Genomic DNA, 111954 nt, shown 5'->3' on the forward strand with positions numbered 1-111954 from the left:
GGACGCACCGGGCAGGGCCCGGCGCACCCGCCGCCCGGCCGCGGCCGGCACGGCGTCGACCGCCGGGCCGTCCGGCGCGGGTTTCCCCGGCGAGGACCTCCGCGGCGGCGGACGCGGACACCGGCGCGCGATGCGGGCGCGGCTCGCCCAGGGCGTGCTAGACGTCCGCAGCCGCCAGCACCTCGCCGAGGCGCGGGTCGAGCGTGATCACCTCGTCCCAGGCGCGGATATCGTCGAGGCCGGCGAGCACCGTGGCGTGCCGGTCGAGGAAGCAGTCCACGAGCCGCGGGTCGAACTGCGTGCCCCGGCGTTCGCGGGCGACCGCGAGCGCGCCCTCGACCCCGGCCGTGTGGTGGAAGGCCTCGACGTTGTCGGCGAGGTGGACCAGCCGCATCGCCGGGGCGAGCTCGTCGCCGCCGGCCTGCCCGGGCACCCCACGGCCGTCCCAGCGCTCGAACGCCTGCAGCAGCGGGCGGCAGACGCCGAGGTGCCGCGCGACGAACAGCGCCATCGTCATCCCGGCGAGGTCCTCGTCGTGCGTGTCGGCGTACAGCTCGGTCCCGTCCCCGAACAGCCCGGCCAGCTCGCAACGACGTGTAGCAGGCCGCGGCCCGGATCCCGGGCTCGACGCCGGCCGCGTCGGCCAGCCGCAGCGTGATCACCGTCTGGCGCAGCACCCGCTCCATCGGCCGACCTCGCTCAGCCCGGCCGCGCTGTCCTGCCGAGCTTCACAGGTGCCACACCGCTGACCGTGTTGGCTGATCGTGGGTCAGGTGCGTCCGCGTGCCGGATGAGCCGGACGACCGGGGGCGCAGTACGGTCGCACCGCGTGATCACCGTCGCGGGGGCGGCGCACGAGAATTCGAGGAGGCAGAGTGACCGAGCCCGGCTACGCCGAGGGCGGGAACGGCCAGCAGGCGACACCGGCGCGGGACGCCCAGTTGCTGGAGCGGACCGTGTTCGAGGTCAAGCGGATCATCGTCGGCCAGGACCGCCTGGTCGAGCGGATGCTGGTCGGCCTGCTGGCCAAGGGCCACCTGCTGCTCGAAGGCGTGCCCGGTGTCGCGAAGACCCTCGCCGTCGAGACGTTCGCCCGGGTCGTCGGCGGCTCGTTCTCCCGCGTCCAGTTCACCCCCGACCTGGTGCCCGCCGACATCCTCGGCACCCGGATCTACCGCCAGGGCGCCGAGCGCTTCGACGTCGAGCTCGGCCCGGTCGTGGCGAACTTCGTGCTCGCCGACGAGATCAACCGCGCGCCCGCCAAGGTCCAGTCGGCGATGCTCGAGGTGATGGCCGAGCGGCACGTGTCGATCGGCGGGCAGACGTTCCCGATGCCCGACCCGTTCCTCGTGCTCGCCACGCAGAACCCGATCGAGAACGAGGGCGTCTACCCGCTGCCGGAAGCCCAGCGCGACCGGTTCCTGTTCAAGATCGTCGTCGAGTACCCCTCCGCCGAGGAGGAGCGCGAGATCATCTACCGGATGGGCGTCACCCCGCCAACCCCGCACGAGGTGCTCAGCCCGGGCGAGCTGGTCCGGCTGCAGGGCGTCGCGTCGCAGGTGTTCGTGCACCACGCCCTCGTCGACTACGTCGTGCGCCTGGTGCTGACCACGCGGACGCCGAACGAGCACGGCCTCGCTGACGTCGCGGGCTGGGTCTCCTACGGTGCTTCGCCGCGCGCGAGCCTCGGCATCATCGCCGCCGCGCGGGCGCTCGCCCTGGTCCGCGGCCGCGACTACGTGCTGCCGCAGGACGTCGTCGACGTCGTCCCCGACGTGCTGCGCCACCGGCTCGTGCTGTCCTACGACGCGCTCGCCGACGGTGTCCCCATCGACCACATCATCACGCGCGTGCTGCAGACCGTGCCGCTGCCGCAGGTCTCGGCCCGGCCGCAGGGCGGGGCCGGCCAGGGCGGCCCGGTCCCGGCGGGCGCGCCGGTCAGGTAACCCGGCGATGGCGAAGAACGAGAAGGGCGAACGCCCTTCGTGGGCGCCGCCGATCCTGCGCGGCGACCGGATGGAAGCCGGGCTCCGCACCCTGGAGCTCGACGTCCGCCGCCGGCTCGACGGGCTCCTGCAGGGCAACCACCTCGGCCTCGTGCCGGGGCCGGGGTCCGAGCCCGGCGAGGCCCGCCCGTACCAGCCCGGCGACGACGTGCGCCGGATGGACTGGGCGGTCACCGCCCGCACCACGACCCCGCACATCCGCGAGACCGTGGCCGACCGCGAGCTGGAGACGTGGGTCGTCGCCGACCTGTCGGCGAGCCTCGACTTCGGCACGGCGCTGTGCGAGAAGCGCGACCTGGTGGTCTGCGCGGTCGCGGCGGTCGCCCACCTCACCGGCGGCGGCGGCAACCGGATCGGCGCGCTGATCTCCACCGGCGCCGACACGACCCGCATCCCGGCCCGCGGCGGCCTCGCGCACGCCCGCGGGCTGGTGCGCAAGCTCGCCGAGACACCGCGTGCGGCCGAGGGCACCCGGGGCGACTTCGCGACGGCGTTGGAGCAGCTGCGCCGTCCGCCGCGCCGGCGTGGCCTGGCCGTGGTGATCTCCGACTTCCTGGGCGAGGAGTCCTGGGAGCGGCCGCTGCGGGCACTGGGCGGGCGCCACGAACTGATCGCGATCGAAGTCCTCGACCCGCGCGACGTCGACCTGCCCGAGGTGGGCACCGTCGTGCTGGCCGACCCGGAGACAGGGAAACAGCGCGAAGTGCACGCTTCGGCCTTGCTGCGCAAGGAGTTCGGGGCCGCGGCCCACGCCCACCGCCAGCGCGTGGCGGCCGGCCTGCGGCGGGCGGGCGCGGCCCACCTGACGCTGCGCACGGACGCCGACTGGATCGCCGACATGGTGCGGTTCGTCGTCGCCCGCAAGCGCCGCTGGTCGGGGGGTGTGGCGTGAGGGAGCTTGCGACCGAGCCATTCAACACAGCGTTGCCGGCTCAGGCGGCACCGGGCGTCAGCGAGGTGTGCGCGTGAGTCTGACGGGGTTTGCATCGCCGTGGTGGTTCTTGCTGCTGATCGCGGTGGCCGCGGTCGCCGTCGGGTACGTGCTCGCCCAGCGGGCGCGCCGGAAGCGGACCATGCGGTTCGCGAACCTGGACCTGCTGGAGAAGGTCGCGCCGAAGAGCCAGGGCTGGGTCCGGCACGTGCCGGCGGTGCTGATCGTGCTGTCGCTGCTGCTGCTCACGGTGGCGCTGGCCGGGCCGACGGCCGAGCAGAAGGTGCCGCGCAACCGGGCGACGGTGATGCTGGTGATCGACGTGTCGCTGTCGATGGAGGCCACCGACGTCGCCCCGACGCGGCTGCAGGCGGCCCAGGAGGCGGCGACGAGCTTCGCGCGCAACATGACACCGGGCATCAACCTGGGGCTGATTTCGTTCGCGGGCACGGCGACGGTGCTGGTCAACCCGACCACCGACCGCAACGGCGTGATCAAGGCGATCGAGAACCTGAAACTGGCCCAGTCGACGGCGACCGGCGAAGGCATCTTCGCGGCCCTGCAGTCGGTGGAGAGCTTCTCGAGCGTCGTCGGCGGGGCAGACGGGCCACCGCCGGCGCGGATCGTGCTGATGTCGGACGGGAAGCAGACGGTCCCGGAGGACCTGTACGCGGCCCGCGGCGGCTACACGGCGGCGCAGGCGGCGAAGCAGGCGGGCGTGCCGATCTCGTCGATCTCGTTCGGCACCACCCACGGCTCGGTCGACATCGACGGCAAGGCCCAGCCGGTCAGCGTGGACGACGAGTCCCTGCGCGAAATAGCCCGGCTCTCCGGCGGCGACTTCTACAAGGCGGCCAGTGCGGAGGAGCTGAAGAAGGTCTACGCCGACCTCGGCGAGCAGATCGGCTACGAGCTCAAGGACGCCGACGCGAGCAAGCCGTGGGTGGTGGTGGGGACGCTGATCCTGATGCTGGGCGCGGCGGCGAGTCTGTTCTTCGGACAGAGACTCCCCTGACCGCAGGCGGCACTTTCACGTGAAAGTGCCGCCTCTGGTCAGGCTCGGCGGACGCCGTAGAGGCTGCCGCCGAGCAGGGTCACCCCGGCGAGGGTGCCGCTGAGGAACGGGACCCACTCCGCGGCGCTCCCGAGCAAACCCAGCCCGACCACGCCGAGTGCGGTCAGGACCACGCCGACCACGAGGATCGAGCGCGTCTTCCACGCCGACGCGAGGGCGACGAAGTGCAGGCCGACGATCGTGGCGATCCAGGCGACGTTGGCCTGCGCCGGCGCGTCCAGCAGACGCAGGACGAAGAAGCCCGCGAACAGGAGCACGACCTCGCCGAGCACGATAAAGCGGTAGCTCGGGCCGAACATCGGGCGGCCCTCCAGCGTTGGGCGGCCGCCCGCGCGGACGCCGAGGATGATCACCGCCGCCAGGGCGAGGACGGCGAGGGCGCGTAGCACCCAGCCGAGTGGTGCGGGGAGTGGGTCGCCGGAGTTGACGAGGACGAAGACCGTGCCGAACGCGGCGCCGATGAGCGCCCCCAGGAACTGCTGTCGCATTCGGCGAACCTACCGGAAGCCGTTCTGGCGCCACGCTTCGTAGACCGTGATGGCCGCCGTGTTGGCCAGGTTGAGCGACCGGTTGGACGGCCGCATCGGGAGGCGGACCCGGTCGGTCACCTCCGGTGCTTCCTGGACCTCCGCGGGCAGGCCCACCGATTCCGGTCCGAACATCAGGACGTCGCCCGGTGCGTAGGCGACGTCGGTGTACAGCCGCGTCGCCGACGCCGTGAACGCGTAGACCTTGGCCGGCAGCAACGCTTCCCAGGCCGCGGCGAGCGATGCGTGGACGTGCACGCGGGCCAGGTCGTGGTAGTCCAGGCCGGCGCGGCGCAGCTGCTTGTCCTCCAGCGTGAAGCCGAGCGGCTCGACCAGGTGCAGTTCGCAGCCGGTGTTGGCGGCCAGGCGGATCGCGTTGCCGGTGTTGGGCGGGATTTCCGGCTGGTAGAAGAGAATGCGGAACACGGGCTAGTCCCCGAGCAGGGTCGCGTAGACCTTGCGCACGGCTTCGGGCGGCGCCTGCGGCCGCAGCGTGGCCGGGTCGATGAACACGTACCGGATGGTCGCCGCCGCGATCAGGGTCTCGGCGCGGTGGATCTCGAAGTCGAAGATCAGCGACGTCGTCCCGAGGTGGTTCAGGTACTGGGTGACGACCAGGTCGTCGTCGTAGCGGGCGGGGGAGCGGAACTTGAGGTTCGCCTCCGCGACCACGACGTCGGCGCCGTGCGCGAGGAACTCCTCATGCGAACCGAACAGCGCCTTCTCCGCCTCGAAGGAGCACATGTCCACATAGGCCAGGTAGTGGGCGTTGAAGACGATGCCCTGGCCGTCGCACTCGTGGTAGCGCACGCGCAGCGGCATCTCGGCGATCGGGCGGCGAGGTGCGGTCACCCGCTCAATCTAGTTCAGCCGTGCAGCGCCCGGTACGCGGCCGCCGCGCCGGGCTGCAGGGGCACCGGCTGGGTCCCGATGAGCGTCCGCACGTCGAGGAACTGCGTCCCCACCGCCTCGGCCGGGACCAGCGCGGTGGCGTGAGCGACGAGCAGCCGGACCACCGCCGCGGCGACGTCGTCCGGCAACGACGGTGCGCACACCAGCAGGTTCGCCACGCCGATCGTGCTCAGCGCGCCCACCCCGCGGTACGCGCCGTCGGGGACCTGGACCTGGTCGTACACCGGGCCGTACGCCGCGCGCAGGGCCGGGACCACCGACTCCAGGGGCAGCAGCGCGATCGGCGTCGTGCGGTTCAGCTCGGCCAGCTTCGGCGTCGGGACGCCGCCCGACCACAGCATCGCGTCGATGCGGCGGCCGGCCAGCGCGCGGACGGCGTCGTCGAACAGCAGGTGCCGGGCGTCCACCGGGACGCCCGCCCTGGCGAACAGGCGCTCGCCGAGCTGGGCCGCGCCCGAGCCGCCCGCGCCCAGGGACACCGGGCGCCCGGCCAGGTCGGCCAGGCGGCGCACCGGGCCGTCCGCCCGCACCACCAGCTGCAGGTAGTTCTCGTACACCCGGCCGAGCGCGCGCAGCGGCACCTGCGCGGCGAACGGCGGCCCGCCGCCGAGCGCTGTCTGGGCGACGTCGGCGAGCACCAGCCCGAGGTCGGCCTGCCCCCGCTGCACCAGGCCGACGTTGGCCACGCTCGCCTCGGTCGGCACGGCGGTCGCGTGCAGCAGCGGTTCCGCGCGGTTCAGCTCGGCCGAAAGCAGCTCGGCGAAGGCGAGGTAGAACCCGCCGCGCTCGCCGGCGGCGATCGTCAGCGGGCGTTCCGGACCGCGGTAGCCCGACGTCGAACACCCGGCCAGCGCGAGGCCGAGGCCGCCGAGCAGGGCCGTGCGGCGGGTGAGTGTCATGCCCGCACCTCCTGCAGCGGCAGCGTGACGCGGACTTCGAGGCCGTGCGGGTCCGCCTGCCGCAGTTCGAGGACGCCGCCGCGGGTGCGCACCTGCTGGTGGGCGATGGCCAGGCCGAGGCCGGTGCCGCGCGGCGCCCCCTCACCCCCGGCGCGCCAGAATCGTTCGGTCGCCCGCGCTCTGTCCTCTTCGGACAGTCCGGGGCCGTCGTCGGCGACGACGAGGGTGGCCGCCGACGCGCCGCTTTCCCAGTCGGTGGTGATCTTCGCGCCGCGGCCGGCGTAGTGGACGGCGTTGTCCAGCAACACGTCGAGGATCTGCGCGAGCTCGCCTTCCGGGCAGCGCACGGTCACCGGCTCGTCGTGCCCCGGCGGCGGGACGATCGTCGCACCCGCGTCCTCGGCGGCCGGGCGCCAGGCGTCGACGCGCTCGGCGAGCACGGACGCCAGGTCGCACGCCTCGTCCGTGCCGCCGGCCGCGACGCGCGTCGCGGTGCTCTCGGCCAGGGCGAGCGCGAGCAGGCCGTCGAGGAGCTTCTCCAGGCGTTCGACCTCGGCGACGGTCGCCCGGTAGGTGGTGTCGTCGCCCTCGATGCGCCCGGCCAGGGAGTCGACGCGCAGGCGCAGCGCGGCCATCGGGTTGCGCAGCTGGTGCGAAGCGTCGGCGACCAGCCGGTGCTGCTGCTCGGCGGCCTCCAGCACGGCCTCGGACATCCGGTTGACCTCGGCGGCGAGGGACCGCAGCTCGCGCGGCCCGGCGCGTTCCGGGACGTGCGCGCGGTGCCCGCCGGCCACGGCCAGCACGCCGGTCTCGAGCTCGTGCAGCGGCCGCACCATCCACCGGGCCAGCACCACGGCGAGCAGCACGAACACCACCGCGACCAGCACCGCGCCTGCCCCGATCGTGCCCCAGCCGGTGGCGACGTCCGCGGCCGCCGCCGTCACCGACGCGCGCAGCACGACCACCCCGGCCACGCGCGTGCCGGTGCCGACCGGCCGGGCGAAGTAGGCCGGTTCGGCCGACCACGGGTCGAGCCGGTCCACCCGCGGTGCCGGTTCGTTGCGCATCGCCGCCTCCACCAGCGCGCGCACCGCCGGGTCGGCCGCGGTCAGGCCGCCCGCCTGCACCAGCGGGAGCCGCCGGGCGTCGACGATGACGACGCCTTCGCCGTACAGCTGGGCGTAGCGCTCGGCGTCGGCTGCCAGCGCCGCCGGGTCGCGGGTGTCGACGGCCTGCTGGGCGAGCACGACGAACCGGTCGACGTCGGCCGTGCGGGAGATGACCAGCTGCTGGGTGCGCTGCTCGGCGGTGACGGTCAGCAGCGGCACGGCGAACGCGGCGACCACCGCGAGGGCGAGGGCGACCAGGACCACCAGCAGCCGGGTGCGCACGGGCTCAGTCCCGGCCGAGCCGGTAGCCGAAGCCGCGGATCGTGGTGAGCAGGCCCGGCCGGTCGAGCTTGGCGCGCAGGCCGGTCAGGTGGACGTCGAGCGAGCGCGACACCGCGAGGTAGGCGTCGCCCCAGACCTCGTCCATCAGCTGCTGGCGGCTGACCGCGGTGCCGGGGCGGGCGGCGAGCACGGCCAGGATCTCGAATTCCTTGGTGGTGAGCCCGATGTCGTGCCCGGCGACCAGCACCCGGCGGGCGCCGAGGTCGATCTCGACGTCCTCGACGCGCACGACGTCACCGGCCGGGGTGGCCCGGGCGACCGCGCGCCGCACGACGGCGTCCATCCGGGCCAGCAGCTCGGCCAGCCGCACCGGCTTGGTGAGGTAGTCGTCGGCGCCGAGCCGCAGCCCGCGCACGACCGAGCGTTCGTCGCCGCGGGCGGTCAGCACGATGACCGGGACCGGCGAGACGGCCCGGATCTTGCGGAGGACGTCGAGGCCGTCGAGGTCGGGCAGGCCCAGGTCCAGCAGGACGAGGTCGGCGCTGCGGTGGTGGTGCAGGGCGTCGGCCCCGCGGCCGACGCTGGTGACGGGATGACCGCGCGCGTGCAGCGACTCGGCGAGCGCGCCGGCGACACCCGCGTCGTCTTCGACGAGGAGCACGCGCACGGTCATCCCCTTCGTCAGCGCTTCTCCAGCTCGGAGGTCTTGGAGGTTTCCCGCATTGTGCCGTAGACGATCAGCGACACCAGGACACAGCCCGCGACGTACCAGAAGAACACCGTTTCGTGGCCGGCGCTCTTCAGCGCCTGGGCGATCAGCTCGGCGGTGCCGCCGAAGATCGCCACGGTCAGCGCGTACGGCAGCCCGACGCCGATGGCGCGGATCTTCGTCGGGAACAGCTCGGCCTTCACGATGGCGTTGATCGAGGTGTACCCGGCGACGATGACCAGGCCGGCCAGCACGAGGAAGAACGCGCCGACGGGGTTGCGGGTCGAGCCCATGACGGTCATGAGCGGGACGGTGAGCAGCGTGCCGCCGATGCCGAAGAACAGCAGCAGCGGGCGGCGGCCGATCCGGTCGGACAGCCGCCCGAACACCGGCTGCAGGAAGGCGGCGACGAGGATCGCGCAGAACAGCACGATGGTGACCTGCCGGCGCGGGATGTGCGCGGTGTTCTCCAGGAACTTCTGGCTGTAGGTGGCGAAGGTGTAGAAGCCGACGGTGCCGCCCAGGGTGAGCCCGACGACGAGCGCGATCTCCTTCGGGTACTTGATCAGCGCGCGCAGGGTGCCGCGTTCGCCCTTGTCGTCGGCGGCTTCGCGCTGGTAGCTCTCGGATTCCTCCATGCCGCGCCGCAGCCACATGACGGTGAGCGCGGCGACGGTGCCGACGGCGAACGCGATCCGCCAGCCCCACGACGTCAGCTGCTGCTCGGTGAGGATCGCCTGCAGGATCAGCTGCAGGCCCAGGGCCAGCAGCTGGCCGCCGTAGAGCGTCACGTACTGGAAGCTGGAGTAGAAGCCGCGCTTGCCGGGAGTGGCCACTTCGGACAGGTAGGTCGCCGAGGTGGAGTACTCGCCGCCGACCGACAGGCCCTGGATCAGCCGGGCGGTGAGCAGCAGGATCGGCGCGGCGATCCCGATGGTGTGGTAGCTCGGCGTGACGGCGATGAGCAGCGAGCCGCCCGCCATCAGCGTCACCGAGAGCACCAGCGCGCTGCGGCGGCCGAACCGGTCGGCGAACCGGCCGAGCATCCACCCGCCCAGCGGCCGCATGAGGAACCCGACGGCGAACACGGCCGCGGACCCGAGGAAGGCGGCCGTGGTGTCGGTGGTGGGGAAGAAGGACTTGGCGAAGTAGGTGGTGAACGCCGCGTAGGCGTACCAGTCGTACCACTCGACCAAGTTGCCGATCGAGCCGCGCAGCACGTTGCCGATCACGCGCTTCTCGCTGACGGCGGCCGGGGTGGGGCTGTTGAGCCGGGTTGTCATCGTCGACCTCCTGTGTTGCGACTCACGGTGACCAACCGGCGGGGAGGCGGCAAGGCGAGGAGGCAGTTCCTAACACCGGCTTAGGACGGTCGCGGCGAGGCCGGGTGCGGGGCGGCGGCTCGCCGGTCCGGCGCGGGCTCGCCGGTCGTGACGGCGCAGGCCAGCCACACCAGCGCCCCGCCGGCCACGACGTGCACGACGCTGGTCACCGGGGTGTCCGGCAGCCGTGCCGCGACCGCCAGCACGGGCAGCGCCAGGAGGTACGCCACAGCCGGGACGCGGGGGTGGATCCCGGCCCGCAGGAGGGACACCCCGAACAGCGCCGCGCCGGCGGCGAAGACCAGCGCGCTGCCGAGCAGGGCCACGATGGTCGGCCCGCGCAGCAGGTCCTCGACCACCGCGTCGTCGAGGAAGAACAGCGCCAGGTTCAGGGTGAACGCCGCGCCGCCGAACAGGCCGAGGCCGACCGCGTTCACGGTGTAGGCGACGGCGCCGAACGCGCCGGCCGCCGTGGCCTGCCGCAGGTGGAGCACGGTCAGCAGCGGGATGGCGAACGCCGGGGACAGGCCCAGCACGAAGCTCGTCGGCGCGGTTTCGCCGGCGAACGCCTCGATCAGGCCGGGCACGGCGATGGCGAGGCCGGCGAGCACACCGCACGCGGCGCCCAGTCGGGTCAGCATGGGGGATCTCCTTGCGACGTAAGGGTTTCCCTGAACCGTAGGAACCATGACCGGGACGCGGGAAGTGCCGGCCGGCCAGTGACCGCGTGGCCACCCGGCACGTGCCGTTCGGCCAGAGCCGGTCCCGGCGGCGGCGAACGGCCGTAGGCTCGGGTGATGGTGACGCGGATCGTGCCGTGGGTTTCCGGTGCCGTGTACGGGATCGTGCTGCTGGCCGGGCTGTACTCCGCGCTCGCCGGTCTCGGCTCGGCGAACGCGGCCCGGCTCGCCGGCTTCGTCGCCGGGATCGGGGCGTTGTTCGTGCTGGACGCCGTCGAGTGGCGGGTGGCCCGGCTGCCCGTCGTGTTCCTCGGCGTGCGGGTGGTGCTGTTCTTCGCGGTCGCCGCGCTCGACGAGCCGGGGCTGTCGCGGGTGCTGTTCGTGCTGGTGCCGTTCGCCGCGTACCTCACCTTCGGGTGCGCGGCCGGGCTCGTGCTCGGCGGGCTCTGCCTCGCGGTGCTCGTCGGCGGGTTCGCGGTGTGGGTGCCCGGCTGGTACGCCGACACCGAGTCCGTGTCCGACGTGCTCATGTTCACGACGGGACTGGTGCTGGCCCTCGCGGTGGCCGACGTCGCGGTCCGGGAGCGCCGGGCCGCGTCGCGGGTCGCGGAGCTCTCCGCCGCGGCCGAACGCAACCGGCTGGCCCGCGACATCCACGACAGCCTCGGCCACCACCTGACCGCCGTCTCCATCCAGCTGGAGAAGGTGGCCGCGTTCGCCGACCGGGACCCCGGCGTCGCCGGCCGGGCGCTGGCCGACGCGCGCCGCTCGGTGGGCCACGCGCTGGAGGACGTCCGGACCTCGGTCGGCACGCTGCGCGCCGGGACGCAGTCCCTGGTCGGCGCGCTCACCGAGCTGGGCGTGGCGCTCGACGTGCACGGCGAGGAACCCGACATCGACCCCGCGACGGTCACCACCCTGTACCGGGCCGCGCAGGAGGCGGTGACGAACGCACGCCGCCACGGCGAGGCCCGGCACGTGCGGGTTTCGGTCACCTTCGGCGCCGCGACCAGGCTGGTCGTCACCGACGACGGCCGCGGCTTCGACACCGGCGAGCCGCGGTCCGGATACGGCCTGCTCAGCCTGCGGGAACGCGCCGCGCTCGTCGGCGGCACCGTGACCGTGGACAGCGCGCCGGGCACCGGGACGAGGGTCACGGTGACCGTGCCGTGAACGTCCGGGTGCTCGTGGTCGACGACCAGCGGCTGGTCCGCGAGGGGATCGCGTCCCTGCTGGACATCCAGGAAGGCATCGCGGTGGTCGGCACGGCGGCCACCGGCCGGGAGGCGATCGAGCAGACGCTGGCGCTCGGCCCGGACGTGGTGCTGATGGACGTGCGGATGCCGGAGATGGACGGCGTCGACGCGGTCGCCGTGCTGCGCCGCCGCGTCCCGGGCTGCCGCGTGGTGATGCTGACGACGTTCGACGACGAGGAGTACGTCGTGCAGGCGCTGCGGGCCGGCGCGGCCGGCTACCTCCTGAAGGACCTCCCGGCCGCGGAACTGGCCGAATCGGTCCGGCTGGCGCACGCCGGCGTCACCCAGCTCGACCAGGCGGCGGCCCGGCACGTCGCCGCGGCGCTGTCGGCCCACCCGGCCGCCCCGGAGGCGCTGACCGGCCGGGAGACGGAGGTACTGCGGATGGTCGCGACCGGGGCGACGAACCGGGAGATCGCGGCGAGGCTGTTCCTCAGCGAGGGCACGGTGAAGAACCACATCTCCCGCATCCTCGGCCGCCTCGGCCTGCGCGACCGCACGCAGGCGGCCGTCTACGCCCGCGACCGGGGCCTCATCTGAGCCGGCTCGGCCAAGGGCGAGACACGCGCTGTCCGCCACAAGCCCTTGTCGATTGCCTTGCCGATTGCCTAGTCGGCGGGCCACTCGTACGACAGCTCGTAGCGGTCGGCCGCGAGCACCATGTCGTTCATCTCCAGCGGTGTGCCGTCGTCTGCGTACGCGACGCGGGTGACGGTGATAACCGGCACGCCGCCGGCGAGCTGGAGTTGCGTTGCCTCGGCGGGTGTCGGCATCCGCGCTCCGACGTGCTCGGCGAACGAGCCGATCGCGTGGCCGGCCTCCTCCAGACGCGCGTACGTGCCGCCCGACCCGGTGTCGATGTCCTCGATGGCGGTGCCGCGCGTCAGCTCGCGCCGGAGGCGCGACACCGCCAGCTGGACCACCAGCCCGTCGGCGCGCATCACGCGGTCGCGCACGGTGACCTCGTTCCCCTCGGCTATGGCGAGATGGCCGGCGACGCGCGTATCGGCGGGCTCGAACCGGATCTTGACGGACGTCGACGGTGTGAACCCGCCTGCTGCGGCGTCGGCGAGGAAGGCGCCGCGGTTTCCCTCGCGTGCGTCGCGAGACAGTCGCGATCGGGCGATCCGCTGAATGCTGGCAGGCGGGCGCACGAAGACGCCGCGTCCGTGCTCCGAGGTGACCAGGCCTTCGCCGCGTAGCACGTCGACGGCTTCGCGGACCGTCGGTCGCGAGACGCCGTACGCCTCGACGAGATCGTGTTCGCTGGGCAACTTCGCGCCGGGTGCGAACTGGCCGGAGACGATCTTCTCGCGGAGATCGGCCGCGACCTGGCGGAAGGCTGGGACTCCACTTGTTCGATCGACCATGTGCCCGAGTGTCCCACTTGCTAACTCATCTTGACAAGTTGAGACGGGGAATGCCACGGTCGGTCATCGACATGTCATGACAAGTAGTGGTGAGGCAAATGATCGCAGCGGTGATCCACATCGACCCGGAGGCGATTCATCCGGTTGTCGCGGGGGAGTGGCATCGGACCCGGTTGACGGGGATCCCGGTGCCCGGGCAGGGCATCACCATGCTGTGCGGTCTCGCGGCGGCCGCCGAATTCCGCCCGTTGTCCGACCGTCGAGCGCACGGTGCGCCACACCAGTGTTCGCGCTGCGAGGCGATCTACCGCCGCGAACGCGGCATGGCGCCGAGCCCGGTCCGGGGGTCGTGATGGGTGGTGGATCCGCGACGTCGGCGACCCGCCTGTGTCGCGACTCACGGTGACCAACCGACCGGTAACCACCAAGGTCGGGAGGCAGTTCCTGGCACCCGATCAGGACGATCGCCGCGAGCCCGGGCGCGGGTGCGCGACCCCGCGGCCCTGCCGATAACCTCGTGCGCGTCAGCAGCGAGTTCACGAAAAGGGAGAACACAGTGGCACGGTCGGTTCTGGTCACCGGGGGCAACCGGGGCATCGGTCTGGCGATCGCCCGGGACCTCGCCGAGCAGGGGCACCGGGTCGCCGTCACGCACCGTGGTTCGGGGGCGCCCGACGGTCTCTTCGGGGTCCAGGCGGACGTCACGGACACCGAGCAGGTCGACGCCGCCTTCAAGCTCGTCGAGGAACACCAGGGGCCGGTCGAGGTACTCGTCTCCAACGCCGGGCTGACCGACGACACGCTGCTGATGCGGATGAGCGACGAGCAGTTCGAACGCGTCGTCGACGCCAACCTCACCGGGGCCTTCCGGGTCGCCAAGCGGGCCTCCCGCGGCATGCTGCGCGGCAAGTGGGGCCGGTTCGTCTTCGTCTCCTCGGTCGTCGCCCTCTCCGGCTCGGCCGGCCAGGCCAACTACGCCGCGTCGAAGGCCGGGCTGGTCGGGTTCGCGCGCTCGCTGGCCCGTGAGCTCGGCTCGCGCAACATCACCTCGAACGTCGTCGCGCCCGGGTTCGTCCACACCGACATGACCGGCGAACTGCCCGAGGCGCGCAAGAAGGAAATCCTCGCGCAGGTGCCTGCCGGCCGGTACGCCGAGCCGTCGGAGATCGCCGCCGCCGTGCGGTACCTGGCCTCCGAGGAAGCCGGCTACGTCAACGGCGCCGTGCTGCCCATCGACGGCGGCCTCGGCCTCGGCCACTGACCGATTCACCCCGACCCGAACAAGACTTGGAGGACCTGTGCCCGGACTGCTCGAAGGCAAGCGCCTGCTGATCACCGGCATCATCACCGACGCGTCGCTCGCCTTCCACGCGGCCAAGATCGCGCAGCAGGAGGGCGCCAAGGTCGTGCTCACCGGCTTCGGCCGCATGTCGCTGGTCGAGCGCATCGCCAAGCGGCTGCCCGAAGAGGCCCCGGTGATCGAGCTGGACGTCACCAACCAGGAACACCTCGACGGCCTCGCCGACAAGGTCCGCGAGCACGTCGACGGCCTCGACGGCGTGCTGCACTCGATCGGCTTCGCCCCGCAGACCTGCCTCGGCGCGCCGTTCATGGACGCGCCGGCCGAGGACGTCAAGACCGCGATCGAAATCTCGACGTACTCGTACATGTCGCTGGCGAAGGCCTGCCTGCCGCTGCTCGGCCGCGGATCCTCGTACGTCGGCATGGACTTCGACGCGCGCGTCGCGTGGCCGGTCTACAACTGGATGGGCGTCGCGAAGGCCGGGCTCGAGTCGGTCAACCGGTACCTGGCCAAGGAGCTGGGGCCGCAGGGCATCCGCGTCAACCTCGTCAGCGCCGGCCCGATGAAGACGATGGCCGCGAAGTCCATCCCGGGCTTCGTCGACCTGGAGGACGGCTGGGGCGAGCGTGCGCCGCTCGGCTGGGACAGCACCGACCCGGACCCGGTGGCGAAGAGCGTCTGCGCGGTCCTGTCGGACTGGCTCCCCGCCACCACCGGCTCGATGATCATGGTCGACGGCGGGGTCCACTTCCTCGGCGTCTGAGTTCTCCGGCGCCGGGCCCTCACACGGCCACCAGCTCACGGTCGTCGCCGCGCTGCACGACGGCGGCGACCGTGAGCGCGGCCAGCGTGGCCACGCCGAGGGCGATCCCGGTCCACGCCACGCTCGGGAAGCCCAGCCCCGCGTCGATCGCGACACCGCCCAGCCACGGCCCGGCGGTGTTGCCGACGTTGAACGCCGACGTCGTGCTGGCCCCGACGAGCGTCGGCGCGTCCCCGGCGGCCTGGAAGGCGCGCAGGTTCAGCGCCGGGTTGGCGCCGAAGGCGGCCACGCCGAACACGAGCACGGCCGCGACGGCCACGAGCGCGTCGGTGGTCAGGGCGAGCACGAGCAACGCGGCCAGCGCGAGCGCGAGGCAGCCGTAGAGCGTCGCGAACGGCCGCCGGTCGGCCAGCCGCCCGCCCGCGCTGATCCCGATCAGCGCGCCGACGCCGAACAGCGCGAGCACCCCCGGCACCCACTCGCCGGGCAGGCCGTCGGTCTCGGTCAGCAACGGCGCCAGGTAGCTGAACGCGGCGAAGATCATGGCCTGGCACAGGGCGATCACCCCGAGGGCGAGCCAGACCCGGCCCCGCCGGTACAACCGCAGCTCACCGCGCAGGCTCAGCGGCCCGCCGGTCGTCTCCGGCACCAGCAGCGCCACGCCCGCGACCGCCACCAGCGTCACCACCGTCACCGCCCAGAACGCCGTCCGCCAGCCCGCGTGCTGGCCGAGGAACGTGCCGGCGGGCACCCCGGCGATGTTGGCCACGGTCAGCCCGCCGACCAGCACCGCCATCCCGCGCCCGCGCCGCTCGGCGGGCACGAGCGCGATCGTCGTCGCCAGCGCGACGGCCCAGAACCCGGCGCAGGCGAGCGCCGCGATCACGCGGGTCGCGAACAGGAGCGCGTACCCCTCGGCCAGCGCGCCGACGACGTGCGCGACGGCGAACACGCCGAGCAGGGCCAGCAGCGTGCGGCGGCGGGGGAGCCGCAGGGTCCCGATCGCCAGCAGCGGCGCGCCGACGACCATGCCGATGGCGAACGCCGAAATCAGCAGCCCGGCGTCGGGGATGCTCACGTGCAGGTCGGCGGCCATGCCGGGGAGCAGGCCGGTGATCATGAACTCGGACGTGCCCAGCGCGAACACGCTGAGCCCGAGGACGAAGACGGCCAGGGGCATGGGTTCTCCTCCGGTTGTGTATCGGTCGGTCCAAAATCATGGCGTGCGCGGCCGCGTTGGTGTGGTCGTCAGCGCGTGATGGCCGAAAGGGCGATGTCGGCGACGGCGTGCATGCTGTCGCGGCTCGAACCCCGGCGTGCCATCACGCGCAGGCCCGAGGTGGTGCTGAGCAGGTACTCCGCCACGGCGGCGGGGTCGAGGCCGTCCCGGAGGCTGCCGTCGAGCACGCCCTCGCGGACGCACTCGGCGAACATGGCGAGGTTCCGGTCGGTGTCGGCCCGCAGGGCGGCGCCGACCTCGTCGTCGGGCAGGCCCAGTTCGGCCAGGGTGTTGACCACCAGGCAGCCGCGGCGGTGCTCCTCGAGGTCGTCGTCGACGGCGCTGTCGAGCACCGCGGCGAGCCGCTCGGCCGCGGTGCCCGGGCCGTCGAGGATCGCCTGCCGCTTGTCCAGCTGGGTGCCGGTGTAGTGCGTCAGCGAGCGCCGGAACAGGGCCCGCTTGCTGGTGAACGTGTTGTAGACGCTGCTGCGGCCGAGTCCCGTTGCCTCGCACAGGTGCTGTGTCGACGTGGCTTCGTAGCCGCGCTCCCAGAAGGCGTGCATCGCCTTCTCGACGGCGGCGGTCTCGTCGAACTCCCGTGGCCTGGCCATGAGGAGACCGTACCATGGTTTTGGACTGGTCGATTCATAACGGGTCCGGGTCAGCGTGCGGACGGCCACAACGGCAAGATGACGGGGTGGGATACGACGCGTTGCTGTGGCTTTCGTTCGGCGGCCCGGAAGGGCCCGACGACGTCATGCCGTTCCTCGAGAACGTCACCAGGGGCCGGGGGGTGCCGCGCGAGCGGCTGCTGGAGGTCGCCGAGCACTACCAGCACTTCGGCGGGGTTTCGCCGATCAACAAGCTGAACCGCGACGCGATGGCCGCGGTCGAGAAGCAGCTCGCGGCGGCCGGCATGGCGCTGCCGGTGCACTTCGGCAACCGCAACTGGCACCCGATGGTCGAGGACACCCTGGCGTCGCTGACCGCGGAGGGCGCGAAGCGCGTCCTGGTGTTCCCCACGAGCGCGTACGGCGGCTATTCGGCGTGCCGCCAGTACGACGAGGACATCGAGCGCGCCCGCGCGGCGGTCGGCCCCGAGGCACCGGAACTGGTGAAGCTCCGCCAGTTCTTCGACCACCCACTGTTCGTCTCGGCGGTCGCCGACGGCGTGCGCGCGGCCCACGCGTCGCTCGGGAACCAGCCGGGCGTCCGCACGGTGTTCACCGCGCATTCGGTGCCGGACAGCGCGGATCGCGCCTCGGGCCCGCCCGCGGAAGGCGGCCACCGCTACTCGCGCCAGATCGCCGAGGCGGCCCGCCTGGTGGCGGCCGAGGCGGGCATCGCGGAGTACGACGTCGTCTGGCAGTCGCGGTCCGGGCCGCCGCAGGTGCCGTGGCTGGAGCCGGACATCGTCGACCACATCGACGCGCTGCACGAGGCGGGCGTGCCGGGCGTGGTCGTGTCGCCGATCGGGTTCGTGTCCGACCACCTCGAGGTGATCTGGGACCTGGACAACGAGGCGGCGGAACGCGCGGCCGAGCACGGAATGGCCTTCGCCCGCGCGGCGACCGCGGGCAGCGACCCGCGGTTCGCCGAACTGGTGGTGGAGCTGATCCGCGAGCACACCCACGGCGTGGAGCCGCGCAAGCTGTCGCCGTTCCCGGCAGCGGGCTGCACGGTCAACGGCGCCCCCTGCGCGATCGGCTGCTGCGAGCCGGCGAAGCGCCCGGCCCGGTAGCAAGCGCCCCAATGTGGCGTTCGGTGCGTCCAACGCACCGAACGCCACATTGGGTGCGTTGGACGCAACCAACGCCACATTGGGGCGTTCGAAACCTTAGCCTTCGCGGGCCGTCTGCTCCGCGAACACGCGCACCGCCTCGTTGACCGCCGCGCAGCGGGCCGTGCGGACCGCGTCCGACAGGGGCCGCAATGCCTGGGCCCGCAACGTCGACGCCGAGGCCGACAGGGCTCCGCCCGGCTCGTCCGACGACGCGATCGCCAGGATCGCCGCGATTTCCTCGGCCCGCTGCAGCACCCGCAGGGCGCGCCCGGGCGTGCCGGCCGGCCAGTCCACGTCCGGCCGGGAACGCAGGTGGGCGGACAGCTCCGCGCGGACGCCCGGGCGGTCCGAGGCCACGTCGAGGGTCTGCAACGCCCCGGCACTGTTGCGGATCGCGTCCGTCAGGCCGTGTTCGGCCTCGCCGAGCGGGACGTACTCCGGGGTCGTCGGCGACGTCAGCGAATAGACCGTCCAGCGCACCAGGCCTTCGGCGATCGGCTCCGGCACCAGGCCGAAGCCGAGGTCGGGGAGCACCAGCGCGTCGCCCGCGCGCAACGCCGCTTCGGTGAACGGGCCGCCGCCGCCCAGGCCGCGGACGTCGCCCGGGACCGGGAGGACCAGGTGGAGGGATTTCGCTCCTTGCGAACGCAGCGCCATCAGCAGCTGCACCGGCGTGGCCGCCCGGTTGAACGCCAGCGGGAGCGCGAACGCGTCGGCCGCGGCGGCGTCGGCGGCCACGACGTCATGCGCCTCACCCCACGCGAGCAGGGCATCGAGGACATCGTCGGACGCCGCGGCCCCGTTGAGCCACGCGCTCGACCAGACGGCGAAAGTCGCACTGGGACGGCACACGACGCCTTATTTTACCGGCTGCGCCGATCGGGCAGCAGCGTGCCCACGCTGGAGCCGCTCCACGTCGACGGGCCGCCGATCCGGCAGTAGCGTCGAACGGGTGAACGCTGTTCCAGACGCTCTTCCCCGCACCGCCGGGGCCCTGCGCGCGGCCGGGTACGAGCCGCGCCCGATCGCCCGCGAGATCCACGACAACCTGCTGACCGCCCTCAAGAACGGCGAAGACGCCTGGCCCGGCATCGTCGGCTTCTCCCGCACCGTGCTGCCGCAGCTGGAGCGCGCGCTGCTGGCCGGCCACGACGTCGTCCTGCTCGGCGAACGCGGCCAGGGCAAGACCCGCCTGCTGCGCACCCTCGCCGGCCTGCTCGACGAGTGGACGCCCGTCATCGAGGGCTCCGAGCTGGGCGAACACCCGCTGCAGCCGATCACGCCCGCGTCGATCCGGCGTGCCGCGGAGCTCGGCGACGGCCTGCCGGTGGCCTGGCGCCACCGCTCCGAGCGCTACACCGAAAAGCTCGCCACGCCGGACACCTCCGTCGGCGACCTGATCGGCGACGTCGACCCGGTGAAGGTGGCCGAGGGCCGCAGCCTGGGCGACCCCGAGACGATCCACTTCGGCCTCGTCCCGCGCGCCCACCGCGGCATCGTCGCCATCAACGAGCTGCCCGACCTCGCCGAGCGCATCCAGGTCGCGCTGCTCAACGTGATGGAGGAGCGCGACATCCAGGTTCGCGGCTACACGCTGCGGCTGCCCCTGGACGTCCTGCTCGTCGCCACCGCGAACCCCGAGGACTACACCAACCGCGGCCGGATCATCACCCCGCTGAAGGACCGCTTCGGCGCCGAGATCCGCACGCACTACCCCCTCGACGTCGAAGCCGAGGTCGCGGTCGTCCGGCAGGAGGCCAACCTCGTCGCCGAAGTCGGCGAGCCGCTGCTGGAAGTCCTCGCCCGGTTCGTCCGGAACCTCCGGGAATCCACGGTGATCGACCAGCGCTCCGGCGTCTCGGCGCGGTTCGCCGTCGCCGCCGCGGAAACCGTGGCGGCCGCCGCCCTGCGGCGCTCGGCGCTCACGGGTGAAGAGCCCGCGGTGGCGCGCCCGGTCGACCTCGACGCCGTGCCGTCGGTGCTGCGCGGCAAGATCGAGTTCGAGCCCGGCGAGGAAGGCCGCGAGATCGAGCACCTCGTGCACCTGCTGCGGATGGCGATCGCGGAGACCGCCCGCGACCGGTTCGCCGGCCTCGACCTGCGGCCGCTGGCCGACGCGGTCGGCGAAGGCCACCTGGTGTCCACCGGCGAGCGCGTGCCGGGCAAGGACGTCCTCGAAGCCCTGCCGGAACTGCCGGTGCTGCACGAGGTCGCCCAGCGTGCCGGGGTCGCCGCCGACGAGCCCGCCGGGCGGATCGCGGCCGCCGTCGAACTCGCCCTCGAAATGCTGTTCCTGTCGCGAAGGCTCGCGAAGGACTCCGACGACGCGACGACCGTCTACGGCCGATGACCGCGGTCCCGCTTCCCGACGGCTACTCCTACGGCCCGTGGCACGACGGGCCGGACCCCCTCGCGCCGCCGGCCGACCTGCGCGACGCGCTCGACGAGATCGGCCAGGACGTCATGGCCGGCGCGTCGCCGCGGGCCGCGCTGGAGGAGATGCTGCGGCGCGGCACGAACCGCACCGCGGGTCTCGACGAGCTGACCCGGCGGCTCTGGCAGCGCCGGTCGCAGATCCAGCGGCGCAACAACCTCGACGGCACCCTGCAGGAAGTCCAGCGCCTCCTCCAGGAAGCCCTCGACGCCGAACGCCGTGAGCTGTTCCCGGACCCGGACGACGACGCCCGGTTCCGGGAGGCCCAGCTCGACGCCCTGCCGCCGGGCACCGCCGCGGCCGTCAACGAGCTCGCGAACTACGACTGGCGGTCCGACCAGGGCCGCGAGAACTACCAGAAGATCCGGGATCTGCTGGGCCAGGAGCTGATGGAGTCCCGGTTCCAGGGCATGAAGCAGGCGCTGCAGAACGCCGGGCCCGAGGACGTCGAGCGGATCAACGAGATGCTCTCCGACCTCAACGACCTGCTCGAAGCGCACGCCCGCGGGGCCGAGGACATCCAGCGGCGCTTCGACGACTTCATGGCCAAGCACGGCGAGTTCTTCCCGGAGAACCCGCGCAACGTCGAGGACCTGATCGACGCGCTGGCCGAGCGGTCGGCGGCCGCGCAGCGGATGCTGAACTCGATGTCGGCCGAGCAGCGCGCCGAACTCGCCGAGCTGACCCAGCAGGCCTTCGGCGACCCGCGCCTGGCGCAGCAACTGTCCCGGTTGGACGGTCAGCTGCGCGCGGCGCGGCCGGGCGAGGACTGGACCGGCTCGGCGCGCTTCCGCGGCAACAACCCGCTGGGCATGGGCGAGGGCGCCCAGGCGATGCAGGACATCGCGGAGCTGGACGCGCTGGCCGAGCAGCTCGGCCAGTCGTACCCCGGCGCGCGGCTGGAGGACATCGATCTGGAGGCCCTCGAGCGCCAGCTCGGCAAGGACGCGGGGGTCGACGCCCGCCGGCTGGCCGAGCTGGAGCGCGAGCTGCGCCGCCAGGGCCTGTTCGAACGCGCGGCCGACGGCTCGCTCCGGTTGTCGCCCAAGGCGTTGCGGCGCCTCGGCGAGACGGTCCTGTCCGACATCGTGAACGCCCTGCGCGGCAAGACCGGCGAACGCGAAACGGAGTCCGCGGGCGCGGCGGGCGAGCCCACCGGTGCGTCGCGGCCGTGGCGGTTCGGGGACATGCAGCCCTGGGACGTGCCGCGGACCATCCGCAACGCGGTGCTGCGCTCGGTGTCGGTGGGGGAGCGGCAGGTGCGCCTCGACGTCGAGGACGTCGAAGTGGTCGAGACCGAGCACCGGACGCGCGCGGCGGTGGCGCTGCTGGTCGACACGTCGTGGTCGATGGTGCAGGAAGGGCGCTGGCTGCCGATGAAGCGCACCGCGCTCGCGCTGCACCAGCTGATCAGCACGCGGTTCCGCAACGACGCCCTGCAGCTGATCACCTTCGGCCGCTACGCGCAGTCGATGGAGCTGCCGGAGCTGGTGGGCCTGGAGGGCGCGTGGGAGCAGGGCACGAACGCCCACCACGGGCTCCTGCTGGCCGGCCGGCACCTGCGGCGGCACCCGGACGCCCAGCCGGTGGTCCTGATGGTCACCGACGGCGAGCCGACGGCCCACCTCGAACCCGACGGCGAGGCGGTCTTCGACTACCCGCCCCAGCCCCGGACGCTGCTCAAGACACTGTCCGAAGTGGACCGCCTGGCCAAGCTGGGCGCGTCGATCTCGGTGTTCCGCCTCGGCGACGACCCGCGGCTGACGTCGTTCGTCGACCTGATCGCCCGCCGCTCGGGTGGCCGGGTGATCGCCCCGGACCTCGACGGCCTTGGCGCGGCGGTGGTGGGGGACTACCTGCGCACCCGCCGGTGACCGCGGGCGGGCGCGGGTGCGCGCCCGCCCGGCAGCACCACTCGATCCCGAGGCGGATTCGTCCGCTCGCGCTCACCGGGCGCCCAGGCGGGGCTCACCGCCGGCGACTACCAGCACGCCGCTGCGCAGGGTGCTGCTCCGTTCCGGCGGCCGGCCGAGCGGGCCGATCGGCGGCGTGAGCCGGCTGGTCACGGCCGGACCGCTGCGCTGCCGACGTGGCTCGCGCGGGCCATCGCGGCCAACGCGCGGGTGAGGCTCGTCCCACCGCTCGGGAAAGCATGACGCAGGAGCCTTTACAGTCGAGGTATGCAGACTTGGTCATCGGTCGACGTGCCCCGCATCCCCGGCACCCCCCGCCCGCTGCGGCTCCACGACACGGCCACCGGGCAGATCCGCCCGACCGCGCCCGGCGCCACCGCCCGGATGTACGTCTGCGGCATCACGCCCTACGACGCGACGCACCTGGGGCACGCCGCGACGTACCTGGCCTTCGACCTGGTGAACCGCATCTGGCGGGACAACGGGCACGACGTCCACTACGTGCAGAACGTCACGGACATCGACGAGCCGCTGCTGGAGCGGGCCGCGCGTGACCAGGACGACTGGGTCGTGCTGGGCATGCGCGAGACGGCGCTGTTCCGCGAGGACATGGTCGCCCTGCGGGTGTTGCCGCCGAAGCAGTTCGTCGGCGCCGTCGAGAGCATCCCGGAGATCGTCGAGGTCATCGCGAAGCTGCTGGCCAACGGCGCCGCCTACCGCGCGGACGACCCGGAGTTCCCCGACGTCTACTTCGACCACGCGGCGACCGGCCGGTTCGGCTACGAGTCGAACTACGACGCCGAGACCATGGCGAAGTTCTTCGCCGAGCGCGGCGGCGACCCCGACCGCGCCGGCAAGCGCCACCCGCTCGACGCGCTGCTGTGGCGCGTGGCCCGCGAAGGCGAGCCGTCGTGGGAGTCCGAGCTCGGGACCGGCCGCCCCGGCTGGCACATCGAGTGCAGCGCGATCGCGGTCAACCGGCTGGGCCTCGGGTTCGACCTGCAGGGCGGCGGCTCGGACCTGATCTTCCCGCACCACGAGCACAGCGCCGCGCATGCCGAGGCCGTCGCCAAGGACGGCCCGTTCGCGCGCCACTACGTGCACGCCGGGATGATCGGCCTCGACGGCGAGAAGATGTCGAAGTCGCGCGGGAACCTCGTGTTCGTCTCGCGGTTGCGGGCCGACCGGGTCGACCCCGGCGCGATCCGGCTCGCGCTGTTCGCCGGCCACTACCGGGCGGACCGGCCGTGGACCGCGCAGCTGCTGGCCGACGCCGAAGCCCGGCTCGCGCGCTGGCGCGAAGCCGTGTCCCTGTCCACCGGCCCGGCCGCGCAGGACACCGTGACCCGGCTGCGTGACCACCTCTCCGACGACCTCGACACGCCGAAGGCCCTCGCCGCGATCGACGCGTGGGCGAACGAGGCCCTGCGCCGCGACGGCACCGACCCGACGGCCCCGGGCCTGATCCGCGACGCCGTCGACGCCCTCCTCGGCGTCGCCCTCTGATCCTCGGCAAGAGGGGCACTTTCACGTAAAAGTGCCCCTCTTGCCGGGTGTATAACGAACTATATGGCGACTGGATGGCCGGCGGCCAGCTCCAGGTGGTCGCCGGACCAGTCGCGGCGCAGCCACCGGTCGTGGGACGCGATGACGACCGCGCCCGGCGCCGTCTCCAGTGCCGCGAACAGTTCTTCCGCCAAAGTCAGCGAAATGTGGTTCGTCGGCTCGTCGAGCAGCAGCACGTCCGGCGGGTCGGCGAGCAGGACCGCCAGCGCCAGCCGCCGCCGCTGGCCGACCGACAGCGCCCCGACCGGCTGCCGCAGGTCCCGGGACGCCAGCAGGCCCAGGCGGCTCAGCGGGGGAGCGTCCTCGCCGAGCGCGTCCCGGTAGACGCGGGCCGCGTTCCGCTCCGGCTCGGCGAACGCGACGTCCTGCTCCAGCAGCCCGACCCGCACGCCGTGTCCGAAGTGGACCGTCCCGGCCGACGGCGCGAGCCGGCCGGCCAGCACCGACAGCAGGGTCGACTTCCCGGCGCCGTTCCCGCCGGTGACGAGCAGCCGGGCCGAGCCGTCGACGTCCAGCCGGGGCAGGCTCAGCCTGCCCGGAACCTCCAGTGACCGCACCGAGATCGCCGGGCCGTCGCCACTGCCGCGGCCGGTGAGCTCCGCCTTGAACCGCAACGGCGACGGCGGCTTGCGCACCTGGTCGCGTTCCAGGTTCTCCAGGCGCTGCTCGGCGTCGCGCACCCGCCGCGAGATCGTCTTCTGGACGCGGGCGCCCTTGAACGCGTGGATGAACTTGTCGTTGTCGCGCGGGCCGCGGCCGTAGGCGACGTTCCGCGCGGTGACCGCCACGGTCTCCCGCAGCTCCTTCAGTTCCTCCTGCTCCTCGGCGTACCGCTGCTCCCAGCGCGCCCGCTCGGCCTTCTTGTGGCCGAGGTAGTCGCTGTAGCTGCCGCCGTAGCGCACCGCGCCGCCGGCCTGGCGGTCGGCCGCGGCCGGGTCGAGGTCGACGATGTCGGTGCAGACGGCGTCGAGGAACACCCGGTCGTGCGAGGACAGCACCACGATCCCGGACAGCTCGGTGAGGTGGTGTTCCAGGAACTCCATCGCCGCGTCGTCGAGGTGGTTGGTCGGCTCGTCGAGCAGCAGCGTTTCCGGCTGCCGGACCAGCAGCGCGGCCAGGCCGAGCCGGGAGCGCTGCCCGCCCGAGAGCGTGCCGAGCCGCCGGTGGAGTTCGAGGCCGCCGAGGCCGAGCCCGTCGCAGACGAGCTTGGCGCGGCGGTCGGCGTCCCAGAGGTCGTGGGCCTGGGCCCACTCCAGGACCCGGCCGTACTCCTCGAGCACACCCGTGTCGTCGGGCCGGTCGGTCATGGCCGCGGTCAGCTCGTCGAGCCGGGCCGCGGCGGCCCGGATCTCGGCGAGGGCGTCGTCGAGGACGTCGGCGAAGGTCGCGTCCATGGCAAACGGCAGTTCCTGCAGCAGGAACCCGACGTCCGGGCCGCGCAGCACCTCGCCGGAGCGGGGTTCCTCGAGCCCGGCGAGCAGGCGCAGCAGGGTGGACTTGCCGGTGCCGTTCTCGCCGACCAGGCCGAGCCGCTGCCCGGCCGACGCGGTCAGTGAGACGCCGTCGAGGACGACGCGGGTGCCGTAGCCGAAGACGAGATCCTTGGCCTGCAACGGAAAAACGGGAGACATGTGCGATCACCGAGCCCTGGGGGAAGAAAGTGCGGAAATCCCGGCCGGGCGTCGTGGCACGCGGGAGCATCGGCTCGACCGGGTGCCGCCTCAAGCGGGATGGGCGCGGTTCAGTTCCTCATAGTGGAGCCAGGTTAACGCAACAGTAGTAGAGTTAGTCAACGGGTTATGACCTGGGTCACATCCGGGAGCTCGGCCGTGGACCGCTCGGCCGCCGCGGTGCCGTCGGTGAGGAACTCCAGCAGGGCGGTCAGCTGACGGCGGTCGAAGCGGGCGAGGCGCTCGCCGACGAAGCGGGCCATCGGCGCGTACAGCTCGGCGAGCTCGGCCATCCGGTCGGGTAGCGGCCGGACGACGAGCCGTCGGCGGTCGGCGGGATCGGGCGCGCGCTCGGCGAGCCGGTGCCGTTCCATCCGGTCGAGCAACCGGGTGAACGCGCCGGTGCTCATCCCCAGGAGCCGGGCGAGTTCGGACGGGGAGTCGCTGACGCCGCCGTGGAGCAGGTGCAGGCAGTGCAGCTCGGTCGGGGTCACGCCCATCCGTTCGGCGACCGCCGCGTGGAAGAGCGCGGTCGACCCCACGAAGCGGGGGAGGGCGAGAGCGGCGGCGGTGGCGAGTTCGCGCTGGTCGGGCAACGTCCATCCCAGTTCGTGACGACGCAGTCACTGCCCAGTGCAGTCACTGCACCGCGAACGATAGCGGATCCGCTTGACAAACCCGCAGGCGGGACCAAGTATGAAAGAAGACTTTCGAAATGGTTCTTTCAGATTGGACGACGATGGCCGGGCTGCCGCCGCGCAAGCGGATCGAAGACGTCGAGCTGCTGCGGGCGCTGGCGCACCCGCTGCGGTCCGCGCTGCTCAACCACCTGACCGCCGTCGGCCCGCGCACCGCCAGCGAGTGCGCCGAGGCGGTCGGCTCGACGGCCTCCAACTGCAGCTGGCACCTGCGCCAGCTCGCGCAGTACGGCCTGGTCGAGCGGGCCGACGCCGAGGACGGCCGCGAACGGCCGTGGCGCGCCCGGCAGGTCGGCCTGGAGATGGGGGAGCTGGCCGAGGACCCGGCGCACCGGGCCGCGCAGCTGGGCGTGGTCGGCGCGACGCTGACCCACGAGCAGGAGCTGACCCAGCGCTACCTGGACTCCCTCGACGACCTCGAGCCGGAGTGGCGGGCCGCGGCCGGGCTGTCGACCTACGCCCTGCGCGTCACCCCGGCGGAGCTGACCCGGCTGGCCGAGGCGATCGACGCGCTGATCCGCCCCTACATCGGCGCCATCCGGACCGACGCCCCCGCCGACGCCCGCTCGGTGCACGTCGGCCTGCGGGCGTTCCCGCGCATCGAACACTCGGGGAAGGCGGAGGGATGAAACAGCTACTGGGGGTGCCCGCGTTCGCGCGGCTGTGGGTGGCCGCGTTCTTCGGCGAGACGGCCGAGTGGATGCTGCAGGTCGCGTTGCCGATCTACGTCTTCCAGCGCACCGGCTCCGCGGCGACGACGGCGTTGAGCATCGTGCTCGGCCTGCTGCCCGCGGTGCTGCTGAGCCCGGTCGCCGGGGTGGTCGCCGACCGGTGGAACCGCCGCGCGGTGCTGTTCGGCGTCTGCCTCGGGCTCGCCGTCGTCGCGCTCCCGCTGCTGGCCGAGCCCGGCGTCACCGTGGTGTACGCGGTGATGGCCGCCCAGGCAGCGTTGGCGTCGGTCTTCGAACCCGCGCGCAACGCATTGGTGCCGGAGCTGGTCGGGGTCGCGGACGTGACGGCGGCGAACGGCCTGATGAGCGTCAACGGCAGCGTCGCCCGGCTGGCCGGCGGCTGGGCCGGGGGCGCCCTGCTCGGCTTCGGCGGGCTCCCCGACGTGATGATCGGCTACCTGGCCGTCCTCGCGGTCGCCGCCGCGCTGCTGGCCAAGCCGTTCCGCCGGGTCGCCGCCCCGGCACCGGCGCCCGTGCGGGAACCGGTGGTGCGGGCCTGGCTCGACGGCCTGCGCGAGCTGACGCACAACCGGCGCCTGCGGCGGACCGGGCTGGCGCTGGTGTTCACCTCGCTGGCGCAGGGCATGTTCCTGGTGCTGTTCGTGGTCTACGTCCTGGACGTCCTCGGCGGCAGCGAAGCCGACGCGGGCCTGCTGCGGGGGGTCCAGGCGATCGGCGGGCTGGCCGCCGGGTTCGCCCTGGCCACGGTGGCGCGGCGGGTCGCGCCGGCCGCGTTGCTCGGCTGGGGGGCACTGGCACTGGGACTGCTGTCGGCGGCGATCTGGAACCTCTCGCTGGTCACGACGGCGCTGGGGTTGTACGTCGGGCTGTTCGCCCTGGCGGGCGCCCCGGGCGTGGTCGTCGGCGCCGGGGTGCTGTCGGAGATCCAGAGCGCGGTCGCACCCGAGCGCGCCGGGCGGGTGCTGAGCACGACGTTCGCCGCCGTCGCCACCTGCACCACCGCCGGCGCGCTGCTGGCGGGCGCGCTCGTCGCGACGACCGGGCCCGCCGTGCTGCTGAACGTCCAGGCCGCCGTCTACGTCCTCGCCGGGGTGCTGATGCTGGTTCCCCGCCGGGGGTGCACCCGGCAGTTGGTGTGGAGGTACCGCGCGGCCCCGTCGGTGAAGTCGTAGAGCGCCACCGTCCGGGTGTCTTCCAGGGGATCGTCCGAGGGCATCAGGAAGTGCGTCGGGCTCACCGGCAGCAGCTCGTAGCGAAGCCTGGCCGGCTTCCCGAGGAACTCCGCGTGCATCGGGTCGAGGTCCAGCGCCAGGGACAGGGACCCGCCCTCGGCGGTCACCTCGTACCGGGTGCCGGGCCGCTCGTACACCCCCTCGTACCGCGCGAGGTCGAGCTTCGGCGCCGGGTCCGGGGCCGGCAGCTGCGGGACGGGACCCAGGATCTCGCCGAACACCCGGCGCGCGAAGCTTTCCCGCGGTCCGCCGTTCGTCAGCACGACGACGGCGGTGTTGCGGTCCGGCAGGATCCGCAGGCGGGCGTTCTGGCCGATCGTGCTGCCGTCGGTGGCGTACACGGTTTCGCCGTGCCAGTCGCAGACGATGAGGCCCAGCGCCCACTCGGGCCCGAACAGGTACGGGTCCGGGACCGGCACCCGTGACCGCATCATCTCCCGGACGCTCGCCGCCGACACGATCCGCCCGCCGTTCGGGGCTTTCCCCGCGTCGAGCAGCACGCGGGCCAGGGTGAGGACGTCCCGGACCGTCGAGGAGATGCCGCCGCCCGGGCCGAACTCCCGGGGCAGGTGGTCCAGTGGCGTGACGACGGGGCCTTCGGCGAGGGACCGGATCAGGTGCCCGGTCGCCGCGCGCGTCTCGTCCACCTGGTCGGGGCGGCTGTTCGTGCTGGTCAGGCCCAGGGGAGTGAAGAGCCGGTCGCGCAGGACGTCGTCCCAGGGCTTGCCGTCGAGGACCTCGGCGATGCGCGCGAGGATCGCGTAGCCGAGTGCCGCGCTGTAGCCGTGGGTGTGGCCCAGCGGGAACACCTGCGGTGCATCGGCGATGTTGCGCACCATGCGCTCGTGGATGTCGTCGCCTGCGCCGGGGTCGCCGAAGGCTTCCTCGATGCCGTTCGTGTGGTTGAGCAGGTGCCGCGCGGTGACCTTCGCGGTCGTCTCGGGATCGGCCACGGTGAACTCGGGCAGGTAGGTGCGGATCGGTGCGTCGAGGTCGGCCTTGCCCTCGTCGACCAGCTGCAGGAAGGCCAGGGCCGTCCACGTCTTGGTCATGGAACCGACCTGGTAGCCGGTGTCCGTGGTCGCCGGTGCGCCGGTTTCGACGTTCTTGACGCCGACGGCGAACTCGGTGATCTCGCCGTCGCGGAGCACGCCGACCGCGGCGCTCGGGATGCCGTACTCGCTCAGCAGCGCCGTCACGCGGTCCTGGATCGTCATCGGGCGAGCCCGACGGCCGTCCCGGCTCGCGATCGCGAGCTTCCACACAGCGCCTGCCGGGAGCCGACCGTGGGCCTTCTCTTTCCTCATGCGGAAAAGCTACGTTGCGTTTAAACGTCATGAAGGGCTCTGAGGGGCATAATCCCTGTTGGCGTCGTCGATCGGTGCAAGAGCCTGACGATGAACGCAACGAGCCGTTGCATTGGAGTGTCGATGAACGCACCTGCGGGCAGGCTGAGCCTCGACGACCGCCGCCGCATCGCGGGCTGGCTTGCCGACGGGCTGGGGTTCGCCGAGATCGGGCGGCGGCTCGGCCGGCCGACGTCCACGATCAGCCGCGAGGTGGCCCGCAACAGCACGTCCGGCGAGTACCGGCCCGGCCGCGCGCAGGAAGCCGCCACCTACCGCGCCCGGCGGCGCCGGCCACCCCGGCCGCACGAGCAACCCGGTGGCGGGGTCCGCGCGTTCGTCGACGAGTTCGCGGCGCTGCTGGCGGCCACCGGCCTGCCGCGGATGACCGCCCGGGTGTTCACCTGCCTGCTCACCGCCGAGGCGGGCGGCCTGACCTCGGCCGACCTGGTGCGGCTGCTGCGGGTCAGCCCCGCGTCGGTGTCGAAGTCGATCGGCGCACTGGAAGCCATGGAGCTGGTCGCGCGCCGGCCGGACCCGGGCGGGCGCCGCGAGCGCTACACGATCGACGACGACGTCTGGCTCCGGGCGTGGCAGGCCGACACCGGCGCCCACGGCCGGATCGCGGAGGTGGCACAGCGGGGCATCGGGATCTTCGGCCCGGACACGACCGCCGGCACCCGGCTCGCGAGCATGGGCCGGTTCTTCGGGCGGCTCAGCGAGCAGATGGGCGGCAGCACCCTGGCCGAGGCCGCCGGGCACGACGCGCTGACCGTCGTCGCCGCCCTCGTCCACGCCGGACGGCCGTTCCCCGTGGCCGAACTGGCCACCGTGCTGGGCTGGCCCCGGGACCGGCTGGAGACGGCTTTGGAGGCGCTCCGGCGCCGTCCGGCCATCGCCGATCCGCTCGAACTGCGCGGCGCCGAGACGGTCACCGTCACGGCCAGAGCGGACCGCCTGAGCCCGGGCCGGCGCGAAGCGATCCGCAGGTTTCGCGAAGCTTCCCCGGCCGCGGTGGTTACGGTGGAGGGGTGCCGCACCTCTTCGCCACCAGCGACCTCCACGTGACCCACGAGGGCAACGGCCCGATCCTCGACTCGGTCGTCCCGGAAACCCCCGAAGACTGGCTGCTCGTCGCCGGCGACGTCGCCGAGCTGGCCGAAGCCACCATCGGGACGCTGAAGACCCTGCGCAGCCGGTTCGCCAAGGTCGTCTGGGTACCGGGCAACCACGAGCTGTGGACGACGAAGAACGACGAATGCCAGCTGCGCGGCCAGGCCCGCTACGAGTACCTGGTCGAGCAGTGCCGCGAGATCGACGTGCTGACGCCGGAAGACGAATTCCCGGTCTGGCGGCACAGCCCGCGGCCGCTGACGATCGCGCCGCTGTTCCTGCTCTACGACTACAGCTGGCGCACCCCGGACGCCGAGGGCAAGTCCCTGGAGGAGGCCCTGCGCCAGGCCCGCGAGGCCGGCGTGGTCTGCACGGACGAGTATTTTCTGTACCCGGACCCGTACCCGAGCCGCCAGGCCTGGTGCGCGGACCGGCTGAAGATCAGCACCGAGCGACTCGACGCGATCCCCGAGGACCACGGCACGATCCTGATGTCCCACTGGCCACTGCACCGCCACCCGACGGCCCCGCTGTACTGGCCGGAGTTCGCCCTGTGGTGCGGCACGACGAAGACCGAGGACTGGCACGTGCGGTACCGCGCGGAGATCGCGGTCTACGGGCACCTGCACATCCCGCGCAGCACCGAGGCCGACGGCGTGCGGTTCGAAGAGGTCTCGCTGGGCTATCCCCGCGAGTGGCGGAAGCGGGCGCGGGGTGCGGTGCCGATGCGCCGGATCTTGTGGCCGTCGTGAGTCGGAGTAGCTGCGGGGTGGCACGTCGGCGGTGGGCGCGGCTCGGCGGTTGAGTGGCCGCGGATCGGCGTGGCTGGCTTGCCGTGGTCGGGGGTCGGCTCGCCCCTTGAGTGGTCGCCGATCGGCGTGTCCGGCTTGCCATGGTAGGGGATGGGCGTGGCTGGTCCGCCGTGGTGGGGGATGGGCGTGGCTGGCGGGTCGTGGTCGCGGTTCGGCGTGGCTGGCCCCGCCGTGGTCGCGGTTCGGCGTGGCTGGCCCCGCCGTGGTCGCGGATCGGTTTCCCCCGTCCGCCGTGGTGGGGGATGGGCGTGGCTGGCGGGTCGTGGTCGCGGTTCGGCGTGGCTGGCCCCGCCGTGGTCGCGGATCGGTTTCCCCCGCCCGCCGTGGTCGCGGATCGGCCGGCATCACCCCTCGCGCCGCCGCTGCCTGAGGGCGCGGACCCGCCCGCGGCTGGCGCACGCCGGGGACGGGCACCACCGCCGCCGGCCGCCCGGGTCGGCGAAGACTCCGCGGCAGTCCTGCTCCGGGCAGGCCCGCAGGTCGTGCCGCGGGGGGCCGGTGAGCCAGTCCGCGGCCTGGTGCGCGAGCCGGCCGAGGGCGTCGGCCGTGGTTGCGGGGGCGCTCCGCCGGAGCCGGTCGAGCGCGGCGAGGTGCACCGGCTCCGGACCGAGCCACTCCGTCAGGGCCCGGACCTGCTCCGCGGTGGGCACGACACCGTCGACCGCGCCCAGTGCCAGGGGCCGCAGCGTCTCGCGCAGGTCGCGGGCCCGGTCCAGGTCGGCGTCCGTGACCGGGGCGAGCGGCGTCAGCTCGGACCGCGCCAGCCACTCGCGCAGCCGCTCCACCGACGGCAGCCGCTCGACCGGCCGCTCCCCGAAGTGGCGGCCGCGGGTCGCCAGGAGGTTGAGCCAGGGTGCGCCCATGTCGAGGCGGAAGTCTTCGGACACCTCGCCAGCGTAACGGCTCAGCCGTTACGCTGGCGATCATGACTGGGGACCCCGAGATCCGCACGGTGCTGGGTGACATCGACCCGGCCGAGCTGGGCGTCACGAACGCCCACGACCACCTCTTCTTCGCCTCCGCGCTGCTGCCGGGCCAGGAACTCGACGACCCGGCCGCTGCGGCGGCCGCGCTGAGCCGGTTCCGGGAGGCGGGCGGCACCGCTCTTGTCCAGTGGACGCCGCACGGGCTCGGCCGCCGGATGTGCGAACTCGCCCGGATATCGCGGGAAACCGGGGTGCACCTCGTTGGTGCCACCGGCCTGCACCGCGCCGAGCACTACGCGCCCGCCGCGCTGAGCCGGGTGGCCGACGACCTGGCCGGGGTCTTCGTCGAAGACCTGACCGGCACCACCGGGCCGCGTGCCGGGCTGGTCAAGGTGGCCGGCGCCTTCCACACGATCGACTCGCACGCCCGGCTGACGATGACCGCCGCCGCGGTCGCCCACGAGGAGACCGGCGCGCCGATCGCCGTGCACCTCGAACTCGGTACCGCGGGCCTGGAGACGGTCGAACTGCTCTGCGGCAAGCTCGATGTTCCACCCGAAAAGGTGATTCTCGGGCACCTGAACCGGAACCCGGATCCGGCGATACAGCGGGAGATCGCCGAGACCGGCGTGTTCCTCGGCTTCGACGGCCCGTCGCGGGCCAACCACGCCACCGACTGGCGGCTCTTCGACGGCCTCGAAGCGCTCGTCGAGGCCGGGCACGGCGGGCAGCTCCTGCTCGGCGGCGACACGACCACCGCGGCCGCCCGGCACCAGCCGGGCGCGGCCTACCTGCTCACCACGCTCGCCCCGCGGCTGACCAAGCAGCTCGGCGGCGACGTCGTCACGGCCATGCTGGTGGCGAACCCCGCGCGGGCGTTCGCCACCAGCTGGCTCAAGTGACTCAGCGCAGGCCGAAGCCCTCGCCGCCGCGGCCGCGGCGGCGCAGGTAGCGCTCGAACTCCGCGGCGATCTTGTCGCCGCTGACGTCCTGCTCCGCGACCTCGCTCTGAGCGTCCCCACGCTCCTCGAGGCTGCGGACGTACTCGCTGATCTCCTCGTCCTCGTCGGCCATCTCGCTGACCGTCCGCTGCCACTCCTCGGACTGCTCGGGCAGCGCACCCAGCGGGATCTCGACGTCGAGGATGTCCTCCAGCTTGTGCAGCAGCGCCAGCGTCGCCTTCGGGGACGGCGGGTGCGACACGTAGTGCGGCACCGCCGCCCAGATCGACACCGCCGGGATGCCCGCCTGCACGCAGTAGTCCTGCAGGATGCCGACGATGCCGGTCGGGCCCTGGTAGTTGTTCAGGTCCAGCCCGTAGAGCGACGCGGTGTCCTTGTCGTACGCCGTTCCGGTGACCGGGACGGGCCGGGTGTGCGCGGTGTCGGCCAGCAACGCCCCCAGCGTCACCACGGTCGCGACGTCGAGCTGCTGGATGTGCTCCAGCAGCTCCGCGCAGAACGCGCGCCAGCGCATGTTGGGCTCGGGACCCTGCACGAGGACCACGTCGCGGTCGAAGCCGTCGGGGCGGCACACCGACAGCCGCGTCGTCGGCCAGTCCACCCGTCGAGTGACGCCGTCCACCATCCGGACGGTCGGGCGGCTGACCTGGAAGTCGTAGTAGTCGTCGGGCTCGAGTTCCGCCAGTGGCGTGGCATCCCAGTTCAGCTGCAGGTGCTCCACCGCGCGGCTGGCCGCGTCGCCGGCGTCGTTCCAGCCTTCGAAGGCGACGACCATCAACGGTCGGGTGGGTTCGGGGCGGCCGCCGGGCGGCCGCGGGGTCTCGTCGACGGGCTCACTCACCGGACCAGCCTACGACCACCGGCCTTACCCTGTTCAGCATGTCCGACCGCCTGTCGTCACCCTTCCTCGAAGCCCTTCGCACGCGCGTCCTGGTGGCCGACGGGGCGATGGGCACCGCACTGCAGGCCCACGACCTCAGCCTGGACGACTTCGGCGGCCTCGAAGGCTGCAACGAGATCCTCAACGTCACCCGGCCGGACGTGGTCCGCTCGGTGCACCGCGGGTACCTGGAAGCGGGCGCGGACGCCGTCGAAACGAACACTTTCGGGGCCAATTTCGCCAACTTCGCCGAGTACGACATCACCGACCGGATCTTCGAGCTGGCCGAAGCCGGGGCTCGCCTGGCCCGCGAGACGGCCGACGAGTTCGCGACGCCGGACCGCCCGCGGTTCGTGCTCGGCTCGGTCGGGCCCGGCACGAAGCTGCCGACGCTCGGCCACGCGCCGTTCACCACGCTGCGTGACGCCTACGCCGAAGAGGTCCGCGGTCTCCTGGCCGGCGGCGCGGACGCGGTGATCGTCGAAACCACCCAGGACATCCTCCAGACGAAGGCGTCGATCATCGGCGCGAAGCGGGCGATGGCCGCCGCAGGACGGCACGTGCCGATCCTCGCTTCGATCACCGTCGAAACCACCGGCACCATGCTGCTCGGCACCGAGGTCGGCGCCGCGCTCGCCGCCCTCGAACCGCTCGGCATCGACCTCATCGGCCTCAACTGCGCCACCGGCCCGGCCGAGATGAGCGAGCACCTGCGGCAGCTGGCCAAGCACGCCCGGGTGCCGCTGTCGGTGATGCCGAACGCCGGCCTGCCGGAGCTCGGCCCGCATGGCGCGGTGTACCCGCTGAGCCCGGAAGCCCTGGTCGAGGCAATGACCGGGTTCGTCCGCGAGTTCGGCGTCGGCCTCGTCGGCGGCTGCTGCGGCACCACCGACGAGCACATCCGGCAGCTCGCCGCCGCCGTCGCCGACACGAAACCGGTGGCCCGGCGGCCGCGGCCCGAGCCCGGCGTGTCGTCGCTCTACCAGGCCGTGCCGTTCAAGCAGGACGCCAGCGTCCTCATGATCGGCGAGCGGACCAACGCCAACGGCTCGAAGGCCTTCCGCACCGCGATGCTGGAGGGCCGCTGGGAGGACTGCGTCGAGATCGCCCGCGAGCAGACCCGCGACGGCGCCCACCTGCTGGACCTCTGCGTCGACTACGTCGGCCGCGACGGCACCGCCGACATGGCCGAGCTGGCCGGGCGCCTGGCCACCGCGTCGACGCTGCCGATCATGCTCGACTCCACCGAGGTCGCCGTGCTGCGCGCGGGGCTGGAGCGCCTGGGCGGCCGGTGCGCAGTCAACTCCGTCAACTACGAAGACGGTGACGGCCCGGAATCCCGGTTCACCCAGGTCATGGAGCTGGTCAGCGAGTACGGCGCCGCCGTGGTCGCGCTGACCATCGACGAAGAAGGCCAGGCGCGCACCGCGCGGAAAAAGGCCGACATCGCGACCCGGCTCATCGAGGACATCACCGGCAACTGGGGCCTGCGCACCTCCGACGTCATCGTCGACGCGCTGACCTTCACCATCGCCACCGGCCAGGAGGAATCCCGCCGCGACGGCATCGAAACCATCGAAGCCATCCGCGAGATCAAGCGCCGCCACCCCGAGGTCCAGACCACGCTCGGCCTGTCGAACATCTCCTTCGGGCTCAACCCGGCCGCGCGGCAGGTGCTCAACTCGGTGTTCCTGCACGAGTGCGTCCAGGCCGGGCTCGACACCGCGATCGTGCACGCGTCGAAGATCCTGCCGATGGCCCGCATCCCCGACGACCAGCGCGCGGTCGCCCTCGACCTGATCTACGACCGCCGCCGCGAGGGCTACGACCCGCTGCAGGAGCTGATGGCCCTGTTCGAGGGCGTGAGCGCGGCGTCGTCGAAGGCGTCGCGGGCCGAGGAGCTGGCCGCGCTGCCGCTGTTCGAGCGCCTCGAACGCCGGATCGTCGACGGCGAACGCAACGGGCTCACCGACGACCTCGACGCGGCCCTGGAGCAGCGGCCCGCCCTGCAGATCATCAACGACACGCTGCTGTCGGGCATGAAGACCGTCGGCGAGCTGTTCGGCTCCGGGCAGATGCAGCTGCCGTTCGTGCTGCAGTCCGCCGAGGTGATGAAGGCCGCCGTCGCGCACCTCGAGCCGCACATGGAGTCCGGCGACGATTCGGGCAAGGGCCGGATCGTGCTGGCCACCGTCCGCGGCGACGTGCACGACATCGGCAAGAACCTCGTCGACATCATCCTGTCCAACAACGGCTACGAGGTCGTCAACCTCGGCATCAAGCAACCCATCACGACCATCCTCGACGCCGCCGAGGAACACGGCGCCGACGCCATCGGCATGTCCGGGCTGCTGGTCAAGTCCACGGTGATCATGAAGGAGAACCTCCAGGAGATGAACTCCCGGGGCGTCTCCGCGCGCTGGCCGGTGCTGCTCGGCGGCGCCGCGCTCACCCGGTCCTATGTGGAGAACGACCTGACCGAGCTGTACCTCGGCGACGTCCGCTACGCGCGGGACGCGTTCGAGGGCCTTCGGCTGATGGACGCGATCATGGCCGCCAAGCGCGGGGAGTCGCCCCTGGTCGACGCCGACGCGGATCGCAAGCGCGCCGAGCGCAAGGAACGCCGCGAGCGCTCGCTGCGGATCGCCGAGGCGCGCAAAGCCCGCAACACGGAGGACGAAGGGCCGCTGCCCGCGCGATCGGACGTCGCCACCGACGTGCCGCTGCCGAGCCCGCCGTTCTGGGGTTCACGCGTGGTCAAGGGCGTCGCCCTCGCCGACTACGCCGCGATGCTCGACGAGCGGGCGACGTTCATGGGGCAGTGGGGGCTCAAGGGCGCCCGCGGCGGCGCCGGGCCGACGTACGAGGAACTGGTCGAGACCGAAGGCCGGCCGCGGCTGCGGTACTGGCTTGACCGGCTCACGGCCGACGGCGTCCTGGCCCACGCGGCCGTCGTCTACGGCTACTTCCCGTGCGTCGCCGAGGGCGACGACCTCGTCGTGCTCACCGAGCCGTCACCCGACGCGCCGGAGCGGGTGCGCTTCACCTTCCCGCGGCAGCGCCGCGACCGGCGGCTCTGCCTGGCCGACTTCTACCGGCCGCGCGAGTCGGGTGAGATCGACGTCGTGCCCTTCACGGTGGTCACCATGGGCCAGCCCATCGCCGACTACGCGAACGAGCTGTTCGCCGCCGACGCCTACCGCGACTACCTCGAGGTCCACGGCCTCGGCGTCCAGCTCACGGAGGCGCTCGCCGAGTACTGGCACTGCCGGATCCGGGGAGAACTGACCTTCCCCGGCGGTGTGGCGGTCGCCTCAGAGGACCCCGACGACGTCGAGGACTTCTTCAAGCTCGGCTACCGTGGAGCGAGGTTCTCCCTGGGCTATGGCGCTTGTCCCGACCTCGAAGACCGGGCGAAGATCGTCGCCCTCCTCGAACCCGGCCGGATCGGCGTCAAATTGTCCGAGGAGTTCCAGCTGCACCCCGAGCAGTCGACCGACGCGATCGTCTGCCACCACCCGGAAGCCAAGTACTTCAACACCTGAGGAGACTCCACTGTGGACGGATTGGCCGCCGTGCTCTGGGACATGGACGGCACGCTCGTCGATTCCGAGAAACTGTGGGACGTCGCCCTCTACGAAACGGCGGAGTGGCTGGGCGGCAAGCTCTCCGAGGAACAGCGGATGACGCTCGTCGGGTCCAACATGGACGACACGTCGGCGTACCTGCTCGAAGTGGTCGGCCTTCCGGTGACGCCGGAGGCGATCGCCTCGACCGGCGCGGAGATCCGCCGCCGCACGGCCGGGCTGTTCGACGACGAGCTGCCGTGGCGCCCGGGCGCGCGCGAAGCGTTGACGGCGGTGCGCGAAGCGGGTCTGCGTTCGGCGCTGGTCACCTCGACCGAGCGCGACCTGACCGAGCTCGCACTGAACACGATCGGCCGGGACTTCTTCGACGTCACCGTGTGCGGCGACGAGGTCGAAGGCCTCAACAAGCCGCACCCGCGCCCGTACCTCAAGGCGGCCGAGCTGCTCGGTGTCGACCCGGCGCGCTGTGTCGCGGTCGAGGACTCGCCGCCGGGCACGGCGTCCGCGGTCGCGGCGGGCTGCACGGTGCTGGTGATCCCGAACGACGTCGAGGTCGAGACGGGGGAGCGGCGGGTGTTCCGCGACTCCCTGGTGGGCATCGACGTGCCGGCGCTGGCGGCCCTGCTCGGCTGATCACCACCATGTCGCTTTTCCGCTAGCCGTGGGCCGTCGGCGTCCGCGATGCTGGCGTGGTGCATGAAGACTTCGAACGGTGCGTGCGGGCCGTGCAGGCGAAGGACGCCCGGTTCGACGGGTGGTTCTACACCGCCGTCCTGACCACGAAGATCTACTGCCGGCCCAGCTGCCCGGTGGTGCCGCCCAAGCCGCGGAACATGAGCTTCTACCCGAGTGCGGCGGCCGCCCAGCAGGCCGGCTTCCGCGCCTGCAAGCGCTGCCGCCCCGACGCCACCCCCGGCTCGCCGCTGTGGAACGAGCGCGCCGACCTGGTGGCGCGGGCGATGCGGCTGATCGCCGACGGCGTCGTCGACACCGAAGGCGTCCGCGGCCTCGCCGCCCGGCTCGGCTACAGCGTCCGGCAGGTCGAACGCCAGGTGTTCGCCGAACTCGGCGCCGGGCCACTGGCCCTGGCGCGGGCCCAGCGCGCGCAGACCGCCCGGACGTTGATCGAGACGACCACCCTGCCGATGACCGAGCTGGCCCTGGCCGCCGGCTTCGGCAGCATCCGGACGTTCAACGACACCGTCCGCGAGGTGTTCGCCCTCTCGCCGACCGAGCTGCGGCAGCGCGCGAAGGGCAGGCCGTCGGCGGCCGGCGCGCTCGTCCTGCGGCTGCCCTACCGCAAGCCGCTGTGCCCGGACAACCTCTTCGGGCACCTGGTGGCGACCGGCGTGCCGGGCGTGGAGGAGTGGCGGGACGGCGCCTACCGCCGGACGCTGCGGCTGCCCCGCGGCCACGGCGTCGTCGCCCTGCGACCCGAGGACGGGCACATCGCCTGCCGGCTCACCTTGACCGACCTCCGTGACCTGCCGGCGGCGACCAGCCGGTGCCGCCGCCTGCTCGACCTCGACGCCGACCCGGTCGCCGTCGACGACCAGCTCGCCACCGACCCGCTCCTCGCGCCGCTGGTCGCGGCCGCGCCCGGCCGCCGCGTCCCGCGTACGGTCGACGGCGCCGAGTTCGCCGTCCGCGCGGTGCTGGGCCAGCAGGTTTCGACGGCGGCGGCGCGGACCCACGCGGCCCGGCTCGTCGTCGCCCACGGCGAACCGGTCGAGGACCCCGAAGGCGGCCTGACCCACCTGTTCCCGTCACCCTCGGCGCTGGCTTCGCTGGACCCCGAGACCCTTGCCATGCCCCGCAGCCGCCGTCGCACGCTGCTCGCGCTGGTCTCGGCGTTGACCGACGGGCTGGACTTGAGCGCGGGCAGCGACTGGGAAGCGGCGCGGGCCGCCCTGACCGCGTTGCCCGGCTTCGGGCCGTGGACGGTCGAGAGCATCGCCATGCGAGCGCTGGGCGACCCGGACGCTTTCCTCCCCACCGACCTCGGCATCAAGTACGCGGCGGAGACGCTCGGCCTCGGCGGCCAGGTGGCCGTCGTCGCCCGGTCCGCGGCCTGGCGCCCCTGGCGCGCCTACGCCACCCAGCACCTGTGGGCCACCGGTGACCACGCGATCAACCGGATGCCCGCGGCATGAAACCGACAGGAGAACCCATGCGCACCCACGCCGTCGTCGACAGCCCGTGCGGCCCGCTGACGCTGGTCGCCGAGGGCGCCGCGCTCTGCGGCCTCTACATGGTCGACCAGCGCCACCGCCCGGACGAGCTGACCTTCGGCTCCCACGACCCCGGCGCGGAGATCTTCGACCGCGCCGAAACCGAGCTGAAGGAGTACTTCGCCGGGCAGCGGCAGGAGTTCGAGGTGCCGCTGACCTTCGTCGGCACGCCGTTCCAGCGGTCGGTGTGGGCCCAGCTGCGCGAGATCCCCTACGGCACGACGATCTCCTACGGCAGGCTCGCCGACCGGCTCGGCAACGCGGCCGCGTCGCGGGCGGTGGGCCTGGCGAACGGCAAGAACCCGATCGGCATCATCGTCCCGTGCCACCGGGTGGTCGGCTCGAACGGCTCCCTCACCGGCTACGGCGGCGGCCTGGAGCGCAAGCGGTACCTGCTGGACTTCGAGCAGGGCGCCCTGTTTTGATCCCAGCTGGTGGGAGCCAGAGTCCACGCCCGTGTGAGATGGGCGGCATCCGCGGCGGGGCGAAGCAGCACCACGGGGTCCGGGATGGAAGGATTCCGGACCGTGAAGACCTTCGATGAGCTGTTCGCGGAGCTTGCCGAGCGCGCGCGTACCCGTCCCGACGGGTCCGGCACCGTCGTCGCCCTCGATGCCGGGGTGCACGCCCAGGGCAAGAAGGTGCTGGAGGAGGCGGGCGAGGTGTGGATCGCCGCCGAGCACGAGTCCGACGAGCGCCTTGCCGAAGAGATCTCCCAGCTGCTGTACCGGGTGCAGGTGCTGATGCTCGGCCGCGGCCTGTCGACCGAGGACGTCTACCGCTACCTGTGACGGTTTCGTCCGGTGCTGGACCGGGCGAGGAACGAGGAGAGAAGCGAAATGCTGCGTGTTGCCGTGCCGAACAAGGGAGCCCTCGCCGCCGCGGCGACGGAGATGCTCGGCGAGGCGGGCTACCGCAAGCGGCATGAGCAGCGCGACCTGACCGTGCTCGACCCGGTCAACGAGGTCGAGTTCTTCTTCCTGCGGCCCAAGGACATCGCCATCTACGTCGGCTCCGGCGAGCTCGACCTCGGCATCACCGGCCGAGACCTCGCGCTCGACTCCGGCGCGCCCGTGGAGGAGATCCAGGCGCTCGGCTTCGGCGGCTCGACGTTCCGCTACGCGGCCCCGGCCGGCCGGGACTGGAAGCCGGCGGACCTGGCGGGCAAGCGGCTGGCGACGTCGTACCCGCGGCTGGTCCGCGACGACCTCGCCCGCCACGGCGTCGAAGCCGAGGTGATCCGGCTCGACGGCGCGGTGGAGATCTCGATCCAGCTCGGCGTGGCGGACGCGATCGCGGACGTCGTCGAGTCCGGCCGGTCGCTGCGGCAGCACAACCTGGTGGCGTTCGGCGACCCGATCTGCGTGTCGGAAGCGGTGCTCCTGCAGCGGCGGGGCACCGAGGAGAGCAAGGCGAAGTCGCAGCTGGCGGCGCGCCTGCGCGGGGTCGTGTTCGCGCAGCAGTACATGATGCTGGACTACGACTGCCCGCGGACGCTGGTCGAACGCGCGATCGCGATCACGCCGGGCCTGGAGTCGCCGACGGTCGCCCCGCTGGCGCACGAAGACTGGGTCGCGGTGCGGGCGATGGTGTCGCGCAAGAAGGTCAACCTCATCATGGACGAGCTGGCCGAGGTCGGCGCCAAGGCGATCCTGGCCTCGGACATCCGTTCCTGCCGCCTCTGATCCACCGACGACGGCCTCCCCGCATGAAATGAACGACTCGTTCATGACGTCCGACGTCATGAACGAGTCGTTCATGACGTTTCAGCGGGGGCGGTTGGGCTTCTTGGGCAGCAGGTCGTAGAGGCCCTTGCGGGCGCCGTTGTCGTTGACGTTGCGGGCCACCGCGACCTCGGAGATGAAGTCCTCGAAGACGAACTCCTCGTCGGCCGGGATCACCGCCGGGGCGGCGTTCTGCTCCAGGTGGCCGTCGAGGGTTTCCGCGATCTCGCGGAAGGACAGCGCTTGCAGCGTCTCCGGCGCGTAGGTCGTCACCGGGACGCCGTGTGCCGCCGCCTCGTTCATCACCACGCCCAGCGGCAGGTGCGAGAGCATCGGGATGCCGAAGTCGTACATCTCCTGCAGGGCCGCGGCCGCGTAGTGCGAGATCGGCCGCCGGTAGAGGCTCGGGACCAGGCCGAACCAGGACAGCGGCTGCCGTCCGACGGTCTGCTCGACGTACCGGACCTGGTCGGCCAGCAGCCGCAGCGCGCGGATGCTGGTCTTGTCCGGCTGGACCGGCACCAGGATGCCGTGCGAGGCCGCCAGCGCGTTGTTCGTCAGCACGTCCAGTGCGGGCGGGCAGTCGATGACGCAGTGGTCGTAGTTGGCGAACTGGATGACCCGGGCGAGCTGCCAGCCGGGGACGCGGAACGAGTCGAGCCGCCGGATCAGGTCGAACATGCCCGGTGACGTCGGCACGACGTCGAGGGCGCCGCCGCGGCCGAGGTTGCTGCGCGGGTGCGGGACGACGAGCTCCTCGATCGGGCCTTTCCACGTCTTGGCCAGCGCCTTCGCCAGGCTCGGCTGGTCCGCGGCCACCTCGGACAGGCCGAGCATCTCGGTCGTCGCGTGGCCTTGCGGGTCGAGGTCGACCAGGAGCACCCGGCGGCCCCGCTCGGCCAGTGCGGCCGCGGTGCCGACGCTCAGTGAGGTCTTGCCGACCCCGCCTTTCTGGTTGACCACCGAGGTGATCTGCATGCCGGAGCGCTCCTCAAGTCGGTCGTTCCGCGAAGGTTATTGGATGCGGGCCCGTTGTGGGTGGCTATCCGGCCCCGGCCTGTCGCGGCCGGACCATCAGGGCCTGCGCGCCGGTGGCCACCGGGCCGCCGGCGTCGTGCAGGATGCTCGTCGCGGTGCCGATGCCGTGCTTGCCGACGAGCGTGACCGCGTCGAGGCCGATCCACTCGCCTTCGGGCACCCGCCGCAGGTGCACGGTGAGTTCGGAGTTGATGAACCACCACTTGCGCGGGTCGAGGTAGTTGGAGACGCCGTTGCCGGAGTCGGCGACGGTGAACAGCCGTTGCAGGCCGCTCGGCTCCTCGCCGTCGACCAGCGGGACGCGCTGGCGGGCCCACACCGCGGCCGGGCCCGGCACGTCCATGCCGCCGCGCACCGCGCGCCATTCCATCGCGTCGAGGTAGCCGCCCTGCCAGCCGTCCGGCCACGGCGACTCGCCGACGCTGTCCGGCCCGGGCAGCAGGGGACCGGCGTCGGTGCCGGCTTCCGCCGTGTCCGACGTCGCGATGCGCCACGCCGACGCCCGCGCCACGACGCGCTCGGCGCTGGCCAGCTCGGCCTGCAGCAGCTCGACCGACCGGCCGGGGCGTTCGATCCGGGCCCGCGCGGTGAGCTCCGCGACCGGCGCCGGGCCGAGGATCTCGACGGTCACGCGCGCGAGTGCGGCCGGGTGCGCCGTTTCGACGGTTTCGAGGGCCCGGACCAGCAACGCCGACGGCGGGCCGAAGTGCTGGGCGTCCGGCGTCCACGGGCCGGCGGTGTGGGCGGTCGCGGAGAACCGGCCTTCGCCGAGCGGGACGTAGAAGGCGTCGGCCATCAGTCGGCCCTGTCCAGGGGTGTCTCCTCGCCCGCGTCGGGCTCCGGCCAGCCGGGGTACGCGGGTGGGGTGCCGCCGTACTCCGGGCAGTGGGCCTGGTGGTCGCACCAGTTGCACAGTTTGCTCTTGTTGGGCCGGAAGTCGCCGGTTTTGCCCGCTTTGAGGATGGCCTGCCAGATGGCTTCCAGCGTGCGCTCGAAGCGCAGCAGCTCGGCCTCGTCGGGCGTGTAGGCCAGCGATTGGCCGTCGGTGAGGTACATGAGCTTCAGCTGGCGGGGGACGATCCCGCGCAGCCGCCACAGGACCACGGCGTAGAACTTCATCTGGAACATCGCCTTGGCCTCGCCGATCTCGCGCGGCGCGGCCCCGGTCTTGTAGTCGACGACCCGGATCTCGCCGGTCGGCGCGACGTCGAGGCGGTCGATGTAGCCGCGCAGCAGGACGCCGGAGCCGAGCTCGATCTCGACGTGCAGCTCGCAGGCCTCGGGTTCCAGGCGCCGCGGGTCTTCGAGTTCGAAGTAGGCGTCGAGGAGCTTTTCGGCCGACCGCAGCCAGTCGGCGTGGTCTTCGGGTTTCTCGCCGTCGAACAGCTCGGTCCACTCCGGACGGTCGGCGGAGAGGTCGGTCCACGCCGGACCGAGCAGCTCGCGCGCCTGTGCGGGGACGCGTTCGGCGGCGGGGAGGGCGAAGAGCCGTTCGAGGACCGAGTGGACGAGCGTGCCGCGCAGCTGGGCCTTGGTCGGGACCTCCGGCAGCCGGTCGACCGCGCGGAACCGGTAGAGCAACGGGCACTGCTTGAAGTCGCTGGCCCGTGACGGCGACAACGCGGGCCGCCGCCGCACTTCGGTGGCGACGGCGGCGGCTGGGGTGTCGGTGGTGACGGTGTCGGCGTCGGGCATGGGCAGAGCGTAACGCCGGGGTCCGACAGTTCCGGCGACCGCAACGCCCGCCACCCGCCCCGCGACCCCAAACGCCCCAATGTGGCGTTCGGTGCGCTGGACGCACCCAATGTGGCGTTCGGTGCGTTGAGCGCACCCAATGTGGCGTTCGGTGCGTTGAGCGCACCCAACGCCACATTGGGGCGCATCGGGCGGGCGCGACACCCGTGGGGGCGGATCACCCGGTACCCACACCCGGGGCTCTAGGCTCTCCGCATGGCCGCGACCAGTGAGCAGGGCACCGGGGGGTCCCGGCAGGCCGTCCTCTCGGACGGCGGCCTCGTGCTGTTCCGGGTCGCCGGGGTGCCGGTGCTGCTCGCGCCGTCCTGGTGGGTCGGCTCGCTGATCGTCGTCGTGCTCTACGCGCCGCTGGTCGGGCGGCTGCTCCCGGACGCCTCCACGGCGACGTCGTGGCTGCTCGCCGGCGCCTTCGCGCTGCTGCTCGGGCTGTCCGTGCTCGCCCACGAGCTCGGGCACTGCCTGGTCGCGCTGCGGCTGGGCATCCCGGTGCGGCGGCTGCGGCTGTTCCTCCTCGGCGGCCTGTCCGAAGTGGCCCGCACCCCCAAGCGCCCCGGCGACGAAGGCCTGGTCGCCGCGGCCGGGCCCGCCGTGTCGCTGCTGCTCGGCGGCTTCTGCGGCCTGCTGATGTTCGCCGTCCCGCCGGACGGCGCCGTGTGGCTGCTGGTCGCCGAGTGCGCGGTGGCGAACCTCGCCGTCGGCGCGTTCAACCTGCTGCCCGGGCTGCCGCTCGACGGCGGCAGGCTGGTCCGCGCCGGCGTCTGGGCGGCCACCGGCATCCGCGCCAAGGGCACCCGCGCCGCGGTCGCCGGCGGCGCCGTCGTGGCCGCGGGCCTGCTCGTCTGGGCCCTGTGGGGCCTGGCCACCGCCAGCCCGGACCGCTGGCTCCGGCTCGGCGTCTGCGTCGTGACGGCGTGGTTCGTCATCCTCGGCGCGCGCTCGGAGCTGGCCGCCGAAGCGCGCCGCACGTGGCCGGAGGGTCTCGTCCTCGGCGAGCTGGTCCGGCCGGTGCTGCAGCTGCCCGCGGAGAGCCCGGTGTCGGACGCGCTGGCCGCCTCGGCAGGCCGGGGCGTGGTCCTGGTCCGCGCCGACGGCGTCGCGGCCGGGCTGCTGGACACGGGCGCGGCCGAACGGCTGGCGAGCTCGTCGCCGCACGCGCCTGCCGAGCTGGCGGCCGAGCCGATCCGGGCCGAGACGGTGCTGCTGGCGTCGGAGCCGGGGGAGGACGTCGTCGAGCGGGTCCGCGAAACCGCCGCGTGGCAGTTCCTCGTGGTCGACGACGAGGGCCGGCCGGCGGGCGTGCTGCGCCGCGAAGACCTGCGTGCCGCGCTGAACCGCCGTACCCGCTGAGCCCCGCGCCCGCGTCGCCTGCGAAGATCTGGCGTCGGCCAAACGGGTTACAGCAGGAGGAAGTGTTGTCGGTCAGCGGACCGTTTCGCGCGGGTGATCGGGTGCAGTTGACCGACTCGAAGGGGCGGCACTACACCCTGACGCTGGCCGACGGTGGTGAGTACCACACCCACCGCGGCGCACTGGCCCACGACGACCTCATCGGCCGTCCCGAGGGGTCGGTCGTGACGTCCTCGGGCGGCTCGACGTACCTCGCGCTGCGCCCGCTGCTGCCGGACTACGTGCTGTCGATGCCCCGCGGCGCGCAGGTGATCTACCCGAAGGACGCGGCGCAGATCGTCATGTGGGGCGACATCTTCCCCGGCGCGCGCGTGCTGGAGGCGGGTGCCGGCTCGGGTGCACTGACGTGTTCGCTGCTGCGCGCGGTCGGCCCGGCCGGGCACGTGCACTCCTACGAGATCCGCGACGACCACGCCGAGCACGCCGAGCGCAACGTCGTGAAGTTCTTCGGCGAGAAGCCGGCCAACTGGTCGCTCACGGTCGCGGACCTGGCCTCGCACGAGGGCGAGGTCGACCGCGTCGTGCTGGACATGCTGGCGCCGTGGGACCAGCTGCCGAACGTGGCCGCCCACCTGGTGCCGGGCGGGGTGCTGACGGTCTACGTGGCGACGGTGACGCAGCTGTCGCGCGTCACCGAGTCGCTGCGCGAGCAGCAGTGCTGGACCGAGCCGGAGTCGTGGGAGACGCTGATGCGCCCGTGGCACGTGGTGGGCCTGGCGGTCCGCCCGGACCACCGGATGGTGGCGCACACGGCGTTCCTGCTCACCGCCCGGCGGCTGGCGGACGGCACGGTGTCCCCGCGCGTCTCGCGCCGGCCGAGCAAGGGCAAGGGCTGAGGCAGTGCCGCCGCGCCGCAAGGCCGGACTGGCGGTGGCTGCGGTCGTCGTGGCCGTCCTCGTGGTGCTGTGCGTGGGCTTCGCGCCGTCGTGGCTGGTCGGCCACGTACCCGGGCTGGGGGCGGCGGAGCGGTTGAAGGCCGTCAACGACGTCCGCGCGACTCTGCTGCAGGCGCTCGGTGGCCTTCTCGCCCTGGCCGGCGTCGGGCTGGGTGCGGTCCTCACGTCCCGGCAGCTGGTGCTCAACCGCGTGAGCCGGTCGATCGACCTGTTCACCAAGGCGATCGACCAGCTCAGCGCGGAGCGGGAACCGACCCGGCAGGGCGCCGTATACGCCCTGGAACAGCTGGCGGAGCTCGATCCCCGGTACCGCGGTCACGTCCACGCGCTGCTGGCTTCCTTCATCCGCGGCCGGGCACCGTGGCAGCCCGGGACGGCGCGTCGTGACGGCGGTCCGGCTGACGACGTCGCGGCCGCGCTCGCGGCGCTGGGCCGGGGCGGGATGATCGAACCGGGTGCGGCGTCCGAGCTGGAACGCGTTGACCTCCGGGGCGCCGACCTGACCGGCCTCGCGATCCCGCGGGTCTGCTTCGCGGGGGCCAACCTGGAAGGCGCGGTGCTGCGGAACGCGAACCTCGCCGACGCCACCCTGACCGGCGCGATCCTGCGGGACGCCGACCTACGCGGGGCCGACCTCACCGGCGCCGACCTGGCGGACGCGGACGTGACCGGGGTCCGCGCCGACGCTGCCACCCGCTGGCCCGGCGGCTTCACCCTGACCGGCTAGCCCGGCACGCACCAGCGGCCGTTCTCCTTGTGCAGCGGGAACGGCGTGTCCTTGACCCCGCCCGCCGCCTCGACGTGCACCTTTGCCGTCGCGGACTCGCCGCGTAGCTCCGGGGGTGCCAGCAGTTTCACCTTGACCGGGCCGGCCGCGTCCCACATCCGCTGCAGGCCCGCGAGCGCCTCGGCCGTCTGCGGGCGGCAGGTGAGCTTGCCGAACGCCGCCGAGTCGTGGCGGGCGATCGCGTCGACGATCGCGCCGGCCAGCACCGCCACCGCCGCCGTGTCGGCCTCGTCGGGGGCCGGCGGCACCGACGGGCGGGTCGACGGCGCCGGCGGGTCCGAGGCCGGGGGCGGCGAGCCGGCGGGCGCGACGAGCAGCAGCCCCAGCACCACGCCTGCCCCGGCCGCGCCGAGCAGGACCAGCCCGGCGGCGAGCGCGCGGTTCACCGCCGCGGGAGGGTCACGCGCCGTCCGCCTTGACGTTGGACAGACACCAGAGCCCGGATTCCTTCTGCGCCGACATCGTGCCGACCTTGGTCTTGGTGCCGTCGGTGGCCGAGTAGCGGACGGTGGCCTTGTCGCCGGACTCCGCCGCCGTGCCGGTCAGCTTGACCGTGACGTTGGGGATGTCGCCCGTGGTGCCGTCGTGGACGCTGCGGCAGATCGTGTCGTCGAGCGCCTTCTCGTCACTGGCGTTGTAGGCCGTGATGGTCGCGTCGAACAGCTCCTGGGCGCTGGGCTTACCGCCGGGGGCCGGGCCGCCCGCGGGCTTGCTCGTCTTCGACGTCGGGCTGGTCGGCGTGGTGCTCTTGGGCTTCGGGGTGGACGCCTTGGGGGCCGTCGTCGGGGCCGGCGCCGAGCTGCTGGTCGCGGGCGGCGCGGCGGCCTGCTGGTCGTCACCCTGGTTGGCGAGGACCACCGCGGTCACCCCGCCGCCGACCAGGACGACCGCGGCGGCCGCGATGCCGACGATCAGGCCGGTCTTCTTCTTGGGCGGGGGCGCCTCGCCGAAACCGCCGCCGTAGGAGTCGTAGCCGCCGAAGTTCTGGGGCGGCTGGCCCCACTGGTCCTGCTGGCCGTACTGGGGGTAGCCCTGCTGGGGCTGAGGGCCCGTCTGCGGCTGGTAACCGCCCTGGCCGGACTGGTCGTACCCGCCCGGCTGCCCGTACTGCTGGGTGCCGTCATAGCCGCCGGGCCGGCCGTACTGCTGGGTGCCGTCGTAGGGGCCGGGCTGCCCGAACTGCTGCGTGCCGCCGTAGCCGGGCTGGGCCTGCGGGCCGCTCTGGGGGTAGCCGCCCTGCTGCGGCTGGCCGTACGGCCCGGGCTGCTGCCCGTAGCCGCCGGGCTGCTGGCCGTAGCCGCCCGGTTGCTGCGGCGGGTAGGTCATGACGGGTTCCCCCTAGCGTTCTTCGAGTAGCGCCCGGCCGTCGCGGCCGGGTACAGCGTCGCCCGATGCTAGCCACCGGCCCGGCCCGCCGCGCGGTTAGGGCGGAACTGGCCGGAATTGCCCGGCTTGGGGGCCGCGGTTGGGGCCCCGGCGGCCGGGGTACTCCCGACGTGCTTGCTTCGTCCCGGCCCGGACGGACCCGCGACACACCGGCGCCACGGCACCGAAATGGCCGCTTGCGCTGCGGGAATGTCCGTGCTGGATGCGGCAGGCGAACCGCGACGCGCCGATCTTGTGATCCGGAAAGGCCTTTTCTTGTCGGTGATCGCCGGTACCGTGGAATGAAAAGCACTCCGAGGAGGTGCCCGATGCATCATGACCTTCCCGGAGGTCGGCGCGAGGAGGCCGACCCTTCAGCAACATCAGGAGCTGGGACGACGGCGGACGAGCAGGCTCGGCAGATCCGTTTTCTCGAGGAAGAAGTGGCGCTGCTGCGCCGCAAACTGACGGACTCGCCCCGGCAGAACCGCGTTCTCGAACAGCGGCTCGCCGAGGCCTCGGAAAGGGTGAGCCAGCTCACCGAACGCAACACCAAACTGGTCGAAACCCTGCGCGAAGCGCGAGGACAGCTCCTCGCCCTCCGCGAGGAGGTCGACCGGCTGGCCCAGCCACCGTCCGGCTACGGCGTCTTCGTCGAGGCGTACGAGGACAACACGGTGGACGTCTTCACGGCCGGCCGGAAGATGCGGGTGTCGGTTTCGCCCGCGGTCGAGCTCTCGTCGCTGCGCCGCGGTCAGGCGCTGCGGCTCAACGAGGCGCTCACCGTGGTCGAGGCCGGCGGCTTCGAACGCACCGGCGAGGTCTGCGCGTTGCGTGAGGTGCTCGCCGCCGACGTCGAGGGCGGCAGCCTTCGCGCGCTGGTGGTCGGGCACGCGGACGAGGAGCGGGTGGTCCTGCTCTCCGACCTGCTGGCCGAGCAGCCGCTCAAGCCGGGCGACTCGCTGCTGGTCGACTCCAAGGCCGGCTACGCGTACGAGCGCGTGCCGAAGGCGGAGGTCGAGGACCTGGTGCTGGAGGAGGTGCCCGACGTCCGCTACGAGGACATCGGTGGCCTCACCCGGCAGATCGAGCAGATCAGGGACGCGGTCGAGCTGCCGTTCCTGCACGCCGACCTGTACCAGGAGTACCAGCTGCGGCCGCCGAAGGGTGTCCTGCTCTACGGCCCGCCGGGCTGCGGCAAGACGCTCATCGCCAAGGCGGTGGCGAACTCGCTGGCCAAGAAGGTGGCGGCGGCGCGGGGCGAGAACGAGGACGGGAAGTCCTACTTCCTGAACATCAAGGGTCCCGAGCTGCTCAACAAGTTCGTCGGGGAGACCGAGCGGCACATCCGCCTGATCTTCCAGCGGGCGCGGGAGAAGGCCTCCGAGGGCACCCCGGTGATCGTGTTCTTCGACGAGATGGACTCGATCTTCCGGACCCGTGGGTCGGGCGTGTCGTCCGACGTCGAGACCACGATCGTGCCGCAGCTGCTGTCGGAGATCGACGGTGTCGAGGGCCTGGAGAACGTCATCGTCATCGGCGCCTCCAACCGCGAGGACATGATCGACCCGGCGATCCTGCGGCCGGGCCGGCTCGACGTCAAGATCAAGATCGAGCGTCCGGACGCCGAAGGCGCGAAGGACATCTTCTCCAAGTACCTGGCCGAAGGCCTGCCGATCCACGCCGACGACCTCGCCGAGTTCGGCGGCGACGCCAAGGCGACGTTCGACGCGATGATCCAGCACACCGTCGAGCGGATGTACGAGGAGAGCGACGAGAACCGGTTCCTCGAGGTGACCTACGCCAACGGGGACAAGGAAGTCCTGTACTTCCGCGACTTCAACTCGGGCGCGATGATCCAGAACATCGTGGACCGGGCGAAGAAGTCGGCGATCAAGTCGGTGCTGGAGACCAAGCAGCCGGGTCTCCGCGTGCAGCACCTGCTCGACGCGATCGTCGACGAGTTCGCGGAGAACGAGGACCTGCCCAACACCACCAACCCGGACGACTGGGCCCGGATCTCCGGCAAGAAGGGCGAGCGGATCGTCTACATCCGCACGCTCGTCACCGGCAAGAACCAGGACTCGGGGCGGGCGATCGACACCGCCACGAACACCGGTCAGTACCTGTAGTTGCGAAGCGCGATGGGCGGCTGCCGCGGCAGCCGCCCATCGGCGTGTCTAGCTGCGGACGAGTTCGGGTTCGGTCTTGCGCCGCCGCAACCGTCCGTGGGCCGCGAGGATCCCCAGTACCACGAGCAGGGCCCCGGCCGGCTGGTTCCAGCTCACCGGTTCGCCCAGCACGAGCACCCCGAGCAGCACGCCCACCACCGGCGTCAGGTACGTCACCGCCGAGGCGTTGGCCGCACCCCAGGCGGCGATGATCCGGGTGTTCCAGGCGTAGGCGATGCCGGTGCCGAAGACGCCGAGCGCGATCATGCTCGCCACCACCGGCAGGTCGAGGCGCGCCGGCGTCGCCGCGACCGCCGGGGCCAGCAGGGTCAGCAGCACCGTCGCCGACGCCGTCTGGCCGAAGGCCACGACCACCGGGTCCGTCCCACGAGGTGAGACGAACCGGCGCAGGTACACGAAACACGCGCCGTAGCACGTCGTCGCGCCGAGGCAGGCGAGCTGGGCGGTCAGCTGGTGGGACACGTCGATGCCGTGCCACACGCCGACGATGGTGAGCACGCCGGCGAACCCGAGCAGCAGGCCGAGCACCCGCGGCGGGGTGAACCGTTCCGCCGGCAGCGCCGCGGCCGCCAGCAGCATCGTGACCAGCGGCGTCGTCGCGTTGAAGATACTGGCCAAACCGGACGAAATGTACTGTTCCGCCCACGAGAACAGCAGGAACGGCACCACGCACAGCAGCACCGACACGACCGCGAGGTGCCCCCACAGCACCGGATCGCGGGGGAGCGGCCGCCGGCGCGCCAGCAGGATGACGCCCAGCGCAAGGGCGCCCAGCGCGACGCGGGCGAGCGCGACCTGGCCGGGGGAGAGCCCGCCCAGGCCCACCTTGATGAACAGGAAACTCGCACCCCACACGATCGCCAGCAGCGCGAACCGCACCGTGACCCCGAAATCCGTCCGTCGCATGGCCGCAGTCAATCCGCCGCACCGGCCGCGAAGCCAGTGCTTTTCGGACGCTGCGCCGGGTATGACCGCCTATACCGTCGGCAGCAGCGCTTCGGTCAGCCGGCGCCAGTGCGGCATGGCCGAGGTGCCCGGCTCGACGCCGATGACCTGAACACCGACGTGGTCGGCGCCCGCCTCCAGGTGCCGCCCCAGCTTCGCGGTGATCGTCTCGAGGTCGCCCCAGTACACGAGGTCGTCGACGATGCGGTCGCCGGCGCCGCTGATCTCTTCTTCGGTGTAACCGAGCCGGCGGAACTTCGCGATGTTGTACGGCGTGGTGAGGTACACGTGCAGGTGCTTGCGGGCGATCTCGCGGGCCTGGGCCGCGTCCGTCTCGAACAGCACCGCGTGCTCGACGCCGAGGAACGGTTCCGCGCCGAGGATCTCCCGCGCCTGCGCCGTGTGCTCCGGGGTCACGTGGTAGGTGTGCGCGCCCGCCGAACGGTCGCGGGCCAGCTCCAGCATCTTCGGGCCGTACGCGGCGAGGATCCGGCGGATCGGGGCGCGCGGTGCCGGGTTGGTCTTGGGGTCGGCGTCCAGCTCGTCGAGGTAGTCGTTCATCGCCTGAAGCGGCTTCGCGCCCGGCTTCCCGGCGCCGAAGCCCAGGCCCAGCAGGTGGCGGTCGGGGTAGGCGTCGGCCAGGAGCAGGGCCGCGCCGCGGGTCCACCGCGCCTCGCGGGACCAGATCTGCGCGATGCCGTTGACGACGGTGAGGCGTTCGGTGGCGGACAGCAGGAACCCGGCGTGCGTCAGGGCTTCCCGGCCCACGGTCTCCGGGATCCAGATCGCCGGCCAGCCGAGTTCTTCCAGTTCCTGCACCGAATCGCGGATCAGGGTCGCCGGCTGGTCCTCGAAGTCGAACGTCCAGATCCCGTAGCGGCCGAGCCGCATGTTCTCGATCGTACCCATGAATCGAAGTATCGCAGATTTACGATACGACTCGCCAGTGTGGTGGGCGAGCCGGGGGGGGTCAGAGGGAGTGGCCGAGCGCCGCGACGAACTCGGCGATCCGGGCCTCGTCGCGCTTGTAGTGCGTCCACTTCCCGACGCGCGTCGCCTGGACCAGCCCGGCCCGCTGCAGCACCGCCATGTAGGCCGACACGGTCGACTGCGCCAGCCCCAGCTTCTCCTGGATGTGGCTCACGCACACGCCCACTTCGACCGGATCGGCGATCGCCCGCTCGACCGGGCTCTGCCTGTTCGAGAAGTGCCGCTCCGGCTCCCGCAGCCACTGCAGCACCTGCAGCCGGACGGGGTTCGCGAGCGCCTTGAACACGTCGAGCAGCTGCTCGACGTCGGCCTGGGATCCGGTGCGCATCGTCATGGTGTCGCTCCCAGTATATCGGCGTATAACGACCTATACTCACCGGCGTGACCGAAGAATCCCGGCCCCGCGCGCCCATCACCGAAGCCGACGTCCTGGCCTGGCTCGAGACGACGGCCGCCGCCGTCGAAGCGGGGGAGGTGAGCGCCCAGGAGCTCATCGACATGCTCGGCGAGCTGCGCCGCGCGTCGGCGGCCTGCGCCGACGCGTCGGACTGGCTGCTGCTCGCGGCCCGGGAGGGCGGCGCCAGCCTGCGTCAGATCGCCCCCGTCTTCGGCAAGGGCTACGTCCGGGCGCCGGCGGCACGCCTCGAGAAGCTGCACCGCCAAGCCCAGACGGCGGGGCAGTGGCTGGCCATCCTGCGGCACAAGCAGACCGCATGAGTTTCCTAAGTCAACCCTTCCACTGTGTTGATCTTGGTGGTGGTGTGGTGGATGGCAGGGTCGTAGCAGGTTCTGTCGCGCCAGCAGGCCCAGATGACGCGCAGCCAGGCGCGGGCCAGGATCCGCACCGCGTGGGGGTGGCGTTTGCCTCGGGAACGCGCGTTGTTGTAGATCGTGGCGGCCCAGTCGCTGTCGTGCCGGCTGTTGTCGGCGAAGGTCATCAGGGCTTGCCGGGCTCGGCGGTTGACCGCGTGCCGGAAGTTGACCTGGCGGTGTTTCCCGGATTCCTTGGTGACCGGTGCCGCACCGGTCTCGGCGGCCAGTTGCGCGCAGCCGTTGGCGCGTTCGAGCATGGGGCCGATCTCACCGATGACTTGACCGAGGTTGACGGAGCCGATCCGGGGCAGTCCGGCGATCAGTTCGGCCCAGGGATGCGTCTTGACTGCCTCGGCGATGGCGGCATCCAGTTCGCGGATGGTGACACGCAGGGACCGCACCAGCTGCACTTGGACACCGACCAGCCGGGTGATCACAGTCCGGCCCAGCCGGGAGGCCGCCGCGGGGGCGGTGCGCAGCCGCTCGATCAGCGCACTGCCGGGTCGTTTGCCGGAGTAGCCGTGGCGTTTGCAGAACGCTTCCAGCCGGCCGGCGGTCAAGCGGGCCGCGTCCGCGGGCGTGGGGTAGCGGTCCAGGAAGGCCAGGGCGATGTCACTGTCCAGGCTTGCGAACACGGCTTTCCCGCCGGGCCAGTGCTCATCCAGCAGCGCAGCGAGCTGGTTGACCGCCGCGACGCGCGCTTCGACGTGGTCGGCGCGTTGCCGGGTCAGCGCTTGCAGCTCCAGTGTCTCGGGCAGCGTGGGTGTCAAGGTCCGCAGCTGGTGGCCGTCGGTGCGCAGGTAGTCCGCGAGTTTGAACGAGTCGCCGGGGTCGCTTTTGGCCCGGGCTGCGCCCCAGCGGGGCCGGACGGCGTTGAAGGCGTTGGGGTGTATGGGAATCACGGGGTGCCCAGCAGCCAGCAGCCGGTCCACGACCAGTCCCCGGGTGGTCTCGATCGCTACTGGCAGCCCGGCCGGATCGCCGTGGCGGCGCAGCCTGGCCAGGGTGCCGGCAATTCCGGTTTCGGCGTGGGCCAGCGCCCATCGGTCGGTCCTCGTCCCGGCCTGGTCGATCACGGTCACATCGTGCGAGCCGCTGGCCCAGTCCCATCCCGCGAACACGCGCGCGGTGCTCCTTCTCTGACGGTGAAGGACCCGCTCGGTGGTGAGGACGCTGTCCGGAAGCTCATTAATCGGCCCTCGGCCAGGTCGGGGCATGTTCCTAAGGCCGGTAAAGCGGCCTCGGCCCGGCGGGGCTGGCAGTACTCATGCTGGCCGTCAAGCGGCACGCACGCTAGGCCATGCACCCACCGGGACCGAGTGGTCACAACCCTATCGGTTCGGGCTGCAGAAGGGATGGTGGCCTAATGAGCACGCGGATCGCGCTGGGGCTCGCGGCGCTGGGCCGCCCCGCGTACATCAACCTGGGCAGCGAAGGGGCGTTGCCGGCGGTGCGGGACGTCGCCTCGATGCGCGCGGCGACGTTCGCGGTGCTCGACGACGCATATGCCGCGGGTATCCGGCACGTCGACGTCGCCCGCTCCTACGGGCGTTCCGAGGAGTTCCTGGCCGGCTGGCTCGCCGAGCGCGGCCACCGGGGGATCGAGATCTCCAGCAAGTGGGGCTACGCCTACGTCGGACAGTGGCGGCTCGACGCCGACGTGCACGAGGTGAAGGAGCATTCGGCGGCGCGGTTCGCGACGCAGTGGGCGGAAACCCTGGCGCTGCTGGGGGATCGGGTCGGGCTCTACCAGGTGCATTCGCTCACTGTGGACAGTCCGCTGTTCGCCGACGAGCCGTTGCTCGAAGCGCTCGCGGAGCTGGCGGCGAACGGGGTCGCGGTCGGGTTTTCCACGTCCGGGCCGGCTCAGGCGGCCGCGATCGAGCGGGCGTTCGCGCTGGAAGCGGGCGGGCGGCCGGTGTTCTCGGCGGTGCAGTCGACGTGGAACGTCCTGGAGCCGTCCGCGGGCCCGGCGCTGGCCACGGCGCACGCGGCCGGTAAGCGGGTGCTGGTCAAGGAAACCCTGGCCAACGGCAGGCTGGCGGTCGAGGCGCCGGCCATCGTGCGCGAGATCGCGGCCGCGCACGGGACCGGGCCGGACGCGGTCGCGGTGGCCGCGGTGCTGGCCAACGACTGGGTGGACCGGGCGGTCATCGGCCCGGCGAGCCCGGCGCAGCTGGCGGCGAACCTGCGGGGTGCCACGCTTTCGCTGAGCACGGAGGAGGAGGCCGCACTCGCGGGCCTGGCGGAGAATCCGGAGCAGTACTGGCGACACCGGTCCTCGTTGCGGTGGGACTGAGGCGCTGCACTACTCTGCGCAGGCACAAGCGGACGTTGGGAGGCCGGAACTCGTGCGTCATCGGCAGGCGATCGCGGTGGCCGCGGTCGCGTTGGTCGGCCTCACCGGCTGCGACGGGCCCGACCCGAACAACCTCGAGACGTACTACGACGATCCGGTGACCACGTCGGCGCCGGTCCCGGCGCCCACGCAGGTGCGGGTGAGCCAGGCCCAGGCCGCGCCGGTGAAACCGCCGGTTCCCGAGCTCGGGCCGCTCGCGGAGCGGGCGCTGCTGACCGACGCCGATGTCGCGGAGGAAGGCGTCGAGCGGGTTTCCGGCGAGGCTTCGGGGTGCCTGGCGGACGGGCCGTCGGCGGGCAGCCGGACGGCGACCTGGCGCTACCCCGGCGCGTCGCTGCTGAGTCACCGTGTCCTCGCGTTCCCGGACTCCTCGGCCGCCCAGGCCGTCGCGGAGAACGAGTGCCCGGGCAAGACCGTGAGCTTGCCCGTCCAGCCCGGCGTCGAACGGCAGCAGGCCTGGCGCGACGGCAAGACCTGCACCGTGCTGCTGGCGAAGGGAAGCCTGGTGTCCGAGCTGACGGTCTCGGCGAGCACGGAGGCCCGGGCGGTGGAGGCGGCGAAGCGCCTGCTGCCCGCGATGACGGCGAAGCTGACCGCTCAGCCGTAGCGGCGGAACCATTCCCGGACGCCTTCGCGGCCGTCGGGGATGAAGGGCAGCTGCGGGGCCGGGTCGTCGACCCACGCGCGCAGCTCGTCGAGGGGGATCCAGCGGCCTTCGACGACTTCTTCGGCCTGGTGGGTGATCGGGCCGTCCCAGCGGACCTCGAAGGCGAAGTTGTGGCAGCGGTTGCGGCCGTCGTCGTAGACCTTGGTGAACAGGGGCACGGGTTCCACGCCTTGGACGCCGAGTTCTTCGGCGAGTTCGCGGCGGGCGCACTCGGCCGGCGTCTCGCCCGCGGCCACCATGCCGCCGGCCCAGCAGTCCCAGGTGGAGGGGAACACGTCCTTCCCGGGGGTGCGGAGGTGCACGTAGACCGCGGTTCCGTCACCCGAACGGACCAGGACGACGCCGGCGGCGTGCCACAGCGCGCCGGCGCGGACCCGCGCGCGGGTCGTGCTGCCGACGACGGCGCCGGCCTGGTCATAGAGGGCAACGAGTTCGTCACTGCCTGGCATGGGTGCATCGTTCCACTAGGGCGACCCCGTAGGGTGGGGACATGCGGCGGATCATGGGAACCGAAGTCGAGTACGGCATCTCCGTGCCGGGCGACGCGACGGCGAACCCGGTACTCACCTCGACCCAGGTCGTGCTGGCCTACGCGGCGGCGGCGGACATCCCGCGCGCCCGGCGGGCGCGGTGGGACTACGAGGTGGAGAGCCCGCTGCGGGACGCGCGCGGGTTCGACCTGACCGGCCCGGGCGGGCCGGGGCACGACCCCGACGTCGAGGACCTGGGCGCGGCGAACGTCATCCTGACCAACGGGGCGCGGCTGTACGTCGACCACGCGCACCCGGAGTACTCGGCGCCCGAGGTGACGAACGCGCGCGACGCGGTCATCTGGGACAAGGCGGGCGAGCGGGTGATGGAGGAGGCGGCGATGAAGGCCGCGTCCGTGCCGGGCCAGCCGCAGCTGCAGCTGTACAAGAACAACGTCGACGGCAAGGGCGCGAGCTACGGCACGCACGAGAACTACCTGATGGCGCGGTCGACGCCGTTCACCGCGGTGATCGCCGGGCTGACGCCGTTCTTCGTGTCGCGGCAGGTCGTCACCGGCTCGGGCCGGGTCGGGATCGGCCAGCAGAGTGAAGAGGCCGGGTTCCAGCTCTCCCAGCGTGCGGACTACATCGAGGTCGAGGTCGGCCTGGAGACCACGCTCAAGCGCGGGATCATCAACACCCGCGACGAGCCGCACGCGGACGCGGACAAGTACCGCAGGCTGCACGTCATCATCGGCGACGCGAACATGTCGGAGTACTCGACGTACCTGAAGGTCGGGACGACGGCGCTGGTGCTCGACCTGATCGAGTCGGGCATCCGGTTCGACGACCTGAAGCTGGACGAACCGGTCAAGGCGGTGCACCAGATCAGCCACGACCCGACGCTGAAGAAGCAGGTCGCGCTGGCCAACGGCAAGAAGTACACCGGGCTGGACCTGCAGTTCGCCTACCACGAGATCGCTTCGCAGAACCTCGAGCGCACGGGCGCGGACGAGGCGTCGAAGGAGGTCCTGCGGGTCTGGGGCGAGGTGCTGGACGCGCTGGCGCGCGACCCGCAGGAGTGCGCCGACCGGCTGGACTGGCCGGCGAAGCTGCGGCTGCTGGAGGGCTACCGGCAGCGGGACAACCTGGCCTGGGGCGCGCCCCGGCTGCGGCTGGTCGACCTGCAGTATTCCGACGTCCGGCTGGCGAAGGGCCTGTACAACCGGCTGGTGACGCGCGGGTCGATGAAGCGGCTGGTGACCGAGGAAGAGGTGCAGGCCGCGGTGACGACGCCGCCGTCGGACACCCGGGCCTACTTCCGCGGCCGGGCGCTGGAGAAGTACGCGACCTCGATCGCGGCGGCTTCGTGGGATTCGGTCATCTTCGACGTGGGCAAGGAGTCGCTGGTGCGGATCCCGACCCTCGAGCCGCTGCGGGGGACGAAGGCGCACGTCGGCAAGTTGCTGGACAACGCGGCGACGGCGGAGGAGCTGGTGGAGGCGCTCACCGGTTCGGACTAGGCGGTTGGCACACCGATCGCGGCGTAGCCCCGAATGTCGGGGTCGCTGGGTAGGCTAGGAAACATCAGCCACACCGGGAGGCGAGATGGCCCAGGAAAAGATCGAAAAGCACGGCGGTGGTGACTCCGACGAGGAGTTCGAGGACACCGGCGCGGCGGGTCAGGAGCGGCGCGAGAAGCTCGGCGAGGACGTGGACACGATCCTCGACGAGATCGACGACGTGCTCGAGGAGAACGCCGAGGACTTCGTCCGGGCCTACGTCCAGAAGGGCGGCGAGTAGCCGCCCCGGGCACCGCGCCCCCGCCGACCGTTCAGCAGGCGGCCGGGGCTCCGCGTGACGGCTGGCCGCACGCGGGGCTCCGGCCCGCACAGATGGGATTTTTGAGCACGTATGGACAACACCAGGGGCATCTCGGGTCCCGCCCTGCCTGCGGCGTACTTCTCCTCGGCGACGTCGTCGTTTTCGGACTTCCTGCGCGTGCAGGCGCCGGAGCTGCTGCCCGAGCGGCGCGTGGCGCCGGGCGCGGCCGAGCTGGGCATCCCGCACGGGACGACGATCGTCGCGTGCACGTTCGCCGGCGGTGTGCTGATCGCGGGTGACCGGCGGGCGACGTCGGGGAACCTGATCGCGAGCCGCGACATCGAGAAGGTGCACGTCACCGACGAGTACTCGGCGGTCGGCATCGCGGGCACGGCGGGGCTGGCCGTGGAGATGGTGCGGCTGTACGCGGTCGAGCTGGCGCACTACGAGAAGATCGAGGGTGTTTCGCTGTCGCTGGACGGCAAGACGAACAAGCTGGCCGGCATGGTCAAGGCCAACCTCGAGATGGCGATGGCCGGGCTGGCGGCGATCCCGTTGTTCGTGGGCTACGACCTGGAGGCCGAGGACGCCAAGCACGCCGGCCGGATCGTGTCGTACGACGCCGCGGGCGGCCGCTACGAGGAGCACGGCGGCTACTCGAGCATCGGCTCGGGCTCCCTGTTCGCGAAGTCGGCGCTGAAGAAGCTGCACGACCCGGACGCCGACGTCGAGGGCGCGGTGCGGGTCGCGGTCGAGGCCCTGTACGACGCGGCGGACGACGACACGGCCTCGGGTGGCCCGGACCTGGTGCGCCGGATCTTCCCGAGCGTGGTGACGATCACGGCGGAGCGCGGCGCGGTCCAGCTGTCGGAGTCGGAGACCGCGGCGGTGGCCGAGGCCGTGGTGGCGGGCCGGATCGAGCGCCAGCAGCGCCGGCTGTCCTGACGCGGGGCTGGGACCAGTGAACGTAGGAACACCGAAAGACCTGGAGCGCACACCGTGACGATGCCGTTGTATGCCTCTCCCGAGCAGCTGATGCGGGAGCGTTCCGAGCTGGCGCGCAAGGGCATCGCGCGCGGCCGGAGCGTGGTGGTGCTGAAGTACTCGGGTGGCGTGCTGTTCGTGGCGGAGAACCCGTCGGCGACGTTGCACAAGGTTTCCGAGATCTACGACCGCATCGGTTTCGCCGCGGTCGGGCGCTACAGCGAGTTCGAGAACCTGCGCGTGGCGGGCATCCGCCACGCGGACCTCAAGGGCTACCAGTACGACAGGCGTGACGTGAGCGCCCGCGCGCTGGCGAACGCGTACGCGGCGACGCTGGGCAGCATCTTCACCGAGCAGCTGAAGCCGTTCGAGGTGGAGGTGTGCGTCGCGGAGGTCGGCGCGAGCTCGGCGGAGGACCAGCTGTACCGCCTGACGTACGACGGTTCGATCTTCGACGAGCCGCAGTACGTGGTGATGGGCGGCCAGAACGAGAAGATCGCGGCCAAGCTGAAGGAGACGTTCGAGGACGGCCTGGACCTCCAGGCGGCCCTGGGCGTGGCGGTGGCGGCCCTGAGGGCACCGAGCCAGCCGGCCCCGGCCACGTCATCGGGCTCGTCGTCGTCCTCGTCGGCGAGCGCGTCCTCGAACGGCAACGGCGACGCGGACCCGATCAAGCTGGAGGTGGCGGTCCTGGACCGCGACCGCCCCCGCCGAGCATTCCGCAGGCTGACGGGAGCAGCACTGGACACCCTGCTGCCGGTCCCGGACCCCCAGGGCGAGGAGCCCGAGAGCAAGCCGGAAGCGGAGTAGAAAGCAGAACAGAAGCGGGGCGCGGCCAACACAAGGCCACGCCCCGCTTCTGCGTGCGGGAACCACACCCCGGCAGAACTGACTCAGGAAGCCGCGGGAGGCGTCCGGAACGTCTGATCGGCAAAGGCCAGCAGATACGGCAGAGTCGCCCGCGCGGTGTGCCAGGTGTGGTTGAACCCCCGCTCGGCATGCACGACAGCCTCCTGCCCCCGAGCATGCAGCGCATCCGCGATCCGCCGGGCCGTCGCGACGTCGGTCGGCGCCCCGGTCCCCACCGTCAGCATCACCGAGATCGGCGCCGCGAACTTCATCGTCGGCAGGTACCGCCGCGGCGTGTTGGCCGCGATGGCCGCCTGGTTGCCGTCGAGGATCCCGACCGAGTCGTTGAGGTCGTCGTACGGGAGGGCGATCAGCAGCGTGGCGAACTCGTCGACGTGGTGCAGCCCGATGTTGAGCGCCCCGAAACCCCCGCCCGACATGCCGCCCAGCGCCCGGTGGGTGCGGTCGGCCAGGGTCCGGTACCGCTGGTCGATCGCCGGCACCACGGTCCCGGCCAGGTAGCTCTCCAGCTGCGGGCCGCCGGGCACGTTCAGGCACTCCCAGTCCGTGCTCGGGTTGCCGGCGGTCATGTCGACGCTGACCACGATCATCGGCGCGATCACGTTCGCCTGCTGCAGCGCGAGCAGCGACCCCGGCGCGTCGCCGGAGGTGAGCCAGTCCCGGGGACCGCCGAAGGGGTAGCCGTGGATGAGGTAGACGACCGGGTAGCGGCGGCCCGGGTCGGTGTCGTACCCGGGCGGCAGGATGACGTAGTTGCTCCCCGGCGGAATCCCGTGGGCCGGGTCGGCGAGGGTGACGACGTCGATCCGCTGCCCGGCGGTGACCGTGCCGAGATGCGCAGCGGACGGCGAGGAGGCCGAGGAAGACGACGGCTCCGGCGCCTCCTTGCCGTCGTCGAGCAGGCGGCCGGCGAAGTTGACGACGCCGGGGCCGCGCTGCAGGAGGCGGGCCAGGTCGTCGGAGGTGCGGACGTACCCGACGTAGCTGTTCAGCGCGGTGACCGCCGCCAGCAGCAGGAGCACGCCGAACGCCGTGAAGCCCCAGCGCCGGACGCGGCGGCGGTACCACAGCGCGACCACGAAGGCCAGGACGGCGACGGCGGCCGAGCCGAACCCGAGCCAGATCAGCGGTGACTCGAGCGGGCCCAGGTCGCGGGCGCGCGCGGTGACGTCACCCGGCAGCACCGGGTCGGTCGCAGCCCGGTGGATGACGCTCGCCAGGCCGTGCCCGTCCATCGAATCCCCGCTCGTCCCCTGGTGCGGGCACGAGCGCCCGCCACTCGGTCGCGAAGCTAGCCGCGGGTCGCTGTGGGTTCGTTGAGAGAAGGTAAAGCAACCTTTTACGGACGGTAGATCGTGAGGGCGCTGGGCCGCGACCGGAAGCGGAACCGGTTGCCGAGCGGGCCGACCTCGCCGTCGGTGGCGACGCGGCGGTTGCCGTCGAGCAGCTCGACCTCCAGCTCGGGCAGGTCGAGCTCCTGGTAGACGTGGCTGGCGGCGAGGCTGCGGGTGATCATCGCGAGCAGGAACCGGGCCCGCGAATAGGGCAGGTCGGCCCGCAGGTAGCGGATGTCGAGCAGGCCGGTGTCCAGTGCGGGCCGCCGGCTCGGGGCGAACCCCTTCGGCGCGTACGTGCCGTTGCCGACGAACAGCAGCCAGACCTGGGTGCGCTTGCCGTTGAGCCGGACGGTCAGCGGCTTGGCGTTCCGCAGCGTCCTGGCCAGCGCGATCGCCGCCGACGGCCACTTCGGGTGCTTTTCCTGCAGCTTCTCGCGCAGCCGCACCATCTCGGGGTAGCCGCCGAGGCTGGCGGTGTTGACGAACCAGCGGTGGTCCGCGCCGCCGGGGCCGTCGATCCGGACCTCGCCCAGGTCGATGCCGACGGCGTTGCCGACCTCGGTCGCCGCGTCGGCGTCGGGCATGGCACGCACGCCGACGTCGCGGGCGAAGTGGTTGAGCGTGCCCGCCGGGATCAGGGCGAGCGGCAGGTCGTGCTCGGCGGCGATGGAGGCCACCGCGGCGACCGTGCCGTCCCCGCCCGCGACGCCCAGGGCGCGGACCGTGCCGCGGGCGTCGATCTCGGCCTCGAGCTGGGCGCGGAGGTCCTGCTTGGGGTCCGGGTAGATCAGCGCCGCCTTGGGCCAGGCGAAGCGGACGTCGTCGGTCGGGTCGTGGGTCGCCACGCCGGAGCTGGGGTTGACGACGACGAGCATGTCCTCGCCGTCGACCATCTCGGGCGCGTCGGCGTCGTGGGCCGTGCGGGCCGGGACGTCGTCGTGCAGCGGCCACCAGTGCCGGGTGGCCAGGCCGACGCCGACACCGATGCTCAGCCCGACGCCGACGTCGGAGGGCCAGTGCACGCCGGTGTGGACCCGCGAGTAGGCCACGGCCAGCGCCAGCGGGGCGACGGCGAGCCCGGCGCGGGGCGACTCCATCGCCACGGCCGTGGCGAAGGCTGCCGCGGACGCCGAGTGCCCGGAGGGGAACGACGAGGACGTGGGCCGTTTCCGCAGGCGGCGGTGCATGGGCACCTCCTCCTCGGCGGGGCGGCGGCGGGGGAACAGCGGCTTGCCGACGAGGTTCGCGGCGGCGCTGGCCCCGGCGATCGCGACGACCCCGCGCAGCGCGGCGCGGCGGGTCTCGCCCTGGCGGGTGGCCAGCAGCGCGGCGACGCCCCACCACAGCCGGGACTTGTTCGCCGACCTCGACAGCGCCATCAGCGCGTCGTCGGCCCGGGAGGCGGGCAGCGAGGCGCTGCGCCGCATCAGGGCGCGGTCGGTCCGGCCGACCCGCCGGAAGGCCCGGATGAGCTGGTGTGACAAGAGGTCCGCCTTCCGCGTGCCGTCAAGAGCCGTGCTCCAATCGTGCCGTATTCAGGGTGAATTCACCGTCTGTGGCGTACTGGGGGCGTGTCGACGCCCGAACGGCGCACCGTTGGCGGGGGTCCAGCGCCTACTCTGGTGGAATGCAGCGGCGGATCTTTGGCATCGAGACCGAGTTCGGGGTCACGTGCACCTTCCACGGACAGCGCAGGCTCTCGCCCGACGAGGTGGCGCGGTACCTGTTCAGGCGGGTCGTGTCGTGGGGACGCTCCTCCAACGTGTTCCTGTCGAACGGCTCGCGGCTCTACCTCGACGTCGGCTCGCACCCCGAGTACGCGACGGCCGAGTGCGACGACCTGGTCCAGCTGGTCACGCACGACAAGGCCGGTGAGCGGATCCTCGAGGACCTGCTGGTCGACGCCGAACGGCGGCTCGCCGACGAGGGCATCGGCGGCGACATCTTCCTGTTCAAGAACAACACCGACTCCGCGGGCAACTCCTACGGCTGCCACGAGAACTACCTGGTGACGCGCGCGGGCGAGTTCTCCCGGATCGCGGACGTGCTCCTGCCGTTCCTGGTGACGCGCCAGCTCATCTGCGGGGCAGGCAAGGTGCTGCAGACCCCGCGCGGCGCGGTCTACTGCCTCTCCCAGCGTGCGGAACACATCTGGGAGGGCGTCTCCAGCGCCACGACCCGCTCGCGGCCGATCATCAACACGCGTGACGAGCCCCACGCCGACGCCGAGCGCTACCGGCGCCTGCACGTCATCGTGGGCGACTCGAACATGGCCGAGCCGACGACCATGCTCAAGGTCGGCTCGGCGAACCTGGTGCTCGAGATGATCGAGGCCGGCGTCCAGTTCCGCGACTTCACCCTCGACAACCCGATCCGGGCGATCCGCGAGATCAGCCACGACCTCACCGGCCGCCGCCAGGTGCGGCTGGCCGGCGGGCGCGAGGCCTCGGCGCTGGACATCCAGCGCGAGTACCACGCCCGGGCGCTCCAGCACATCAAGGACAACGGCACGACGGCGGCGAACGAGCGGGTCGTCGAGCTGTGGGGCCGCGCGCTGGACGCGGTCGAGCAGCAGGACTTCGGCAAGATCGACACCGAGATCGACTGGGCGATCAAGCACCGGCTGGTCGAGCGCTACCGGCACAAGCACGACCTCGACCTGTCCAGCCCGCGCATCGCCCAGCTCGACCTGGCCTACCACGACATCCGCCGCGGCCGGGGCATCTTCGACCTGCTGCAGCGCAAGGGCCTGGTCCGCCGGGTCACCGACGACGGCGAGATCGAGGCGGCCAAGGACACCCCGCCGCAGACGACCCGGGCGAAGCTGCGCGGCGACTTCATCGCCGCCGCCCAGGCAGCGGGCCGCGACTTCACGGTCGACTGGGTGCACCTGAAGCTCAACGACCAGGCCCAGCGCACGGTCCTGTGCAAGGACCCGTTCCGCTCGGTCGACGAGCGCGTGGAGCGCCTGATCAGCTCGCTCTAGCCCGGCCTGCCCGCCCGGCGTTTTCCTACGAAAGTCGCCGGGCGGGTGCGGCAGGATCGGCCGCATGCGTGTCGTGCTGCTCGTGCTCGCCCTGCTGGTCTCGATCGCGGCTCCGGCGTCGGCGGGGGAGCGTCCGCCACGGTGGGAGCTCAAGCCGACCGGCGTCACGGCCCAGTTCCGCGGCCTGTCGGCGGTCAGCGCCCGGGTGGCGTGGGTCAGCGGCACGCAGGGCACGGTCCTGCGCACCACCGACGGCGGCGCGACCTGGAAGTCCGTGGGGCCGCCCGGCACCGAGACGCTCCAGTTCCGGGACATCGAGGCCTTCGACGCCGACCACGCCGTGATCCTCTCCATCGGGCCGGGCACCGACTCCCGCGTCTACCGGACCGACGACGGCGGCGCCCACTGGCGCCAGACGTTCCAGAACACCGACGCGGCGGCGTTCTACGACTGCCTCGCCTTCTTCGACCCGTGGCGCGGCCTGGCGATGAGCGACCCGGTCGACGGCCGGTTCCGGGTTCAGGCCACCTTCGACGGCGGCCGCAGCTGGCGGCCGGTCCCCGACAGCGGCTTCCCGCCCGCCCTGCCCGGCGAGGCCGGGTTCGCGGCCAGCGGTCAATGCCTCACCACGGCCGGCCCGTTCGACGCCTGGCTCGCGACGGGCGGCGGCGCGACCGCCCGCGTCCTGCACTCCCGCGACGGCGGATGGCACTGGACGGCGTCGGACACGCCGTTGCCGAGCAGCCCGTCGGCGGGCGTGTTCGCCCTCGCCTTCCGCTCGCCGTCGCAGGGCATCGCGATCGGCGGCGACTTCGCGAACCCGACGGCGCCCGGCCCGGCCGTCGCGCTCACCCGGGACCGCGGCCGCACCTGGACCACCCCGGGCCAGTACCCGGCGGGCTACCGCTCCGGGCTGGCCTGGCGCGGCGGGACGGTGCTGGCGGTCGGCCCGGGCGGCAGCGACCTCAGCCCGGACGGCGGGCGGCACTGGACGTCGTTCGACACGGGCAGCTTCGACAGCGTGGACTGCGCCGGGACCGCCTGCTGGGCCAGCGGCGCCCAGGGCCGCGTCGCCCGGCTTCGCTAGAGCACCTGGCCGGTCGGGCGGACGAGGATCTCGTTGACGTCCACCGACGGCGGCTGCTGGAGGGCGTAGAGCACCGCGCGGCCGACGTCGTCCGGCTGCAGGTTCGGCTTCTTGCGCTGCTCGTCGCTGAGGATGTCGGTGTCGGTCATTCCGGGGTTGATGAGCGTGACGCGCACGCCGGTGCCGACGGCCTCCTCGCGGATGGCGCCGGCCATCCCGGTGACGGCCCACTTGGTCACCGAGTACAGGCTCGCGTTGCGGATGTACCGGCCGGCGACGGAGCCGGTGATGAGCAGGTGGCCGGAGGTTTCCTTGAGCGCGGGCAGGGCGGCGCGGGCGGTGTAGGCCGCGCCGAGGACGTTCGTGCGGACCATGGGTTCCCATGCGGTGGGATCGGGGTCGTCGTCACCGAAGAAGGAGGTCCCGACGCCGATCCCGGCGTTGGCGAAGGCGGCGTCGAGCCGCCCGAACTTTCCGACGGTCTCGGCGACGGCCCGCGAGATGGCCGGCCAGTCCCCGACATCGGCGGCGAGGGCGATGGCACGGTCGTCGCCGAGTTCGGCGGCCAGGGGAGCGACGGACTCGGCCCGGCGGGCCACGAGAGCGACCTTGAACCCGGCCGCGGCGGCCAGACGCGCGGTGGCGGCGCCGAGGCCGCGGGAAGCGCCGGTGATGAGAAGAACGCGATCATCCATGCGTCCAGGCTAGGGAGTCAGGACGAGCCGGCCACGCAGTCCGCCCGCGGCCAGCCGTTCGTGGGCGGCGGCCGCCTCGGTCAGGGGCAGGACTCCGGCGACGCGCAGGGGGAGCGTGCCGTTCTCCGCCAGCCGGGCCAGCTCGGCCAGGCGTTCGCCGTCGGCGCGGATCCAGACGTGGCGGACCCGGATACCGCGCAGGGGGATCGGGGCGGCGCCCGCGGCGAAGGCCACGAACTCGCCGCCGCCGCGGACCGCGTCGAGGGCGTCCAGGCCGAGGAGGGCGGTGTCGAGCGCGGCGTCCACGCCGCCCGGGACCGCCTCGCGCACCCGATCGGCCAGTGCCGGGCCGCGCGGGACGAACTCGTCCGCGCCGAACGCCCGGACCTGGGGTTCGTCACCTTCGGCGGCGACGGCGACGACCCGGAGCTTCCGGGCGCGCGCAAGGGCGACGGCGTACCCGCCGACCGCGCCCGCCGCACCGGTGACCAGGACGGTTCCGGTGGTTTCGACGAGCTCGAGCGCCTGGGCGGCGGTGAGCGCGTTCAGGGGCAGGGTGGCCGCTTCGACCGGCGGAACACCCACCGGTGCCGGCGCGACCGCCGACGCGTCCAGGACGATGTGGTCGGCGTAGGCGCCCAACGGAGTGGCGATGCGGTCGCGCAGGCCGATCACGGCATCGCCCACCCGGAACCCGCTGTCGCCGGCGTCGTCGATCGACCCGGCGACGTCCCAGCCCAGGCCGAGCACCTCCCGCGGCGGCACCACCCCCGCCGCACTCAGCATCCCGCTCCGCGTCGCGAGATCGACCGGGTTCACCGCGGCCGCCGCCACCCGGATCCGCACCTGGCCCGGTCCCGGCTCCGGGACCGGGACCTCGATCAACTCCAGCACTTCCGGCCCGCCGAACCGGCGGATCACCATCGCCCGCATCCGAACCTCCTTCCCCGCGAACGTATGGGGAGCTACTCTCCATCGGGAAGTACGCACTCGCAGGTGCCCACCCCACCAGGAGGTACGCCCGGTGCCCACGCGCACGGCGGAACAGCGGCGCCAAGCCGAAAAAGCCGCCTACGACGCCTACCTGGCCGCCTGTCCCACCCGGAAGCTGCTCGACGAGATCGCCGGCAAGTGGGTCAGCCTGATCCTCGTCGCGCTCGGTGACGGTCCGCTGCGCTACAGCGACCTTTCGCGGCGCATCGCCGGGGTCAGCCAGAAGATGCTCACGCAGACGCTGCGGGTGCTCGAACGGGACGGTCTCGTCCGCCGCGAGGTGACCCCGGCGGTGCCCGTTCGCGTCGACTATTCCCTTACGCCGCTGGGGGAATCGCTGCGGGCGCTGATGGCCGGGTTCAAGGACTGGGCCGAGACCAACTTCGAAGCCGTCGACGCCGCGCGCGCCGACTACGACGCGCGCACCCCGGACCTCACGATCGGGCCGGGCGGCGCGGGCTAGGCTCTACCGGGTGTCCACCGCACGCGCCGAACGGCTGGTCAATCTGGTGCTGGCCCTGTTGTCCACGCGGCAGTACCTCACTGCCGAGAAGATCCGCGGCATCGTGCCCGGATACGGCGACGCGGCCAGCGACGACGCCTACTTCCGGATGTTCGAACGGGACAAGACCGAGCTGCGCGAGCTCGGCATCCCCCTGGAGACCGGCCGCAACTCCGCGTTCGACGCCATCGAGGGCTACCGCATCGCCCGCCGCGACTACGAGCTCGGCGAAATCGACCTCGCGCCCGACGAAGCCGCCGCCGTCGCGCTGGCGTCGCGGCTGTGGGACTCCCCGGAGCTCACCGGCCAGGCGCAGGGCGCGCTCGTGAAGCTGCGGGCCGCCGGGCTGGAGGTCGACGACCAGGCGCCCACCGTCGTCGAGCCGCGGGTGCGCGCCGAACCGGCGTTCGGGCCGCTGCTGGCCGCGGTCCAGAACGGCCAGGCCGTGCGCTTCGAGTACCGCCGCAGCGGCTCCCCGGAGCGGATCATGCGGACCCTCGAACCGTGGGGCGTGGTCTCGTGGCGGGCTCGCTGGTACGTCGTCGGGCACGACCGCGACCGCGGCGCCACCCGCTGTTTCCGGCTCTCCCGCGTCACCGGGCAGGTCCGCGCCGTCGGGAAGCCCGGCGAGGTGCAGCGACCCGAGGGTGTCAACCTGCTCAAGCTGGTCACCTCGACGGTCGAGAGCGAACCGGCCCCGGTCACCGTCGCGCGGGTGTGGGTCGCCGACGGCCGCGCGGCCGGGGTCCGCCGCCGCGGCACCGTGGTCGGCCGGGCCACCGTCGACGGCGAAGAGGGCGACCTCGTCGAGATCGGCCTGCTCTACCCGGAGTCGGCCGCCGACTGGATCAGCGCGCAGGGGCCCGACGTCGTCGTGCTCGAACCCGACGTGCTGGCCAAGAGCGTCCAGGACCGCCTCGAAGCCGTCGTCGCCCGGCAGGTGAGCGCGCGGTGAGCGGGTCCACCGACCGGATGCCGAGGCTGCTCGCGCTCGTGCCGTACCTGCTGGCGCGCCCGGGCGTGCGCATCGACGACGCGGCGCAGGATTTCGACGTTTCGCCGAAGCAGCTGCGCAAGGACCTCGAGCTGCTGTGGATGTGCGGGCTGCCCGGTTACGGCCCGGGCGACCTGATCGACCTGTCCTTCGAGGGCGACACGATCGTCGTCACGCACGACGCCGGGATGAACCGCCCGCTGCGGCTGACCGGCGGCGAGGCGACCGCGCTGCTGGTGGCGCTGCGGGCGCTCGCCGAGACGCCGGGCGTGGTCGACGGCGACGCCGTCCGCCGCTCCATCGCCAAGATCGAGGCCGCCGCCGGGCAGGCCCAGCCGGCCGGCGTGGTCGTCGGCGGGGGAGTGCGGGAGGGCAAGAAGACCGCGCGGACCCGCGAGGAGGTCGCCCGGGCGCTGCAGCACGGGCGGGCGCTGCGGATCCGCTACTACACCGCCTCGAAGGACCAGATCACCGAGCGCACGGTCGATCCGATGCGGCTGCTGATCGTCCAGGCGGTCGGCTACCTCGAGGCGTGGTGCCGCCGCGCCGAGGGCGTCCGGCTGTTCCGGCTCGACCGGATCGACGAGCTGGCGATCCTCGACGAGCCGTCGCGGCCGCCCGCGCACGCCCATCCCACGGACATTTCCGAGGGCGTGTTCCGGGAACGGCCCGATCAGCGGGAGGCGGTCCTGGTCCTCGACCCGGACGCACGCTGGGTAGCCGAGTACTACCCGTGCGAGGAGCTCGACGAGCTCGACGGTGGCCGGCTGCGGATCCGGATGCGCTACGCCGACCAGTCGTGGATGGTGCGCCTGGTGCTGGGGCTGGGCGGGGAAGCGCTGGTGGAGAGCCCGGCGGACCTCGCGTCCGATGTCGGCCGCCGAGCCGCCGACGCCGTGGCCCGAGCCCGTCACCTTCCGTCAACCTGCGACCACTAGGCTGACGGCGTGCCGTACCTGCCCACCGCTGTGCTCATCGTGCTCGGCCTCGCCGTCCTCGTGGTCCTGCTGGTGCGGACCGTCAAGGTCTTGCGTGCCTTCCGGCAGACCGCAAGCATGGTGGCTACGAACACCCAGGACCGGGCGGGGCTCGTCCGTGCCCGGGCGGCGGGGTTGCGCGTCGCTTTCGCGCAGCGCCGTTTCAAGCAGCGCCGCCACAAAGCGGAAAACCAGTAACATCCCTACCAGACGCAGATAGGAGGCCACCATGCTGAACGGATTGCAGCCGTGGCATTTGATCATCTTGGTGCTCGTCGTCGTGCTGCTGTTCGGGGCCAAGAGGCTTCCCGACGCGGCCCGGTCCATCGGCAAGTCCATGAAGATCTTCAAGGCCGAGACCAAGGACCTCACCGGCGACAAGGCCGCGGCGCACGAAGACGCCGAGCCCGCCGACACGAAGCAGATCCCGGCCAAGCCCGTCACGCCCGCTTCGACCGACCAGCAGGTCGCCGACCTGCAGCGGCAGCTCGACGAGCTGAAGAAGCAGCAGGCCGCCGACCAGCCGCAGAAGAACGTCAGCTGAGCGGCTGCTAGCCACACCTGGTCCCCACGTCCACGGAGCGCGCCGAACCCGGCGCGCTCCGGCGGACTCCGACGAGAACGGAACAACCCGTGGCGGAACCCGCCTTCGGAAACGGTGACAGCCGCCGGTCGAAGCGGCGCAAGCGCAGCCGTCGCAGCAACCCCGACGGCACGATGACGCTCATCGAGCACATCTACGAGTTCCGCCGCCGTCTCGGCTTCGCGCTGCTCGCGGTCGTGCTCGGCGGGATACTCGGGTTCATCTGGTTCGGCACCAAGATCGGGCCGATCCCGTCGCTCGGCGACCTCGTCAAGGACCCGTACTGCGCCATCCCGCCGGATCGGCGGCTCGACAGCGCCGAAGGCTGCCGGCTGCTGCAGACCGTGCCGTTCGAAGCGTTCATGACGCAGCTGAAGGTCGGCATCGCGGCCGGGGCCGTGCTCCTCTCGCCGGCCTGGCTGTACCAGATCTGGGCGTTCATCGCGCCCGGCCTGTACAGCAAGGAGCGCAAGTACGCGCTGACCTTCGTCGGGTTCGCGTCGGTGCTGTTCGCCACGGGCGCCGTGCTCGCCTACATCCTCTTCCCGCACGCCCTGCAGCTGCTGATGGGCTTCGGCCAGGACGCGTTCGTCACCGCGCTGACCGCGGACAAGTACATCTCGTTCCTGCTGTCGCTGCTGATCATCTTCGGGATCAGCTTCGAGCTCCCGCTGCTGGTGGTGATGCTCAACCGCGTCGGCGTGGTCAAGTACGTGCAGCTGAAGAAGTGGCGGCGCGGCATCGTGTTCGCGCTGTTCGTCTTCGCCGCGTTCGCCACCCCGGGCTCGGACCCGTTCTCGATGCTCGGCCTCGCCGGCGCGCTCACCGTGCTGTTCGAGATCGCCGTGCAGCTGGCCCGCTTCCACGACCGCAAGCTCGAAAAGGAGCGCGGCGACGAGGGCTGGGACTCCCTCGCCGACGACGAAGCCGCGCCGTTCGACTACACGCCGAGCACCATCGACGACGAGCCGTCCGCCCCGACCGCGTCCGGCGGCCGGTCGAGCACCGACGACGTCACCTAGTGGGGCTGCACGCCGCGCTCGCCGTGCACCCGGCGTCGGGGCACGGCGCGGCCGCCCGGATCGCCGACACCGTGGCCGAGCGGCTGCGCACGGCGGTCGACCGGCTCGACGTGCTGGTCGCCCACAGCGTCGAGGAGTCCCGCGCGCTGATGCGGTCGTCGCAGGCGGCCGGGCTGGACGTCCTGATCGTGCTCGGCGGCGACGGTGCCGCCCACCAGGGCGTCCAGTTCTGCGCGAACAACGACGTGGCGCTCGGCCTCGTCCCGGCGGGCACCGGCAACGACTTCGCCCGCGCCCTCGGCATCCCCGGTGAGCCGCTCCCGGCGGTCGACGCGCTGGTGGCGGCCCTGCGCTCGGGTGCCCGGCGGCGCATCGACCTCGGCCGCGTGGGCGACACGTGGTTCGCGACGGTGCTGTGCGCGGGGTTCGACGCGAGCGTCAACGAGCGGGCCAACCGGATGCGGTGGCCGTCCGGGCCGCGCCGCTACGACGTGGCGATCCTGGCCGAGCTGGCGGCGTTCCGCTCCCGCCCGGTGGTCGTCGACACGGGCACCGAGCGCCTGGAGCTCGACGCGACGCTGGTGGCGATCGGCAACACCCGGTTCTACGGCGGCGGCGTCCCGATCTGCCCGACGGCCGACCCCGAGGACGGCGTCTTCGACGTGACGATCATCGGCCACGCCACCCGCCGCGGCCTGATCCGCATGCTCCCGGGCCTGCGCACGGGCAACCACGTGACCCACCCGGCGGTCCGCACGCTGCGCGCCCGCGCGGTGACCCTGGTCGGCAACACCTGGCCCGCCTACGCCGACGGGGAGCCCCAAGGCACGGTCCCGGTGACGGCCAGCTGCGTCCCAGGCGCCCTCACCGTCCTGGCCTGAGTAGGGCACTTTCACGTGAAAGTGCCCTACTAGCGGTCGTAACCGCCGGCCCGCGCCACCAGGTGCCGGAAGTGCGCCGGGGTCAGCAGGCGGCCCGTGTCGGCGAAGTACACGCCGCCGCAGCGGTGGCAGAACCAGCCCTGCTCCCACACCTGCTGGGCCGCCGGTACCCCGCGCCGCTGCCGCCGGTGTGCCCGCACCCGGCGGACGTACAGCCAGACCAGCACACCCGCGGCGATGTACACCGCGAACGCCGGCAACGAGAGCATCGCGAACCCCAGTGCCTTCGCCGCCGCGCCGCCCGGGGGCGGGTCGTCGGCCGCCGAGAACGGCAGCAGCAGGAAACAGCTGCCGACCAGGGCCAGCAGGATCGCCGCCGCCACGAGGCCGCCGCCGCGGCGCGGGGGAGGGAAGGGGTCGAGCGACCGGGCGACCGCGGTCACGGAAATTCCGCTGACCTGGCTGTTCGTCACGATCACGCCGTCGCCGGCGGGCACCGCGACCGCCGGGCCCTGGCCGCGGAAGAACGAGTGGCCGCCGTGGTAGGCCGCGGGCACGTGCTGCACCTGGTCCAGGAGGCCACAGCTCGGGCACGGTTCGGTCATGCCCGCTCCGACGCGCCCACCCGGCCACGGGTTCCCCGTATAACGACCTATACCGCGGGTCGATGTACGCAACGTGCGAACTGTCGGAGGGGTGTGAAACCCTGACGAGGTGGCCAGTAGCCCTTCTCCGTCCCCGGCCGAGGCCTATGCGGCCTCCGCGCGCCGCGGGAAGTACCCCCAGCTGACGCGCTTCGCCGCGGAGGTGTCCTTCGAGTTCGACCAGTTCCAGATCCGCGGGTGCCAGGCCCTCGAAGACGGTCACGGTGTGCTGGTCTGCGCGCCCACCGGGGCGGGCAAGACCGTGGTCGGCGAGTTCGCCGTGCACCTGGCGCTGGCCGAGGGCCGCAAGTGCTTCTACACGACGCCGATCAAGGCGTTGTCGAACCAGAAGTACGCCGACCTCGTGGCCCGCTACGGCAGCGACGCCGTCGGCCTGCTGACCGGGGACACCTCGATCAACGGCAACGCGCAGGTGGTCGTGATGACCACCGAGGTGCTGCGCAACATGCTCTACGCGGGCTCGTCGACGATCACCGACCTCGGGTACGTCGTGATGGACGAGGTCCACTACCTGGCCGACCGGTTCCGCGGCGCGGTCTGGGAAGAGGTGATCCTGCACCTGCCCGAGCACGTCCGGGTGGTCGGGCTGTCGGCGACGGTCAGCAACGCCGAGGAGTTCGGCGAGTGGCTGGTGGAGGTGCGGGGCGACACGACGGTCGTCGTCGACGAGCACCGGCCGGTGCCGCTGTGGCAGCACATGCTGGTGGGGAACCGGCTGCTCGACCTGTTCGCCGGCGACGACGTGCACGCGCCGAACGCCGAGCTGCGGATCAACCCGACCCTGCTGCGGCGGACCGAGGAGATCGGCCGCCAGTACGCGCCGGCGGGGTTCCGCGGGCCGAGGAACCGGCGGGGTGCGCCGCCGCGGATGCCGCGGTTCCGGCCGCCCTCGCGGGTCGACGTCGTCGAGCAGCTGGACCGGGCCGGGCTGCTGCCGGCGATCGTGTTCATCTTCTCCCGCGCGGGCTGTGACGCCGCGGTGGCGCAGTGCGTGCGGTCCGGGCTGCGGCTCAACGGGCCGGGCGAGGTCGAGGAGATCCGGCGGGTCATCGAGGAGCGCACGGCGGACCTGCCCGAGGGCGATCTCGGCGTGCTCGGCTACTGGGAGTGGCGGGAGGCGCTGGAGCGCGGCATCGCCGGGCACCACGCGGGGCTGCTGCCGGCGTTCAAGGAGACCGTGGAGGAGCTGTTCGTCCGCGGGCTGGTGAAGGTCGTGTTCGCGACCGAGACCCTGGCCCTGGGGATCAACATGCCGGCCCGCACGGTCGTGCTCGAGCGGCTGGTGAAGTACAACGGCGAGGCGCACGTCGACCTGACGCCGGGGGAGTACACGCAGCTCACCGGCCGGGCCGGGCGGCGCGGGATCGACGTCGAAGGGCACGCCGTCGTGGCGTGGCAGCCGGGGGTGGACCCGAAGCAGGTCGCCGGGCTGGCGTCGACGCGGACCTATCCGCTGCGGTCGTCGTTCCGGCCGGGGTACAACATGGCGGTCAACCTGGTGGCCCAGGTCGGGGCGGCGGAGGCGCGGGAGCTGCTGGAGCAGTCGTTCGCGCAGTTCCAGGCCGACCGGTCGGTGGTGGGGACCGCGCGCCGGATCGAGCGGAACAAGGAGGCCCTGAAGGGCTACACGGCCGCGGTGACCGGTGATTTCGACGAGATGCTGGAGTACGTCGAGCTGCGCGCGAAGATTTCGGCGCGGGAGAAGGCGTTGTCGCGGCAGAACACGGTCGCGCGCCGGGCGGGGACCGCGGAGTCGCTGGAGAAGCTGCGCAAGGGTGACGTCATCGCGGTGCCGGCGGGCCGGCGGGCGGGGCTGGCCGTGGTGGTCGACCCGGGGCTGGACCCGATCCGGGAGCCGCGTCCGGTGGTGGTGACCGAGGACCGGTGGTCGGGGCCGCTGTCGGTGGCGGACTTCCCCGGTCCGGTGGAGGCGCTGGGGCGGATCAGGCTGCCCAAGCACGTCGAGCTGCGGTCGCCGCGGGCGCGGCGGGACATCGCCTCGACGTTGCGGAACGCCGGGATTTCGTTGCCGGGGCGGCAGAAGCGGCGGTCGGGGGCGAACGAGGACGGGGAGCTGGCGGCGTTGCGGCGGGCGTTGCGCGCGCACCCGTGCCACGGGCTGGCCGAGCGCGAGGCGAACCTGCGGTGGGTCGAGCGGTACCAGCGACTGGCCGCGGAGACGCAGCAGCTGGAGCGGAAGGTCGCGGCGACGACGCACTCGCTGGCGCGGGCCTTCGACCGGATCCTGGCTTTGCTGGGTGAGCGCGGCTATCTGGGTCCGGAGTCGGCCGGGGACGGCGAAGACCGCGTCACCGAGCACGGGCGGCGGTTGACCCGGCTCTACAGCGAGTCGGACCTGCTGGCCGCGGAGTGCATCCGGCACGGGGTGTGGCGCAAGCTCAACCCGGCCGAGCTGGCGGCGGTCGTGTCGACGCTGGTGTTCGAGGCGCGCCGGGACACCGCCGGCGAGCCGCGGCTGCCGGGTGGGGCGGTGCCGGAGGCGTGGCAGGAGACGGCGCGGCTGTGGGTGGAGCTGACCGAGGACGAGCGGCGGCACCGGCTGGACCGCACCCGGGAGCCCGACGCCGGGTTCGCGTGGCCGGTTTATCGCTGGGCGCGGGGTGAATCCCTGGAGAAGGTGCTGACCGCGGCGGAGGCCAACGGGCAGGAGCTGTCGGCGGGTGACTTCGTGCGCTGGTCGCGGCAGGTGATCGACCTGCTCGACCAGATCCGGGACGTGCTGGGCAAGGCGGATCCGGTGGGTGCGGCGGCGGCCGACGCGGTGAAGGCGCTGCGGCGTGGCGTCGTGGCCGCGGGCGCGGCGTGAACTCCGTGTTAGGCCTGCTCCAAGCGGCGGAAGCGGTGAGCGTGGCCACGTGTGCTCGGCTCCGACCTGTGGTTGGATCGCTTGCGACACCGTCCGTATGCGGCTTTACGGCGGTTTCGGGGTGGACAGCGTGATGAGTGAAGCAGGCGGAGGCAGACGATGAGCACGCCGTATGGCGGCAACGACCCACAGCAGCCCCAGTACGGGCAGCAGCCGGGCGGCGCGTACCCGCCGAGCGGCCCGCAGGAGCAGCCGCAGTGGGGGCAGCCGCAACAGCCTTCCTACGACCCGAACCAGCAGCAACCCCCGAACCAGCAACAGCCGTGGGGCCAGCCGCAGCAGCCCCAGCACCCGCAGCAGTGGGGGCAGCAGCCGGGCGGCTACGCCCCGCCGCAGCAGCCGCAGTGGGGCCAGCAGCCGCCGCCCTACGGGCAGCAGCCCGGCGGTGGGTATCCGCAGAGCGGGCCGCAGGCCCAGCCGCAGTACGGGCAGCAGCCCGGTGGGGCGTACCCGCAGAGCGGGCCCCAGGCGCAGCCGCAGTACGGGCAGCAGCCGCCGGGCGGCCAGTACGACTACGGCCAGCAGTTCCCCGGTGCGGGCGCCCCGGAGGGTGAGCAGCCGGCGAAGTCGAAGAAGGGCCTGCTGATCGGGGTCGTCGCGGCGATCGCGGCGGTGGCGGTGTTCCTCGTGCTCGGGTTCGTCGCGCCGGGGTTCCTGAAGACGCAGGTCTTCAACAACACCCAGATGCAGACCGACGTGCAGAAGCTGCTGACCGAGACCTACAAGATCGACGGCGTCACCGGCGTCACCTGTCCCGCCGAGCAGAAGGTGGAGGACGGCGCGAAGTTCGAGTGCACCGCCACGATCGCCGGCAAGCCGCAGCAGGTGCCGATCACGGTGAAGGGTGACGGCGGGAACTACGAGGTTTCCCCGCCGGTCGCCAAGTAGCGGGTGCGCAGCCCGGCCGCCGCTTATCCGGTGGCCGGGCTTCGTCGTTTCCCGAGATGATCGGGGGATGAGCGACTTCGAGATCCGGACCCTGGACACCGAGGAGCACCGGGCGGTGAGCAACCTGTTCCGGGAGACCGTGCACATGCCGCCGTCCGACGACGCCGAATGGGTGTACGCGGCGCGGTACTACCAGCCCGGTGGCGCGCTCGGGGCGTTCGATCCGGAGCTCATCGGCACAGCGCGGCTGTTCGACGCGGAGCTGACGGTGCCCGGTGGGGCGCGCCGGCCGACGGTGGGTGTCACCTCCGTGGGAGTGCGTGCCGACCGCACCCGGCGGGGTGTGCTGCGGGCGTTGATGACGGCGCAGCTGGAGGACTGCGCCGCGCGCGGGGTGGTGTTCGCGAACCTGCTCGCGTCCGAAGCCGGGATCTACGGCCGGTTCGGCTACGGCCTGGCGACGCGGTGCCGCAGCTACCGCGTGGACGCGCGCCGGGCGCGGCTGCGGCCGGACGCCCCGGCGGGCGGGGACCTGGAGCTGCTGGACCTGGACCGGGCCCTCGAGGTCTGTCCCGGTGTGTACGACGGCCTCGAGCGCCGGCCGGGGATGATGTCCCGGCCCGAGGTGCTGTGGCGGCTCTACGAGATGCAGCTGCGGCGGCACACCACGCCGGCGAAGGCGGTCGTGCACCACGGCCCCGGCGGGCCGGACGGGTTCGCGGTCTACCACGTCGAGGGGGCGACGGCGCACCCGTGGACCACGACGCTGGAGGTGTCGGACCTGTTCGCCGGCTCGGCGACGGCGTACGCGGGACTGTGGCGGTTCCTGCTCGGCATCGACCTGGTGGACCGGGTCGCCGCCGAGTCGCGGCCGCTCGACGATCCGATCGAGCTGCTGCTGGCCGACCACCGCAGCGGGAAGGTCGAGGGGATCTCCGACGAGCACTGGCTCCGGCTCGTCGACGTCGGCGAGGCTCTGTCCGCGCGGGCGTACGGGCACGCCGACCCGGTGGTCGTCGAGGTGACGGACCCGCTGCTGCCCGGCAACAGCGGCGCCTACCTGATCACCCCGGACGGCGCCGGGCGCACGGACCGCCCGGCCGGGCTCCGGATGGACGTCACCACACTGGCCATGATCTACCTCGGCACCTGGACGCCGTCGGCGCTGGCGGACGCGGGCCGGATCGAGGTGCGTGACCCGGCCGCGCCGGCGGCCGCGGACCTGCTCTTCGGCACGCGCGTCGCGGCCTGGAGCGGCAGCTACTTCTGAGGTTTGCGGAAAACCGCATTCCGGGCCGGCCCGGCACGCGGCAAGATCGGGAGCATGACCGCCTTCGACGTTCGCCCGATCACCGAGGAAGAGCGGCGCAGCACGTTCGACGTGCTGCGCCGCGCGTTGCACACCCAGCGCGTCACCGACGAGCGCTGGGCGCGGGTCGGGGAGTCCTGGCCCGCGGCGCACAAGTTCGGTGCGTTCGAGGGCAGCAGCCCGATCGGGATCGTCAGCTCCTACGACACCGAGCTCGCCGTCCCGGGCGGGCGGACACTGCCGGTGGCGGCGGTGGAGGGCGTCGGGGTCCGGCCCGACCGGACCCGCCGCGGGGTGCTGACCGCGATGATGGCCGCGCAATTGGCCGACTTCGCCGCGCGGGGAATGCCGCTGGCCGTCCTGCACGCCAGCGAACCGACGATCTACGGCCGGTTCGGCTACGGGTCGGCCGCGCTCGGCAAGACCCTGCGGGTGGCGCGGCCGGCGGCTCGGCTGCACGAGCGCGTCGCGGCCGGCGGCGAGGTCCGGCTGCTCTCGCCGGAGGAGGCGGTGAAGGAGATTCCCGGGCTGTACCGGCGGATCGGGCTGCACCGGCCGGGCATGATCGGGCGTCCGGAGCAGTGGTGGCCGATCTCGCACGACCGGCCGGTGGTCGACGGCGAGCACCTCGTCGCGGTCCACAGTGGACCGGACGGCGACGACGGCTTCGTCGTGTACGCCACGGTCAGCAGGCGGCGGTTCGAGGCGCCGGACGACGGCGCGGTGCTGGACGTGCACGACCTGCACGCCGCGAACCCCCGGGCGCGGGCCGCGCTGTGGCGGTACCTGCTGTCGGTGGACCTGGTTTCCGGGGTGCACGCCCGCTTCCGCCCGGTCGACGAGCCACTGGCCCTGATGCTGACCGACCACCGGCACGCGGCCACCCTCGCCGTCGAGGACGACCTGTGGCTGCGGCCGGTCGACGTTGCGGCGGCGCTCGCCGGCCGCACCTACGGCACGGCAGGCCCGGTGGTGCTGGCGGTGACCGACCGGCAGCTGACGGCCAACACCGGGCACTACGAGGTCGGCCCGGACGGCGCCCGGCGCACCGACGCGGCCGCGGACCTGGCCCTCGACGTCGACACCCTCGGCATGCTCTACCTCGGCCACTGGAGCGCGACGACGCTGGCGGAGGCGGGCCGCGTCGACGTCCGCGACCCGGCGGCGCCCGGGCGAGCCGACGAGCTGTTCACCACGCGGACCGCACCGTGGTGCGGCACGCACTTCTAGGCGCCGGGCAGGGCCTTGAGCAGCCGTTCGACGGAGTTGCCGAGGTTCCACCGTTCGGCCAGCTCGGCGACCCGCTCGGGGTCGGCGGGCGTCGCGGGGACGGTGTCGGGCCGGGACTGCTCGACCGGCGCGTCGACGGCCACCCGGACCACGGTCGGGGCGACGGCGAGGTAGTCGGCGGCGTCCTTCAGACGCAGCCGGGTCTTGAGCGGGAGGGCGGAGTCGCCGGTTTCGCCCGCCTCGACGAGCGCTTCGAGCGAGCCGAACTGCGTGATGAGCTTGGCGGCGGTCTTCTCGCCGATGCCGGCGACGCCGGGCAGGCCGTCGGAGGGGTCGCCGCGCAGGGCGGCCATGTCGGCGTAGGCGGGCCCGGCGGTGTCGAGGGGCAGGCTGTACCGTTCGGCGATTTCGGCAGGCCCGAGGATTTCGGCCTTGGCCCAGCCCTTGCCGACGTAGATGACCGAGGTCGGTGTGGGTTCGGCGCGCACGAGCTGGAAGAGGTCCCGGTCGCCGGTGATGACCTCGACCGGGGCGGCCTTTTCGCGGGTGGCGAGCGCGCCGATGACGTCGTCGGCCTCGTAGCCGGCGGCTTCGGCGGTGGCGAACCCGAAGGCTTCGAGCAGGTCGAGGATGATCGGCACCTGCGGGGTGAGGGTGTCGGGCACCTCCTCGACGTCGGGCGCGTCGCCGCCGGTTTCTTCGGCGACCCGGTGCGCCTTGTAGCTGGGCAGCAGATCGGTCCGGAACTTCGGTCGCCAGTCGGCATCCAGGCAGCAGACCAGCCGCGCGGGCCGCCGGTCGGTGAGGATCCGCGCGATGGTGTCGGCGAACCCGCGCACGGCGTTGACCTGAGTGCCGTCGGCGGCCCGCATGGAGTCGGGCAGGGCGAAGAAGGCGCGGAAGTAGAGGCTCGCGGAGTCGAGCAGGGCAAGGGATCCGGTCACCCGCACAGCCTGCCACGCCCACGGCCGCCGTTGGCGGTAGCCACGCGACTGGGCACGGGAGGAGGTGGCCGGCAGGTCGGCCGCGTCCGCGCACCGGCGCGGCTGAAGCTGTGGTCCCCATGCGCCCCAATGTGGCGTTGGTTGCGTTGGACGCACCCAATGTGGCGTTCGGTGCGCTGGACGCACCGAACGCCACATTGGGGCGCAAGAGCCGGGCTCTCCCGCGGGCCAGGGCGACGGGTCGCCGCCGTGCCCGGTGGGCGCCGCTCGCGTCACCCGGCTCGGCATGTCGGGGCCCCGGGCGCCGTCCTCATCGCCGTCGCCCCACTAGGCTCGGCCTCATGTCGCGCCGATCCCTTCACACTCCCGCTCCCGATGCCGCCGCCCTGCGGGTGCGGCTGGACCGTGCCCGTGCCGCCGCGGCTGCCGCGGGTACCGATGCCCTGCTGATCGCGCCCGGCTCCGACCTGCGGTACCTGCTCGGGCAGGCCGGGGGGTCCTTCGAGCGGCTCACCACCCTCGTCGTCCCCGCCGAGGGCACGCCCGCGCTCGTCGTGCCGAAGCTGGAAGCGCCCGGGTACGCCGACGTCCCCACCGATGACCTCGGCGTCGAACTCCTCACCTGGGTCGACGGCGACGACCCCTACAAGCTCGTCGCCGACCGGCTCGGCAAGCCCGGCCGCGTTGCCGTCAGCGACTTCACTCCCGCCTTGCACGTGCTCGCGCTGCGGGCCGCCCTCGGCACCGCCGAGCAGACCCTCGCCGGGCCCGTGGTCCGGGAGCTGCGGATGCGCAAGGATGCCGCCGAGATCGCGTCGCTGCGCGAGGCCGGCGCGGCGATCGACCGGGTGCACGCCCGGGTCCACGAGTGGCTGCGGCCGGGCCGGACCGAGGCGGAGGTCGGCGCCGACATCGCCGCGGCCATCGTCGAAGAGGGGCACGTCCAGGCGGACTTCGTGATCGTCGGCTCCGGGCCGAACGGGGCCAGCCCGCACCACGACGTCTCCGAGCGCGTCATCGAAAAGGGTGACGTCGTGGTCGTCGACATCGGCGGGCCGCTGCCGGCCGGCTACAACTCCGACTCCACCCGCACCTACGCCGTCGGCACCCCGCGCGACGCCGACGTGGCCGAGACCTACGCCGTGCTGCAGCGGGCCCAGGCCGCCGCGGTGGCCGCCGTCAAGCCGGGTGTCACCGCCGAGGCCGTGGACGCCGCCGCGCGGGACGTCATCGCCGAGGCGGGCTTCGGGGAGTACTTCATCCACCGGACCGGCCACGGCATCGGCCTGGACGTGCACGAGGAGCCGTACATCATCGCCGGGAACGCGCTGCCGCTGGAGCCGGGCATGGCCTTCAGCGTCGAGCCGGGCATCTACCAGCCGGGCCGGTGGGGCGCCCGGATCGAGGACATCGTGATCGTCACCGAAGACGGCGTCGAGTCCGTCAACAACCAGCCGCACGAGCTCGTCGTGCTGGACGCATGACCACCGGCGGCCTGGAGCCGCTGGACCAGTCGATCGTCCAGGAGCTCGCGGCGGACGGGCGGCGCAGCTTCACCGACCTCGCCGAGCGCGTCGGGCTGTCGGTGTCGGCGGTGCACCAGCGGGTGCGCCGCCTCGAGCAGCGCGGGGTCATCCTCGGCTACACCGCCCGGCTCGACGGCGAGCAGATCGGCCTCCCGCTGACGGCGCTGATCTCGCTGACGCCCAACGACCCGGCGGCGCCGGACGACTACCCGCAGCGGATCCAGCACATCAAGGAGATCGAGTCGTGCTACTCGGTGGCCGGCGACGAGTCCTACATCCTGCTAGTGCGCGTCCAGTCGCCGCTGGCGCTGGAGGACCTGCTGCGGCGGATCCGGGAGGCCGCCAAGGTGTCGACGCGCACGACGGTGGTGCTGTCCACTCCGTTCGAGGGACGTTCGCCCACGTTCTGACACCAGCGCCGCTGGTGTCAGAACAAGGTCGCTGGTACGGTAAAAGGTATGGCAACACGTAAGGTCACGCTTTCGCTCGACAGCGGCGCGCTGGAATTCGCCGAACGAGCCGCGAAAGCCCACGGAATCTCGGTCTCGTCCTGGCTGTCGAAGGCAGCCAGGCGCGAGGCGGTACGCACGGGTTACACCCCGCAGAAGCCGGAACCGGCCGCCGCGGAATCGGACGAGGCCGAGCGGAGCGCGGCGGAAAAGGATCTGCGTGCGCAGGGGTGAAGTCTGGACGTACCACCCCCCGACCGAACCGGCCCGGCAGCGCACCGTGGTGCTGCTGTCCTCGGACGGGGTGAACGAGTCCGAGCGCCCCTGGCTGCTCGGCACCGAACTCCTCGACCGCGACCCCATGGACATCCTCGGTGTCGCGATCGACGCCCGCTACTGGGTCTCCACGCTCAACCTCACCCGGCTCTACCGCCCGTGGTTCGACGAGCGGATCGCCGAGATCGACCAGGACGTGCAGGAACGCATCGACATCGCGCTGCGGGCCGCGCTCGACCTGTGAGACCGGCCGCCAAGGCGCACAGGGCGAACCCCGCGCCGAGGACGCTGGAACCCGCCCAGCCGGCCACGGCGAACGCGGCCGTCGTCGCGGTGGCGCCCAGTGCCGAGCCGAGCGAGTAGAAGAGCATGTAGCCGCCGATCACGCTGCTGCTCGCGTCCGGGTGCGCGGCGGTCAGCAGGTGCTGGTTGCTCACGTGCACCGCCTGCACGGCGAAGTCGAGCACGACCACGCCGGCCACGACGAACCCCAGCGACCACGACGCCTGCCCGATCGTCGCCCACGAGACGGCGAGCAGGGCGAGGGCGCCGACGGTGACCGCGCGCGCGAACCCGGCGTCGGCCCAGCGGCCCGCGCGGGCCGCCCCTGCCGCGCCGACCAGGCCGGCGAGCCCGAACAGGCCGATCTGCGCCTCGGTCAGGTGCCACGGCGCGGCGGCCAGCGGGAGCGCCAGTCCGCTCCACAGCGTGCCGAACGAGGCGAACAGGAAGAACGCGACCAAGCCGCGCGAGACGAACAGCCGCTCGCGGACCAGCCCGCCCAGCGACGCCAGCGTCTCCCGGTACGAGGAACCTCCGGGGCGCGGGTCGGGTGGCAGCGTCTTCAGCACCAGCCCCGCCAGCGTCACCAGCAGGACCGCGAGCACGACGTAGACGCTGCGCCAGCCCCACGCCGTGGCCAGCGCGCCGGCCGCGACGCGTGCGCCGAGGATGCCGAGGACGACCCCGGAGGTCACCGCGCCGAGGGTGCGGCCGCGTTCGGCTGGTGGGGCGCTCGCCGCGGCGTAGGCGACGGTTGTCTGGACGACCACGGCGAACAGCCCGGCGACGGCCAGCCCGGCCAGCAGCACCCACAGCTCGGTCGCGGCCGCGGCGACGATCGTGCCCGCCGCCGTGAGGACCAGGTGTCCCGCGATGAGCCGGCGCCGGTCCTTCAGGTCGCCCAAGGGAACCAGCAGCGCCAGTCCCGCGAGGTAGCCGAGCTGGCCGGCCGCGACGAGCCAGCCCAGGTCCGCCGGCGGCACGTCCAGGTCCGCGCCGATCCCGGCGAGCGCGGGCTGAGCCGCGTAGATGCTCGCGACCGCCACCGCGCACACCGCGGCAGGCAAGGCGTTCCGGCTCATCCCGCTCCAATCAGTAGCATATTGCAACTAATCCGACCGTACGGCAGAATGGTTTCGAACAGCAACTCTTTCGGAGGTGTGGTGACCGAGGACTGGACCGACCCGAGCTGCCCGGTGGCGCGCACGCTCGACCTCGTCGGCGACCGCTGGAGCTTGCTCGTGGTGCGCGACGCCATGGACGGCGCTCGCTCGTTCACGGACTTCCAGCAGCGCACCGGGATCGCCCGCAACATCCTCACCGACCGGCTCCGCCGCCTGGTCGACCGCGGCGTCCTCGACCGGCGGACCGCGCCGTCCGGACGGCGCCAGGTCTACGTGCTGACCCCGGCCGGGCGTGACCTGTTCACGGTCGTCGTCGCCCTGCGGCAGTGGGGCGAGCGGCACGCCTTCGCCGCCGGCGAGGCGCACTCGGTGCTCGTCGACGAACACGGCGTCCCGCTGCCGCCGCTGCAGGCAAGGGGTTCGGACGGCACCCTGGCCGGCGTGGACACGACGTCGGTCCGCAAGGTCCCGCCACCGGTGTCATGAAAGGGTCGTTCATGACGTCTGACGTCATGAACGACCCTTTCATGACGTGCGGGTCAGCGGGCGACGACCTCCGGGACGGCGTGGAGCTTGCCGTCCGCGCCGGCGAGGCAGGTGGCGTTGCCCTCCTTGGCCGCGACGAACTCCGTCAGGCAGTTGGCGATGGCCGCGTGGCCGGCGGCGTTGGGGTGGAACGACTCCTGCAGCGCGTGCCCCGCGCGCTCGACGTGGCCGAGGTCGGCCAGCTGCAGCGTCAGCCGGGTGAACCACTCCGTCGCCGGGTTCGCGCCGCCGCTGCACGCCTCGTGCTTGAGGCCCGCCTTGGCCAGGTCCAGGAACCGGGCGCCGGCCTGCTGGGCGGCCGCCTTGAGCCCCGAGGACAGCACGCCGATGCCGGTCTGGGCGATCCAGCGCAGGTCCTCGGTCCGGAACGGGCAGCCGTTGAGGGTGCGCAGGTCCTCGGGCAGGTCCGGGCCGATCGGGGCCGCGTAGGACTGCAGGATCAGCTGGTAGTCCGCGGGGACGTAACCCGCCTGCGCCAGCACCGCCTTCACGTCCGAGACCGCCTTCGCCACCTTCGGCACCATCGCGTCCACTTTGGACTGCCAGGTCTGCTTCAGCGCGGTGCTGCACGGCGGGCCGCCGGCGTTGAACCACGCCTTGAAGCACTCGTTGACCTGGTTGGAGAACTTCGGCTCGTCGTTCGCGCCGACCGCGATCACCACCGCCGCCACCCGGTGGTCCTTCACCAGCGCGGCCAGCTGCTGCGCCTGCGAACCCTCGGTCCACTGCTTGGCGTCGCCGAGCGCGACCTGCTCGGCGGGCGCGCCGGAGCAGCCGAAGTTGACGTGCGCGGTGACGCCCGGGACGGCGACCTTCTCGACGAACGCGTTGGGGGAGCGGTGGCACCAGTTGCCGCCCTGGCCGTTGGTGGCCGCGGTGTACTGGCCGGCGCCCTCGCCGGACACGGTGCTGTCACCCATCGCGACGACGGTGAGCGGGCCGGTGCCCGGCGGGCCCTGCCGCGGCTGCGGCTGCCCGGGTTTGCTTTCGGAGCCGAAAAAGACGAAGAAGCCGGCCAGCAAGGCCACGCACGCGAGGACGAGGGCTCCCCAGTACCACCGAAGACGTCGCATCGCCGTCGATTCTACGGATCGCCCCGGCGGCGGACACGGTGCGTCACCGCAGCCAGGTCCGCGCCAGCCGGACGAGCGACCGCGCCAGGGTCGCCCGGTCGAGCTCCCGGTCCCGGAGCCAGTGCCGGACCTGCTCGGCCGACAGTGCCGCGAGCAGCACGTCCGCGGCGATCTCGGCGTCGGCCGCGCCGCCGGCGTCGAGCAGGTGCCGGCAGTGCTGCCGCCACAGCGCGTGCGCGCCGGTCCGGAACCGCGCCCCGGTCGTGGCGGTCTCCGACAGCAGCACGAGATCCAGCTGCCGGTCCAGCAGGTCCAGGTAGGCCTCGACGAACGCGCCGAGGCGGTCCGCGGGGTCCGCGCCGGGGCCCAGCGGCGGCGGGCCGGAGAGGATCCGCTCCTGGAGTTCGCGTTCGCGCTGGTCGAGCAGGGCCATGGCGAGGCCGCCCTTGTCGCCGAAGCGGCGGTAGAGCGTGCCTTTGCCGACCCCGGCGGCGCCCGCGACGTCGTCCATGGTCACCGCGTCGACACCGCGTTCGGCGAACAGCTGCTCGGCGGCCGCCAGGACGCGGATCCGGTTGCGGGCCGCGTCCGCCCGCTCGCGGACGGGCGCGCCGAGGAGCGGCAGCTCGGCCGGCGTTGACGAAACGGACTGCGGTCCGCTACGGTTCGAGGACATAAGCGGACTCTAGTCCGATTCTTCGCCCGGCGAAAGCCGGCACCCCTTCGAGGAGCAGGGCCATGCCCGATCTGCTGCACATTTCCGCGTCCCCCCGCGGCGAAGCGTCCGAGTCGCTGCAGCTGGCAGCTACTTTCCTGGACACCTACCGCAGCCTGCACCCGGCCGCCGACATCGACGAATGGGACCTCTGGGACGGCTCGCTCCCGGAATTCGGCCCGGCCGCGGCCCGCGCCAAGATGACCGTCTTCGGCGGCGGCACCCCGCAGGGCGAAGAGGCCGAAGCGTGGGCCGCGGCGCAGGCGGCGTTCGCGCGGTTCGACGCCGCCGACCGGATCCTGTTCAGCGTGCCGATGTGGAACTCCGGCGTGCCGTACGTGCTCAAGCAGTTCGTCGACGTCGTGTCCCAGCCCGGCTGGATCTTCGGCGTCGACCCCGCCACCGGCTACCGGCACCTCCTGGCAGGCCGCGGCAAGCGCGCCGCGGTCATCTACACGAGCGCGGTGTGGGCACCCGGCCTCGGTCCCGAGTTCGGCGCGGACTTCCAGGCGCCGTTCTTCACCGGCTGGCTCAACTGGACCGGCATCGACGACGTCACCGAGATCCGGTTCCACCCCACCCTCACCGGCGACGCCGGCGAACTCGGCCGGATCGCCCGCGAAGCCGCCCGCGACGCCGCCAAGACCTTCTGAAGGGAATCGGGTGAGCGGTCAGCCCGCCTGGGTCAGGTCCGTGGCCGCCGCCAGCTCGGCCGCGAGCTCCGCGATCGCCGGCACCGCCGGGTTGTCGTTGCCGGGCCGCCACACCAGCTCCGTCCGGGCGACGTCGCCGTCCAGGGGCACGAACGCGACGCCGGTGCGGCGCAGGCTGTGCGACGAGCGGGTCAGCCGGGTCACGCCGACGCCCGCCGCGACCAGCCCGAGCAGGCCCTGCACGGTGGCTGCCCGCTGCACCACCCGCGGCGTGAAGCCCGCGGCGGCGAAGTCGGCGTCGTAGCTGCGGTGCCACGGTTCCCAGCCGGCACGCGGGGTCAGCACCCACGGCTCGCCGGCGAGGTCGGCCAGCTTCAGCGACGGCCGCCCGGCCAGCGGGTGCTCCGCGGGCAGCACCGCGCACACCGGCTCGGTCAGCAGCGTCCGCGACACCAGCCCGGCCACCAGCGGCGGCCGGGTGAACGCCAGGTCGAACCGGTCCTCGCGCAGGCCGTCGACGAGCTCGGCGATCGACGCCTCCGCCGTCGTCACCGCCAGCTCGGGAAACCGCTCCCGCACCGCGCGGACCACCGGCGGCAGCAGGTAGTTCGCCGTCGTGGCCAGGAAAACCAGCCGGACCTCGCCGAGCTCGCCGCGCGCCGCCCGCCCGAGCGTCGCGACGGCTTCGTCGGCGCGGGCCAGCACGGCACGGGCCTCGGGCAGGAAGAGCCGGCCGACGGCGGTGAGCCGGGCCCCGCGCGCGTCGCGGTCGAACAGCCGCACGCCGAGTCCCCGTTCGAGCACGGTGATCTGCTGGGACAGCGACTGCTGCGCCAGGTGCAGCCCGGCGGCGGCGCGGGTGAAGCTGGTCGCCTCGGCGACGGCGACGAAGGAGCGGAGCTGCCGCAACTCGGGAGTCACAGGCTCAGACTGTAGCCGCGGCAGGACATCGGTGTTGGCGGCCCGGTCGTGATCCACTCCACGATGGGAAGGGAGGAAACCACTGGGAGGACACGGAAGATGACGAACACCGACGGCCGCGTCTGGCTGATCACCGGCTGCTCCGCCGGCTTCGGCCGGGAGATCGCGCTGGCCGCACTCGCCGCGGGTGACCGCGTGCTGGCCACCGCCCGCCGCCCGGAAACCCTGGCGGACCTGCAGGAACGCGGCGGCGACCGGCTTCGCACCGCGGCGCTGGACGTCACCGACGCCGGGCAGGTCGACACGGCGGTCAAGGCCGCGCTCGAGGCGTTCGGCCGGATCGACGTCGTGGTCAACAACGCCGGCAGCGGCTCGGTCGGCGCGGTCGAAGAACTCACCATGGACGAGCTGCGCGCGCTGCTGGAGGTCATGTTCTTCGGCGCGGTCGCGGTCACCAAGGCGGTGCTGCCGCACCTGCGCGCGCAGGGCAGCGGCACGGTCGTGCAGATCAGCTCGATGGGCGGGCAGCTGTCCCCGCCCGGCTACGGCGCCTACTGCGCGGCGAAGTTCGCGCTGGAAGGCATATCCGAGGCACTGGCCGCGGAGGTGGCGCCGTTCGGGGTGCGGGTGCTGATCGTCGAGCCGGGCGCGTTCCGCACCGAGTTCGGCGGCGGCCGCATGCACCGCTCCCGCACGATCGACGCGTACGCGGCCTCGACCGGCGCCACGCGAGCGGCGGTCGACACCATGGACGGCACCCAGCCCGGCGACCCGGCCAAGGCCGCCGCGGCGATCGTCCGCGCGGTGCGCAGCGACGACGCCCCGCTGCGCCTCGCACTGGGCGCGGACGCCGTCGACGCGATCCGCGCCCACCACCAGGCCGTCGCGGCGGACCTCGCCGCCTGGGAGGAGGTCAGCCGGGCCACCGCGCTGGACTAGGACCGGGCGAGCACCGCGGGACCCGTGCCAGCGCCTTGGCGGTGCCGGCGGGGAGCCGAGGTCACCGTCGTGGGACGGGCGCCCGGGCTGCGGCCCGGCACGCAGGCCGCTCGGCCGGCCCGCGGCCGCTGAGGGACCCCACTGGGCCCGCTCCGCGGCAAGCCGTAGGACGCCCGGCCAGTGCGGCGTCAGCGGACCGGCGTCGGCAAGCGCGATGCGCCGCGAATCGACCGACCGGTGGTCGCACAGCCGGGTGGGGCTGATCGGCGACGCGGCGTACTGCTCGTCGCCGATGTCCGGCGGCGGCACCGGGCCGGCCCTGGTCGGCGCCTCCCTGCCGGCCGGCGAACTCGCCGCCGCCGGGTGCGGCAGCGGGGTTCGTACGTCGACGGCCCCTCGGCCAGGGCTCCCCGCGCTCAGTCCAGCAGCGCGGTGAGCACCCCGTCGAGCAGGCGGACGCGGCGGTCGGCGATGCGGTGGACCTCGTCGTCGTGGGTGGCCACGATCACGGCCGCCCCCTCCGAGGCGCACTGGCGCAACAGGCGCAGGACCCGGGGCGTCGAACCGGCGTCCAGGTGCGCCGTCGGCTCGTCGGTGAGCAGGACCCGCGGGCGCCCCGCCACCGCGCGGGCCAGTGCCACCCGCTGCTGCTGCCCGAACGACACCTCCAGGGGGTAGCGGTCGCCCAGCTCGCCGATGCCCAGCTCGTCGAGCAGGCCCGTGACCCGCTCGGCGATCGCCGACGGCGCCGGGCGGGGGACGTCCGACCGCAGCCGCAGCGGCAACGCCACGTTCTCGGCGATCGTCAGCTCGTTGGCCAGCCCGAGCGCCTGCGGCAGCACCGCGCACGTGTGCCACGGCGGCGCGCCGCTGATCGGGACGCCGTCCAGCAGCACGCGGCCGGAGTCGGGGGAGTCGAACCCGCACAGCAGGGCCAGCAGCGCGCTCTTGCCCGACCCCGACCGGCCCGAGACCGTCACCAGCTCGCCCGCGCCGACCCGCAGCTCCAGCCCGCGCAGCACCTCGATGTCGCCGCTCGGGTGGGCGAAACTGCGGCGCAGCCCGACCGCTTCCACGAGTGTCATGCCGGCAGCTCCCGTTCTTCGACGCCCTCGAGCGCGCCCTTGTGCAGCCGGGCCACCCGCGAGCCGAGGTCGATGAGGCGTTCGTCGTGCGAGGCGGCCAGTACCGCGAAGTCCTGGTCCACCAGGTACCGCAGGGTGTCCAGCACCAGGTCGGCCGACGCCTCGTCCAGCTGGGACGTCGGCTCGTCGGCGAGGATCACCGTCGAACGCGCGGCCAGCACGCACCCGAACGCCAGCCGCTGCTGCTGGCCACCCGAGAGCGCGGTGATCTTCCAGCCGCCGGTGCCGTGCAGGCCCAGCTGCCCGAGGATGTCCTCGGCGTTGCACTCGGTGCCTGCCGCCTCGGCCGCGGCGTGCAGGTTCTCCGCCACGGTCAGGTAGCCCAGCAGGTTGTCCGCCGGGTTCTGGAACACCAGCCCCAGGTGGTGGCGCCGCAACGCCCGCCGCTCGCGGTGCTTGAGCTTGCGGACGTCGGCGCCCTGGAACGTCAGCGTGCCGCGCGCGGGCTGCTCGAACAGCCCCAGCACCCGCAGCAGCGTCGACTTCCCCGACCCGGACGGCCCGGCGAGCACGGTCATCCCGCGCGCCGGCACGTCGAGGCTGACGTCGTCGACACCGGTGACGACCCCGGCGGGTGTCTGGTAGTCGACGCCGATGCCGCGCAGGGAAAAGATGGGCTTCTCAGGCACGGATCAGCTCCGCGGTCCGGGCGGTGCGCACCGAGCGCACCGCGATCCAGCCGGCGAGGGCGACCACCGCCACGCCGATCACGACGACGGTCAGCACGAACGGCAGCGGATCGGGCAGCTCCGACCGCGGCGCGAGGAACGTCGCCGGGTCGAACCGGGGCACCGACAGGCCCGCCACCGAAACCCCGCACACGACCCCGACGACGATCGCCAGCCCGCTCAGCGCGCCCAGCTCCATCAGGTGACTGGCCAGCAGCGTCCGCGGCCGCATGCCCATCCGCAGCACCAGCGCCCCGGCCAGGGCGTTCTGCCGCCGCCGGACCTCCACCGCCACCAGCAGCGCCAGCACCGCCACCACACCGAGCACCGCGCCCAGCAGCGCCACGAACGAGAACGTCCACGACACCACGAAGAACGGCAGACCGTCCAAAGCGGACTCCCGGCTGACCCGGTTCGGGATGAACACCCCCGCCGCCCGCAACGCCGCGGTCGCCTCCGCCATCGGCGCCGTCGTCAGCACGCTCCACTTCGGAACGCCGTCCAGCTGCGCGTGGCTGAAGAGCGTGCGCGAGACGACGTAGCCGGGGGAGGTGCCGATCATCGGGAACACCGGCAGGTCGCCCGCGACGACGGCGTCCGGCAGGCCGTCGGGCAGCTTCGCGTCCTGCTTGGCCGTGTGCCCGACGCGGATCACCGGCGTGCCGCGCGGGTCCGGCCGCGAGATCTGCTCGAGCAGCCCGGCCAGGTCGTCGCCGGGGATGCGGTCCGTCGCGGCCCCGCGGGCGAACGTCGCCGGGTCGACCACCAGCACCACGCTGCCGGTCCCGGTCAGCTCGCCGACCACCGTGCTGTTCCCCGCCAGCGACGCGGGCATCGCGACCTTGCCCATGCCGATCGGGCTGTCGGTGTCGAGGCGGGCGTTGCTGCCGACGAAGATCGCCGACTTGGTCTCGAGGGCGGCCTCCTGGCCGCGGGCGATGCCGATGCCGGTGGCCAGCGTGCCGATGGCGAGGGTGCCGATGACGAGCACCCCGGTCACCGGGGCACGGGCGCCGGCCAGCCGCCGGATCGCCAGCTGCAGCGCCGGGCGCGACCAGAACCGGGCCCGGTGCGAGGCGTGCAACGCCAGCCACGCCAGCCGCGCGGTCAGCAGGCCCACGGTCAGCACCACGAACACCGGGTAGGTCAGCGCCAGCGGATCCACCTGCGGCAGCGGATTGCCCAGCCGCGACGCCGTGCCGTAGCGCGCCAGCCGCGTCCAGCCCAGCCACGCCATGCCCGCCGTCGCCAGCTCCCACGGGAAGAACGCCAGCCACCGCACCCGCCTGCCGCCGCGGCGCACCCGGCCCAGCTCGAACTCCCGGTGCACCCGCACCGCGACGACCAGCGCCAGCAGCACCAGCGACACGACGAGCGTCCCGGCGGCGGCCCCGGCGGCCTGCAGCTCGGCCGCCGGGTCCGGCGCGCCGGGCGGGCCGTACACGCCGAGCAGCAGCCGTGCCGCGGCCGCGCCGGCCGCCCCGCCGAGCAGGATCGGCAGGCCCAGCTCCGCGACGGCGAGCCCGCCGAGCGCCGCCGGGCCGCTGCCGCGCGCGGACAGCAGCCGCAGCTGCGCGTGCCGCCGCTGGTACCACTGCAGGGCCACGGTGCCGAGGCCGGCGCAGCCGACCAGGACGCTGATCAGCGCCAGCGGGAGGATCGAGACGAACACGTTGTCCCGCGCCTGGCGGGCGATCTGCACCGAGCGCTCGAACGTCGGGACGTCGGCGGCGATCAGCGAGCCGAGGCCCTGCGCGGTCAGGTCCGCGCGGACGTCGGCGACGAGGTCCTTCGAGCGCTGCAGCAGGTCCTCGGCCGCGCTCAGCGTCGTCGGCGCCGGCTCGTAGAAGGAGACCTGGAAGTACTGCAGCGTCGGCAGGCCGATGGCCTTGACCGTGTCGTCGAAGGTCTTGCGGTCGGTGGCGAAGACGATCGAGTCGATCGGGTCGTTGGCCAGCCGGTCGACGACCGCCCCGGACTGCTGGGAGCACCACCACCGCGGCGGCGGGTCGAGCAGGTCGCGGTAGATGCCGGTGACCTGCGGCAGCGGCACGCCCTGCAGGCTCGGTCTCGTGCCGATGCCGATGTGCTCGGCGTCGGCCACCACGTTGCCCAGCCACAGCCCCGGCGCCCGCGTGCCCTGCTGCAGCGTCAGGTTGTCCAGGCCGGCCTGGTCGCGGTAGCCGAGGCGGATCTTGTAGTGCGGGTCGCCGTTGAACTCGGTGCCCGGCAGCACGGTGGTGAACTGGCCGACGACGGGGGCGCCGAACCCGTGGGCGGCCGCGTGCCGCTGGATCGCGCCGGTCACCGCCGGGACGTCCTTGACCGGCATGTTGCCCTTGCCGAACGCCGGGCCGTAGCTGTCCGGGCAGGTGACGCCCGTCTGGTACTGCACCGTCGCGCCGCCGGCCGCGGACGCCTGCAGCACCGCGGCCGTGCCGAGGAAACACGCCAGCAGGGCGGTCACGGCCGCCACGACCAGCGTCAGCGGGCTGGAGAGGGCGGCCTTCGGGGCCGCTCGCCACGGCTTGGTCACTCTGCGTCGTCCATTCTTCCCCCACATCACCCGCATGGCCGCACGCTACCGGCGTCCCGGCCGCCTTGGAACGTTTTTGGCACGATCGTTGTGCGCACAGTCGATCTTGCCCACCGGTCGGGAACGCCCACAGGGCAAGGAAAAGGGCTGGGACGTTCGGCCGCAGCCGGTTGGGCAACACGGAGGTTGGCCGGGCCGCCGCGGACCGCAAGACTTCCGGGGAAGATCGTCCGCCCGCGAGGAGGAAACCCGATGCCTCACATCCCGCTCGACCCGCAGCTGCCCGGGATCCGGTCGCTGATGGCCTTCCGGCCGGAGACCGCCGTCCCGCTCAACCACTTGGCGCAGACCCTGCTGCGCGGCCCGAGCAGCCTGACCGTCGGCGAGCGCGAACTGATCGCGGCGGTGGTCTCGAACGGCAACGAGTGCCGCTTCTGCCACGGCAGCCACGCCGCCGCCGCGGCCGAGACCCTCGACGGCGGCCGCGCGGTGGTCGACGCGGCCTGCGCCGGCGTCGACGACGCCCCGGTGGGGGAGAAGCTCAAGGCCCTGCTGCGGATCGCCCTCGCCACGCGCGAAACCGGCCGCGCCGTCACGCCGGAGCTGATCGCGGCGGCCCGCGCGGAAGGCGCGACCGACGTCGAACTGCACGACACGGTCCTGATCGCCGCGGCGTTCTGCATGTTCAACCGGTACGTCGACGGCCTCGCCACGGTGGCCCCCGACGACCAGGCGGTCTACGACCAGATCGGGAAGGTGCTGGCCGCCGAGGGCTACGGCCGCTAGGACCGGGTTCCGGCGTCGGCTACGCTCCCGCCCGGATCATTGAGGGGGGAGCTTCGATGTGGCGGTTCGTCAAGCCTGCGCTGTGGACGTTCGGGGTGCTCGCCACCGCCGGGCTCGCGTTCTGGCTGGTGCTGGCCATGAACATCCCGTACAAGAGCGCCGCCGCGCCGGACACCACGCCGGAAACCACCTCGGCGAGCACCACGGCGCCGCCCCCGTCCGGGCCCACGATGGACACCGCGTATGTCACCGACGTCCGGCCGGGCCCGGACGACCGCACCGTGCTGCTGCACGTCACCCTGCCCACCTGCGTCGAAGTACCGGAGACCAAGGTCGCCGATGGCAACGACCGGGTCGACGTCGACGTCCGGTTCCGGCGGCCGGGCGGCGGCGCGGACTGCCCGCCGGCCCCCACCGACGTCCCGGTCCGGCTGCGGACACCGATCGGCCTGCGGCCGGTGTTCGTCAACACCAGCGACAGCTGGGGACAGGGGCCCGGCGGCTGGCGGCGGTGCGACCGGTTCCTCAGCTGCACCCCGCCCGCCGACCACTGCGACCCGCGGTGGATCGGGCACCTGGAGGCCCGCGCGGAAGCCGAGTTCTCCGGCACCACGCGGGCGTGCGACCAGCACTGGCTGATCCACGACCTGCAGCGGCACAGTGCCGAACCGCCGCACCGGGTCGTCTACCGCTGGGCGGGTGACACCTGGGCGGACTTCGCCTCGCCGAAGGGCGGCGGCTGCGGCGAAATCCTGGCCGCCGAACCGAAGTTCCCCACCGCGCTCTGCAAGGATCTCGCCCCGCCCGCGTGACGCTACTGGAGCACCGCGACCCGGCCGTCAGGTTCGCCAGCGGGGCCCGCACCGGCCACGGCACTCGTCGAAATAGGGCCGAACGGACTATCGGGGGCGCGGCTTTCCGCATACGGAAGCGGTTTGGAAGCCGGATCCCGCACAATACGGGGGAACGCGAAGGAGCCCAACGATGAAACGTGCTGTAGCTGCCGCTCTGCTCACCGCGGCCGCGCTCGCCGTGCTCGCCCCCGTGGCGTCCGCGGCAAGCGGACCCTCGAGCGACCCGAACCCGGTCGGCGGGATCGGAGGCGGTCCCTACATCGGCGACGTGCCGAAACCCGGCCCTGGGGGCCAGTGACCCCGGCGGTCACCGCCGGACGCCCGCTTCAGGGCACCAGCACCACGCGGCCCGGGCGGCTCCACGCCCGGGCCGCTTCTTGTAGCGGGACGCGCTCGAACCCGGCCGTCAGCGCCCCCGCCACCGTCTGCTCGACCACCGTCAGCAGTGCTTCCCGGCGCTCGTCGGCGGTGAGCTCGTTGTTCGTGTACCCGAGGATCCGCAGTGACCGGCTGCGCAGCACCGCCGAGGGGACCGGGCACACCTCGCCCGCGGCGCTGCCGAGGTTGACCAGCCGCCCGCCCGGCCGCAGGGTGCGCAGCGCCGCCGCGGCCGGGAGCCCGCACACCGGGTCCAGCACCAGGTCGACCGGGCCGGCCACCGCACCGAGCCGCCGGGCCAGCCCCTCGACGTCTTCGCCGTCCTCGAGCCGGATGGTGCCGTCCGCCCCGAACCGGCGGGCCCGCTCCAGCGCGGCTTCCGAGCGCGCGCACGCGACGACCCGGCCGGCCCCGGCCACCCGCGCCAGCTGGACGGCCGACTGCCCGACCACCCCGCCCGCGCCGAGCACCAGCACGGTCTCGCCCGCGGCCAGCTCTCCCTTGCCCGTCAAGCACATCCACGCCGCCACCGCGGACAGCCCGAGCGCCGCGACCAGCGTGTGATCGGCCTGTGCGGGCAGTTCGACCACGTCGGCGGCCGCGGCCACCGCGTACTCGGCCATGCTGCCGTCACCCGGCCGCATGCCCGCCGCGGTCGCGAACCAGACCGGTTTCCCCGCCAGCAGGCCCACTCCCTGCACCCCTGGCACGTACGGCGTGGCGGGCACGCCGAAGTAGGACGTGCCGGACGCGCAGAGCAGGTCGAGCGGGGTGATCGGCGCCGCGGTGACCCGCACGGCGACCTCGCCGGGCGACGGCGTGGGTTCCGCCCGGTCGGTCACCACCGGCGGCTGCCCGGCCGCCCGGATCTCAGCCGCGCGCACCGGCGGTCACACCGGCTGCAGGACGAAGTCGTAGCGGGCCTCGAGCCACGGCTGCGCCGACGTGCCGCCGTCCGGTGTCGGCCCGGGATCGCGCGGCTCGAAGGCGACCACCAGCTCCCGCTTGGTGCCGAACACGACGTCGCTGTCGAGGTACTGCGCGCCCTCCTGGAACAGGTGGGTGATCAGCGGCTCGTACCCGGCGGCGTTGAGCAGGAAGTGCACGTGCGCGGGCCGGTAGTGGCTGATGTCGGTGCTGCGGATGAGCTCGCCGACCGGGCCGTCCATCGGGATCGAGTACCCCTTCGGCGCGATGGTCCGCACGCAGTAGGTGCCGTCGGCGCGGCTGGTGTACTTCGCGCGCAGCCGGGCCTCGTCGACCTCCGGCAGCTGTGACTCGTACGCGCCTTCTTCGTCGGCCTGCCAGACGTCGAGGACCGCGCCGACGACCGGGAAGCCGTCCAGGCCGCGGACCGTGCCCGTGATGTAGAGCGGCGTGCCGGGCAGTCCGTCGGACATGTCGCCGCCGAACGGCATCTCCGGTGAGCCGTCGATGTGGAACGGGCCGAGCACGGTGGCCGGCGTCGCCTTGGCGTCGAAGGCGTGGTTCATCTGCACCACCAGCATGCTCAGGCCGAGCACGTCGGAGGCGAGGATGAACTCCTCGCGCTTCTCGTCGCTGATCTGGCCGGTCGCGGTCAGCCACCGCATCGCGGCCATCCACTCGGGCTCGCTCAGCCGCACTTCGCGGGCGAAGGCGTGCAGGTGACGCACGAGCGCCGCCATCACCTCGGCCGTCCGCGGGTCGTGCGCGCGCGCCCACCGCTGCGCGGCGAGCTCGGTGATGTTGTCCTCGGTGACCAGCTGCATCGGCGTTCCTCTCACGCGTGCGGATCCGGCGGGACCGACCGGTTGTTCAAGTCGACGGACAGGAAGATGTCGTTGGCGACGGGGTGGCGCAGCTCCTCGGCCAGCTGGCCGATCAGCCCCGCGGTCCTGGCCAGCAGCGCGAACCCGCGCAGCAGCTGCAGCGGCAGCCCGAGGTCGGCGAGCGCGGCGCCGCAGACGCCGGCGCCGTTGAGCGGCAGCGTCTTGCCCAGCACCCGCGGGTGCACCCGGCCGATCGCGGCGAACAGCTCCAGGTGCGGGCCGCGCAGGCCCTCTTCGTCGGCGATGGCGAACAGCCGCGGGGTGCGCGGGTCGCCGTCCTTGTGCACGTGGTGGCCGAGCCCGGGGACGAACTTCCGTTCCGCACGGCGCTTTTCGACGGTTTCGAGCGCGAGCGCGTCCCAGCCGCCGTCGCCGTCCGGGAGGGTGTCCACTTCGGACAGCACGTCGTGCAGGAATCGGCCGCAGTCCTCGGTGACGCCGAGGAAGCGCGACCCGCCGCCCAGCAGCCCGGCCGCCAGGGCGCCCTGGACCGAGTCCGGTGCGGACAGGTACGTCAGCCGCGTGACGATCGCGGTGGGGGTGAAGCCGTGGTCGGCCAGCGCGGCCAGCACCGCCTCGAAGACCCGGGTTTCCCCGGGGGACGGACGGCGTTGCGTGGCCAGCCAGAAGGCGAGCTCGCCGAACCCGACGGTGCCCATGACGTCTTCGGCCAGATCGTGGCCGAGCAGCGTGATCTTGTCCTTTGTGGACGCGCCGAGGGCGGTTTCGTAGGCCGGGTCAGCCATCGGCGGCCTCCGTCAGCCACGCCCGCAGTTCGGCGCCGTGTTCGTCGAGCTCCGGCGGCGGCAGCCGGTAGCCGGCCGGGGTCGCGGAGAACCGGATGGGGTGGCGGGTCGTCGGAACCGCGCGAGCGCCCTCGCCGACCTCGACGATCGGGTCCAGCCCGAAGCGTTCGGCCATCGCGAACCCGCCGTCGATCGTGTTGATCGGTCCACACGGGACACCGACCTCCGTCAGCGCGTCGAACCAGTCCACCGCCCCGCGTTTCGCCAGCCGCTCGACGAGGATCGGCCGGAGCTCTTCGCGGTTCTTCGTCCGGTCGGCGTTGCGGGCGAACCGCGGGTCGTCGGGGATGCCGGGCAGGTCGAGCACCTCGCACAGCCGCCGGAACTGCCCGTCGTTGGCCGCGGCGACGATCAGGTCGTTGTCGGCCGTCGGCAGCGGCTCGTAGGGGAAGACGCTGGGGTGGGCGTTGCCCATCCGGTACGGCACCACACCGCCGGCGGCGTAGGCCGAGCTGTGGTTGACCAGCCCGGTCAGCGCCGAGGACAGCAGGTTGACCTCGACGTGCTGGCCTTCGCCGGTCGCGTCACGGTGGCGCAGCGCGGCCAGGATGCCGATCACCGCGTGGTTGCCCGCCATGACGTCGAACACCGAGATCCCGGCCCGGTACGGCGGGCCGTCCGGATCGCCGGTCAGGCTCATCAGGCCCGAGATCGCCTGCACCATCAGGTCGTAGCCGGGTACGTGCGCGCCCTCGCCTGCCCCGAACCCGCTGATCGACGCGTAGACGCTGCCGGGGTTGACCGCGCGGACCGCGGCGTAGTCCAGGCCGTACTTGGCCAGCCCGCCGGGCTTGAAGTTCTCGATCAGCACGTCCGCACGGGCCGCCAGCTCGCGGGCGACGACGGCGTCGGCCTCGTCGCGCAGGTCGAGCGCGATGGACCGCTTCCCGCGGTTGACGCCCAGGTAGTACGTCGAGACGTCCCCGCGCACCGGCGGCATCCACGTGCGGGTCTCGTCGCCCTGCGGGCCCTCGACCTTGACGACGTCGGCGCCCAGATCGGCCAGCAGCATCGTGGCGTACGGGCCGGCCAGCACCCGCGAGAAGTCCGCGACCAGCAGCCCGGACAGCGGGCCGGTGGGGGGTTCCAAGACCAGGTCCTCGCCTTCTGTCCGTCAGACGGACTGTTGTCCGCCAGTCTGCGACAGGCCGCGGCTGCGGTCAACCCGCCGTGCCGCTCACGACCACGTGGGGGACCTCGTCGAGCCGGGCGAAGTCGGCGCTGATCTCCCCGGCGGTCTGCAGCAGCAGCGGCAGGTGGTGCTCCAGCAGCCGCTCGACCGGGGTTTCCGCGGCGTGGCAGTTGACGTTGACGCCGGCGATCACCCGCCCGGACCCGTCGCGCAGCGGCGCGGCCACCGACCGGATGCCCAGCGTGAGCTGCTCGTCGGTGAGCGCCCAGCCGCGGGCCCGCACCTCGCGCAGGGCGGCGTCCCGCTCGGTGCGGTCCGGCTGCCAGCGCGGGACCAGCCCCGACCGGCTCGCCTCCGCCAGCACCGCCTCCAGCTCGTCCGGCGGCAACGCGGCCAGCTGCACCTTGCCCAGCGACGTCGGCAGCGCCGGGAAGCGGGTCCCGATCTGCACGCTCAGGCCCACGATCTTCGGCACCGCGACCCGGGCGACGTAGACGATGTCGGAGCCGTCGAGCTGGGCGATCGAGCACGACTCGTTCGTGCGCGCGACCAGCCGTTCCAGGTGCGGCCGGGCGACGTCCCACAGGCCGGTGGAGCGCACGTAGGCGACCCCGAGGTCGAGCACCCGCGGCGTCAGCGAGTAGTCGCGGCCGTCGGTGCGGACGTAGCCGAGCTCTTCGAGGGTCAGCAGGATCCGGCGGGCGGTCGGGCGGGCCAGGCCGGTGGCCGTGGCGACCTCGGCCAGCGTCATCGCCCGCCGGCCCGGCCGGAACGCCGTGATCACCTCGAGCCCGCGCGCCAGTGCCTCGATGAAGTCGGGACCGGTTCCCTCGCGTGGCATGCGACCTCCCTCTGCAAGTCCCTGGCAGCGTAGCGGCGGGGATTGACACCGGCGCAGCACTGGGCAAAGGTGACTGCGCCCACCAAGTGTCCGTGGAGCGGACGAGTGTACGCAAACGGAGGCAGTCATGTCCGGATCGATCGTCCTGCGGGGTGGCACGGTGCTGACCCTCGACGACGCGCGCCGCGTCCTGCCCGGCGAAGACGTCCTGGTCGAGGGCGACCGCATCACCGCGATCGGACCGGCGCTCGACGTGCCGGCGGGCACGACCGAGATCGACGCCACCGGCGGCATCGTCATGCCCGGGATGATCGACACCCACCGCCACCTCTGGCAGACCGCCATGCGCGGCTACGGCGCCGACTGGACGCTGACCCAGTACTTCGTCTGGTACTACCTCGAGTGGGGCAAGGTGTTCCGCCCCGAGGACATCCACGCCGGCAACCTGCTCGGCGCGTGGGAAGCCCTGGAGGCCGGCGTCACCACCACTGTCGACTGGTCGCACGGCCTGCAGACCACCGAGCACGCCGACGCGGCGGCCGACGCGCTCGAAGCCGTCCCCGGCCGGTTCGTCCTCGCCTACGGCAACATCCAGGACGCCCCGGCGAACTGGACGGCCACCCGGGAGTTCCGCGACTTCGTCTCGCGGCGCACCGGCGGCGACGGCGGCCTCGAAGGCTTCCAGCTCGCCTTCGACGTCACCGGCGACCCGGCGTTCCCCGAGAAGCCGGCGTTCGAGGTGGCCCGCGAGCTCGGCGTGCCGGTGACCACGCACGCCGGCGTCTGGGGCGCGACCGGCGACGACGGGATCCGGCTGATGTACGACCACGGGTTCATGGCCCCGGAGACCGTCTACGTCCACGGCGCGTCGCTGTCGGCCGACTCCTACCACCGCATCGCCGCCACCGGCGGGTCGGTGTCGGTCTCGACCGAGAGCGAGCAGAGCGCCGGCCAGGGCTACCCGCCCACCTGGGCGCTGCGCAAGTACGGCATCCCGGTGTCGCTGTCGATGGACACCTCGGTGTGGTGGAGCGGCGACCTCTTCTCGGCCATGCGCGCCACCCTCGGCGCCGACCGGTCCCGCGAGCACCTGGAAGCGCACGCCAAGGGCGACACCGTGACGCACGCGGCACTGCGCGCGGAACAGGTCGTGGAGTGGGCCACCCGCGGTGGCGCCGCGGCGCTGGGGCGCTCGGACCTCGGCAGCCTCGAAGTGGGCAAGAAGGCCGACGTCGTCCTGCTGAAGAACGACGACTCGCCGGCGTCGTTCCCGCTGCTGAACCCGTACGGCCACGTGGCGTTCCAGGCCCAGCGCGGCGACGTCCACACCGTCCTGGTCGGCGGCCGGGTCGTCAAGCGCGACGGCAAGCTGGTCGCCGCCGACCTGCCCGCCGTCCGGCAGCGCGTCGAGGAGACGGTCGGGTACCTGCGGGCGCAGCTGGGGGAGGAGGCGTGGTGGCAGGGGATGAACCCCGACGTCCCGGAGACCAAGATCCTCGACAACCCCTACACCTACACCGACTACCAGAGCGACCGCACCCACGGCGGCTGAGCTACCGTTGCCGTCCGTGGTCCAGGTCTTCGTCCAGCCCGCCTACGGCACCGCGGACGCCCGCCGCTACGGCGCCGAATCCCTCGAGAAGACCGTGGCCTTCGGTGCGTACGCCGATCTCCTCGATCCCGCCGACCTCGCCCGGCTGAACGCGCTGCACCCGGGTGGCCGGGCCCGGTTCTGGGGCGCCAAGGACAAGTACGACCGCCGGATGGACACCGTGACCACCGGCGACGTCGTGCTCTTCACCGGCCGCAAGCACGTCCAGGCCACCGCCGAGGTCGGGCACGGGTTCCGCAACCCCGCCTTCGCACGCCGCCTCTGGGCCCCGGACCCGGGGAAGTGCCTGTTCAGCAACGTCTACAGCCTGCGCCGCTACCGCCGTGTCGGGCTGCCCTACGAAGCCGTCTGGGCGCTGCCGGGCTTCACCCCCGGCGACCACTTCATGGGCCTGCGGTTCCTCGACGCGGCGAAGTCCGCCGCCGTACTGGACCTGCTCGCCGCGCACTGAGCGAGCCGGGTCCGCGCGGTGCGGACCCGGCTCGGCTTCGACCAGCGGATCAGTCGTCGTCTTCGGCGGTTTCGCTGTCGACGTCGTGGTCGACGACCCAGTCGTCGTCGTCCGCTTCCGTGGCGTCGGCCACCGAGGTGACCGAGTGCGCCGCGGCCCCGCCCACACCGGCCGCGGTGTACCAGGCGTGGTAGCCCGCGTAGTCCGGCACGGCCACCGCGTGCGCACCCTCCGACGATGCGCCGAACGGGCCGGCCGTCAGCTTCTCCGCCTGGTAGACGGCGTGGTGCTCACCCGCGTGGCTCACCACGTGCGCCGACGTCGCGCCGTCCACGCCCGCCGACTGCTGCTCGGCGTGGTAGCCGACGTCGCTGTCGTCGTCATCGCCGTCATCGTCGTCGGTGTCGTACACCGGGCGGATCACGTGGCCGGCCGGCTCCTGGTCCACCGGGTCGGGGTGGCTCATGACGTGGTGGTGGGTCACGGCCGGGCCGTCGTAGTCGTCGTCCGCGTCGCAGTCGCAGTCGTCGTCCCCGTCGTACCAGTCGTGGCCGGACTCGCCGCTGTGCGTCACGGCGGCGCCGCCGATGCCGGCCACGGCCGAGTTCTGCTCGGACCAGTGGTGGCCCCACCAGGTCGTGCCTTCCTCGGTGTCGGTCGTGCCCGCACCACCGATGCCGGCCCAGCTGCTGGAGGTCTCGGCGCTCCAGGAGTCGTGCGGCCAGCCGAGCGGATGAGCGGTCGCCGGCCCCGCGATGACGAGGGAAAGCGGCAGCGCGAAAGCGCCGGCGACAGCCAGTCGTCGCAATGTGGACATGATTTCTCGGGGTTCCTTCCTGAGTGCGACACCGGGTTTCATTCGGGGGCCCGGCCGTCGGGGCAGAAGTTCTGTCCGAGAGGTGACGCTACCGCCGCGACAGGGCGTTGACCTGCGCAAATACCCGATCGGTGCGCCGGAACCGCCATGCGGAGGACAACGGTGGAATGGGGTCGGACCAGTCTAGTTCGCCGCCGCGGGAGCGGTCGTGACGAATGGCGTCGAATCACTCGCTCAGGTAGTTCCCTGTTTAACGGAAAAAATGTGGGTCCCGGCGCCGGGCCGGGGCCGCCGGTCGACCGCTGCCGCCTTCGGCCGGTCGGGCGACCCGGACGCGGCAGGCGGCCCAGCCGTGGTGCGCCGGTGTCGGGTCGCCGGAGCCGGGCGCCGACGGGGCAATCCGGCCGGAAGCCGCCGTCGCACCACGATAACAGAGCCTTCCACCGATTGTTCCCACGATTATCATAGTCGTGGACTAATCACTGTATTTTTCGTTACCTGGTACACCCGAAAAGCGTGGCAATGGACTCGATCGGACCAAGACCGTTGCGCAGTCAATTGCGTACGTTCACTGCATGTCGCCGATCAGATCCATTCTGGCTGTCGTTCTGCTGGCCGCGTTCGTCGTGCCGCCCGGCCCCGTCGCGGCCGCGGCCGCGGTGACGCCGGGACCGGTGTGCGACCACCAGCCGGTGGCCAACGTGACGGCACCCGCGGGCGCCGTCACCGTCGACGCCGCGGTGCCCGGCGACCTCTACCGCAAGTCGCAGGAGTCCCCGCCCGGCACGACGTTCTGGCTGCCGCCGGGCACGCACAAGCTGGCGGCGGACCCGTTCGGGCAGGTCATCCCGAAGGACGGCAACGTCTACCTCGGCGCGCCCGGCGCGGTGCTCGACGGGCAGGGCATCAACCGGGCGGCGTTCACCCAGCAGGCGAAGGACGTCGTCATCCGCGGGCTCACCATCCAGAACTTCGTCGCCCCGCAGGACCAGGGCGTGGTGAACCACGATTCCGGCGAGCACTGGATCATCGAAAACACGACCGTGCAGAACAACAAAGGCGCGGGAATCATGGCAGGCGCGCGCCAGGAGCTGCGGCACAGCTGCCTGCGCAACAACGGGCAGTACGGCATGAACGCCTATCGGTCCGACAGCACGATCACCGCGTTGATCGTCGAGGGCAACGAAATCGTCGGCAACAACACCGACGACTGGGAAACGCGCAGCCCCGGCTGCGGCTGCAGCGGCGGGATCAAGTTCTGGGTCGTCGACAAGGCCGACGTCCGCGGGAACTGGATCCACCACAACCACGGCGCCGGCCTGTGGGCCGACACCGACAACAACGACTTCCTCATCGAGCACAACCTCATCGAGGACAACGACGCCGAGGCGCTGTTCTACGAGATCAGCTACAACCTGGTGTTCCGCGACAACGTGCTGCGCCGCAACAGCCTGGTCGCGGGCAAGCGCCGCGCCGACAAGGGCGACAACTTCCCGGTGGCGAGCGTGTACCTGTCCGAGTCGGGCGGCGAGCCGCGGGTGCCGGGCCGGACCTACCTCGTCGACATCTACGACAACACCTTCGAGGACAACTGGTCCGGCATCACTGCCTGGGAGAACGCCGACCGGTTCTGCAACAGCCCGGCCAACACCTCGATCAACACGTGCACCAAGCTCGTCGCGGACCGCACGCAGTGCTCGGCGCCCGGCATCGCGTCCCCGCCGCTGTACGACGACTGCCGCTGGAAGACCCAGCTGGTCATGGTGCACGACAACACGTTCCGCTTCGACCCGGCCCGGGTCGGCTGCACGAACGGCAACTGCGGGAAGATGGCGCTGCTGTCCAACTGGGGGACGTACCCGTCCTGGTCGCCGTACCAGGGCAAGGTCATCCAGGACGCCATCACCCACGACCAGGACAACTACTGGTACAGCAACGCCTATTACGGGCCCTGGAAGTTCGTCGCGGGCGACACGTCCCGGATCCTGACGGCCGAGCAGTGGCAGTCGACGCCGTGGAACCAGGACAACTGCGCTTCGTTCGACGGCGTGATGCCGCACTGCTGAGAGCCCTATGTCGAGCGGCTTGTTGGTGGAGGGTGTGGAGTCGGCCGTGGAGGTCGGGGTTGTAGGGCTGGTGGTCGTGCCGGCAGCGCCAGAGGATTCTGGTCCAGGCTTGGGCCGGGATCCGTGCTGCGTGCGGGTGGCGGCAGCCGCGTTGGCGGGCTCGCTGGTAGGTGTCGTGGGCCCAGGGATTCGCGCGTGGGGTGTCTTGGGCCCAGTCGACGAGCGCGGCGCGCAGTTGGGTGTTGCAGCCGCGGCGGTAGGCGACGGTGCGGTGTTTGCCGGATTGGCGGGTTGAGGGCGCGACCCCGGCGGCGGCGGCCAGGGCTTGGGCGTCGGGGAAGCGGGCTCGGCAATCGCCGATCTCGGCGAGCAGTGTCGCAGCGCGGATAGCGCCGGCCCTGGGCAGGGACTGGAAGATCGGCCCGTCGGGGTGGGCCAGCAGCGCTTCTTTGATGCGTGTTTCGAGGTCGGCTTGCCGGGTGCGCAGGTGGCTGAGCAGGTCGACGAGGGTGAGCACGATGACTTCGCCGGCCTCGGCCGCGGGCCCGCTGGTGTGTCCGGTTACCGCCTCGCGCAGGTGAGCGTTGAGGTCGGCGGCGCTGTGCCGGCCGCTATAGCTGTTGGCTTTGAGCCAGTGCGCCATTCTCGAAGGGGAAAACCAGGCGGCCTTGGCCTCGGACGGGAACCGACGCAGGAACGCCAGGCTGATCGGCAGGTCCAGCTGGCTGAACAGGCCGACGGCGCCGGGGAAGTGGTGCTGCAGCAAGGCCAGCAGCTGGTTGTGGACTGCGATCCGATGGTCGATCAGGTCACGACGAGCGCGGATGAGCATCCGCAGCGCGATGGTGTCATCTGTGTCTGGGCGTACGGGGGCCCAGCGACCGGCGTCGGTGCGCAGGGCATCGGCCAGGACGAACGCGTCGAACCGGTCGTCCTTGTTGCCGGCGCTGCCGTAACGGGCCCGCAGTGACCGGACCTGCCTGGCCGGGATGACCACGACCTCGAAGCCCTCGCGCAGCAGGTGCTCGACCACCGGCCCGTCACTCCGCTCGATCCCGACCCGGGCGACGCCGTGGCGGGACAACAGTGCGGTGATCTTGCTCAGCCCGGTGCGGGAGTGGGTGAGGGTGGCTTCGGCGATCCGGCGCCCGCCGGCATCGACGATGCACATTGCGTGGTGCTGCCAGGACCAGTCGATTCCGGCGAACGCGGGCGTAGCCTCCATGGTGTGCTCCTTTCCGTCAGCCCACGGAAATCAGCACTCCGGTCCGGGACGTGACGGTCGGTCGCTCACTGAGGCGCTCCAGGCCGGCAAGCCGTGGCGCAAAGCCCTATGGCCGATCTGCGCGTCCCGGGCCACCGGGCGCTGCAACTCTCAGCCAGGTCATCCCCATCGGGTGACGCGCTCAGCCCGGCAGTGACCCGGCAGACCCGGGGTGCAGACAAGACGCATACGCCTGTCCACCCCCCAACGTCCACCAGTGAGCGCTCAGCAGGGGGCGTCCGGGTCCGCGGCCGCGGTGAACTCCAGCCGCAGGGCGTCGGTGCGCGGCAGTACCACGGCCGTCCCGTCGGCCTTCTGCCACTGGACGGGCAGCAGGAAGTACTGGCCGCCGGACTGCAGGATCAGCTTCAGTCCGGTGTACCGGTAGTGGTAGGCGGCGTCGGGGTTGCGGCACGCCGTCTCGCGGACGCCCGGCGCGGTGAGGTTCAGGCTCTTCGCGCTGTACAGCACGGCCTCCGGCGGGGCAGCCAGCCCTGCCTCGATCTGCAGGGCCCGGCCGACGCCGACGGACGCGGAGTAGTCGGCCACGGCCCAGAACAACCCCACGCTGACCAGCGCGAACGCCGCCAGCCACTCCGCGGTCGCGACCGGCGGCGGCAGCGCACGGCCGGCCCGGGCGGCGAGCAGGCGGGAGGCGGACACGAGGAACAGCACGCCGAGGGACAGCCCGGCGCCGGGCACGGAATACGACGAGGCGAACGCCTCGGGGCGCACCACGCCCACCGCCGCCACGGTGACCCCGGCGAGCCCGCACCCGACGGCCACCGGCGTCGCGACGCGCAGCAGCCGCTGCCACGCCGCGTCGGCGAGGCGGGCCCGGAGGAAGCGGTACAGCCACAGCAGGGCCAGCATCGCGGCCATCACCACGGCCACCGGGGCGAAGAGGCCGTCGGCGCTGCGGACCAGGTAGTCCTGCGCGGTCAGGCCCATCGTCGAGAGCGGGACGCCGAAGTAGTCGAGCAGCCAGTTGGCGTGCTGCCTGCCGAAGAAGAACAGCAGCCCGGTGAGCACGGTCGTCGGCGCGATCACCGAGCCGAGCAGCCGCAGTGCCCGCGAGGGGTTTTCCGGCTGCGCCACGGCCGGGGGCCGCAGGGAGCGGAGCCGTTTCGCCATCTCTCAGCCGCTCGGCGACGGTTCGGTGAAGTCGCCACAGGGATCGGAGAGCACCACGGTGATCGTGTCACCGCGGTAGATCGGCAGTGCCTGGATGATCCGCTTGACCTCGCAGTCCTGGTCGGGGTCCGGGGGTCCTTCGACGGTCTCGGCGATCTCGACGCAGAGCGTGCCGCCGCATTCGTCCGTCAGCTGCGCCTTCGTCAACGGCCCGGTCTCGGCGTAGGAGCTGCCGACGATGTCGATGGGCGCGGTGCGCACGGGCGACCCCTTCGCCGGCGGTTTCGCGGTCGTCGGGGTGGACTTCGACGGCGGCGGCCGCCGGGTCGTCTGAGCGGCGGTCCGGGAGGTCACGACGGCGGGGGAACTCCCCGGCGCCGGTCCCGCCGAGCTCGCGGGCGGCTCGCTCGCGGAGGCGGTGGTCGCGGTGCCGGTGACCAGGGAAGTCGGCGGTTCCGGCGGGCCGGTACTCCCGCACCCGGCCACCAGCGCGCCCAGTGCCAGCCCGATCGGGCCCGTGATCCGTCGCATGGGCACCACCTCGTTCTCCTGAAGCGGTAGTCGTCCCGGCGGCGGGCCCGGTTACAAGATCGCGCGCCGTCTGGCACCCTCAGTCGAGATACCGGCGGTAGCCCCGGGCACCGGCCCGGAATCCCCATGACTCGTAGAAGGCGTGCGCGGCGTCGCGGCCGGATCGGGACAGCAGCTGGACCTTGTAGCAGCCCGCTTCCCCTGCCACGGCGAAGGCTGCCGCCATCAGGGCGGCACCCACGCCCGACCGCCGGTGCCGGGCTGCGACCACGACGTTTTCCACGAGCATGAACGGCCGCGCCCCGCGCGTGAGGTTCGGCAGGGTCGCGCAGTCGACGGTGCCGGCCGCGACGCCGTCGACCTCGGCGAGCAGGATCGCCCGGCCGGGCTGGCCGGCGATGGCCCGCCAAGCGGCGGCCGCGGCTGTCGCGGACGGGACGACGTCGTCCGGATGCAACTCCCGGAGCAGAGCGAGCAGGGCCGGCACATCGGCCTCCGTGGCGAGCCTGGTCGTGATAGTCATACCGGCCACTTTGCCCTTACGGGCAGCCGGGCGTACCCGAAGGTTTGCCGTTGCGCGGCTGGCCGGTGCGGGCGGACGCGATCATCGTGGAGGCACCGCCAGTGCGAGGAGGTCCGCCGGTGATCCACGAGGTCGACGAAGCGCTGCGGCGGCTGGTGAAGGACGAGGCGCTGCGCGGCAGCGAAGTCGACGTCGCCTTCGACGCGCCGACCAAGGACTGGGCGGCTCGGCGGAACGCGCCCACCGTCAACATCTACCTCTACGACGTGCGCGAGGACATGCGCCGCCGGTCGCGGGGGTTGCTCAACGAGTACGACCAGCGCGGTGAGCTCGCGGCGCGGCACCTGCCGCCCAAGCACGTGAAGCTGTCCTACCTGGTCACCGCGTGGACCCAGCGGCCCGAAGACGAGCACCGCGTGCTCTCGGACCTGCTGCTCGGCCTGCTGCGCTACGAAGCCGTGCCGGCCGAGGTGCTCACCGGGTCGCTGGCCGAGACCGGGCTGCCGGTGCCGATGACCGTCGCGCTGCCGCCGCCGGAGGACCGCGCCTTCGCCGACGTGTGGACCGCGCTCGGCGGCGAACTCAAGCCCTCGCTGGACGTCGTCGTCTCCGCACCGATCCACAGTGGACGCGTCTACCCGGCCGGCCCGCCCGCCAAGGAAGGCCTCAAGCTGGACACCGGCGGCGGCGAGCTCATCGGGCACCACGTGGCCGCCACCGGGGCCGTCGAAGGACAGCGCCGGGTCGCCATGGCGCGCACCCACCGGAAGCCCCGGTGAGCCTGGAGTACCTGTTCGAGCGGCTGGCCCGGCTCGAACAGCGGATCCGCGACGCCGTCGACAGCCGCCGCGCGGCCGACCCGAACCCCGACGACCCCTTCCGCGGCCTGTACCTGTCCAACGAGACGATCGACGCGCTGCTGGACGGCCACCGCGAGCCGTTCACCCCGTTCACCGACTCCGTCCCGGGCGGCAGGCTGCGCCCGCTCGCCGAACGCGCCGGCCTCACCGGCGTAGACGTCGAACTGCTGCTGGTCGCGCTCGCTCCCGACCTGGACAGCCGGTTCGAGCAGTTCTACGGCTACCTCAACGACGACGTGACCCGCCGCCGCGCCAGCGCCGGGCTGGCCCTGCGCCTGTGCGGGATCCCCGAGGCCTCGGCCGCCGGCCGCGCCCGGCTCGACGCCGACTCGCCGCTGGTCACCTGCGGCCTGCTCGCCGTGGCGGAGGAGGACCGGCCGTTCCTCTCGCGCACGCTGCGGGTCCCCGACCGGGTGGTGAACCACCTGCTCGGCGACGACCGGCTCGCGCCCGAACTGGCCGGCTGCGCGCACCTGGGCACCGAGCTCGTCGACGTCCCGGGCCGCGACCGGCTCGCCCGCGCGCTGCGCGGCCGGGTCGGGCTCGTCTACCTGAAGGAACAGCCCGGCGGCGGGGCCGAAGAGCTCGGCGTCGGCGCGCTGGCCGAGGCCGGGTACCAGGCGCTGGTGGTGGACGCGGCGCGCTGGCAGGCCGAGCCCGGCCACGCCGAGCTGACCGCGTCGCTGCGGCGGGAAGCGCTGCTGCGCGGCGCCGGCATCGTGCTGGGGCCGGTGGAGGACCCGCGGCTGGAGGAGCTGGCGCACCCGGCGATCCCGCTGGTGGTGCACGGCACCGGCGCCTGGGACCCGCGCTGGAGCGCGACTCCGCCGCTGCAGCTCGACGCGCTGCCGCTGTCGGGCGCCGATCGTGCGGCGCTCTGGCGCGCCCGGCTCGACGGCAGGCTCGCGCCGGGCGTCGACCCGGGGGAGGCGACCGCGCACTTCGTGCTCGGGCCCGGCCAGATCGCCCGCGCCGCGAAGGCCGCGTCGGTGTCCGCGCTGGCCGACGACGGGCTGGTCCGCACGGACCACGTCTGCGCGGGCGCGCGCAGCCAGAACGCCGCCGGCCTGCAGCGGCTCGCGCGGCGGATCGAACCGGCCGTCAACTGGCCCGACCTGGTGCTGCCGGCCGGCGTCCTGTCCCTGCTGGACGAACTGGCGGCCCGGGCGCGGTACCGCGACCAGGTGCTCGACGCATGGCGGATGCGCCCCGGCGGCGGCCGCGGCCGGGGCGTCACCGGGCTCTTCGCGGGGGACTCCGGCACCGGCAAGACGATGTCCGCCGAGGTCATCGCCGCGTCGCTCGGGCTGGACCTCTACACGGTGAACCTGGCGACCGTGGTCGACAAGTACGTCGGCGAGACGGAGAAGAACCTCGAGCGGATCTTCACCGAGGCGTCCGGGGTCAACGGCGTCCTGCTGTTCGACGAGGCGGACGCGATCTTCGGCAAGCGGTCCGAGGTCCGCGACGCCCACGACCGGTACGCCAACATCGAAAGCGCCTACCTGCTGCAGCGGATGGAGACCTTCGACGGGATCGCGATACTGGCGACCAACCTGCGGGCGAACCTCGACGAGGCGTTCACCCGGCGGCTCGACGTCATCGTGGACTTCCCGCTGCCGGACGTCGAGCTCCGCCACCGGCTGTGGGACCGCTGCCTCGGCACCCGGCTGCCGCGCGGGGCGGACCTGGACCTCGGGTTCCTCGCCGAGGCCTTCGAGCTGGCGGGCGGGCACATCCGCTCGGCCGCGGTCACCGGCGCGTACCTGGCGGCCGAGGCGGGCCGTCCGGTGGCGATGACCGACCTGGTCGGCGCGGTCGCGCGCGAGTACCGCAAGCTGGGCCGGCTGTGCCTCGACCGGGAGTTCGGGCCCTACCTGGCGATGGTGACCGACGGCTGAACTGCCCGGAGGGGCAGCGTTCGCTGCCCGTCCGGACGCGCACCGCAGCCTGGCGCTCGC

113 protein-coding genes and 2 pseudogenes (1 of these 115 running past the window's edge) are annotated in these 111954 nt (G+C 72.7%); 63 read left to right on the forward strand and 52 right to left on the reverse strand.

Translation table 11 applies throughout. The features are described 5' to 3' along the window. Together BLW76_RS49815 and BLW76_RS49820 are read right to left on the reverse strand one after the other, a co-directional pair. Positions 1-51, reverse strand: the 5' end (the start) of a protein-coding gene (locus BLW76_RS49815; protein ID WP_244170292.1) for a response regulator transcription factor. 225 nt of this gene lie to the left of the window's left edge; the window shows 51 of its 276 coding nt (coding positions 1-51); its start codon is at positions 49-51; its stop codon lies beyond the left edge, outside the window. Between the two features lie 106 nt (positions 52-157). Further along, positions 158-517, reverse strand: coding sequence for an HD-GYP domain-containing protein (locus BLW76_RS49820; protein ID WP_167384721.1), 360 nt, complete (start codon positions 515-517; stop codon positions 158-160). A 358-nt stretch (positions 518-875) separates the two neighbouring features. Between BLW76_RS49820 and BLW76_RS24620 the strand changes: the two genes are divergently transcribed. The 3 genes from BLW76_RS24620 to BLW76_RS24630 all read left to right on the forward strand — a co-directional run bounded on the left by BLW76_RS24620 (position 876) and on the right by BLW76_RS24630 (position 3952). Beyond that, positions 876-1946 carry an AAA family ATPase gene (locus BLW76_RS24620; protein WP_033260648.1) on the forward strand — a complete coding sequence of 357 codons (1071 nt, stop codon included), beginning with the start codon at positions 876-878 and terminating at the stop codon, positions 1944-1946. 7 nt (positions 1947-1953) lie between these two features. Next, positions 1954-2898 carry a DUF58 domain-containing protein gene (locus BLW76_RS24625; protein ID WP_091311383.1) on the forward strand — a complete coding sequence of 315 codons (945 nt, stop codon included), beginning with the start codon at positions 1954-1956 and terminating at the stop codon, positions 2896-2898. Between the two features lie 73 nt (positions 2899-2971). Then, positions 2972-3952 (forward strand): VWA domain-containing protein, encoded by a 981-nt coding sequence (locus tag BLW76_RS24630; protein WP_091311385.1) that lies wholly within the window; start codon positions 2972-2974, stop codon positions 3950-3952. A gap of 38 nt (positions 3953-3990) precedes the next feature. On the opposite strand, the gene BLW76_RS24635 is transcribed toward BLW76_RS24630, so the two are convergent. From BLW76_RS24635 to BLW76_RS24670, 8 genes are all read right to left on the reverse strand, one after another. Then, positions 3991-4500 (reverse strand): hypothetical protein, encoded by a 510-nt coding sequence (locus tag BLW76_RS24635; RefSeq protein ID WP_091311386.1) that lies wholly within the window; start codon positions 4498-4500, stop codon positions 3991-3993. 9 nt (positions 4501-4509) lie between these two features. Then, on the reverse strand, positions 4510-4965 hold the full coding sequence (locus BLW76_RS24640) for a tRNA (cytidine(34)-2'-O)-methyltransferase (protein ID WP_091311388.1): 456 nt from the start codon (positions 4963-4965) through the stop codon (positions 4510-4512). Between the two features lie 3 nt (positions 4966-4968). Then, a complete protein-coding gene (locus BLW76_RS24645; RefSeq protein WP_091311390.1) occupies positions 4969-5391 on the reverse strand; it encodes an acyl-CoA thioesterase in 423 nt (140 codons plus the stop codon). A gap of 14 nt (positions 5392-5405) precedes the next feature. Beyond that, complete coding sequence (locus tag BLW76_RS24650) at positions 5406-6350, reverse strand: TAXI family TRAP transporter solute-binding subunit (protein WP_091311392.1); 945 nt, start codon at positions 6348-6350, stop codon at positions 5406-5408. Then, on the reverse strand, positions 6347-7741 hold the full coding sequence (locus tag BLW76_RS24655) for a sensor histidine kinase (protein WP_091311394.1): 1395 nt from the start codon (positions 7739-7741) through the stop codon (positions 6347-6349). Before BLW76_RS24655 ends, BLW76_RS24650 begins: the two co-directional genes overlap by 4 nt. Before the next feature lie 4 nt (positions 7742-7745). Then, complete coding sequence (locus BLW76_RS24660) at positions 7746-8414, reverse strand: response regulator transcription factor (protein WP_091311395.1); 669 nt, start codon at positions 8412-8414, stop codon at positions 7746-7748. A gap of 8 nt (positions 8415-8422) precedes the next feature. Beyond that, positions 8423-9733 carry an MFS transporter gene (locus BLW76_RS24665; RefSeq protein WP_091311397.1) on the reverse strand — a complete coding sequence of 437 codons (1311 nt, stop codon included), beginning with the start codon at positions 9731-9733 and terminating at the stop codon, positions 8423-8425. 80 nt (positions 9734-9813) lie between these two features. Next, positions 9814-10413 (reverse strand): hypothetical protein, encoded by a 600-nt coding sequence (locus tag BLW76_RS24670; RefSeq protein WP_208613370.1) that lies wholly within the window; start codon positions 10411-10413, stop codon positions 9814-9816. Positions 10414-10569: 156 nt separating this feature from the next. Here BLW76_RS24670 and BLW76_RS24675 point away from each other — a divergent pair, with 156 nt between their 5' ends. Together BLW76_RS24675 and BLW76_RS24680 are read left to right on the forward strand one after the other, a co-directional pair. After that, positions 10570-11625: a sensor histidine kinase gene (locus tag BLW76_RS24675; protein ID WP_208613371.1), complete on the forward strand. Its 1056-nt coding sequence runs from the start codon at positions 10570-10572 to the stop codon at positions 11623-11625. Then, entirely contained in the window at positions 11622-12248 is a 627-nt protein-coding gene (locus BLW76_RS24680) for a response regulator transcription factor (RefSeq protein WP_091311398.1), read from the forward strand. Before BLW76_RS24675 ends, BLW76_RS24680 begins: the two co-directional genes overlap by 4 nt. A gap of 68 nt (positions 12249-12316) precedes the next feature. Here BLW76_RS24680 and BLW76_RS24685 read toward each other — a convergent pair whose 3' ends face one another. Beyond that, positions 12317-13078 (reverse strand): GntR family transcriptional regulator, encoded by a 762-nt coding sequence (locus BLW76_RS24685; RefSeq protein WP_091311400.1) that lies wholly within the window; start codon positions 13076-13078, stop codon positions 12317-12319. Positions 13079-13176: 98 nt separating this feature from the next. Here BLW76_RS24685 and BLW76_RS24690 point away from each other — a divergent pair, with 98 nt between their 5' ends. The 3 genes from BLW76_RS24690 (at position 13177) to fabI (ending at position 15144) form a co-directional block, all read left to right on the forward strand. Further along, positions 13177-13431 (forward strand): hypothetical protein, encoded by a 255-nt coding sequence (locus BLW76_RS24690; RefSeq protein WP_244170293.1) that lies wholly within the window; start codon positions 13177-13179, stop codon positions 13429-13431. Between the two features lie 203 nt (positions 13432-13634). Then, positions 13635-14339, forward strand: a complete 705-nt coding sequence (gene fabG, locus BLW76_RS24695) for a beta-ketoacyl-ACP reductase (RefSeq protein WP_091311402.1) — start codon at positions 13635-13637, stop codon at positions 14337-14339. Positions 14340-14376: 37 nt separating this feature from the next. Beyond that, positions 14377-15144 carry an enoyl-ACP reductase FabI gene (fabI, locus tag BLW76_RS24700; RefSeq protein WP_091311403.1) on the forward strand — a complete coding sequence of 256 codons (768 nt, stop codon included), beginning with the start codon at positions 14377-14379 and terminating at the stop codon, positions 15142-15144. A gap of 19 nt (positions 15145-15163) precedes the next feature. On the opposite strand, the gene BLW76_RS24705 is transcribed toward fabI, so the two are convergent. Both BLW76_RS24705 and BLW76_RS24710 read right to left on the reverse strand, forming a co-directional pair. Continuing rightward, positions 15164-16324, reverse strand: coding sequence for a Cmx/CmrA family chloramphenicol efflux MFS transporter (locus BLW76_RS24705; RefSeq protein ID WP_091311404.1), 1161 nt, complete (start codon positions 16322-16324; stop codon positions 15164-15166). Between the two features lie 68 nt (positions 16325-16392). Further along, positions 16393-16974, reverse strand: a complete 582-nt coding sequence (locus tag BLW76_RS24710; RefSeq protein WP_091311406.1) for a TetR/AcrR family transcriptional regulator — start codon at positions 16972-16974, stop codon at positions 16393-16395. Positions 16975-17060: 86 nt separating this feature from the next. On the opposite strand from BLW76_RS24710, the gene BLW76_RS24715 reads away from it, so the two are divergent. Continuing rightward, complete coding sequence (locus BLW76_RS24715; protein ID WP_091311408.1) at positions 17061-18104, forward strand: ferrochelatase; 1044 nt, start codon at positions 17061-17063, stop codon at positions 18102-18104. A 96-nt stretch (positions 18105-18200) separates the two neighbouring features. Here BLW76_RS24715 and BLW76_RS24720 read toward each other — a convergent pair whose 3' ends face one another. Beyond that, a complete protein-coding gene (locus tag BLW76_RS24720) occupies positions 18201-18998 on the reverse strand; it encodes a hypothetical protein (protein ID WP_091311410.1) in 798 nt (265 codons plus the stop codon). A gap of 100 nt (positions 18999-19098) precedes the next feature. On the opposite strand from BLW76_RS24720, the gene BLW76_RS24725 reads away from it, so the two are divergent. From BLW76_RS24725 to mshC, 3 genes are all read left to right on the forward strand, one after another. Further along, positions 19099-20496, forward strand: a complete 1398-nt coding sequence (locus BLW76_RS24725; RefSeq protein WP_091311413.1) for an ATP-binding protein — start codon at positions 19099-19101, stop codon at positions 20494-20496. Beyond that, positions 20493-22454: a vWA domain-containing protein gene (locus BLW76_RS24730; protein WP_091311415.1), complete on the forward strand. Its 1962-nt coding sequence runs from the start codon at positions 20493-20495 to the stop codon at positions 22452-22454. The genes BLW76_RS24725 and BLW76_RS24730 overlap by 4 nt, the downstream gene beginning before the upstream one ends. A gap of 306 nt (positions 22455-22760) precedes the next feature. Next, a complete protein-coding gene (gene mshC / locus BLW76_RS24735) occupies positions 22761-23999 on the forward strand; it encodes a cysteine--1-D-myo-inosityl 2-amino-2-deoxy-alpha-D-glucopyranoside ligase (RefSeq protein WP_091311417.1) in 1239 nt (412 codons plus the stop codon). 59 nt (positions 24000-24058) lie between these two features. On the opposite strand, the gene BLW76_RS24740 is transcribed toward mshC, so the two are convergent. Together BLW76_RS24740 and BLW76_RS24745 are read right to left on the reverse strand one after the other, a co-directional pair. Continuing rightward, the gene (locus BLW76_RS24740; protein WP_091311420.1) at positions 24059-25690 is read right to left on the reverse strand and encodes an ABC-F family ATP-binding cassette domain-containing protein; all 1632 of its coding nucleotides are present in this window, start codon (positions 25688-25690) and stop codon (positions 24059-24061) included. Between the two features lie 158 nt (positions 25691-25848). Continuing rightward, a complete protein-coding gene (locus BLW76_RS24745; RefSeq protein WP_091311422.1) occupies positions 25849-26325 on the reverse strand; it encodes a MarR family winged helix-turn-helix transcriptional regulator in 477 nt (158 codons plus the stop codon). Positions 26326-26468: 143 nt separating this feature from the next. Here BLW76_RS24745 and BLW76_RS24750 point away from each other — a divergent pair, with 143 nt between their 5' ends. Together BLW76_RS24750 and BLW76_RS24755 are read left to right on the forward strand one after the other, a co-directional pair. Next, the gene (locus tag BLW76_RS24750; RefSeq protein ID WP_091311423.1) at positions 26469-27056 is read left to right on the forward strand and encodes an ArsR/SmtB family transcription factor; all 588 of its coding nucleotides are present in this window, start codon (positions 26469-26471) and stop codon (positions 27054-27056) included. Continuing rightward, the gene (locus tag BLW76_RS24755; protein ID WP_091311426.1) at positions 27053-28291 is read left to right on the forward strand and encodes an MFS transporter; all 1239 of its coding nucleotides are present in this window, start codon (positions 27053-27055) and stop codon (positions 28289-28291) included. Before BLW76_RS24750 ends, BLW76_RS24755 begins: the two co-directional genes overlap by 4 nt. On the opposite strand, the gene BLW76_RS24760 is transcribed toward BLW76_RS24755, so the two are convergent. Beyond that, on the reverse strand, positions 28195-29658 hold the full coding sequence (locus BLW76_RS24760; RefSeq protein ID WP_244170294.1) for a serine hydrolase: 1464 nt from the start codon (positions 29656-29658) through the stop codon (positions 28195-28197). The genes BLW76_RS24755 and BLW76_RS24760 overlap by 97 nt on opposite strands. 123 nt (positions 29659-29781) lie before the next feature. On the opposite strand from BLW76_RS24760, the gene BLW76_RS24765 reads away from it, so the two are divergent. Together BLW76_RS24765 and BLW76_RS24770 are read left to right on the forward strand one after the other, a co-directional pair. Further along, positions 29782-30765, forward strand: a complete 984-nt coding sequence (locus tag BLW76_RS24765; RefSeq protein ID WP_091319814.1) for a GbsR/MarR family transcriptional regulator — start codon at positions 29782-29784, stop codon at positions 30763-30765. Next, entirely contained in the window at positions 30729-31562 is an 834-nt protein-coding gene (locus tag BLW76_RS24770; RefSeq protein WP_091311427.1) for a metallophosphoesterase family protein, read from the forward strand. The genes BLW76_RS24765 and BLW76_RS24770 overlap by 37 nt, the downstream gene beginning before the upstream one ends. A 404-nt stretch (positions 31563-31966) precedes the next feature. Here BLW76_RS24770 and BLW76_RS24775 read toward each other — a convergent pair whose 3' ends face one another. Continuing rightward, positions 31967-32509: a CGNR zinc finger domain-containing protein gene (locus tag BLW76_RS24775; RefSeq protein ID WP_091311429.1), complete on the reverse strand. Its 543-nt coding sequence runs from the start codon at positions 32507-32509 to the stop codon at positions 31967-31969. A 38-nt stretch (positions 32510-32547) separates the two neighbouring features. On the opposite strand from BLW76_RS24775, the gene BLW76_RS24780 reads away from it, so the two are divergent. Next, a complete protein-coding gene (locus BLW76_RS24780) occupies positions 32548-33450 on the forward strand; it encodes a phosphotriesterase family protein (protein ID WP_167384722.1) in 903 nt (300 codons plus the stop codon). A 1-nt stretch (position 33451) separates the two neighbouring features. Here the strand turns inward: BLW76_RS24780 and BLW76_RS24785 are convergent, their stop codons facing one another. Further along, entirely contained in the window at positions 33452-34351 is a 900-nt protein-coding gene (locus BLW76_RS24785) for a PAC2 family protein (RefSeq protein WP_091311431.1), read from the reverse strand. A gap of 38 nt (positions 34352-34389) precedes the next feature. On the opposite strand from BLW76_RS24785, the gene metH reads away from it, so the two are divergent. From metH to hisG, 6 genes are all read left to right on the forward strand, one after another. Next, complete coding sequence (metH, locus tag BLW76_RS24790; protein WP_091311433.1) at positions 34390-37935, forward strand: methionine synthase; 3546 nt, start codon at positions 34390-34392, stop codon at positions 37933-37935. A gap of 42 nt (positions 37936-37977) precedes the next feature. Beyond that, a complete protein-coding gene (locus BLW76_RS24795) occupies positions 37978-38610 on the forward strand; it encodes an HAD family hydrolase (protein WP_244170676.1) in 633 nt (210 codons plus the stop codon). Between the two features lie 59 nt (positions 38611-38669). Further along, positions 38670-40130: an AlkA N-terminal domain-containing protein gene (locus BLW76_RS24800; protein ID WP_091319818.1), complete on the forward strand. Its 1461-nt coding sequence runs from the start codon at positions 38670-38672 to the stop codon at positions 40128-40130. A 17-nt stretch (positions 40131-40147) separates the two neighbouring features. Further along, complete coding sequence (locus tag BLW76_RS24805; RefSeq protein WP_091311437.1) at positions 40148-40633, forward strand: methylated-DNA--[protein]-cysteine S-methyltransferase; 486 nt, start codon at positions 40148-40150, stop codon at positions 40631-40633. A gap of 102 nt (positions 40634-40735) precedes the next feature. Further along, entirely contained in the window at positions 40736-40999 is a 264-nt protein-coding gene (locus BLW76_RS24810; RefSeq protein ID WP_013226745.1) for a phosphoribosyl-ATP diphosphatase, read from the forward strand. Positions 41000-41047: 48 nt separating this feature from the next. Then, entirely contained in the window at positions 41048-41893 is an 846-nt protein-coding gene (gene hisG / locus BLW76_RS24815) for an ATP phosphoribosyltransferase (protein WP_091311439.1), read from the forward strand. An 81-nt stretch (positions 41894-41974) separates the two neighbouring features. Here the strand turns inward: hisG and BLW76_RS24820 are convergent, their stop codons facing one another. From BLW76_RS24820 to BLW76_RS24830, 3 genes are all read right to left on the reverse strand, one after another. Further along, a complete protein-coding gene (locus tag BLW76_RS24820) occupies positions 41975-42910 on the reverse strand; it encodes a ParA family protein (protein ID WP_091311440.1) in 936 nt (311 codons plus the stop codon). A 64-nt stretch (positions 42911-42974) separates the two neighbouring features. Continuing rightward, positions 42975-43766: a thioesterase family protein gene (locus BLW76_RS24825; RefSeq protein ID WP_091311443.1), complete on the reverse strand. Its 792-nt coding sequence runs from the start codon at positions 43764-43766 to the stop codon at positions 42975-42977. Then, positions 43766-44665, reverse strand: a complete 900-nt coding sequence (locus tag BLW76_RS24830) for a RecB family exonuclease (RefSeq protein ID WP_091311444.1) — start codon at positions 44663-44665, stop codon at positions 43766-43768. The genes BLW76_RS24825 and BLW76_RS24830 overlap by 1 nt, the downstream gene beginning before the upstream one ends. Before the next feature lie 255 nt (positions 44666-44920). Between BLW76_RS24830 and BLW76_RS24835 the strand changes: the two genes are divergently transcribed. The 3 genes from BLW76_RS24835 to BLW76_RS24845 all read left to right on the forward strand — a co-directional run bounded on the left by BLW76_RS24835 (position 44921) and on the right by BLW76_RS24845 (position 47755). Further along, complete coding sequence (locus BLW76_RS24835; protein ID WP_091311447.1) at positions 44921-46072, forward strand: site-2 protease family protein; 1152 nt, start codon at positions 44921-44923, stop codon at positions 46070-46072. Between the two features lie 65 nt (positions 46073-46137). Continuing rightward, a complete protein-coding gene (locus tag BLW76_RS24840) occupies positions 46138-46968 on the forward strand; it encodes a tRNA (adenine-N1)-methyltransferase (RefSeq protein WP_091311449.1) in 831 nt (276 codons plus the stop codon). A 4-nt stretch (positions 46969-46972) separates the two neighbouring features. Then, positions 46973-47755, forward strand: coding sequence for a pentapeptide repeat-containing protein (locus tag BLW76_RS24845; RefSeq protein WP_091311450.1), 783 nt, complete (start codon positions 46973-46975; stop codon positions 47753-47755). Here BLW76_RS24845 and BLW76_RS24850 read toward each other — a convergent pair. Together BLW76_RS24850 and BLW76_RS24855 are read right to left on the reverse strand one after the other, a co-directional pair. Next, positions 47752-48201, reverse strand: coding sequence for a hypothetical protein (locus BLW76_RS24850; protein WP_091311452.1), 450 nt, complete (start codon positions 48199-48201; stop codon positions 47752-47754). The two genes, BLW76_RS24845 and BLW76_RS24850, sit on opposite strands and share 4 nt — an antisense overlap. Positions 48202-48214: 13 nt before the next feature. After that, entirely contained in the window at positions 48215-49141 is a 927-nt protein-coding gene (locus BLW76_RS24855; protein ID WP_091311453.1) for a flagellar basal body-associated FliL family protein, read from the reverse strand. 368 nt (positions 49142-49509) lie between these two features. Here BLW76_RS24855 and arc point away from each other — a divergent pair, with 368 nt between their 5' ends. Beyond that, positions 49510-51312, forward strand: a complete 1803-nt coding sequence (arc, locus tag BLW76_RS24860; protein WP_091311455.1) for a proteasome ATPase — start codon at positions 49510-49512, stop codon at positions 51310-51312. A 48-nt stretch (positions 51313-51360) separates the two neighbouring features. Here arc and BLW76_RS24865 read toward each other — a convergent pair whose 3' ends face one another. From BLW76_RS24865 to BLW76_RS24875, 3 genes are all read right to left on the reverse strand, one after another. Beyond that, positions 51361-52278, reverse strand: a complete 918-nt coding sequence (locus tag BLW76_RS24865) for a DMT family transporter (RefSeq protein WP_091311457.1) — start codon at positions 52276-52278, stop codon at positions 51361-51363. Positions 52279-52347: 69 nt separating this feature from the next. Continuing rightward, complete coding sequence (locus BLW76_RS24870; protein WP_091311458.1) at positions 52348-53226, reverse strand: TIGR03620 family F420-dependent LLM class oxidoreductase; 879 nt, start codon at positions 53224-53226, stop codon at positions 52348-52350. A 61-nt stretch (positions 53227-53287) separates the two neighbouring features. Continuing rightward, a complete protein-coding gene (locus BLW76_RS24875; protein ID WP_091311460.1) occupies positions 53288-53641 on the reverse strand; it encodes an ArsR/SmtB family transcription factor in 354 nt (117 codons plus the stop codon). A gap of 47 nt (positions 53642-53688) precedes the next feature. On the opposite strand from BLW76_RS24875, the gene BLW76_RS24880 reads away from it, so the two are divergent. Next, the gene (locus BLW76_RS24880; RefSeq protein ID WP_091311461.1) at positions 53689-54024 is read left to right on the forward strand and encodes a hypothetical protein; all 336 of its coding nucleotides are present in this window, start codon (positions 53689-53691) and stop codon (positions 54022-54024) included. Positions 54025-54029: 5 nt separating this feature from the next. Here the strand turns inward: BLW76_RS24880 and BLW76_RS24885 are convergent, their stop codons facing one another. Then, entirely contained in the window at positions 54030-55241 is a 1212-nt protein-coding gene (locus tag BLW76_RS24885) for an IS110 family RNA-guided transposase (RefSeq protein ID WP_091303863.1), read from the reverse strand. Between the two features lie 245 nt (positions 55242-55486). On the opposite strand from BLW76_RS24885, the gene BLW76_RS24890 reads away from it, so the two are divergent. Both BLW76_RS24890 and BLW76_RS24895 read left to right on the forward strand, forming a co-directional pair. Then, positions 55487-56419 carry an aldo/keto reductase gene (locus tag BLW76_RS24890; RefSeq protein WP_091311463.1) on the forward strand — a complete coding sequence of 311 codons (933 nt, stop codon included), beginning with the start codon at positions 55487-55489 and terminating at the stop codon, positions 56417-56419. 52 nt (positions 56420-56471) lie between these two features. Next, a complete protein-coding gene (locus BLW76_RS24895; RefSeq protein ID WP_167384723.1) occupies positions 56472-57086 on the forward strand; it encodes a hypothetical protein in 615 nt (204 codons plus the stop codon). Here BLW76_RS24895 and BLW76_RS24900 read toward each other — a convergent pair. Next, positions 57077-57595, reverse strand: a complete 519-nt coding sequence (locus BLW76_RS24900; RefSeq protein WP_091311465.1) for an NUDIX domain-containing protein — start codon at positions 57593-57595, stop codon at positions 57077-57079. The genes BLW76_RS24895 and BLW76_RS24900 overlap by 10 nt on opposite strands. A gap of 41 nt (positions 57596-57636) precedes the next feature. Here BLW76_RS24900 and dop point away from each other — a divergent pair, with 41 nt between their 5' ends. From dop to prcA, 4 genes are all read left to right on the forward strand, one after another. Next, positions 57637-59139, forward strand: coding sequence for a depupylase/deamidase Dop (dop, locus tag BLW76_RS24905; protein ID WP_091311466.1), 1503 nt, complete (start codon positions 57637-57639; stop codon positions 59137-59139). Positions 59140-59224: 85 nt separating this feature from the next. Further along, on the forward strand, positions 59225-59419 hold the full coding sequence (locus BLW76_RS24910) for a ubiquitin-like protein Pup (protein WP_003075646.1): 195 nt from the start codon (positions 59225-59227) through the stop codon (positions 59417-59419). Between the two features lie 111 nt (positions 59420-59530). Then, entirely contained in the window at positions 59531-60385 is an 855-nt protein-coding gene (prcB, locus tag BLW76_RS24915; RefSeq protein WP_091311468.1) for a proteasome subunit beta, read from the forward strand. Between the two features lie 54 nt (positions 60386-60439). Then, entirely contained in the window at positions 60440-61234 is a 795-nt protein-coding gene (prcA, locus tag BLW76_RS24920; protein ID WP_091311469.1) for a proteasome subunit alpha, read from the forward strand. Between the two features lie 83 nt (positions 61235-61317). Here the strand turns inward: prcA and BLW76_RS24925 are convergent, their stop codons facing one another. Beyond that, the gene (locus BLW76_RS24925; protein ID WP_091311471.1) at positions 61318-62529 is read right to left on the reverse strand and encodes an alpha/beta hydrolase; all 1212 of its coding nucleotides are present in this window, start codon (positions 62527-62529) and stop codon (positions 61318-61320) included. Positions 62530-62633: 104 nt separating this feature from the next. Beyond that, the gene (locus BLW76_RS24930) at positions 62634-64058 is read right to left on the reverse strand and encodes a bifunctional phosphatase PAP2/diacylglycerol kinase family protein (RefSeq protein ID WP_425266057.1); all 1425 of its coding nucleotides are present in this window, start codon (positions 64056-64058) and stop codon (positions 62634-62636) included. 200 nt (positions 64059-64258) lie between these two features. On the opposite strand from BLW76_RS24930, the gene pafA reads away from it, so the two are divergent. Next, positions 64259-65617: a Pup--protein ligase gene (gene pafA, locus BLW76_RS24935; RefSeq protein WP_091311474.1), complete on the forward strand. Its 1359-nt coding sequence runs from the start codon at positions 64259-64261 to the stop codon at positions 65615-65617. A gap of 64 nt (positions 65618-65681) precedes the next feature. Then, complete coding sequence (locus tag BLW76_RS24940) at positions 65682-66704, forward strand: WD40/YVTN/BNR-like repeat-containing protein (protein WP_091311476.1); 1023 nt, start codon at positions 65682-65684, stop codon at positions 66702-66704. On the opposite strand, the gene BLW76_RS24945 is transcribed toward BLW76_RS24940, so the two are convergent. Both BLW76_RS24945 and BLW76_RS24950 read right to left on the reverse strand, forming a co-directional pair. Then, a complete protein-coding gene (locus BLW76_RS24945) occupies positions 66701-67399 on the reverse strand; it encodes an SDR family oxidoreductase (protein WP_091311477.1) in 699 nt (232 codons plus the stop codon). The two genes, BLW76_RS24940 and BLW76_RS24945, sit on opposite strands and share 4 nt — an antisense overlap. Before the next feature lie 9 nt (positions 67400-67408). Continuing rightward, the gene (locus BLW76_RS24950; RefSeq protein WP_091311479.1) at positions 67409-68332 is read right to left on the reverse strand and encodes an NADP-dependent oxidoreductase; all 924 of its coding nucleotides are present in this window, start codon (positions 68330-68332) and stop codon (positions 67409-67411) included. A gap of 91 nt (positions 68333-68423) precedes the next feature. On the opposite strand from BLW76_RS24950, the gene BLW76_RS24955 reads away from it, so the two are divergent. The 7 genes from BLW76_RS24955 to BLW76_RS24985 all read left to right on the forward strand — a co-directional run bounded on the left by BLW76_RS24955 (position 68424) and on the right by BLW76_RS24985 (position 73351). Continuing rightward, positions 68424-68855, forward strand: a complete 432-nt coding sequence (locus tag BLW76_RS24955; protein WP_091311480.1) for a winged helix-turn-helix transcriptional regulator — start codon at positions 68424-68426, stop codon at positions 68853-68855. Between the two features lie 10 nt (positions 68856-68865). After that, a complete protein-coding gene (locus tag BLW76_RS24960; protein WP_091311482.1) occupies positions 68866-69849 on the forward strand; it encodes a helix-turn-helix transcriptional regulator in 984 nt (327 codons plus the stop codon). Next, positions 69846-70826, forward strand: coding sequence for a helix-turn-helix transcriptional regulator (locus tag BLW76_RS24965; RefSeq protein ID WP_091311483.1), 981 nt, complete (start codon positions 69846-69848; stop codon positions 70824-70826). Before BLW76_RS24960 ends, BLW76_RS24965 begins: the two co-directional genes overlap by 4 nt. Before the next feature lie 9 nt (positions 70827-70835). Then, complete coding sequence (locus BLW76_RS24970) at positions 70836-71063, forward strand: bacteriophage holin (protein ID WP_091311485.1); 228 nt, start codon at positions 70836-70838, stop codon at positions 71061-71063. A gap of 31 nt (positions 71064-71094) precedes the next feature. After that, the gene (gene tatA, locus BLW76_RS24975; protein WP_091311486.1) at positions 71095-71409 is read left to right on the forward strand and encodes a Sec-independent protein translocase subunit TatA; all 315 of its coding nucleotides are present in this window, start codon (positions 71095-71097) and stop codon (positions 71407-71409) included. 89 nt (positions 71410-71498) lie between these two features. Beyond that, positions 71499-72470 carry a twin-arginine translocase subunit TatC gene (gene tatC, locus BLW76_RS24980; RefSeq protein ID WP_091311488.1) on the forward strand — a complete coding sequence of 324 codons (972 nt, stop codon included), beginning with the start codon at positions 71499-71501 and terminating at the stop codon, positions 72468-72470. Beyond that, positions 72470-73351: a diacylglycerol/lipid kinase family protein gene (locus tag BLW76_RS24985; protein ID WP_091311489.1), complete on the forward strand. Its 882-nt coding sequence runs from the start codon at positions 72470-72472 to the stop codon at positions 73349-73351. Before tatC ends, BLW76_RS24985 begins: the two co-directional genes overlap by 1 nt. 29 nt (positions 73352-73380) lie before the next feature. Here the strand turns inward: BLW76_RS24985 and BLW76_RS24990 are convergent, their stop codons facing one another. Beyond that, positions 73381-73956 (reverse strand): hypothetical protein, encoded by a 576-nt coding sequence (locus BLW76_RS24990; RefSeq protein ID WP_091311491.1) that lies wholly within the window; start codon positions 73954-73956, stop codon positions 73381-73383. 109 nt (positions 73957-74065) lie between these two features. On the opposite strand from BLW76_RS24990, the gene BLW76_RS24995 reads away from it, so the two are divergent. The 4 genes from BLW76_RS24995 to BLW76_RS25010 all read left to right on the forward strand — a co-directional run bounded on the left by BLW76_RS24995 (position 74066) and on the right by BLW76_RS25010 (position 80330). Then, positions 74066-76843 carry a DEAD/DEAH box helicase gene (locus tag BLW76_RS24995; protein ID WP_091311492.1) on the forward strand — a complete coding sequence of 926 codons (2778 nt, stop codon included), beginning with the start codon at positions 74066-74068 and terminating at the stop codon, positions 76841-76843. Between the two features lie 159 nt (positions 76844-77002). Further along, positions 77003-77791 carry a DUF4333 domain-containing protein gene (locus tag BLW76_RS25000; protein WP_091311494.1) on the forward strand — a complete coding sequence of 263 codons (789 nt, stop codon included), beginning with the start codon at positions 77003-77005 and terminating at the stop codon, positions 77789-77791. Between the two features lie 67 nt (positions 77792-77858). Next, positions 77859-79061 carry a GNAT family N-acetyltransferase gene (locus tag BLW76_RS25005; protein ID WP_091311495.1) on the forward strand — a complete coding sequence of 401 codons (1203 nt, stop codon included), beginning with the start codon at positions 77859-77861 and terminating at the stop codon, positions 79059-79061. 54 nt (positions 79062-79115) lie between these two features. Continuing rightward, positions 79116-80330, forward strand: coding sequence for a GNAT family N-acetyltransferase (locus BLW76_RS25010; RefSeq protein ID WP_091319822.1), 1215 nt, complete (start codon positions 79116-79118; stop codon positions 80328-80330). Here the strand turns inward: BLW76_RS25010 and BLW76_RS25015 are convergent. Next, entirely contained in the window at positions 80327-81274 is a 948-nt protein-coding gene (locus tag BLW76_RS25015) for a 5'-3' exonuclease (protein ID WP_091319824.1), read from the reverse strand. The genes BLW76_RS25010 and BLW76_RS25015 overlap by 4 nt on opposite strands. A gap of 341 nt (positions 81275-81615) precedes the next feature. Here BLW76_RS25015 and BLW76_RS25020 point away from each other — a divergent pair, with 341 nt between their 5' ends. From BLW76_RS25020 to BLW76_RS25035, 4 genes are read left to right on the forward strand one after another with little or no spacing between them, the layout of a single operon-like run. Beyond that, a complete protein-coding gene (locus BLW76_RS25020) occupies positions 81616-82758 on the forward strand; it encodes a M24 family metallopeptidase (RefSeq protein ID WP_091311497.1) in 1143 nt (380 codons plus the stop codon). Continuing rightward, on the forward strand, positions 82755-83210 hold the full coding sequence (locus BLW76_RS25025; RefSeq protein WP_043786019.1) for an Lrp/AsnC family transcriptional regulator: 456 nt from the start codon (positions 82755-82757) through the stop codon (positions 83208-83210). The genes BLW76_RS25020 and BLW76_RS25025 overlap by 4 nt, the downstream gene beginning before the upstream one ends. Before the next feature lie 48 nt (positions 83211-83258). After that, a complete protein-coding gene (locus BLW76_RS25030) occupies positions 83259-83483 on the forward strand; it encodes a hypothetical protein (protein ID WP_091311498.1) in 225 nt (74 codons plus the stop codon). Next, complete coding sequence (locus BLW76_RS25035; RefSeq protein ID WP_003092405.1) at positions 83470-83769, forward strand: hypothetical protein; 300 nt, start codon at positions 83470-83472, stop codon at positions 83767-83769. Before BLW76_RS25030 ends, BLW76_RS25035 begins: the two co-directional genes overlap by 14 nt. Here BLW76_RS25035 and BLW76_RS25040 read toward each other — a convergent pair. Further along, the gene (locus BLW76_RS25040) at positions 83666-84889 is read right to left on the reverse strand and encodes an MFS transporter (protein WP_091311500.1); all 1224 of its coding nucleotides are present in this window, start codon (positions 84887-84889) and stop codon (positions 83666-83668) included. The genes BLW76_RS25035 and BLW76_RS25040 overlap by 104 nt on opposite strands. 48 nt (positions 84890-84937) lie before the next feature. Between BLW76_RS25040 and BLW76_RS25045 the strand changes: the two genes are divergently transcribed. Beyond that, positions 84938-85417 (forward strand): winged helix-turn-helix transcriptional regulator, encoded by a 480-nt coding sequence (locus BLW76_RS25045; RefSeq protein ID WP_091311502.1) that lies wholly within the window; start codon positions 84938-84940, stop codon positions 85415-85417. A gap of 53 nt (positions 85418-85470) precedes the next feature. Here BLW76_RS25045 and BLW76_RS25050 read toward each other — a convergent pair whose 3' ends face one another. Together BLW76_RS25050 and BLW76_RS25055 are read right to left on the reverse strand one after the other, a co-directional pair. Then, positions 85471-86550: a GDSL-type esterase/lipase family protein gene (locus BLW76_RS25050; RefSeq protein WP_208613372.1), complete on the reverse strand. Its 1080-nt coding sequence runs from the start codon at positions 86548-86550 to the stop codon at positions 85471-85473. Positions 86551-86593: 43 nt separating this feature from the next. Further along, positions 86594-87226, reverse strand: coding sequence for a TetR/AcrR family transcriptional regulator (locus BLW76_RS25055; protein ID WP_091311505.1), 633 nt, complete (start codon positions 87224-87226; stop codon positions 86594-86596). A 62-nt stretch (positions 87227-87288) separates the two neighbouring features. Here BLW76_RS25055 and BLW76_RS25060 point away from each other — a divergent pair, with 62 nt between their 5' ends. Next, the gene (locus tag BLW76_RS25060; protein WP_091311507.1) at positions 87289-87918 is read left to right on the forward strand and encodes an FMN-dependent NADH-azoreductase; all 630 of its coding nucleotides are present in this window, start codon (positions 87289-87291) and stop codon (positions 87916-87918) included. Positions 87919-87936: 18 nt separating this feature from the next. Here the strand turns inward: BLW76_RS25060 and BLW76_RS25065 are convergent, their stop codons facing one another. Further along, a complete protein-coding gene (locus BLW76_RS25065; protein ID WP_091311508.1) occupies positions 87937-88839 on the reverse strand; it encodes a LysR family transcriptional regulator in 903 nt (300 codons plus the stop codon). A gap of 99 nt (positions 88840-88938) precedes the next feature. Between BLW76_RS25065 and BLW76_RS25070 the strand changes: the two genes are divergently transcribed. Together BLW76_RS25070 and BLW76_RS47940 are read left to right on the forward strand one after the other, a co-directional pair. After that, positions 88939-89778 carry an oxidoreductase gene (locus BLW76_RS25070; RefSeq protein WP_091311510.1) on the forward strand — a complete coding sequence of 280 codons (840 nt, stop codon included), beginning with the start codon at positions 88939-88941 and terminating at the stop codon, positions 89776-89778. Positions 89779-90010: 232 nt separating this feature from the next. Next, positions 90011-90142 (forward strand): annotated as a pseudogene (locus BLW76_RS47940) (FAD-dependent monooxygenase); the annotation flags it as partial. Positions 90143-90194: 52 nt separating this feature from the next. Here the strand turns inward: BLW76_RS47940 and BLW76_RS25080 are convergent. From BLW76_RS25080 to BLW76_RS25090, 3 genes are read right to left on the reverse strand one after another with little or no spacing between them, the layout of a single operon-like run. Continuing rightward, positions 90195-90863 (reverse strand): ABC transporter ATP-binding protein, encoded by a 669-nt coding sequence (locus BLW76_RS25080; RefSeq protein WP_091311513.1) that lies wholly within the window; start codon positions 90861-90863, stop codon positions 90195-90197. Continuing rightward, positions 90860-91552, reverse strand: a complete 693-nt coding sequence (locus BLW76_RS25085; RefSeq protein WP_091311514.1) for an ABC transporter ATP-binding protein — start codon at positions 91550-91552, stop codon at positions 90860-90862. Before BLW76_RS25085 ends, BLW76_RS25080 begins: the two co-directional genes overlap by 4 nt. Beyond that, the gene (locus BLW76_RS25090; RefSeq protein ID WP_091311517.1) at positions 91545-94127 is read right to left on the reverse strand and encodes an FtsX-like permease family protein; all 2583 of its coding nucleotides are present in this window, start codon (positions 94125-94127) and stop codon (positions 91545-91547) included. The genes BLW76_RS25085 and BLW76_RS25090 overlap by 8 nt, the downstream gene beginning before the upstream one ends. Before the next feature lie 252 nt (positions 94128-94379). Between BLW76_RS25090 and BLW76_RS25095 the strand changes: the two genes are divergently transcribed. From BLW76_RS25095 to BLW76_RS48705, 3 genes are all read left to right on the forward strand, one after another. Then, the gene (locus BLW76_RS25095) at positions 94380-94913 is read left to right on the forward strand and encodes a carboxymuconolactone decarboxylase family protein (RefSeq protein ID WP_091311519.1); all 534 of its coding nucleotides are present in this window, start codon (positions 94380-94382) and stop codon (positions 94911-94913) included. A 56-nt stretch (positions 94914-94969) separates the two neighbouring features. After that, on the forward strand, positions 94970-95725 hold the full coding sequence (locus tag BLW76_RS25100) for a hypothetical protein (protein ID WP_091311521.1): 756 nt from the start codon (positions 94970-94972) through the stop codon (positions 95723-95725). Between the two features lie 172 nt (positions 95726-95897). Then, complete coding sequence (locus tag BLW76_RS48705; protein WP_167384724.1) at positions 95898-96065, forward strand: hypothetical protein; 168 nt, start codon at positions 95898-95900, stop codon at positions 96063-96065. A 28-nt stretch (positions 96066-96093) separates the two neighbouring features. Here the strand turns inward: BLW76_RS48705 and BLW76_RS25105 are convergent, their stop codons facing one another. From BLW76_RS25105 to BLW76_RS25125, 5 genes are all read right to left on the reverse strand, one after another. After that, positions 96094-97029, reverse strand: a complete 936-nt coding sequence (locus tag BLW76_RS25105) for a quinone oxidoreductase family protein (RefSeq protein WP_244170296.1) — start codon at positions 97027-97029, stop codon at positions 96094-96096. Positions 97030-97035: 6 nt separating this feature from the next. Beyond that, positions 97036-97896, reverse strand: a complete 861-nt coding sequence (locus BLW76_RS25110) for a dioxygenase family protein (RefSeq protein WP_091311524.1) — start codon at positions 97894-97896, stop codon at positions 97036-97038. An 11-nt stretch (positions 97897-97907) separates the two neighbouring features. Next, a complete protein-coding gene (locus BLW76_RS25115; protein ID WP_091311525.1) occupies positions 97908-98702 on the reverse strand; it encodes a citryl-CoA lyase in 795 nt (264 codons plus the stop codon). Further along, positions 98695-99852, reverse strand: a complete 1158-nt coding sequence (locus tag BLW76_RS25120; RefSeq protein ID WP_091311528.1) for a CaiB/BaiF CoA transferase family protein — start codon at positions 99850-99852, stop codon at positions 98695-98697. Before BLW76_RS25120 ends, BLW76_RS25115 begins: the two co-directional genes overlap by 8 nt. 70 nt (positions 99853-99922) lie before the next feature. Next, on the reverse strand, positions 99923-100735 hold the full coding sequence (locus BLW76_RS25125) for an IclR family transcriptional regulator domain-containing protein (RefSeq protein WP_091311530.1): 813 nt from the start codon (positions 100733-100735) through the stop codon (positions 99923-99925). A 127-nt stretch (positions 100736-100862) separates the two neighbouring features. Here BLW76_RS25125 and BLW76_RS25130 point away from each other — a divergent pair, with 127 nt between their 5' ends. Together BLW76_RS25130 and BLW76_RS25135 are read left to right on the forward strand one after the other, a co-directional pair. Further along, entirely contained in the window at positions 100863-102287 is a 1425-nt protein-coding gene (locus BLW76_RS25130; protein WP_091311532.1) for an amidohydrolase family protein, read from the forward strand. Between the two features lie 16 nt (positions 102288-102303). After that, positions 102304-102798 carry a hypothetical protein gene (locus BLW76_RS25135; RefSeq protein WP_091319830.1) on the forward strand — a complete coding sequence of 165 codons (495 nt, stop codon included), beginning with the start codon at positions 102304-102306 and terminating at the stop codon, positions 102796-102798. A gap of 49 nt (positions 102799-102847) precedes the next feature. Here BLW76_RS25135 and BLW76_RS25140 read toward each other — a convergent pair whose 3' ends face one another. Beyond that, positions 102848-103615: a hypothetical protein gene (locus tag BLW76_RS25140; protein ID WP_091311534.1), complete on the reverse strand. Its 768-nt coding sequence runs from the start codon at positions 103613-103615 to the stop codon at positions 102848-102850. 575 nt (positions 103616-104190) lie between these two features. On the opposite strand from BLW76_RS25140, the gene BLW76_RS25145 reads away from it, so the two are divergent. Further along, positions 104191-105681 (forward strand): right-handed parallel beta-helix repeat-containing protein, encoded by a 1491-nt coding sequence (locus BLW76_RS25145; protein WP_091311536.1) that lies wholly within the window; start codon positions 104191-104193, stop codon positions 105679-105681. 76 nt (positions 105682-105757) lie between these two features. On the opposite strand, the pseudogene BLW76_RS25150 reads toward BLW76_RS25145, so the two are convergent. The 4 genes and pseudogenes from BLW76_RS25150 to BLW76_RS25165 all read right to left on the reverse strand — a co-directional run. Continuing rightward, positions 105758-106906, reverse strand: a pseudogene (locus tag BLW76_RS25150) (IS110 family RNA-guided transposase); the annotation flags it as partial. Between the two features lie 264 nt (positions 106907-107170). Beyond that, a complete protein-coding gene (locus tag BLW76_RS25155) occupies positions 107171-108079 on the reverse strand; it encodes a hypothetical protein (RefSeq protein ID WP_091311538.1) in 909 nt (302 codons plus the stop codon). A gap of 3 nt (positions 108080-108082) precedes the next feature. Beyond that, positions 108083-108610, reverse strand: coding sequence for a hypothetical protein (locus BLW76_RS25160; RefSeq protein ID WP_143060678.1), 528 nt, complete (start codon positions 108608-108610; stop codon positions 108083-108085). 79 nt (positions 108611-108689) lie between these two features. Further along, the gene (locus tag BLW76_RS25165) at positions 108690-109133 is read right to left on the reverse strand and encodes a GNAT family N-acetyltransferase (RefSeq protein ID WP_091311542.1); all 444 of its coding nucleotides are present in this window, start codon (positions 109131-109133) and stop codon (positions 108690-108692) included. A 119-nt stretch (positions 109134-109252) separates the two neighbouring features. On the opposite strand from BLW76_RS25165, the gene BLW76_RS25170 reads away from it, so the two are divergent. Further along, positions 109253-109912, forward strand: coding sequence for a Pvc16 family protein (locus BLW76_RS25170; RefSeq protein WP_091311544.1), 660 nt, complete (start codon positions 109253-109255; stop codon positions 109910-109912). Further along, positions 109909-111894: an ATP-binding protein gene (locus BLW76_RS25175; protein WP_091311546.1), complete on the forward strand. Its 1986-nt coding sequence runs from the start codon at positions 109909-109911 to the stop codon at positions 111892-111894. The genes BLW76_RS25170 and BLW76_RS25175 overlap by 4 nt, the downstream gene beginning before the upstream one ends. The last annotated feature ends 60 nt before the right edge of the window (positions 111895-111954 follow it).

This window comes from Amycolatopsis tolypomycina (genome assembly GCF_900105945.1).
Classification (GTDB): Bacteria; Actinomycetota; Actinomycetes; order Mycobacteriales; family Pseudonocardiaceae; genus Amycolatopsis; species Amycolatopsis tolypomycina.

Coding starts and splice junctions, on each gene's coding strand:
- BLW76_RS49820 (WP_167384721.1), bottom strand. CDS start 517: ATGACGATGGCGCTGTTCGTCGCGCGGCACCTCGGCGTCTGCCGCCCG.
- BLW76_RS24625 (WP_091311383.1), top strand. CDS start 1,954: ATGGCGAAGAACGAGAAGGGCGAACGCCCTTCGTGGGCGCCGCCGATC.
- BLW76_RS24635 (WP_091311386.1), bottom strand. CDS start 4,500: ATGCGACAGCAGTTCCTGGGGGCGCTCATCGGCGCCGCGTTCGGCACG.
- BLW76_RS24650 (WP_091311392.1), bottom strand. CDS start 6,350: ATGACACTCACCCGCCGCACGGCCCTGCTCGGCGGCCTCGGCCTCGCG.
- BLW76_RS24660 (WP_091311395.1), bottom strand. CDS start 8,414: ATGACCGTGCGCGTGCTCCTCGTCGAAGACGACGCGGGTGTCGCCGGC.
- BLW76_RS24665 (WP_091311397.1), bottom strand. CDS start 9,733: ATGACAACCCGGCTCAACAGCCCCACCCCGGCCGCCGTCAGCGAGAAG.
- BLW76_RS24670 (WP_208613370.1), bottom strand. CDS start 10,413: ATGCTGACCCGACTGGGCGCCGCGTGCGGTGTGCTCGCCGGCCTCGCC.
- BLW76_RS24675 (WP_208613371.1), top strand. CDS start 10,570: ATGGTGACGCGGATCGTGCCGTGGGTTTCCGGTGCCGTGTACGGGATC.
- BLW76_RS24685 (WP_091311400.1), bottom strand. CDS start 13,078: ATGGTCGATCGAACAAGTGGAGTCCCAGCCTTCCGCCAGGTCGCGGCC.
- BLW76_RS24690 (WP_244170293.1), top strand. CDS start 13,177: ATGATCGCAGCGGTGATCCACATCGACCCGGAGGCGATTCATCCGGTT.
- BLW76_RS24705 (WP_091311404.1), bottom strand. CDS start 16,324: ATGCCCCTGGCCGTCTTCGTCCTCGGGCTCAGCGTGTTCGCGCTGGGC.
- BLW76_RS24710 (WP_091311406.1), bottom strand. CDS start 16,974: ATGGCCAGGCCACGGGAGTTCGACGAGACCGCCGCCGTCGAGAAGGCG.
- BLW76_RS24730 (WP_091311415.1), top strand. CDS start 20,493: ATGACCGCGGTCCCGCTTCCCGACGGCTACTCCTACGGCCCGTGGCAC.
- mshC (WP_091311417.1), top strand. CDS start 22,761: ATGCAGACTTGGTCATCGGTCGACGTGCCCCGCATCCCCGGCACCCCC.
- BLW76_RS24740 (WP_091311420.1), bottom strand. CDS start 25,690: ATGTCTCCCGTTTTTCCGTTGCAGGCCAAGGATCTCGTCTTCGGCTAC.
- BLW76_RS24750 (WP_091311423.1), top strand. CDS start 26,469: ATGGCCGGGCTGCCGCCGCGCAAGCGGATCGAAGACGTCGAGCTGCTG.
- BLW76_RS24755 (WP_091311426.1), top strand. CDS start 27,053: ATGAAACAGCTACTGGGGGTGCCCGCGTTCGCGCGGCTGTGGGTGGCC.
- BLW76_RS24760 (WP_244170294.1), bottom strand. CDS start 29,658: ATGAGGAAAGAGAAGGCCCACGGTCGGCTCCCGGCAGGCGCTGTGTGG.
- BLW76_RS24765 (WP_091319814.1), top strand. CDS start 29,782: ATGAACGCACCTGCGGGCAGGCTGAGCCTCGACGACCGCCGCCGCATC.
- BLW76_RS24780 (WP_167384722.1), top strand. CDS start 32,548: ATGACTGGGGACCCCGAGATCCGCACGGTGCTGGGTGACATCGACCCG.
- metH (WP_091311433.1), top strand. CDS start 34,390: ATGTCCGACCGCCTGTCGTCACCCTTCCTCGAAGCCCTTCGCACGCGC.
- BLW76_RS24795 (WP_244170676.1), top strand. CDS start 37,978: ATGGACGGCACGCTCGTCGATTCCGAGAAACTGTGGGACGTCGCCCTC.
- BLW76_RS24805 (WP_091311437.1), top strand. CDS start 40,148: ATGCGCACCCACGCCGTCGTCGACAGCCCGTGCGGCCCGCTGACGCTG.
- hisG (WP_091311439.1), top strand. CDS start 41,048: ATGCTGCGTGTTGCCGTGCCGAACAAGGGAGCCCTCGCCGCCGCGGCG.
- BLW76_RS24820 (WP_091311440.1), bottom strand. CDS start 42,910: ATGCAGATCACCTCGGTGGTCAACCAGAAAGGCGGGGTCGGCAAGACC.
- BLW76_RS24825 (WP_091311443.1), bottom strand. CDS start 43,766: ATGGCCGACGCCTTCTACGTCCCGCTCGGCGAAGGCCGGTTCTCCGCG.
- BLW76_RS24830 (WP_091311444.1), bottom strand. CDS start 44,665: ATGCCCGACGCCGACACCGTCACCACCGACACCCCAGCCGCCGCCGTC.
- BLW76_RS24835 (WP_091311447.1), top strand. CDS start 44,921: ATGGCCGCGACCAGTGAGCAGGGCACCGGGGGGTCCCGGCAGGCCGTC.
- BLW76_RS24855 (WP_091311453.1), bottom strand. CDS start 49,141: ATGACCTACCCGCCGCAGCAACCGGGCGGCTACGGCCAGCAGCCCGGC.
- arc (WP_091311455.1), top strand. CDS start 49,510: ATGCATCATGACCTTCCCGGAGGTCGGCGCGAGGAGGCCGACCCTTCA.
- BLW76_RS24865 (WP_091311457.1), bottom strand. CDS start 52,278: ATGCGACGGACGGATTTCGGGGTCACGGTGCGGTTCGCGCTGCTGGCG.
- BLW76_RS24870 (WP_091311458.1), bottom strand. CDS start 53,226: ATGGGTACGATCGAGAACATGCGGCTCGGCCGCTACGGGATCTGGACG.
- BLW76_RS24875 (WP_091311460.1), bottom strand. CDS start 53,641: ATGACGATGCGCACCGGATCCCAGGCCGACGTCGAGCAGCTGCTCGAC.
- BLW76_RS24890 (WP_091311463.1), top strand. CDS start 55,487: ATGAGCACGCGGATCGCGCTGGGGCTCGCGGCGCTGGGCCGCCCCGCG.
- BLW76_RS24900 (WP_091311465.1), bottom strand. CDS start 57,595: ATGCCAGGCAGTGACGAACTCGTTGCCCTCTATGACCAGGCCGGCGCC.
- dop (WP_091311466.1), top strand. CDS start 57,637: ATGCGGCGGATCATGGGAACCGAAGTCGAGTACGGCATCTCCGTGCCG.
- BLW76_RS24910 (WP_003075646.1), top strand. CDS start 59,225: ATGGCCCAGGAAAAGATCGAAAAGCACGGCGGTGGTGACTCCGACGAG.
- prcB (WP_091311468.1), top strand. CDS start 59,531: ATGGACAACACCAGGGGCATCTCGGGTCCCGCCCTGCCTGCGGCGTAC.
- BLW76_RS24925 (WP_091311471.1), bottom strand. CDS start 62,529: ATGGACGGGCACGGCCTGGCGAGCGTCATCCACCGGGCTGCGACCGAC.
- BLW76_RS24930 (WP_425266057.1), bottom strand. CDS start 64,058: ATGCGGCGCAGCGCCTCGCTGCCCGCCTCCCGGGCCGACGACGCGCTG.
- pafA (WP_091311474.1), top strand. CDS start 64,259: ATGCAGCGGCGGATCTTTGGCATCGAGACCGAGTTCGGGGTCACGTGC.
- BLW76_RS24940 (WP_091311476.1), top strand. CDS start 65,682: ATGCGTGTCGTGCTGCTCGTGCTCGCCCTGCTGGTCTCGATCGCGGCT.
- BLW76_RS24945 (WP_091311477.1), bottom strand. CDS start 67,399: ATGGATGATCGCGTTCTTCTCATCACCGGCGCTTCCCGCGGCCTCGGC.
- BLW76_RS24950 (WP_091311479.1), bottom strand. CDS start 68,332: ATGCGGGCGATGGTGATCCGCCGGTTCGGCGGGCCGGAAGTGCTGGAG.
- tatA (WP_091311486.1), top strand. CDS start 71,095: ATGCTGAACGGATTGCAGCCGTGGCATTTGATCATCTTGGTGCTCGTC.
- BLW76_RS24990 (WP_091311491.1), bottom strand. CDS start 73,956: ATGACCGAACCGTGCCCGAGCTGTGGCCTCCTGGACCAGGTGCAGCAC.
- BLW76_RS25000 (WP_091311494.1), top strand. CDS start 77,003: ATGAGCACGCCGTATGGCGGCAACGACCCACAGCAGCCCCAGTACGGG.
- BLW76_RS25005 (WP_091311495.1), top strand. CDS start 77,859: ATGAGCGACTTCGAGATCCGGACCCTGGACACCGAGGAGCACCGGGCG.
- BLW76_RS25010 (WP_091319822.1), top strand. CDS start 79,116: ATGACCGCCTTCGACGTTCGCCCGATCACCGAGGAAGAGCGGCGCAGC.
- BLW76_RS25020 (WP_091311497.1), top strand. CDS start 81,616: ATGTCGCGCCGATCCCTTCACACTCCCGCTCCCGATGCCGCCGCCCTG.
- BLW76_RS25025 (WP_043786019.1), top strand. CDS start 82,755: ATGACCACCGGCGGCCTGGAGCCGCTGGACCAGTCGATCGTCCAGGAG.
- BLW76_RS25030 (WP_091311498.1), top strand. CDS start 83,259: ATGGCAACACGTAAGGTCACGCTTTCGCTCGACAGCGGCGCGCTGGAA.
- BLW76_RS25040 (WP_091311500.1), bottom strand. CDS start 84,889: ATGAGCCGGAACGCCTTGCCTGCCGCGGTGTGCGCGGTGGCGGTCGCG.
- BLW76_RS25045 (WP_091311502.1), top strand. CDS start 84,938: ATGGTTTCGAACAGCAACTCTTTCGGAGGTGTGGTGACCGAGGACTGG.
- BLW76_RS25050 (WP_208613372.1), bottom strand. CDS start 86,550: ATGCGACGTCTTCGGTGGTACTGGGGAGCCCTCGTCCTCGCGTGCGTG.
- BLW76_RS25055 (WP_091311505.1), bottom strand. CDS start 87,226: ATGTCCTCGAACCGTAGCGGACCGCAGTCCGTTTCGTCAACGCCGGCC.
- BLW76_RS25060 (WP_091311507.1), top strand. CDS start 87,289: ATGCCCGATCTGCTGCACATTTCCGCGTCCCCCCGCGGCGAAGCGTCC.
- BLW76_RS25070 (WP_091311510.1), top strand. CDS start 88,939: ATGACGAACACCGACGGCCGCGTCTGGCTGATCACCGGCTGCTCCGCC.
- BLW76_RS25080 (WP_091311513.1), bottom strand. CDS start 90,863: ATGACACTCGTGGAAGCGGTCGGGCTGCGCCGCAGTTTCGCCCACCCG.
- BLW76_RS25095 (WP_091311519.1), top strand. CDS start 94,380: ATGCCTCACATCCCGCTCGACCCGCAGCTGCCCGGGATCCGGTCGCTG.
- BLW76_RS25100 (WP_091311521.1), top strand. CDS start 94,970: ATGTGGCGGTTCGTCAAGCCTGCGCTGTGGACGTTCGGGGTGCTCGCC.
- BLW76_RS48705 (WP_167384724.1), top strand. CDS start 95,898: ATGAAACGTGCTGTAGCTGCCGCTCTGCTCACCGCGGCCGCGCTCGCC.
- BLW76_RS25110 (WP_091311524.1), bottom strand. CDS start 97,896: ATGCAGCTGGTCACCGAGGACAACATCACCGAGCTCGCCGCGCAGCGG.
- BLW76_RS25115 (WP_091311525.1), bottom strand. CDS start 98,702: ATGGCTGACCCGGCCTACGAAACCGCCCTCGGCGCGTCCACAAAGGAC.
- BLW76_RS25125 (WP_091311530.1), bottom strand. CDS start 100,735: ATGCCACGCGAGGGAACCGGTCCCGACTTCATCGAGGCACTGGCGCGC.
- BLW76_RS25130 (WP_091311532.1), top strand. CDS start 100,863: ATGTCCGGATCGATCGTCCTGCGGGGTGGCACGGTGCTGACCCTCGAC.
- BLW76_RS25140 (WP_091311534.1), bottom strand. CDS start 103,615: ATGTCCACATTGCGACGACTGGCTGTCGCCGGCGCTTTCGCGCTGCCG.
- BLW76_RS25145 (WP_091311536.1), top strand. CDS start 104,191: ATGTCGCCGATCAGATCCATTCTGGCTGTCGTTCTGCTGGCCGCGTTC.
- BLW76_RS25155 (WP_091311538.1), bottom strand. CDS start 108,079: ATGGCGAAACGGCTCCGCTCCCTGCGGCCCCCGGCCGTGGCGCAGCCG.
- BLW76_RS25160 (WP_143060678.1), bottom strand. CDS start 108,610: ATGCGACGGATCACGGGCCCGATCGGGCTGGCACTGGGCGCGCTGGTG.
- BLW76_RS25165 (WP_091311542.1), bottom strand. CDS start 109,133: ATGACTATCACGACCAGGCTCGCCACGGAGGCCGATGTGCCGGCCCTG.